Raw genomic sequence first — 115,343 nt, 5'->3', positions numbered from 1 at the left:
ATAGAGCAACAATTAAACTCTGGGAAAGCACAATTGAAATTCGCTCAAGAATCGTACAACCGGTTAGAAAACATGTACAAAGATTCATTAGTGAGCCAACAGCAGTTTGATGAAGTAAAAATGAAACTTTCAATGGCACAGGCACAAGTAGAAGCATTAGAAGCTAAACGTACTGAGGTGCGAAAAGGAGCTCGCAGCGAACAAATAGAACAAGCCCAAGGACAATTAGATAGAGCATTAGGTGCTAAAGAAGAAGTAGCTTCCGCAGTCAACGAAAAATATTTAATTGCTCCTGTAGATATGTCTGTTGAAACCATTAGCCTAGAAGTAGGTGAATTGTTAACGCCAGGATATTCATTGTTTAATGGCTATAAAAAAAACAGTATTTATTTCAGATTTACTATTCCAGAATCTAAAATATACGATTATAGACTAGGCCAAAAGTTAACTGTAGAAAACCCTTACACTAAAGAAGTTATTCAAGCTGAAATTACTGCTATTAATCAACTTGCCCAATATGCAAACATTACTAGTACAGCACCTTTATATGGATTGGACGAGTCTATTTATGAATTGAAAGTTGTTCCAACTGGAAATATTGAAGACAAGACGTTCTATTTAAATGCAACAATGCTTATTAAATAATACGCTTTTCAAGGAGTGACTTAGAGACAGAAAGCTTGTCGTAAATTAAAAAGAGAGTTGTTAATCGCGAACTAATGCAGTGCTTTAAATCATATCGTCTTTGGCTAATGAAAATCTAAAATATGAATAAATTTATAAGACTTCTTCAAGTTGAATTCAAGCGTATTTTTGCAAATGACGTACTGCTTGCTATCTTTTTTGGAGCCCCTATTCTATACGGTATTTTATTTGGCTACGTATACCAACAAGCCAAAGTTGTAAATTTACCAATTGTAATTATAGATCAAGATCGCAGTCCTACTTCCGACAAAATTATAGATGCATTTGACGATAACGAAGGTTTATTGGTGAGCGATGTACGATATACTGCAGGAAGTCTAATCGATGAAATGCCAACGCAGCAATATGCAGCTGTCGTGACGCTACCAAGTAATTTTGAAGCAGATATATTTCAGAAAAAACATCCAGAAATACGCGTAGATTTAAATATGGCGAATATTTTAAACGCCAATACCGCTAGCAATCACATTCAAGCAGTTTTACTGACGCTAAATGCTGGGATGGAAATAGAAGGATTGAAAAAACAAGGGATGCATCCAGCCCAAGCTAAATCCTCCTATGAAAGCTTCAAGATTAACATTAATAAACTCTATAACTCTACTGGTAATTATGTCACCTTTATGCTACCTGGTTTATTGGGTGGTATTATGCAGCAGATTATTTTCTTAGCAATGGCATTGGTTTTCTCAAGAGATTTTGAAGATGGCTACTTTGGAACTTTAGTAAAAGAGAGTAAATCTTCTCTTTATCTCATCGCGCTAAAAACCACACCATTTTTAATAATGCTTCCTTTCATCTGGTTGGTTGTTGCATTGTTTTTCCCATATTTTAATGTGGACATCAATATATTTAACTTTCCGATGTTTGTATTAGTTGTACTGTTAACTTTTGCATCCATCTTTATTGGAATGTTATTTTCAATTGCAATACCTAGTCAATTAAAAGCCACCGAACTTTTAATGGTTATTTCTACCCCTGCTTTTATTTTAAGTGGTTTTACTTGGCCAACTATGGCTATTCCAGACGCAATTACCAATATTGCCCAATTCATTCCGCTGACTCAATTTTTAAGCGGCTTTAGAAAAGTTGCATTTTATGACGGAGATTTGGCTTCAATAAAACCAGAATTAGGTATGTTGTTTATCATTATAGCCGTTTCCTTTATAGCTATGGTTATTTTACTTCAACTGAAGATTCGTCTTCGTAGAAAGAAAGGAAAACAAATAGCTGAATAGGCAGTAATCATAAATTATTATAATCAAAGAAGCCTCTCAAGAAATTTCTTAGAAAGGCTTTTGTTTAACAATTTCTGTTGAAGTTAACACTTTTATCTTACCACTAATAATGGCATTCTTCTATTTCTAATCAATAAATCGTTTGTGACACTACCCACAAACAAAGACGTAATATTGTTGCCTCCTCGAGCAGAGACCACAACTATATCGAATTCGCCCTTGTCAGCGTGAATTTCAATAGCCTCAACCACCGAATAACTTTCTCTATCAATATACCGGAACGCCATATCTTCGGCTAATTTGAATTTTTTCTTAAACAGTTTAACTTTTTCTTTTAAATGATACTTCGTTTTATCAATCGCTTTTTCTGTATTAATGTAAGGAAAGAAAAAGGAAGGGATACTGTAAACATGCAAGCCTTCAATACTGCCACCAGACCGTGCTACTAGACTATCAGCTACTGTAAAGCACCTAGCAGAAGCAGAACTAAAATCGGTTGGCACCAATACTTTTTCCATATGATGGCTAGCCTCTTCGGGTACTAATAGAACATGCGCATCAAGCATACGAGCCAGTTTTTGGTTCAAAGCCCCTGTCCCTTGAAACTCATCTTTATTCCCTACCACCATAATATCAATTTTGTATTCTTTAGCTAAATGGCTTAGAATACTCTCAGTATAATCATCGGAAGTAATTAAAACAGTATGGGGAACTGAGGCAGTGTAATGTGTATTGATGGTTTTCTCTAACCCTCTATCAACAATATCTTCTACCGTAATTCCCTCTTCAAGAAATTCGTCATATAAGTCGTATAATTTATACTGCTTTATATTATGTGTAAAATACAAATGTTCTATATTCCACACTTCACAAAGAAAATTCACGTATTGCAACAAAATAGGATCCATTTCGGTAAGATCCAAGGCAACCATAAGTTTCAATTTGTTCTCTAAATTTATTTTTTGTGTCATTTTAAAGTAACTATTATGTGAAATTTATTTTATAAGTCAGTTGTTGTTGGTTTTTTCTTAGGTGGCGCATCAGGATCAATCTTATCTAAATTTTTCTCTTCTCGTTCTTTGTTAACTAAATTAAGTATGTTTTTGCGATAACTTTCCCTCTCTAAAAGTTTTTCTTTTCGCTCGGCTTTATCGTAATCTTCATTTACTCCTCTATACAGTGAAAAACACATCATAACAAGAAGAATTGCAAAAGGTAATCCTGAAATTGTAACCACCGTTTGCAATGCATCCAAGCCTCCTCCATACATCAAAACACCTGCAATTACGCCAGTAGCTATTGCCCAAATTACTCTTTGAAAAGACGGCGTATTTAATTTACCACCCGATGTAATACTATTTACCACAATGGCTCCTGAATCGGCTGAAGTAATAATAAAACTACAAATTAGAACTACACCAAGCGACTTTAATACCATTGCAATTGGGAACTTATCAAAAAACACATACAATGCAGTAGATATATTATCGTTTACAGCGGCAATCATAGCGGTGTCTCCTAGTAAAATATCACGCATTGTAATCCCTCCAAATGCACTAAACCACAAGAATGTAACTAGCGCTGGTAGTATTAATACACATAGAATAAATTCTTTTATAGTTCTTCCTTTAGAAATACGAGCGATAAAAGTTCCTACAAATGGCGACCAAGATATCCACCAACCCCAATACATTATAGTTCGCATTTTTTGCCAATCGGTTCCGCGAAGTGCTTCAGTCCAAGTTGACATATCGATAAAGTGAACTAAGTAACTTCCAAGGTTCTGAATATATGATTTAAAGATAAATGTAGTTGGCCCTAAAATTAAAACCAATAAAAATATAGCCGATGCTACTCTTACGTTAAGCTTACTTAATATTTGCACTCCTTTGTTTACACCACTAAAAGCAGAAATTGTCGCAGCTAATGTCACTCCTACAATAATAAGAATTTGATAAAATAGCGAACTCGGAACCCCAAAAACGTGGGTTAGTCCGGAGTTAATTTGCCCTACACCAAAACCAATTGTAGTTGCTAGACCAAAAAGTGTGGTTATCACCGCCATTATATCAATAACATCTCCCATCCATCCGTGAATTCTATTCCCTAATAGCGGATAGAATGCCGAGCGCAGTGTTAAAGGCATTTTTCTGTTAAAAGTGAAATAAGCTAAGGAGAGCCCTACAACCGAATAAATTGCCCAGCCGTGAATACCGTGATGTAAAAATGAAAAGTTTATTGCTTCTTGTGCGATAAGAGATGGCTCTTCTCCAGCTAACCGTGGTGGAGAAAGATAATCTCGAACAGGGTCGGCAATGCTAAAAAGCACTAATCCATTTCCAATTCCGGCACTAAACAACATCGCGAACCAAGCCCATAAACTAAATTCTGGCTTTGCCTTTTTACCTCCAATTCGAATCTTTCCGAATTTACTAAAAGCCATGTACAAGCAAAAAACTATAAATAAGTTTACCGCTAAAGTGTAAATCCACCCCCCGTGTGCAGATACTGCAGTTTGGGCAATTCCAAAATAGTGTTCGGCTTCATCTTCAAAAATAAGAGTAAACCCAACACTAAAAATCACAACCGCAATGGCAGAAAAAAATACTGTTTTGTTAACTACTAGACCAAGAAATGTTGAAGTGCTGTCCTTACGAGTAACTTTAATCGACATATATAAATGGTTTATTAAACAATTAGAGATTTAAATTTATGAAGATTCGTTTCACTTAAATCTTTTAAGTGCTTCTGAAAAGCAGTCTAAAAACAATTTCCTTAGACTGCTTTTATAAAATTTAAAGTTGATATTATACCATAAATTAATTCGATTTACAAATAATTCTAAAATTATACCTAATCGTCAAGCTTTAGGACACTACATTTTTAAGTAAATTTGTTACTGTAACACTCCAATAAAGCTATGTCTAAAATCACTGCTCAAGAAGCTTCCAAAATCGCTCAACAACATTTTAAAATAACTGCCGAGGCTATCGAGCTAGATGGTTATGAAGATGAAAATTTTCTTTTAGAAACAAATACAAAAGAGAAATATCTTCTAAAAATTTCTTCTGAAGAAAACAAAGCATTACTAAATTTTCAGAATGAAATTTTAAGCTTTCTTTCAACCAAAAACCTGCCTTTTCAAACTTCAAAAGCTCTTAATTCTAAAGATGGAACTCCCCTTATAACAATTTCCAATAGGAAAACCGCACGATTACTTTCTTGGGTTCCTGGCCGTATTTGGGCCGATGTAAATCCGAAAACTGAACGCTTAAGAACTAATTTAGGTGAAACAGCAGGTATTTTAACCAAGGTATTGCAGGATTTTAAACATACTGCGGCTCATAGAAATTTAGAATGGGATTTAGCGAATTCAGATTGGACAAACAATCATATTAATCGTTTCGATGGAGAAGAAAAAGAAGCCATTCAACACTTTCAAACTAGGTTTTTAGAAATTCAGCCTGTTTACAATACTCTTCCAAAAAGTATCATACACAACGATTTAAACGATTACAACATCTTGGTTACTTCTAATTTAAAAGAACCAAAGATTTCGGGGTTAATAGATTTTGGAGACTCCGTTTTTACGCAAACGGTAAATGATCTCGCCATAACTTTAGCCTATGCGATAACTGAGGTTCCAGATCCGCTTTCTGCGGCTATAGATATACTGAAAGCTTATAACAAAAACTATCGCTTTTCTGAAGACGAATTAAAATGTCTTTACACTTTGGTAGGTATGCGTTTGGTTACAACACTTACCAATGCCTCTCTAAAAAAAGAAGAATTTCCAAACGATGATTACTATGGTATAAGTGTAAAACCTGCTCAACATTTACTGCAAAAATGGTTTAAAGTAAATGAGACTTTTGCTTATTATTCTTTACGAAATGCGTGTGGATACTCAGCACATCCATTAGAAGAAAAGTTTGAAATTTGGGCGAAAAGCAATCAAATTTCCTTAAAGACTATATTTCCCAGTGTCATTTCAGAAAAAATCGTGAACCTAGATATGAGTGTTGGCAGTACTTTATTAGGAAATCTTTCTGAATATAACGATCCTGAAGTTTCAGAATTTAAACTAAAACAATTTCAGAAACACCATCCTAAAACCATACTCTTAAATGGTTATTTAGAAACTCGACCTTTTTACACAACCGACGCTTTTAAAAGTGAAGGTAATAACGGCCCTGAATATCGTGCCGTCCATTTAGGAACTGATTTCTGGGTACCGGCAGAAACACCTGTTCACGCACCTTTTGACGCTGTTGTAAAAGTTGTCCACCACAATAATTACGATAAAGATTATGGCCCTATGATAATCTTAGAACACAGTTTTGAAGGGGATTTATTTTACACACTTTATGGCCACTTATCACTTAGCTCTCTAAGCATTTTAAAACCTGGGCAACTAGTAAAACAGCGTGACCTTATAGCACACATAGGATCTCCAAATGAAAATGGAAACTGGGCGCCACATTTGCATTTTCAAATTATTTTGGATCTTTTAGGAAATAATGAAAACTTCAACGGCGTTGCATTACCGGCAAAAGTTGATGTTTGGAAAAGCATCTGCCCTAATCCGAATCTGATATTTAAAGAAGAACTAGAGAATTTAGAGAAAGAGCTTTCAGAAGAAAGTATAATTGAATTCAGAAAAGATCACCTTGGGAAAAGCTTGAGTCTTTCGTATGACAAACCTTTGCATATTGTACGTGGTGAAGGCGTTTACTTGATAGATATTGAAGGAAGAAAATATCTAGACACCGTCAACAATGTAAACCACGTTGGACATCAGCATCCAAAAGTAGTTTTGGCTGGGCAAAGGCAAATGGCTGTTTTAAATACAAATACCCGCTATTTACACAAAGAAATTATCGCTTACGCTGAAGCATTACTAAAAAAGCTTCCAGAACATTTATCCGTGATTCACATCGTAAATTCTGGTAGCGAAGCTAATGAACTCGCTTTGCGAATGGCGAAAACAGTAACTGGCAGTAAAGATATTTTAGCCATTGAAGTTGGATACCATGGCAACACTAACGCTGTGATGGATGTGAGTTCGTACAAATTTGAAGGTGAGGGCGGTTTTCCAAAACCTGAGACGACGCATATTTTACCACTTCCCGATCCATATCGCGGGAAATACACTGGAGATAACTGCGGTGTAGATTATGCCCAACACGCAAAGGAAATTATTAAAACTTTAAAGGCAGATGGAAAGGGAATTGCAGGGTTTATTGGGGAAACACTTGTAAGTTGTGGCGGACAAATTGTTCCTCCTAAAGATTATTTCAAAGAAATTTACAAACACATTCACCAAGCAGGTGGTATTTGCATAGCCGATGAAGTACAAACAGGATTTGGACGAATGGGAAAAACATTTTGGGCATTTGAGCTTTACGATGTTAAACCAGATATAGTTACTATGGGAAAACCTGCAGGAAACGGGCACCCATTAGCAGTTGTAGCTTGTACAAAAGAAGTTGCGGAAAAATTTAATACAGGTATGGAATACTTCAACACCTTTGGTGGTAATCCTGTTTCCTGTGCTGTGGGTCGCACTGTTTTAGAAATTATCGAAGAGGAAAACCTACAACAAAACGCTTTAGAAGTTGGCGAATTTTTAAAAACTGAATTAAAAAGTTTACAAAAACAATTTCCAATAATTGGAGATGTACGTGGGGAAGGACTGTTTTTAGGGTTCGAATTAAATGATGCACTTAAAAACCCATTGCCAGACCATGCTTCATATTTGGCAAATAGAATGAAACAATTTGGGATTCTTATGAGTACTGATGGTCCCAACCACAACGTTTTAAAAATAAAACCGCCAATTGTCTTCAGTAAAGAGAATGCTGAAGAGCTCCTTTTTAGGTTGGAAACTGTGTTTGGAGAAAATTATATGATGAAGTTTTAATCACAAAAGTATGCACTTTTATTTTTCTCATTAAGGCTGCCAAGTTTAAACTAGGAATCGCTTTTTTGTAATAAATGCGCATAAGCTTCCATTCCTTTTGTATGTTCGAAAATCACTTTTAAAACGCCAATAATGGGTAATGAAATAATAGCTCCCACCATTCCCCATAATGTTGAAAAAAGGATAACTCCAAAAACGGTAGTAAATGGATTTAAATTTATTTCGTCTCCAATAATCCAGGGTGTCAAAATATAATTTTCAACTATTTGCGCTGCTGAAATTACACCTATAACTATTAAAGCTGGGGTACTTCCTGCGTATAAAAAGGACAGTAACACGGCAAAACCACCACCTATAAAATTACCTACATATGGAATTATGGAAAAAAGTGCTGCAAAAAGAGCCAAAAATAGTGCGTAAGGTACCGAACCAAGAGTAAAACCTAAATAGTAAATCCCAAATAAGAAAAGCATTATTTTGCTTTTGCCCAATAAATAGCTACTTATAATTTTTGCAGAGTTAGCTAGTAAAGATCCCATTGCCAAAGAGTTTGAAGAAAGTTTCTTAAAAAATCCTATGAACATTTCTTTCTGCATCAATAACAAAATAACGTAAATAAAAATAATAAACGATTGCGACAATAGGTTTAAAATACTAGACAAAAAGGTAGTTGCGAGATTTTCTGCCTTTTGAACTAAACGCTTATTGTTTTCAATATAATTTTGATAATCATAGTTAAAACGTTGATTTGCCCATTCTGAAAGATTGTTCAACTTTTCACTCGCTTTGTCCTTAATAGTAGGCCAGTCACCCGCAATATTATTAACCTGTGAGCTGATTAACCAGGAAAGCAAAAAGAAAACGAGAAGCATAAATAAAATAGATAAGGTAATTGACAGCCAGTTAGGCACTCCCCGTTGATTGAGTTTTTTGATAGGTTTATCAAGTAAAACTGCAATAATAGCAGCTACTAGCAAAGGCATTAATATACTAGCGCCTAGGTAAAACAATGTTAATACCCCACCTATTATTAAGAGGGTTTTTATTATATAATTACTAGAAATATTTATTTTAGAATCGCTCAATTAGGTTTCTTTTAAATAATCTAAAGTATTGTTTAGGTAAATTTAGAATAATTTAGTCGTTAATCCACAAATTATTAGTGAGTGATTGTTTAGTTAGTTAGTAAGATAAAATGGCAAAATCTTACTTTGAAATTATGTATTAATAGAATAACATAGCAATAATTAATATAATCCTTAGATTAAAGAAAATAATAAATAATGAAAAAATTATCCATACTTCTCTTCTTAATAACAAGCTTAACTGCTTTCTCCCAATCAAATGTTTCTGATAAAGAGGCGATTCTTTTGGTTTTAAAATCACAAGAAAAGGCTTGGAATCAATTCGATTTAGAAGGTTATATGCAAGGCTATTGGAAAAGTGATTCTTTGAAGTTTTACGGCAGTAGCGGCCTTACGAACGGTTGGCAAAAAACATTAAACAACTACAAAAAATCTTATCCGTCTAAGGAGTTTACGGGAACTTTACATTTCACAATCGCTGCAATGACTAAAATTGAAGAAAATTCTTATCACGTGATGGGGGAATACCACTTGGTTAGAAAAATGGGTAATGCCAATGGTGTTTTCTTAATTATCTTTAAAAAGATTGATGGCAATTGGAGAATTGTAGCAGATATGAGTTGTTAACTCCCTTTTATTCGCTTCCAAAGATCCGAAAGAAGTCTTTTGGCTTCACTCCTATCTTTTGGCTCTTCAGTAACAACAACCTTGTCACCTACCTTATCTAAACGAAAACTAAAGGCAAATTTCCCAACACTCTGATCTACACTCATCATTCCAAAACGAAGATCATTAAGGTAAATTCCATCTTCCTTTTCAGAAACAGTGTACCAACCTTGGGTGATTTTGATAAGCTGTTTTACCTTGTCTTCATTCGCTAAATCACCAAGTGCTTCATGGTTTTTAAGGTGTGAAAAAAACTGAATTGGTTGGGTATCAAAAAATGAATAATCGCCAATTAAAAATGCGTCTTCAGTTTGAACATTTGCGGTCCATAGAATTGTATTAAACGGACTAGGTTTCGTTTGTAATTCTATATAATCAATATTTTGTTCTTCTAATGCCTTTTCAAATTTCAGATAGGTGATTCCTTTTAGGATTATGGTTAATGCCAAATAACTGCTACTCACAATTAAACCTAAATTGTTGAACTTTTGTCTTTTAATACTTCCTCTTTTCTGAAGCATTGCCAAAATTAAAAATACTAGAAATGGCAACGTATAAAGTGGGTCTATTACAAATATGTTTTTAAATGCCAATCGAATATCAAAAGGCCAAAAAAGTTGAGTTCCCCATGTGGTATGTGCGTCTAACAAGGGGTGAGTAACAAAACACAAAAACCAGAATAAAAACCATTCTTTTAATCTCGCTCGCTTATCCCATTTTGAACACAGATAAGCGAAAAACAACCCAAAGGCAATTGAAAAAACGATAGAATGAGTAAACCCTCGGTGGATTTCTAAAGCATTAACTGTATCGGTAAAATGACTTGAAAGCACGTCTAAATCGGGAATTGTACCTGCAATTGCCCCCAAAGCCATAGCTTTGTTTCCAATCTTTTTTCCTAAAACTGCCTCACCTACTGCGGCTCCTAAAACTATCTGTGTAACTGAATCCATTATAAAAAGTCTAATCTACTATCTCCATTTTTTTTAACAAGAATGAAGCATTCATATTTTGACAAATTCCCGGTTTAAAAGTATAATCGAAAAAGAGTTCGTCGTTTTCTATACGTGCATCAAAGAAGTAATTTTTCACTTCCGGCAATTCATCTGCTGCAGCACATAAACTTAAATCGTGAGTCGCTATAATTCCTGTTGAATTACTCGCTACAAGTTTTTCAACAAACTTTCGAGAACCAATAGCCTTATCGGTACTGTTTGTCCCTTTTAAAATCTCGTCTAAAATGATAAAATAACGGTCGGTTTTAATTTCGTCGACTATAAATTTTAAACGTTTTAACTCACTAAAGAAATAAGATTCATCATCTGTTAAACTATCGGTAGTTCGCATACTTGTGATGAGTTTTATTGGATTGTATTCAGCTTTCTCAGCAGAAACAGGCAATCCCATATTTCCCATTACTATTTGAAGCGAAACAGTTCTTAGAAACGTACTTTTCCCAGCCATATTTGCTCCTGTCACAATAAAAAATTCTTCTGAATTTATTAAAATGTCATTGCGAACCATAACCGATTCATCAAGTAATGGATGTCCAGCGCCTTCCACTTTTAAAACGGGAACCCTATCGTTAATTTCAGGGAAAACATAATGAGGATGATTAAACGCAAAGTTCCCTAAACTGTTATAAGCATCGAAGAACGTGATAACCTCAAACCAATGTGGAACACTCGCTTTATGTGCATTAATCCACTCTTCAATATGATAGCATTGGCGAAGGTTGCGAAGTGTAAATCCATTGATTATCGGACCAAAAAGCATAATATTCCCCTGTTCTAGAACATCCAAATGCCTAGAGAATTTTTTCAAAGTGGTTGAAGCTTTAGTATCGGCCTCAATTACAGAATTACGTTTTTTAGAAAGTATTTCTGAAGTAAATTCTTCATCTTCTATCTCTAAAATCAGTTTATGAAATTGGTCGAAAATGCTTTGTAGTTTGGAAGTACGAGATGACAGTTCATTTATTCTTTTCCCATAAATACCAGTAAGGACAAAACCTAATAAAAACCATCCAGCAGTAACGTAACCTGAGAGTAAATCGAGATAATTTAAAACAAACAACCCAACAGAAACAACAGTGAAAACAAATGAAACTGGTTTAATCCACTTTGGTGCAAATGCTTTATAATCTTTCAACCAACTTGTAACATCGGTTACCGAGGCTTCAGTTTTTACTAGGGAAGCAATACTTGAAAAACGTTGACGCCACTCAGCTTTCTCGGCTATTTCTTGAATAGCTTTTTGCTTTTCAGGAATAGCATCAACCTTGTTTTCGGTGAAAATTTCAGCTAGATAGTCGGAGCCGCTTTCAAGGGCTGTTCTATTTAAATATTGGAAGAAAGAGCCACGTCCAAAAAGATCGATATCCTGACTGTAAAAATGGTTAGGATTTAAATACTTTTCTCCTGAAGGCAAATGATGAAAAGCTCTATTTAATACTTCTAATTCCGTTTCATTTTGAGCTATCAATGCTTTTCTTAAATCTCTTTCATATTGCAGTGCGCTATGCTTAGTAACTAGATAGATAAAGGTGATGATTGCAAAAAATATAATTGCAACAACAATTTTCCCGTTTCCGAAGAAAAAATACACTCCAAAACACGCCAATAAAAAAACTAGCAATCGGATACTGCTCGATATAGCGAGTTTGCGTTTTAAATTTTGCAACTCCTTAGAGTAGATATTAATCTGTTGCTTATAAAAGTCTGATGGTTTGTTCATTATAGGTATTTTAAACCTTACAAGTCTGAATGACCATTTAGGTTTTGTAATTCTGCTTGAAGTTTTTTGGTAAGTCCTTTTACTACTAAATTATATGATTGATCAATTAACTCAATAATTAAATCTCGTGGCAAATTTCCTTCTATTTCCACAGTATTCCAATGTTTTTTGTTCATATGATACCCAGGGACAATTAAACTGTCGTATTCCTCCCTTAATTCAAGAGCTCGTTCGGGGTTGCATTTTAAATTTACTGTGGTGGGAATTGAATCGATACCTGTAAGTGCAAAAATCTTCCCCATAACTTTAAAAACAAGTACTTTATCGTCGAAAGGAAAAGATTCGGTTACTCCTATTTTAGAGAGACAGTAGTCTCTAAACTCTTCTATATTCATAGGGGGGATTTTAACCCTAACGGGTTAGGAGTTTTAAATAGTTATTTTTCAAGCTTAGGCTTTTCTTCCAAAGCATAAAGCGCAGAGTAATCCAATTTCCAGTTAATGGTTTCAACTAGCGTTTCCATAAGTTGAATAGTTTCTAAAGCTTGTTTAGAGGCTTCGTTAAACAAATCGGTTTCAGGGATTTTATCTACTATATGCTTTTTAGCTTCTTGATTAATTTCGGTTAAATCGCTAGCTGTAAAAGGGTTTGCCCAACCTTCGCGTTTATCGTAATATTTAAAATCGGTTTCAATAGTAAGTAATTCTGGTTGCGGGAAATTTGTTAAGATAATGGTCTTTTTCTCCGTATCTGCCCTCATTTTCACTTTTGTAAGATCGAATCCAATATGTGCTTTTGCTTCTATTAAAACTAAAGCCTTCTTTTTGCCTAATAAAAGATTCACCCACTTGTCTTTTACATTCTCATAGTAGAATATTTCAGAGAAATCGCCTTCAATTGTAATGAATTTACAAACACTGCGAATTTTTTCCATTAAAATTATAGATTGGGTGTTTACTTTTTCTTGTTTTCGTACACCACTAAATCGCGCAAAAAGAATGTAAGCTAATATGGCCCCAACAGCCAAACCTATAAAAAGATATTCCATAAGATTTTTTACTTATCTAAAGTTCTAACTAGTACATAGTTTAAAACAAAATTACAGTTATTAAAGTTAATAGCGATTATTAGCGATAATTATAACCCGTTATTAAAAATGCTTAGCGTTATAGCATGACTTTTTCAATTAATGAATTTTGTACAAAACGGGTTTGCTTGGGGAAGCATCATTATGAAATGAAGCCATCTGTAAATTGAGCAAATACTCGCCATCTACAATCGAATCTGCAACATATATTAATTCTGTAATCGTACAATCTTTACGTGGGTTTTCTGGATAATTCCAAAATGCTTTGTGTGCCAAAAGCTTCCCTTCGTCCATTTCCTGATCTACCGAGGGAAGATCTATTAGCAAGTGTTTTACCCCAATTTCTCTAAGGTAATGCGCTGCCTTTTCATGTAAAAAAGGCCAATTGGTATTAGACCAGTGTTTTGATTTTTTTTCTGAAGAATTAGGCAAGGTTCTTATTACTATGGCTTCTGGAGTTTTCCCATTTAAGGCCTGGCGAATTGTTTCTTCAAAAATAATTTCATCTTCTCCAACTTCAGATGTATTCACTGAGATGACTTCAGCTATAAAAAAGAAAGTTTTTAAGGCATCGTTTACAGAATAGAATTCTTCTGAAATATGGCCAAAACTTTCAGTATGCGTCCCATGACCGTGGGGATTGAAATAAATATTATTAAAATTTACAGAAGCTCCTTCAGAAACCTTCCCTACCCAGTCTTCCATTTGCACAGGTTCTATTGTAGGTTCAGTTAAGTACCAAGCTAGTGGATTTTCTTCATTGCCCTGTATAGGTAGTGAAATATCCAATGGTTTGGACAGATCAACAGTTATAATTTGATTATTTATTTCAATAGTAGTTTTCATTATTTAAATTTCAAGTTTGCAAAACTCAATATTTCAAGGGTTTCCTATGCATTGAAATTACACAAAGCCGAAAAAAGAAACCTCACAAAATTTAATCAACTAAAGATACAATTTTTAAAACCTAATTAGTATTTACAATTTGTTTGGATTAAGAGTTTATATCCAAAACAAATCACTTGCTATTCCATCGCTCAAAAACTTCCCTTTTCTTGATACTTTTAAGCTTCGATTCTCCAAAATAAGTAGTTCCTTGAATAAATGATCTTCGGCTTGCTTTAAAAGATATACAACTAAGGCATTCCCATATTCAGCTTCAACCTTAGACAAGGAAACTCCTTTCTTGGTACGCAAGCCGGTCATTATATATTCGTTATACCTATCTTCTATAGAAAGATTTTCCATTTCAGAAGGAAGAATTTTTTCTCCAATACTTTTAATGTATTTCGTATTATTTGCCACATTCCAGCTGCGGGATTTTCCGTTATAGCTATGTGCTGAAGGGCCAATTCCTAAATAGGGTTTTCCTTCCCAATAGGCAGTATTGTTTCTAGAATAAAATCCTTCTTTTCCAAAATTTGAAAACTCGTAATTATCAAATCCTGCCTTTTCTGTTTCATCTACTAAAATTTCGTAATGCTGCTTTGCCACCTCTTCATCTACGGCTGGAATTATTCCTTTATCGATAAACTTTTTAAGGGCAGTTCGCGGTTCTACCGTAAGTGCATAACACGATAAATGCGGCACGTTGAGGTCGAGTGCAATATTTAAATTTTCTATCCACCGCTCATTAGACATCCCTGGAATTCCGTAAATTAAATCGATACTTATATTCTCAAAATGTTTTTGAGCTTCTTTTATACAATCTAACGCTTCGGTAGCGTTGTGAGCGCGGTTCATTAGCTTAAGATCCTCTTCAAAAAAAGATTGAATTCCTATGCTGAGGCGGTTAATTCCCAGAGTTTTATAATTTTCGAAAATAGCGCTCGACTGCGCTCGAACAGAGAGTATATCATCAGGGTTTGCTTCTAAGGTGATTTCTGGGTTTTCAGAAACTTTGAAGTTTTTAAAAACTGTTTCTAAAATCTGCTGCAATTCTTCCGAAGAAAGTAAACTCGGGGTTCCACCACCAAAATAGATGGTTTCTACTATCCCCTGCACCTCGTCTTTGCGAAGTATCAACTCTTGACAGAGCGCAGTAATTAGCTCTCCTTTTTTCTTTAAAGAAGTTGAAAAGTGAAAGTCGCAGTAATGACAAGCTTGTTTACAAAATGGAATATGAATATATATGCCAAAGCTTTTATTACTTACTACATCATTTTCTGAAATATTCTCCATATTATAAAGGGGATTGCGACATTAAAAAGCTCAAAACTTCATAAGTCCTCAAAATTAGTTATTATTTTTACCGCAATTAGCATTCAACACTTCAAATTCCGAAACTCAACTCATTAAAAAACCGAAATATGCCTCGAATTATATTACTCACTTTTCTTTTATGTTCTACAATTTTTTTTGGACAAACAGATGAAAAAGTTATTCGAGTAGGCTATACTGGTTCTACTCCTTTTGTAATGCACGACCAAAAAGAGGAGGGAATTGTATTTGATATTTGGAAAGAAATAGCCTATGATCTTCAGCTGAAATACACTTTTAAGGCATTTTCCTCAACCGAAGAGGGTATTGCAGCGACTAAAAACAATGAAGTTGATATTTTAATAGGGCCAACAACTATAAATGAAGAACGAGCTAAAGAAATATCGTTTTCTCAACCGTATTACAATACCGAAATGGCAATTCTAGCACCCATTATAGAGCAGACATTTTGGGATAAAGTAAAACCTATTTTTTCCAAAACTTTTCTTTATGGAGTGTTGGGTTTATTACTCGTACTTAGCGTAGTTGGATTTTTATTTTGGATAGTCGAAGGCAGAAAGTACAAGGAAGACTATGGGGATAAGTTTTATAAGGGTATTGGTTCTGGGGTATGGTTAGCGATTGTAACCATGACAACTGTTGGGTATGGCGATTATGCGCCTCGAACTCCTGCAGGACGATTTGTAATGGGGGCTTGGATGATTATTTCGTTAATTTTAGCTACATCATTTGTTGCGGGTATTGCAACTACCCTATCCCTTACAACTGTTCAGCAAAATAAAACCATTACTAGCATACAGCATTTAGAAGGTAAAAAAGTAGCCGTTCCGAATTATAAAAAAATAATGGACAGAGTTAGTAATGTAGAGGGCACTCCTATTGGCGTGCATTCCGTTTCTGAAGGATATGAAATGTTACTGAACAAAAAGGTAGATGCTTTAATTTACGACCAAATTCCACTAGAATATATTTTTCAACTGAAGGATAAAGATGAATTCATCTTAAGTATGAAGAAAATCGAACCTCAATATTATGGCTTTATATTCCCTATTGAAAGTGATTTAAAAAGAAAAGTTGATATCGAAATTATCAAGCTTCAAGAGAATAAAGAAATCGAACACATTGTACAAGATTGGATTTCCAGGAATTAATCGAAAACTGAAAGATTGCAGAAGGATTTAAAACTGTTATTATTCAACTTCGCTAAACAATGGTGTGGTAATTAATTTTACTTAACCCTGTCTTCATTCTGCTTTACAAAAGCAGCCCAACCTGAGTAGCTTTTTCCTACTTCAACTCTCCCAGAATTGTAATAATGACAAACTGCAGCTGCGAGTCCGTCGGTACTATCTAGGTTTTTTGGAAGTTCTTTTAACCCTAAAACACTTTGAAGCATTTTAGCCACTTGCTCTTTACTAGCATTTCCGTTTCCAGTGATTGCCATTTTTATCTTCTTGGGGGAATACTCGGTAATGGGAATCTGTCTTGAAAGTCCGGCAGCCATTGCTACACCTTGAGCTCTACCTAACTTCAACATAGACTGCACATTTTTTCCAAAAAAAGGCGCTTCAATAGCTATCTCGTCTGGGTGATGCGTGTCTATAAGTTCGATGGTGCGTTCAAAAATCAATCTTAGTTTTACATAATGGTCGTCGTATTTTTTCAATTGAAGTTCATTGAGTTGAAGAAACTCCATCTTTTTACCCACAACCTTTATAAGCCCAAATCCCATAATGGTAGTTCCAGGGTCAATTCCTAAAATTATTTTTTCTGTTTGCATTTGTCAGATCCCGAAAATCTTAACCCCAACGTTTATAGGATGATTTTCTATATTTATATATATTTAAAAATGAAGAAACACCTTCCCAAAAAAGAGACAAGTTAATTCATTTTGTATTTTAGCCTAATGACTACTGAATCCTACAAAGCTAAACAATATCTCCTTGCTTCAGCAAAGGCTTTGATTTTGGTTATTACCTTTGGATACATTTTTTATAAATTAAAGAACAGCCCTACAGTAAATCTCGTTGATTTTATTTCTTTAATTCAAAAGAAGGGAAGCAACGTAATTTACTTTTTGAGCTTATTTCTAGGACTAACTGCTGCAAATTGGTTTTTTGAAATCTTAAAATGGCAAACTTTAGTGTCAACTATAGAAAAAATTAATTTTAAAACAGCAATGAAACAAAGTCTAGCATCACTTACAGTTTCATTGGCAACACCAAATAGAGTTGGGGAATATGGTGCTAAAGTTTTGTTTTTTGAAAGATTAAAAAGAAAAAAAATACTCTTTTTAAACTTCTTGTCAGGAACTGCTCAAATGTTGGCAACGGTGATTTTTGGGGTGATTGGTTTATTTTATTTCCTTCGGAATTTTAAGGTTGACTATTCTATTGCTTTATTTCTGTATTTCGGATTAGGACTCATTACAATCTTATGCATTGCTTATTATTTTAATAAAAAGAAACTTAAAAATAAGCACTTAATCAATTCTAAGGCAATCTTGTTTTTCAAAAAAATCCCGTTTCATGTTAAACTGAAAACTATAGTTTTTTCAATTTTTCGATATGTTATTTTCAGTGGGATGTTTTACTGTATGCTGCTTTTTTTTGGCGCCGACATTGCATTTGTAGAAGCAATGTTGCTAATATTTTCTATGTACTTACTAGTTTCTATCCTACCGACACTTTTTATTTTCGATGTGGTTATTCGAGGAGGGGTGGCAGTTTGGGTATTTTCTTTTGCTGGAATATCAGAATTGGTAGTACTTCCAACTGTACTGGCGATGTGGTTTTTTAATTTCGTGCTACCTTCAATTTTAGGAAGTTTATATGTAGTTACCTATCAACTTGCAACCCGATGATTTGGGGGTTATTAAGTTTATTTGCTTGCTATTTCATTTATATGGTAGTCTTGAGAATTGGTTTTAATAAAATTAAAACTTTTTCTGAAAAAAAAGGTATTCCAAAAACTGGTTTTAGTGTTGTTATTCCATTTAGAAATGAAGCGAAAAACCTTGTTTACATACTAAATTCTATAGAAAAGCTTAATTATCCTTCAGAACTTTTTGAAATCATTTTTGTAAACGATGCTTCAGAAGATTCTTCCGAAGTGATTATTCAAAAGGCTAAACATGAAAGTAAAATAGATATTAAACTTATTCAAAATAATCGAGTTTCAAATTCTCCTAAAAAAGATGCGATTACAAGGGCTATAGAATCTTCTATATTTGAATGGATTGTTACTTCTGATGCAGATTGTGAAGTACCGAAAAGTTGGTTAGAAGCTCTTGATACATTTATACAGGCACATAACCCAATAATGGTTTGTGCCCCTGTAATTTACAAATCGGACGGTAGCTTCCTCCAGGCCTATCAGCAATTGGATGGCTTGAGTTTACAAGCCGTAACAATAGGAAGTTTTGGACTTAAAAATCCATTATTGAGTAATGGAGCTAACCTTGCGTATTTAAAAACTGCTTTTTCCCAAGTAAATGGATTTTTAGGAAACGACCACATTGCTAGTGGCGATGATATATTTTTATTAGAAAAGATGAAAAAAGCATTTCCAGAAAAAGTTCTCTTTTTAAAATCGCAATATAGTATCGTAGCTACAAAACCTCAACAAACTTGGGAAGATACAATTAATCAGCGTGTGCGCTGGGCTTCAAAAACTTCTAAACAAGGAAACTTGACCTCAATTATTTTGGGATTATTAGTTTCTAGTGTAAATATTTTGATTTTAGTCATTCCGTTTTTGATAGTTTTTAACGCTGAAAAAATGGAAACTTATCTAATATTAATTTTCTTAAAACTTGCTGCAGATATTCTTGTAATTCACCAAGCTGCGCAGTTTTTTAATGTTAAGTTTATATATTGGAAGGTAATTCCGCAAGTGTTTACTTATGCTTTAGTTATGACTATTGTAGTTATTAAAAGTTTAAAGGGAAGTTACTCCTGGAAGGGACGAACATTCTAAATTACTTGCCGAGTGATATATACTACTTTAGACTACGCTCGACTAGACGTTGAAGACGGTCTTTAAAATGGAAGGTTAAGCCGAAAGTATTGACAAAACAACAGTCACTCACCTAAGACCTTTATTAATCAAAACTTTTATTACAAAAATTAAATTATCAATATATTCTATACCTTAGCATTACTAAAACTTCCAGATATGAAATCGTTTGCCACAATTTTCATTTTATTTTTCTTTATTTATACACAATCACTATCCGCTCAACAAAATTATAATGTTGACGGCCAAACCTACACTTTAAAAACTGAGGTTGAAGGTCCCTTGACTTTACTTTGGAATACTTTTGATGGAAATTACAGGTATTTTTTAAAACAAAATGTAGAAGTGATTGAACTGAAAAACACTAAAGTAGATGGTGACTACCAAGAAGAATATAAGGTTGTGTTAGCAGAAAAAACCAAAGGAAGTGGAATAAATACCGAAAGTTTAAAGTTTAACTTATCAAGCCTTCACAACTTTTTTGTGGAATACAATCAAGAAATTGATCCAAACTTTACTGATGGAAAGACAAATACTAACGTACAATTAAGACTTGGAGGGTTTGCTGGAGTTTCAAATAGTGTTTTTACAAATAACATAAATGACGCGCTTCATCCTGTGATAGGTGTTGATTTTGAAATATTTGAAGAAGTGAAATTAAAAAGACACGCATTAGTATTCCGATTCAAGCAAACTTTTGAAAGTAGCGATCACAAATACTCAGCTTCTCAACTTTCATTAAACTACCGATTTAAGTTTGTAAAAACATCAAAGTTTGACGCCTTTGTGAATTGTAAATTAGCTTCATTTACACATTCTACAAAAGAAATAACTTATGTAATTGAGACTAATCCACCTATGATTATAAACGAAACAAATTCTGGAAGCGATTTTAACGCTCCTATTACCTTTGGCTTTGGTGCAGACTACAAAGTTGGGAAGAACTATATTACATTTAACTACAATGATATAGTTGGGTTAAATGTAGAAAACAACGGAAACTTTCCAATAGACTTTACTGTTGGGTATAAGTTTAGTTTGTAATTAGTTTGTTTTAATAATTACAGGTAACGTAAACTGGGTTCGTACGGGAATACCTCTTTTAAAGGCTGGAGCAACAGGACGTAATGAATCGACACTTTCTAATATCCAAGCTTCTAATTTTGGAAATTCGCGTTGTAGTAAAGAGTCCATTTTAATATTTACAATAGTAAGTTCTCCAGCACTACTCACTTGAAAATTAACACGCACTGTATCATAAATATCTCGAGAAGCAATAATACCTTCGTGGTTTATAGATTTATAAAGTTGGGAGCTAATAGTGTTTATAAAACAATCTTTCTGATGAGGCTTCTCCAATTCATTTTCACAGTTGGAAAAAGAAGGATAACGATCTACATCTTTCCAATCAATTGTATTAATTTCTTCTTTAAATATAGTTTCTGAAGAAACCTTTTCAGTTTCAAAAAACTGGCATGAGGCAACCGTTAAAACAAGAAAAATTAAAAGAAAGCTGTGTTTCATTTGTCTTTACTATATCTTTTTAAAAGAGCAAATGGAACATCCAAATAAACGTATTGCTATTTATTATAATTAAATATTGGATGTTTCATTTCAGAGAAAATTCAACTTGAAAAGTACAAATTTACTGAAACATAAAGGATTAATTTTTAAAGTAGTTATGGAATATCTATAAATTAACTTCGTGCTCCTATCAATATGTATAAAATTGGTGAAAAAACCTGACAGGTCTTCGAGACCTGTTAGGTTTTTTATGAGTGCGAATTTTTTTTTTAAACTTGAATAACTACCGTAAGAAGTATTTTTCTCTGGCATTTCGCCTTTATATTAGCCTAGTTGCATCTAGTGTTAAAAAGTTCAGTCTGTCTTAAAATGAATTTCCTTTTTCAAGTCACTTATTCTTTGTTTTCCTAGATTACGCATTATACCTTTCTCGCCAAATTGATTTAGGTAATTTTCATAATACTTTAATATAGTTTTTTTGTCCTTATAATAATTATCTGCAGCTACAGCTAAATTATATAAAGCCATTTCGTTATATGGATTATTTGCCAATGCTTTTTTAAGTGCCGCCATTTCGTTTTTATAATCCCCTTCACGTTTATGAATGGTTGCCAACTCCAAATATTCATTAGATAAAGGTGTCTCCAACAAACCAATAGCAATATTTAAATGTTTCTTTGCTTGTTCTATTTCTTTCATTGCTCTATACAGTATCGCAACTTCGTGATGCCATTTCGGATTTTGGTCGTCATAGTTCTTAAATAAGATGCTATACTGATCTATAGCTTTTTCAAACTGCATTGTTTGAGTATAAGCATCGGCTAGATTTTCGTGTAAAGAAATATAACTATGGCCATTCGAAATTAAAATATTATAGGTGTCAATGGTTTTGTGGTACTCTTTAGTATGAAACTCTTTTAAAGCTCGCAAGGTGAGAAACCTAGAACTGTTTTTATCTACCAACAATCCATTCTCAATAAAAGGAACAGCCTCTGCAAATTTTCTATTTTCTACATAATTTCTTGCAATTTTATAGCTTGCGTTGATATTTCCTTTATCCATTGAATAAACTTGAAGAAACAAATCAATTGATGTAGAGTCATTTTGAAGTTCTTTCACTAACCCTCTTTCGTATAAAAAATTAGGGTTGTTTGGAAAACGAGAATGTAAGTTTTGTAGGATACTATCGGCGAGTTTAAAATTTGAAATCTTTACCAACATTTTAGCATATTCAAACTCTGGTACAGGATTGGAGTTGTTTTTCGTAATTGTCTTTTTATAATAGTGTTCTGCACTGCTATAGCTTCCTATCTTTTCATAGCTTTTAGCGGCATCTCGAAAACGATTTGCTTTTAGAAAGTAAGGAATTGCATTATTGTATTCTCCAATTGTAAAAAGACTGTCTCCTTTGTTTGAATCTGTTAAAACCGAAACGGATTGCGCCTTGGTTAGAAAAGAAAACGATGCTAGTAAAATAAATAGAGTAAATTTCATTGGCTAAAAGTTTGGTAAAACTTAACAGGTCTCCAAAAATTAATAGGTTTGTGAGAGATGTAAATTTATTCCACAACATCAAAAACAATCGGTAAGGAGTATAGAACGTCAACTTTTTCACCTTTCTGCTCGCCAGGCTCCATTTGTGGTAGTAAATTTACTACGCGCATGGCTTCCGCCTCTAATTCTGGATGTTTTGCTCGAACGCGAACATCAGTAACATTTCCAGTTTTATCAATTTTAAACTGAACAGCAATCCGTTGTCTTCCTGAAATATTCAAATTATTTGCAATACTCGTATTGAAATTCGAGTTTATGATCTCAGCTATTTTGGTGGACATGCATTTTCTCATGGTTTCATTATCACCAGAACAACCCGGATAGGTAGGCACTTGGTCAATAACGGAATAGGGAACATCGGTACCATTCTGGCCCTTCGTATCGTCTAAATATTCTCTAACCGATGTATAAACCTTATCCCCTGGCTGTGCTTCCGTTGTTAGAAGTTTTAGAGCTTTTTCTTCTTCGGCAGTCATATCACCTTTTTTCATTATGGCATCGGCGAGTTCATTAATTTTGGTCATTACTTCAGAATCAGACTGAGAGGTAGATTGTATCTCTTCTGGTCCAGGTTCATTGCTACATGATGTGTAAAACAACATGCTAAAGATTATCGGCAAAAGCAGTAAATACTTTACCTGCGCCCGTTTTGGTGATTTTGATTTTTGCAACATAATGATTCGTTTTTTAATTAATGACTGCTTGAAAAATGTATTGACAAATGAAATTTGCTCGGTTTGAAATACTTCGGAAAGAAGGTTTTGATAGTATTGTTTTTTGTCTTTATCACATGTTATTTCTGAATCAGCTATGTATTCGTGAAGCGTGGCGATTTTATTTTGAAACATATAAACCAGTGGATTAAACCAAAATACGATGCGAAGTAGTTCAAAATACAGCAAATCAAGAGAATGTTTTTGCTGAATGTGAACTTTTTCATGTGCAATTATACTGGCTTTGTTTTTTTCGGAAATAGTTTCTCCTAGATAAATTGTGCTGAAAAATGAAAAAGCTAGATCGGTTTTGGGAAGAAGTATCAATCTCGTACCTTTAAAGTTCTTCTTTTTTCCTGAAACACTCAGCTTAGCCAATTTTAAAAGCTTAACGCTGAAAATAAAGCAGGTTAATAAAACGCCTATAAAATAAAGGCTACTTAACGTTAACATCCAAAATGTTGCGTTACTCCCGGCTTCCGAAGCAGTGTTTCCAAGTATTACGACAGGTAAATGAACAACGTACTCCGTCGGAATATTCTCCTGAAGAAAATCCAAGCTTACAAAGGGTAAAATAATACTCAAGGTTGGGGTGAGTAATAGATACGCTCTATTCAAATTAAAAAAAGTTTCCTTTTTTAGAAAGAGATCATAAACTGCGAGGAACAGCAGTTGAAAAACGAGTATTTGCAGAATAGTATGTATCATTCCTCGGGTTTTTCTGAATTTATTTCCTTCATAATAGCTTCCATTTCCTGAATACTGACATCATTTTTCTTCATAAAAAAAGAGACCATGCTTTTAAAAGAGCCCTGAAAATAGCCGTCCATTAACTTTTTTAAAGACTGGTTGCTGTATTCCGATTTTTTAACTTTTGGAAAGTAAATATGTCCTCGCCCTTCCTTTCGGTAATCGACAAAATCCTTACTCTCCAATATTCTAACAATTGTAGAAACAGTATTGTATGCAGGTTTAGGTTCTGGAAATTCATCGATAATTGATGCGACATTTGCCTCTTTCAAATCCCACAAAATTTGCATTATATCTTCTTCTGCTTTTGTTAACTGTTTCATTAGTAAAGAATATGAGGTTTTTTATTATCAATCAAATATAACTAAAAGATTAGTTTAAACTAAGTTTTTAGTTGTTAAAATTTAAAAATAAAAAAACCTGACTTGTTTTCTAGACGTGTCAGGTTTAAAAATTAGGTTACTACATCCAAGTAGTTTTTTCTTCGATAGTAGTTTTTCTAGTTCCTTCTGGCAATTCACCGTCGAATTTTCCTAAATAGAACAAGCCTAGACAACGTTCTCCCTCTTCCATAGCTACATGTTGATCCATACTATTTATCACACCTGGAGAAGACCAATACGCTCCTATTTTCATGCTATGAGCAGTAAGCCACATATTTTGAACTGCCATAGCAGTTGCAGCAATTTCTTCCCATTCAGGAATACTTTCTTTCTCGTCTCGCTGCATGCAAATAGCGATAACGCAACCCGCTTTTACTGGGTTGTTTAAAAACTTATTATAAGTGAATTTTGAATATTTAGCAGCGGTTTCCTTGTAATATTCTGCCATAAATTTACCGAGAGTAGCTTGAGATTCTCCGTGAAAAACTTTAAATCGCCATGGTTCAGTTCGTCTATGCGTAGGGGCCCAGTTGGCAGCTTCCAAAATTGAAAGAATTTCCTCACTTGTAATAGGTTGAGAATTGTACTGCGCTGGAAAAACAGCACGTCGATTTTTAATTATTTCTGATATCATTTATTATTTTTTGTGAAGGAATATAACTAATGGTGAGTTGATAAAAAAATTTAGAATTTAATAAATTCAGTTTCTAATTTTTGCGCTTTTTCTTACCCTGCATTTTGGATCCTACTTTAGACATTGCACATCTAAACCCAATATCATCTCTAGCCATATATTCTGGTAAGTATCTTCGTTGGGCCGGATCTAACCAATATTCTCGATCTCTCCAGGAACCACCCTTGTAAACGCGAGTGTGATTATCTATCAAAGTTCTCCTGTTATTGTCTTTATCATATTCTGTATAAACAGCTCCAGTACTATCTATTAAAATATGATGTTTTGGAGAATTATACATTGGACGTTGTGATGATGCATCCTGAATTCTCTTAATTCTAGACAAAGAGTCACCATCTTTAAAATCTCGGTAATCACTCTGTGAGAAATTAAGGCGAAGATGAGTTTCTTCAATTCCAACAGGAACTTGAACTAATTCCCCTGGAAAATGCTTTGGAACCAAACTTCCATTAGGAAGCGTATCATATACAATAGAGTCTAATGCAATAACATTATAAGTCCCATCTGCATTTCTTGATGGTTTTGTAAAAACATTCCCTCTGTAGTAATTAAAATCATTGTAATCTTTTTCAATAATTGGCCTATACACATCCGCAACCCACTCCGAAACATTTCCAGCCATATCGTATAGTCCAAAATCGTTGGCTGGGTAACTTTTCACGGGAGCAGTAATATCAGCCTTATCGTCACTCCATCCTGCAATGCCACCATAATCTCCTTGCCCCTGTTTAAAATTTGCCAATTGATCTCCTCTACTTCTTCGTTTTCCTGAACGTGTATAGCTGCCATTCCAAGGGTATTTTTTTCTTCCTTTAAATGAATTGTATTCTCGAATCCCAACTAAACCCAAAGCTGCATATTCCCATTCAGCTTCTGTTGGAAGTCTGTAGGAAGGAAGCAATAAACCATCTTTTCGTTGAACAAATAACTGAGTACGTTCTGCTCCCACTAAGGTACTATCATTACGAAGCTCTAATAACGCTTTAGATTTTTTACCTCCGTGAAGTATAGAGTCATTTCCTCCATAGGTTAAGGTAGGCGCTGCAAAATAGGTTTCAGTATCAAAAGTTTCATCTCCCTTTACATGCAAACGCGCATCTTTAGGTATCATCCCAGCTTCTTCAAGCAGTAATTCATTAACCCTATTGGTTCGCCATTTACAGAAATTAACTGCTTGTAACCAATTCACTCCAACCACTGGATATTCAGCATAGGCTGGATGACGCAGATAGTTGTTAACCATATCATCATTAAAACCAAGTGGATTTCGCCATACCATAGTATCGGGAACAGCACTGGGGTAGATATTTTTATAAAGTTCGATACTCGGAGGGAAAACACGCTTTGTCCAATCTAAATATTCTAAATACATTAAGTTGGTAACTTCTGTTTCGTCCATGTAAAAAGACATTACATGATGTTGGGTAGGGGTATTATTCCAATCGCCAATTGGATCGTCTTGTACTCGTCCCATTGTAAAAGTACCTCCTTCAATAAAAACTAAGCCAGGACCTGTTTCTTGCACATTTACTTTTCCCTTATAATTTTTAGAAAATACGCCTTTTCCACCTATCATTTTCCAACCTGTGGCACGCGATCTATTTTTATAATCAGTATCACTTGAACAGGAGACTAGTAATGCCAAAAGAAAAACAAGTAACAATCGATACATTAGAATATTTGTTTTGTTAATGTGTTTAAATGAATTTCTATAATCTTGGGGAACTACAATTTACATATTCGACTTTAATTTGACAACTTATGTAGTGAGGTTGTAAAAAACTATTGCCATCGAATATTTCTAGAATTCACGATAAATTTTTCACTTGAAACCTTAGAAAGCTATAAAACCGAAAATGAAAGAGTATCTCTTTAAAATACAAATCATAAAGAGTATATTTGCACTTTAGAATGAATCTAAATATCTCCAAATAATTATGAGTATTTCAAAACAAAACATCCTTAAAGCTTTAGAGACAATAACCGTTTCTGGCGAAGGAAAAAATATGGTGGATAGCGGAGCTGTTCAGAATGTAATGACGTTTGCCGACGAAGTTGTAGTAGATTTAAAGCTAACTACACCGGCTTTACATATAAAGAAACGTGCAGAAGCAGATGTTATTAAAACTATTCACGAAAAAGTGGATGCTAATGCGAAAGTACAAGTTAACATAAAAGTTGAAGCACCTCAGAAACCTCAAAACCCTAATCTTCTTAAGGGAAAACCTATTAAGGGAATCCAAAATATAATTGCTGTAGCTTCTGGAAAAGGGGGAGTAGGGAAATCTACTGTTACTGCAAATCTAGCTGTTACTCTTTCAAAAATGGGGTTCAAAGTTGGAATATTAGATGCTGATATTTACGGACCTTCTATTCCAATTATGTTTGACGTGGCAATGGAAAAACCACTATCTGTAAATGTTGAGGGTAAAAGTAAAATGAAGCCAGTTGAAAATTACGGAATAAAAATTCTTTCTATTGGCTTTTTCACGCAACCAGATCAAGCAGTAATTTGGCGTGGACCAATGGCTGCAAAAGCGTTAAATCAACTTATTTTTGATGCCGATTGGGGTGAATTAGACTTTATGTTATTAGACCTTCCTCCAGGAACTGGTGATATTCATTTAAGTATTATGCAATCGCTACCTATCACAGGTGCTGTTGTGGTTAGTACCCCTCAAAACGTAGCATTAGCAGACGCTCGTAAAGGAGTTGCTATGTTTAGACAAGAAAATATAGACGTACCAGTATTGGGTATAGTTGAAAACATGGCATATTTCACACCAGCCGAACTTCCAAACAATAAATACTATATATTTGGAAAAGAAGGTGCTAAACATCTTGCTGAAGACTTAAAAGTTCCTTTCTTAGGTGAAGTTCCATTGGTTCAAAGTATTCGTGAAGCAGGAGATGTTGGAAGACCAGCAGCACTACAATCGGCTACACCAATTGAAGAAGCATTTGAAGCAATAACTCGAAATGTAGTAGAAGAAACAGTTCGTAGAAACGAAAACCTTCCTCCTACCGAAGCTATAAAGATTACAACAATGGCAGGTTGCAGCGCCGTAAAAAAATAATATGACAACGCAAGAATTAACTACAAAAGTACAAGAAGCATTGGACGAGATTCGACCATTTTTGCAAAACGACGGTGGTGATATTTCACTGATTTCGATTGAAGATGATAAGGTGGTAAAAGTTCAATTACTGGGTGCTTGCGTAGGGTGTTCGGTTAACCAAATGACCTTAAAAAGTGGCGTAGAAATGACAATAAAAAAATATGCGCCTCAAATAGAGAAAGTCATAAACATATCATAAGATTGACAATAGTCATTTTCAAAACATTTTTTCCGAACTAATTTTGTAATAAAATTAAGAGCACCTCTTTCATGATAAAAACTGATATTCTTATAATTGGCGCAGGACCTACTGGCCTTTTTACCGTATTTGAAGCAGGATTACTTAAACTGAAATGTCACCTTATCGATGCACTTCCACAACCAGGTGGGCAGTGTGCTGAAATATATCCTAAAAAACCTATTTACGACATTCCTGGGTTTCCAGAAGTCTTAGCAGGAGATTTGGTGGATAATCTAATGAAACAGATTGAACCTTTTCAACCAGGTTTTACTCTTGGAGAAAGAGCTGATAAACTTGAAAAATTAGACGATGGCACTTTTATAGTTACTACTAATAAAGGCACAAAACACCACGCTCCTATAGTTGCAATTGCAGGAGGGTTAGGAAGTTTTGAGCCACGAAAACCGGCTATTTCTAATCTTGCAGATTTCGAAGATAAAGGTGTAGAGTATATCATTCGTAACCCCGAATTATACCGTGATAAAAACGTGGTTATTTCAGGAGGAGGTGACTCTGCTTTAGACTGGAGTATTTTTCTAACTAATGTTGCAAAAAGTGTAACCCTAATTCACAGAAGAAATGAATTTAGAGGAGCTTTAGACAGTGTTGAGAAAGTTCAAGAACTAAAAAATATCGGAAAAATAGAATTAATTACCCCAGCTGAAGTAGTAGGATTAGTTGGAAATAACCAACTAGAGGAAGTTGTAATTAAACGTGGTGATGAGGTTTTCAACAGAGAATGCGACCATTTTATTCCTCTTTTCGGATTAGCACCTAAATTAGGCCCACTTTCTGATTGGGGACTCGAAATTGAAAAGAACGCAATTAAAGTTGACAATTCTCTAGACTATCAAACCAATATCCCAGGTGTTTACGCTATTGGCGATATCAATACATATCCTGGAAAACTAAAATTAATTCTTTGTGGTTTTCACGAAGCAACACTTATGTGCCAAAGTGCTTACCAAAGAATTTTTCCAGATAAGCGCTATGTCATGAAGTACACTACAGTTGGTGGAGTACAAGGTTTTGATGGCAGTAAAAAAGAAGCTCCAAAAGCCGTAATTAAAGCATTCGACTAATCTTGAAAATATCTATCAGCGTAGTTTTATTATTACAAATAGATAAGTCCTATCTATCTTTATGAAAGACATTAAAATTAAAATAACAGACCGTGAAGGAACAACACATGTAGTTGATGCTCCTACCGATATGAATATGAATGTGATGGAAGTAGTCCGTTCGTACGAGCTAGCTCCTGAAGGGACAATTGGTGTTTGTGGTGGAATGGCAATGTGTGCGTCCTGCCAGTGCTATGTAATGAGCGATCACGAATTACCAGAAATGAGTTATGACGAAGACCTGATGCTTGCAGAAGCATTTAATGTAAAAGACAATAGCCGTCTTGGATGTCAGATATTTATTAAAGAAGAGCTCGACGGTTTAGAAATAGAATTAGCTCCTGAAGCTTAACTATCTATTCTGTTTTATAGTCAATAAGTTTTTGAGGTCCTTCTAGCAGTAACTTTTTAACTTTTAAGGTGCCATCGGTGGTGGTTGAGATTTGCCATTTAATAAGTGAAATTTCACCGTTTTCTATCTCTAAGCCTGTTATACTTCTGGGATGAACACAACTTCCATCGTTAAACAGTGCTATATCTCCTGGCTCTGGAAATCGCGGTCTGTGGGTATGACCAATAATTGTAAAGATATTTTTATTCTCTACAATCCATCGTTTGGTTCGCCTCTCCACTTTAATTAATTCTTTATAGTTTTTAGCGGGACTAGTAGGATCGCCTATTCCAAAAACTTGAAGTTGCCGCCATAGCACTCGAACCATAAACCTATTGATCTTCCAACCGACATAGTTCATCCAATCCGCTTGATGTCCGTGCATCATAAAAATCTCTTGCTTGGTAGTTTCGTGTTCTAGAATTAAACCTTCTGTAAATTTAATTCCAGGAAATAAGGGAGCGTCATTTCCCGTAATTTTATCAAAATAGGTAAAGAGATTTTTCGCTACATAACCATCATTTTTATAAACCATATCGTGGTTTCCATACAGTCTATAAAGCCTTCCTTCATTATAAAAAAGCTTCATTAATTCATATACATTTTGATGTGCTTCGAAAATATCTTTAAAAGAAATATTCTCCCAAAGTTCATCCCCATCACCTAACTCGCAATAAGTAAATCCGTTTTTGTAATAATTTTGAAGTGCGTGAAAGTAGATATTTCGGTTGTTTGCAAACTCATCGGCAAAACTATTATCCCCACGATGGCAATCACTAAAAATTATAAATTTTGAATCATCATTGAATGTAACCCGTCGGGCAGTGTTATAGGCACGGTACATTCGAGATTTTGACGACATACTGTAAATGTTTTTTTAAAGATACAATTAGTATGTGAAAGGTGTGTAAAATAAAAAAGCTTCCCAAAAATTGGAAAGCTTTTTAGTAAATTCACTATTAATTTATAATTAGATTTTGCCCATGTATCGGACAATAATTCCATTTACCAGAATAGAGTTTATCGTCGGTTGGACATCTTTTTTCTAACAATAAGCTACTCAATGGCAACTCAATTGTTTTGTTAAATTCAGAAAGTGTGATTTCTAAATTTTTACTATCTAAAGGATTTATAGGTAGAACTTCGTTTCCTCGTATACTTTTAAATAGTATAAAATGAATATTACTTCCCATTTGCCCTAGCATGTTTGCAATCATTGGTTGCATAATCATTATAAAATTTGAAAAATCTGACGAAATTTCTTCTTCTGAGGCAACTATTAAATTCTCACCTCTATAATGAATGGTCAGGTTATCAATAACATCTTCCCTAGAATAGTATGTGATTCCACCAAAATGACCTATCTCACCCTGTGTAACGGCGAAAAGTTCAAAATTTTCAAACATTTTAAGCAACTCCTTATAATCTTCTTCACTAACCGTTGGATCTTGGGCATATGAAACACCCCAAAACTCCCTAGGAAGCCACCATACAAACTCCAACATTTTAGGGTTATCACTGAAGTATTGAGTTTCAGTTAAAAAAGCATCTAAACTTACATTTTCAAAGGGTTTTTTTTGAGCAAATGCTTGAATTCCACAAAAAATAAAAATTCCAAAGGCAATATTCCTCATCTATTTAAAAGCATTTAATCCTGTTACATCAAGACCTGTAATCAATAAATGAATATCGTGGGTACCTTCGTAAGTAATTACACTTTCAAGGTTCATTGAGTGACGCATTATGCTATATTCACCTGTAATACCCATGCCGCCTAGCATTTGTCTAGCTTCACGCGCAATATTGATAGCCATATCTACATTATTACGCTTTGCCATAGATATTTGTGCACTTGTTGCAGTGCCAGCATCACGCATAACTCCTACTCTCCAAGCTAATAATTGTGCTTTTGTAATTTCGGTAATCATTTCCGCAAGTTTTTTCTGCTGAAGTTGGAATTGCCCAATTGGCTTCCCAAATTGCATTCTTTCTTTTGAATAACGTAAGGCAGTATCATAACAATCCATTGCAGCTCCAATTGCACCCCAAGCAATACCATAACGCGCAGAATCGAGACAGCCAAGTGGCGCACCTAAACCTGATTTGTTTGGAAGTAAATTTTCTTTTGGAACTTTTACATTATCAAAAATAAGCTCACCTGTTGCTGAAGCACGAAGTGACCATTTATTATGTGTTTCTGGAGTAGAAAAACCTTCCATTCCACGCTCAACGATTAAACCGTGAATACGACCTTCTTCGTTCTTAGCCCAAACAACCGCAACCTGAGCAAAAGGAGCATTACTAATCCACATTTTGGCCCCATTTAATAGATAGTGGTCCCCCATATCTTTAAAATTGGTAGTCATTCCACCTGGATTACTACCGTGATCGGGTTCCGTTAAACCAAAACATCCCATCCACTCACCTGATGCAAGTTTCGGTAAGTATTTTTTACGTTGTTCTTCATTACCGTATTTGTATATTGGATACATAACTAATGAAGATTGTACAGATGCTGTACTACGAACACCACTATCGCCGCGTTCTATTTCTTGCATTATTAAACCATAGGAAATTTGGTCTAGTCCGGCACCACCGTACTCTTCAGGTATATAAGGGCCAAAAGCCCCAATTTCGGCAAGTCCACCGATTATTTGTTTAGGAAACTCTGCTTTTTGAGCGTATTCCTCTATAATTGGAGATACATCGCGCTTAACCCACTCGCGAGCAGCTTGACGTACTAGTTTATGTTCGTCTGAAAGTAATTCGTCTAGATTGTAATAATCTGGAGCTTCGAATAAATCTGGTTTCATGTATTTATAAATTTAAAGGAATACAAATTTAGAAATCAGAATCACATAGACCTACATTTTCAGGTAAAATTCATTAACTAAGCTAATGTATTCTTCAGTATACTTGTGTCGTGAAGATTCTATAGTAAGATTTTCAATTTTTGGAGTCATTTTTTCAAAAGAAAACTGTATCAAACTCCTTTTTTCTTGGGAAGACTCATTGCCTTTTACTCGGCAAATTCGGTTTGGAAAAAGATTCTCCTGTTCAGCGAGCTTTATAAAACTTTCTTCTTCTTTACGAGGAATAATTACAGCAAAAATTCCTTCATCTGAAAGTAATTGTGAAGCACTAAAAATTAATTCATCAAATGGAAGTGAATCGTTGAATCGCGCAAGGTCGCGAGATTCATCAGACGTTTTATAATTTTCAGAATAAAATGGTGGGTTGGAAATAATAAGATCGTATTTATCTTCTATTTCTTCTACAAACTCTCCTAAGGTAGCGTGGTAGCAAAATAGTCTATCGCCCCAAGATGAATTTTCAAAATTATCGACACATTGTTCGTAGGCGTTGTCGTCTACTTCAAGAGCATCAATCATTTTAGCATCAGAACGCTGTGCCAGCTGCAAAGCAATAACCCCTGTACCTGCACCAATATCTAAAATTGAAAAAGGATTGTTTTCAATTGAAACCCAAGCTCCAAGCAAAACTCCGTCTGTACCTATTTGCATGGCACAGCGATCTTGCTCTATCGTAAATTGTTTAAATTTAAAAGGCTTGTTCATTTAATTCTGCATTCAGAATTATAAATACATTTCAATTAGTCCTTCAGGTACATCTAGCAGGATAGTTTTATTTTCTCGGTCTACATTTTTTATAAAATGATCGATCATAGGAATTAGTATCTCGGTTCCTTCTCGGTCTATTTCAAATAATGCCTGCGAAGTTGTATCGTTAACTCCGGTGATTTCACCGATTTTTCCAAAAGATTCATCTTCTGCAGTAAAACCAATAATCTCGTGATAGTAGAATTTATTTCCCGTTAACTCTGGTAAAAATTCCAAAGGCAAGTATAGATGTGCGCCAATTAGTGCGTTGGCTTCCTCTTCGTTAGTAACATCTTCAAATCGCACACGCAATAATTCGCTTTTGTGCAGTGAACTTTCTTCAATAAAAAATGGAATCAAATTTTTGCGTTGTTCCACAAAAACCGATTCCATTTCAGTAAAGAGTTCAGGTTCGTCCGTATCTAATTTTACGAGTAACTCACCCTTAAAGCTGTATTTCTTAACGATTTTGCCCAAGTAGAAGCAATCCTCCTTTTGCATCGTTATAGAAATTAAGCTTCTTTGTTGTCTTCTTTCGCTTCGTCAGCAGCTTCTTCAATTGCAGATTTAGCTGATGCCTCTTCCGTTTCAGTTTCAGCATTTGCTTCAGCCTCTTCAGTAGCCTCTTCTTCAGGAGCAGCAGCAGCGGCAGCTTCAGCAGCACGCTTATCACTAACAGCCTTTTCAGCAGCAAGTTTTTCAGCTTTCGCTTTTTCTTGAGCTTCAGTAAGAGTTGCTTTTTTCTTGTCGATAGACTCTCTTTTAGATTCCAACCACTCGTTGAATTTAGTTTCAGCTTGCTCTTCAGTTAAAGCACCTTTACGAACACCACCTGCAAGGTGATTTTTCATTAATGCTCCTTTGTAAGAAAGAATAGCTCGAGCCGTATCTGTAGGTTGCGCTCCGTTTTGAAGCCATTTCACAGCTAGATCCACATTAAGGTCAATCTGAGCTGGGTTTGTTGTTGGATTGTAAGAACCAATTTTTTCTAGGTACTTACCATCACGTTTGCTACGGCTGTCGGCCGCAATAATCCAGAAATAAGGTTTCCCTTTCTTTCCGCGTCTTTGTAGTCTGATTTTTACTGACATTTTAAAAAATTATTTTTTGGGGTTCACGACCCCGGTTATAATTAAGGACGGCAAAGATAATATATTTTCTTTTTGAAATTCAATCAATTAAAGTTTTTCTTTTACATTTGTCTAATTCACCTCATAATAACACCACCGATGAAAAAAATCCTACTAGTCTTACTTTCATTATTCTTTATAGTTTCTTGTGAAGATACTAAAGTAACAGATTCAGCTTTACAAGCTAAAATTGACAATGAATTATACTTAGCAGCCGATGCGCGTGCGGCGATTAACGATGATGGCACTTTGACCATTCTAGGATCTTCTCAAAAGGAGGGTATTACAATTAAATTATCAGGCGCAGTTAAGGACAGCTACCCTATAGGCGAAGGCTCTACCAATTTTGCTATGTATGAAAGTCCTGGTGGAAGCGTCTACACAACTCTTCCCGATGGCGAAGGTATGGTAACAATATCTGAGGTTAATGAAGTAAGTAAAACTATTTCGGGAATATTTTACTTTAACGCTATTCTTCCTGGCATAGATACTATTTACGTTTCTAACGGCACATTGTTCGACATTCCTTACAACCATAGTATTGAACTTGATCCCGTAAACGCAGGGACTTTTTCCGCAAAAATTAACGGCAATCAATTTCTTCCAATTCTCGTTTCGGCTAGGGAGGCTACCGATAGAATATCGATTTCGGCAAATAATGTAAATTCCAAAATAACCTTAATTTTTAAACCAGGTATAGCTACTGGAATATACAGTTTACCGAACCCTATAGTAAAGGCTATTTTCACAAATACCGATGGTTCAAAAACTACTAGAGAAGGCGTAGTGAATTTAAGCGAGCACAATCCCACCGAACAAACCATGAAGGGAACTTTTAGTTTTAATACAGATAACACCCTAATTACTGAGGGAAAATTTAACATTTCATACAAATAAATTCCTGTAAAATCTCTATAACGTTAAACCTTCTTAAATGATACTAAGCTTAGGTTAAAAATTCTTTTATCACCTTTATTCATGGTATATTGGGGTATATCCCAATAAAGTTGAACAGTTGTCTTTATTAGGAATTCTGAAATAAAATGACTGTATAATTTAAAACGAAAGATGATGAAGTTTACTGATAAAATGTCGAACAAATTAAATGAATTGTTAGAGAAAAATTATGACGCAGAAAAGGGTTATAAAAAGGCCGCAGAAAAAGTGGAAAACACAAAACTAAAGCAATTCTTTAACGAACAAGCTCAAAAACGTTATGATTTTGGTCATGAATTAAAAAACGAAATCAAAAATTACGGTGAAACGCCAGAAAAAGGAGGAAGCGCAACAGGTTCGTTGCACAGAACTTGGATGGATATTGAAACCGCCTTCTCTTCGAATAATGAGAAAACAATTTTAGGCGAAGTACAAAAAGGTGAAAAAGCTGCTGTTGAGGAGTACAACGAAGTAATTCAAGATACTACGTTACCACCAACTACGCAGAAAATTTTAACCAACCAGCGTGACACCATCGATACTGCTTGGCAAAATGCTAAAAACTTTGAAACTATTATAGCTTAATAATATTTTTGAAAAAGAAAGAAAAAAACCGTTCGAGGAAATCTCCTCGAACGGTTTTCTTTTGTGAACAATTCATTACACTTTTATTTCACAATAGCGGTTGATTTTTCTATTTTTACTGTTTTGAATTCCATCCTGCAACTTCGCATATAGCATTACATTCAAAATTTAATTTTGTCAATTTAAAACACTCAATTTCAATGTATTTAATATTCGATACAGAAACTACTGGCCTACCAAAACGCTTTAATGCTCCAATAAGCGACACCGACAATTGGCCACGTTGTATTCAAATTGCCTGGCAGCTTCACGATGGCATGGGAAATGTAATTGAGCACCAAGATTTTTTGGTGAAACCTGAGGGTTTTAACATTCCATTCGACGCAGAAAAGATTCACGGTATTTCTACCGAATTGGCAGAAGCCGAAGGTGTATCCTTGGAGGAAGTAGTTGAGAAATTTAACATCGCACTTTCAAAAACAAAATTTGTCGTTGGTCAGAATGTTGGCTTTGACGTAAATATTATGGGAGCTGAATTTTACCGATTGGGGATCGATACTCCCTTGACCAGCCTCCCAGTTTTAGATACTTGTACCGAAACTACAGCCCAACTTTGTCAGATTCCAGGGGGACGTGGTGGAAAATTTAAACTACCTACTTTAACCGAGCTTCACGAGTTTTTATTTAACACACCTTTTTCTGAAGCGCACAACGCAACTGCCGATGTTGAGGCCACAACGCGTTGCTTTTTCGAATTGGTGCGTCGACAAGTTTTTACAGCTGAAGAACTTGATGTACAGCCAGATTATTTTGAGAAATTTTCAAAAGAAAACCCTCAAACCATCGAGCTTATTGGATTAAAACATATTAATCTTCAAAAAGCTTCACAAAAAATTCGGGAGCAAATACAAGCTTCTTCAGAAACTGAAGAAATCTCTTCAGAAGAAATAAAAGAAAATATTGCCACCTTAGAAGATGTTCCTTTTGTGCATCTTCACAATCATTCGCAATTTTCAATTCTTCAATCTACCTCAAGCACTCAAGATTTAGTAAATGCCGCAGTAGAAAACAACATGCCTGCAGTAGCCCTTACAGATACAGGGAACATGATGGGGGCTTTTCATTTTGTGCAATCGGTTAACAACTACAACAAAAACCTTACAGAAGAAAACAAACACAAAGCATTAAAGGGAATTGTGGGCTGTGAATTCTTTGTTTGTGAAGATCACTTAAACAAATCGCATAAAGACAATGGCTATCAAATTGTAATGCTTGCAAAAAACAAAACAGGCTATCACAATTTAGCAAAAATGGCCTCGATAGCCTATACTGAAGGATTTTACTACGTACCGAGAATCGACAAGAAAATTGTTGAAAAATACAAAGAAGACATTATTGTTTTAACGGGAAGTCTTTACGGGGAAGTCCCTGGCAAGATTTTAAATATTGGAGAAGCTCAAGCTGAAGAAGCACTGCTTTGGTGGAAAGAACAGTTTGGCGACGATCTTTACGTTGAAGTTATGCGTCACGACCAAGAAGATGAAAGACGCGTAAACGATGTTTTGATTGCCATGGCAAGAAGAAACAATGTGAAAATTGTAGCCTGCAACAACACCTATTATATTAAAAAAGAAGACGCCAATGCACACGATATTTTATTGTGTGTAAAAGATGGCGAAAAACAAGCTACTCCAATTGGTAGAGGTCGTGGTTATCGTTACGGTTTACCGAATCAAGAATATTACTTCAAAGATTCTGAAGAAATGAAAGCGCTTTTCAAGGATCTTCCTGAAGCAATCTTAAATATCGAGGAAGTAGTTTCAAAAATTGAACCTTTCTCATTACACCGAGATGTACTTCTACCTAATTTTGGAATTCCTGATGAATTTTTATCTGCTGAAGATGCTGATGGTGGTAAAAGAGGAGAGAATGCATTCCTCCGCCACTTAACTTATATAGGTGCAAAAAATCGTTATCCAGAATTATCTGAGGTAACACTAGAGGAATTGACAGACAAGGAGCTTCCTGAAGATGCCTCAGACCGAATAAAAGAAATTAGACAACGTTTAGATTTCGAACTTGAAGTAATCGCCAATACAGGCTATCCTGGTTACTTTTTGATTGTTCAAGACTTTATTGCTGAAGCTCGAAAAATGGGTGTTTCGGTTGGCCCAGGTCGTGGTTCGGCTGCAGGTAGTGCCGTGGCATATTGTTTAGGGATTACAAATATCTGCCCCATAGAATACGATTTACTTTTTGAGCGTTTCTTGAATCCAGATCGTGTAAGTATGCCCGATATCGATATCGACTTTGATGATGAAGGACGAAGTAAGGTTATGGATTACGTAATTAACAAATACGGAAGTAATCAAGTAGCTCAAATTATCACCTATGGTACCATGGCGGCAAAATCATCTATCCGCGATACCGCGAGAGTACTTGATTTACCATTAAATGACGCCGATAGGATTTCAAAGCTAATCCCTAATATGACTAAGCTGAATAAAATTTTCGGCTCAAGTCCTGCAGAGTTAAAAGCTCGGTTTAGAAGTGACGACCTCCCAAAAGTGAATGAACTTCTGAACCTTTCAGATGGAAGTGACTTAGAAGCTCAAACTATTAATCAAGCAAAAATTCTTGAGGGATCTGTAAGAAACACTGGAATTCACGCTTGTGGTGTAATTATTACTCCGAGTGATATTACAAACTTCGTTCCCGTTTCAACGGCCAAAGACAGTGATTTATACGTTACCCAATTTGATAACTCAGTAGTAGAGAGCGCTGGATTGCTTAAGATGGACTTCTTAGGGTTAAAAACGCTTACCCTAATAAAAGACACCGTAAAAATTGTCAAGCATAGGCACAATATAGATTTAGATCCTGATAGTTTTCCTCTCGACGATGAAAAAACGTACGAACTTTTCCAAAGAGGTGAAACCGTAGGGATATTCCAGTATGAATCTGCAGGGATGCAGAAATATATGAAAGAATTAAAACCTACAGTTTTTGCAGATTTAATTGCAATGAACGCTCTGTATCGCCCGGGTCCGATGGACTATATTCCTAGTTTTATTAAAAGAAAACACGGGGACGAAGAGATTGAATACGATCTACCGGCAATGGAGGAGTATTTAAAGGAAACTTATGGAATTACTGTTTATCAGGAGCAGGTGATGTTGCTGTCCCAGAAGCTTGCAGGCTTTACAAAAGGTGAAGCCGACGTTTTACGTAAAGCGATGGGTAAAAAGCAGAAAGCAGTACTAGACAAAATGAAGCCACAGTTTATTGCACAAGCTTCAGAAAAAGGTCACGACGCTGAGAAACTTGAAAAAATTTGGAAGGATTGGGAAGCTTTCGCGAGTTATGCGTTTAACAAATCGCACTCTACTTGCTATGCTTGGATTGCTTACCAAACGGCATACTTAAAAGCCCACTACCCTGCTGAATATATGGCTGCCGTGCTTTCAAACAATATGAACGACATAAAGCAAGTCACCTTCTTTATGGACGAATGCAAGCGAATGGGCATGAAAGTATTGGGGCCAGATGTAAACGAATCTTTTCACAAATTTACGGTAAACGATCAAGGCGCTATCCGTTTTGGGATGGGTGCCATTAAAGGTGTTGGGGGAAGTGCAGTAGCTACAATTGTAGAAAACAGGAAAGACGGTAAATACAAATCTGTTTTCGACTTGGCGAAGCGCATAGATCTTCGCGCTGCAAATAAAAAAGCTTTTGAAAACTTAGCCCTAGCGGGTGGTTTTGACAGTTTTGATACACATCGAGCTCAATATTTACACGATTCGGGTGACGGAACAATGTTTATTGAGAAAGTATTGCGATATGCCGCTAAATACCAAGAAACACAGAACTCATCGCAAGTAAGCTTGTTTGGAGATGCAAGTGAAGTTCAAATTCCAGAGCCTGAAGTACCACCATGTGAAGAATGGGGTACCATGAAAAAACTAAAACAAGAACGCGAAGTAGTTGGTGTATACATTTCTGGTCATCCATTAGACGATTTCAAAATAGAAATGAATTGTTTTACCAATTGTAAAGTTTCAGATTTTAATTATCTCGATAATTTCTTAAATAAAGAAATGACTTTTGGCGGGGTGGTTAGCGATGTGCAACACAGAGAATCTAAGGCCGGGAAAGGATGGGCTATATTTACTGTTGAAGATTATGACGACAGTTACGAATTCAAAATTTTTGGAGAAGATTATTTAAAATGGCGTCACTTTTTAGTGCCTAATAGCTTTATTTATGGACGCGTTTTTGTAAAAGAAGGTTGGACCAACCGCGACACTGGTAAAAAAGGAGAGCCTCGTCTTCAGTACAATAGTTTTCAACTGTTGCACGATATAATGGAAACACAAGGTAAAAAACTAACCCTTACCCTTCCTTTAACCGATATTAAAGATGGCCGTATTGATAAACTAAAGGATTTAGTTAAAACCCATAAGGGCGAAAAGCTATTGTATTTTGTGATATTTGAAAAAGACGAAAAAATTCTTCTGGAAATGCCGAGTAGAACACATAAAATAAATATTTCCAAAGAATTGTTAGACGAACTCGACAGAGAGCAAGTTCATTATAAGCTCAATTAGCAAAAGTTGCTGTTCGTTTTTTCTCAGCCACACGTCTAAGTACATCAACTACAATAGAAATTAACAATACTTGCATTTCCTAAACATATATTAAGAAGTGTTTTATAGCGAAAAAAATAACTATTTTTGAAATTCATTAAAAATTAAGATTATGGCATTAGAAATAACAGACGCAACATTCGAAGAAACAGTTTTAAAAAGTGATAAGCCTGTATTGGTTGACTTTTGGGCAGCTTGGTGCGGACCTTGCCGAATGGTAGGACCGATTATTGAAGAAATAAGTAAAGAATATGACGGAAAAGCTGTTGTAGGAAAAGTTGATGTAGACGCAAACCAAGAGTTTGCTGCAAAATACGGTGTAAGAAACATTCCAACTGTTTTGGTATTCCAAAATGGTGAAGTAGTAGGACGTCAAGTAGGCGTTGCACCTAAAAATGTTTATGCAGAAGCGATTGATTCACTTTTGTAATCATTAAGCAAAAAAATAAATCACTAAAAGGCTTGGCATATCGCTGAGCCTTTTTTTATATTAGTAGAATGTCTGGTCGAGCGCAGTCGAGACCTCATTAAAAAATAACAAGTATCAAAAACCTCTCGGCTGCGCTCGAGGGGGACAGACCCATAAATATGAAAAAAATAGATAAAGTACAGGATAAAATTGAAAATAAACTATTAGAGGAACGCAAAGTATTTCTTTGGGGAATGGTAGACGACAAAAGTGCCAAACACGTTGTAGATAGGTTATTGTACTTAGACGCCTTAAACCACGACGAAATTAAGTTTTATATCAATAGCCCAGGAGGCTATGTAACTTCAGGTTTTTCTATCTATGATATGCTGAAGGAAATTAAAAGCCCCGTTTCAACAATTTGTACAGGATTAGCAGCTTCAATGGGTAGTATTTTACTATCTGCAGGTGAAAAAGGCAAGCGATTTATTCAGCCACACGCTAGAGTTATGATTCACCAGCCCAGCGGTGGAGCTCGTGGAGTTGCAAGCGATATTGAAATTACTGCTCAAGAAATTTTAAAAACAAAAGAAATAAGCGCTAGAATTCTAGCAGATAATTGCGGACAAGATTTTGAAAAAGTAATGAAAGACTTCAACCGTGATCATTGGATGGACGCTGAAGAATCAGTAGCTTACGGGATAGTAGATGGAATTTTAAAATAATTCTTTAAATACATTTTCGGTATAAAACTTGAAAATAGATTGGAAATATAAATCATATAAAAAAACAAACATGAAAAAGACATTATTCGTTTTTGGTATAGCCATGATAACATTAGTTGGTTGTAAAAATGAAGAGAAAAAACAAGTAATAAATGCAGAAACTATGGATGAAGTAGTTTCGGATGTTGTGGACGAGCACAATTCTCAAAACTCACTAGACTGGTCTGGTGTTTACGAAGGAACGCTTCCATGTGCAGACTGCGAGGGTATTAAAACAGTTATTGAACTAAAAGAAGACAATACCTACACAATCTCTCAAACCTACCTTAAAGACCCAGAAAACACCGAAGAATTTAAAAACAACGGCACGTTCACTTGGGATGAAGCAGGATCAAAAGTTATCCTAAAGAATGGTGAAGAAACCTCACAATACAAAGTAGGCGAAAACCAAATTACAATGCTCAACGCTAACGGAGAGATGGCAGAAGGTGAATTAGCTGATTTTTATATTTTGAAGAAAAAATAAAATACAAGCTTTAAAATAAGTCCTTTTTTATAATCTTTATGATACGAGCAAACCTTGTGTCATAAAGATTATTAATTAATAACCATTGCTAAGTAATTTTAAAATTTCCAAATATTATAAAACTGCTTTTACGTGCAGATTCAGTAAATTAAACACCTATTCAACTTTGCTCTGATTGACAATATGGATATAGAAAAAGAAATAAATGAGATTGTAGGTTTTAAAAACCTCGAGCTACTTGCAAAACAAGTGGTAGAAGGCTTTATTTCTGGACTTCATAAGAGTCCGTTTCACGGATTTTCTGCAGAATTCGCAGAGCATAAAATTTACAATAATGGTGAAAGTACTAAGCATATAGATTGGAAGTTATTTGCCAAAACGGATAAACTTTATACCAAACGCTACGAGGAGGAAACAAATTTGCGATGTCACTTAATTGTAGACAATAGCAGCTCGATGCACTACCCAAAACTCAAGCAGTTTAACATCAACTCATTAAACAAAATTGCATTTTCTGTTTTAGCTTCAGCAGCAATTATGAATTTAATGAAACGCCAACGTGATGCCGTTGGGTTAAGTATTTATAGTGATGAATACGAATTTTACGCATCGGAAAAAGGAAGCGAGCGCCATCATCAAATGTTGCTTCAAAAGCTAAATGAAGCCTTACTTTCACCTAAAGAGAAAGCACAGACCAACACCTATGAACATCTGCATTTAATTGCTGAAAAGCTCAAGAGACGTTCTTTAGTGTTTCTATTTACCGATATGTTTCAAAATGGCATCGAAGAAGAAAAACTATTTGAAGCACTTCAACATTTAAAATACAACAAACACGAAGTTATTTTATTCCATACTTTCGATAAGAAGCGGGAAGTAAATTTCGATTTTTCCAATCGCCCTAAACGTTTTGTAGATGTTGAGACTGGCGAATATGTAAACCTTTACGCCGAAAACATAAAAGAGCAATACGAAGAAGCTGTTCAAAATTATTTTAAAGAACTAGAATTGCGTTGTGCACAATACCGTATAAAGTACGTTTTAGCAGATACCAACGAGAGCTTTAATAAGATTTTGACCACTTATTTGGTAGAGCGGCAGAAGTTTGGATGATAGAATATTGTCCACTATCGGTAGCACTTGGTTTTTTGTAAAATTTAAACTGTTTGATATTCACTGAAAACTAGCGAATTGCAATTAAAAGAAATATTTTTTTATTTTTTTTCAAAAAATAGTTTGTGAAAACGAATTGGAGTAGTATATTTGCCACCGCTTAATACAGCAAGGAACAAGTTCCAAAATGTATTGGTAACAATTTTTCACAATGCCTAACTGTTGTTAGGGTCTCTCGAAAGGAAGATTGAAAAAATTGGTCTGGTAGTTCAGTTGGTTAGAATACCTGCCTGTCACGCAGGGGGTCGCGAGTTCGAGTCTCGTCCAGACCGCAACAAGAAGTTGTGTTGAGTCACTTAAAGGTGGCTTGTGGTTTAGAAATAGACCGATGAGAAGCTTTTCCAGAAGCCTGCACTGAGCAGAGCCGAAGTGGAGAGGCTTTTTTTGTTTAAACACAATAATGATGCGTAGATGGCATATTTGAGGTACCCACTGAGGTACCCAAAAAATTCTCGAGGTACCCACTTTTCATAAATCTTCAAAAATGAAAAGTAATACATTATCAATTTTATTCGTAATTCAAAAAGCTAAAAAGAATAGGCAGGGCAAGTGTCCGATTATTTGCAGGATTACTTTCAATAAGAAACGAAAAGTTTTTCATTCACAAATATTAAAGTATTTTTAGGGTATAATATCACTTAGACAAAATAAAGATGATAACAAAAATCGGAATTGAAAATTTTAGAATTTTTAGAAATTATAATGAGTTTGATTTAGCTCCTCTTACTGTATTAACGGGACCCAATAATTCTGGTAAGAGTTCTATGATAAAAATGCTTAGTTTATTAAAGAATAGTTTTAATAAATTAGATAGGATTCAAAATTTAAACTTTGATGGCGGAAATCATAATTTAGGAACCTTTGAGAAGGTTTTTACGACTAATAGTGATTCTAATCACATAAAAATAAAATTTGATTTTCCTTTAAATTATTTTGATGAAAGATTTGAAATTGAACTTACTTATAGGCAATCTAGAAACGAAAATGGTGAGCTAATTTCTATTAAAATATTTAATAATTATAGAACATTAATTTGGGTATTATGGAATGATGGTATTTTAAAGAATGTTTCTCGTGATTATTACTATTCTGTTGATATTATTTATATTAAAAAAACTATTGACAATGCCTTAAATACTAAAGAAAAAACATTGTTTTTTGACTATTTTGAAGACCAAGGTAGAAGAACTAAAAATAATGATGATCTTAAGGAGTTTTTTGAAATATTCGAATCATTATTTTCAAAATATTATCACTATTTTGATTCAGGTAGGCTGACTGAAGGTAATTATGATATACTCGAAGATTATATACCGGAATTATTATCATTTAACAACAACTCATTATTAAATTGCCTAGAGGGTCTTAGAACCGAGGAAAATACAATAAAACATGATTATATTAATCAGATTTTTGAAAGGATTTCTTCAAAATCAGAATATGCTAAGTTTCAAACTAAAATAGATGATATTTTTTTGAAGGTTAGTGAAAGTTACAATGAACACTTGGATAAATATTTTTATAATAATATAACCAAAGGAATAGATAAACTTCTTTATTCCATAAACAGTATTGAACATATATCTGCGCAACGAGGTTCACAACAACGCATTCTCTCAGACCTTGGGAATAACGAAATAAATAAAACTGTGAAAGAATATTTCTTTAATTCTAACGATGCTTTCTTAAAGGATGCTTTAAAAGTATTAGGAATTAAAGGTGAATTAAAAATAGAAAGAGAAGAAGGAATAGTTTCTAAAGTTTATTTAATCGAAGGAGATTCAAAATTAAGTTTGGCTGATTTAGGATTTGGTTACTCCCAAATAATTCCGATTCTATTAAAAATTATTACAGTTTCAGTTATAAAGGAAAATGAATGGTATGAATACAATCCTTACTCTATTGATGATATTGATAAGGAAGATAAAGATTATAAAATCGAACTCTTAAAAAGCAGGAAGGTAGCTTTTGAACAGTTTCTGCTTATGATATCGAAAGCCAATGAGGATAATCCAGAAGAATTTTTAGAAAAACTTTTAAGGGACCTTTATCAATATAATAGTGAAGAGTATTTTGAAGAGTATGATCCCATAGTTAATCTTCTATTGGATATTTCAGACCATCAAAAAAGTATTATAATTAAAAGCACCTACCCTAAATTTTCACATGTAGAGTATGATTTATTAGTAAATGGGGGGTTTATTAAGGAGCTAAAATACGATTTTGGTGATATTGTCGATTTAAAAACCAAACCCGCTATTCTAATTATTGAAGAACCTGAAGCAAACTTACACCCTAATCTTCAATCTAAGTTGGCAGATATATTAGTAATGGCCCATCAAGAACTTGGAATCCACTTTATACTAGAAACCCACAGTGAGTATTTAATTAGAAAGTTACAATATTTAGTCGCCAAAAATGAAATTTCTCAAGATGATGTGACAATATATTATTTTAATTCTGATGAGTTCGTAACTGCCAATGAAAAGAAGGTTAAGGAGATTAAAATTGATGAGTTCGGAGGTTTAACTGATACTTTCGGGCCAGGTTTTTTTGACGAAGCCACACAGTTACAATTTGAGTTATATAAGTTAAATCAAGCTCAAAATAATTGACATGGAATTATATATTGAAAAAGAGTTTCTAGATAATTTTTTTGTAGAAGATAAAGGAACCATCCAAGAAAGAGTTAAAAAAGTATTTGAGGATTATGGAAGTAAAAAAGTCTTTATAGACATTCCTATTAAGGATACTACACATCTTGAACAATTAAAAAAGGATAATGAGGTCTTTGCGTCTATATGTAGCAATGATAAGCTGCCTTTTTCTGTTGACTCAATTAAAGAGCATTTATTTGAGAAATCAGATTTTGCTCAAACATTAGTTTTTGTAAATGAAGATAAGGATTGGTTAGAAGACGCAGAAAATAGAGGAGCATTATGTTTTACCTGGAAAAACTATATTTCAAAAGTTGAATCAATAGTATTAAATTATCACAAAGAAATTGATTTAATAGATAAATTTGTAGGTTGGAAAGATCTAGATAAAATAAAAAACTTGCCGTCAAATGAAGTTATTATAGATGATCCATACATTCTGACAGATACCCATAACCAAAAAATCAAGGATAATTTAATACCGCTATTAATTTCAATTTTCAACAATAAATCTAGTCAGATTAATACAACTCTGCTTACCAAATTTAATGATTCTAACAAATATCAAACTTCAGATAAAATAACATCAAAAGCTAAATCAATTCATGGAAAACTTAATAGTCATTTTGCAGACTTTAAAGTTTCATTTAAAATAATATCAACTGATGATTCGTTAGGCTATGGGTTGAAGTTTCATGACAGAATAATTCTTACAAATTTCTTAAAGCTTGAATGCGGAGAAGGATTTAATTTGGTTCCAACCAAAAAGTCGACTTCAGAAATACGAATAGACTCAATTTTCACCAAACGAACTTATGATAGAATGAAAAAATTAAAAAAAGTATATAACGATTATAAAAATTGGATTGAGAAATTAGAATCTATACACTTTAAATATTATCCGGAATAGACATATGAAGAGATAAAAATTTTTGGTTTAAATCTTCTACTATATCTTGATTAATTATTTTTATAAATAATAAAAGGAAATAATAAGTTTATTTAGGCTTAAAGAATAAAAACCTCTTTATTATGCCAACTCAAAGATTCTAAAGAAGGAAACCATTTTTCATTTGTTGGCAAAGTTATTCGAACTCCTTCAAACTGAGAAATCGACCATTTAGAATCATTGTTTTTTACAATAGGTGAAATTCTAACTAAATATTCATTGTTTATAGTAATTAGTCCTCTGTCAAAAGCCCTATGAAGATTTGGAGATAACGAGAGACCATTTTGAATAGTGTCATCATTAGAAACACTAAATGGTACTATATGGCAAGCATCAATCATTTGAATATTTTTAGTTGTTTCTACTCGCATACCAGATACACAGCAACTATAATTATATATTTTTGGAATAGTTCTTTTAAACACACCTCCTCTAACATATATTTCCTCATCATATTCCTCTTCATTCAAGTTTAGCTTCAAATCAATTAATTTCTTTCGATAATCTTCTTTAGGCTCATTAAGTAACTGCTCTTCTATTTTCAACTGTGCATCTAATATTGTATTTTCATAGAAATAAGATTTAGTTTCTGTGAAATATTTATTTAATAAAACCTCTAATAGTAATTGAGATTGTAAATTATCTGAAAGTAACAAAAAGAGTTCTCTATCTATTTCAGCAAACGCCACATTTTCCTTTAAAGCTTTAAAACTTTTTATACTCTTAGATTTTGAAAGCATATTGTCTAGTCTGGAGTGCGTAGCTAAACGCCAAAAAGGCTCACTCCTTAGATGAAAAAAAGGTAGTGAGAAGTTAGAAGTATGAGACGTTATAACTAATTTATTCCAATTATTTTTAAATGCTAATACCAATTCGGGTGTAATAAACACTTTATTAGTTTCAATAATTCCTTTCCCTATTAATTCTATTACAGATAAAAGCATAATAGGTTTATGAGGCGCAAAACCTAAACCTTTATTATACCCTCTATTCAATTTAAGAAAGTAATTAATATATTTTTCTATTGAACTATTCATTAAACCTGCTTTCTACTAATTTAATACAATGATATTTAATTACAACTCCTTCCCTGGATCCCAGAAAATTTTATCAAAATCTTGAATTTGATTATCAACCACTACAACGCCTTCACTTTCTAGAAGTTGTTGCATTAAGTTAGTGCCTTTAAAGTGGTGTTTCCCTGTTAACAGTCCTTTTCTGTTTACAACTCTATGTGCGGGCACTTCAGCTTTGTTGCTATTGTTTAATGCCCATCCTACCATCCGCGCACTTCTTGATGCTCCTAGGTAATTTGCAATAGCTCCGTATGAAGTTACCCGTCCGTATGGGATAAGTGCCGTAACTTGATAAACTTTTTCAAAAAAGCCTGTATCAGACATTCTAGATTTCTCTTAAAATTTTAAATAATGTAATTATAGAAATGGCTGCAGTTACCAATCCGATTACATAATTCATATTCAAACTCAACTTTTTGGAATGTTCCTTAGGTCTAAAAAACTGAACGTATAAGGCAAGACTAGAATAAGTTCCTATTCCTGATCCAATAACCGCCATCCAAATTTCGAGTTGTGAAAAGGAGAATAACTCGAAAGCAGAAAAAGTTATACTTAGATACATCCAATATGGTAGCGGCAATAAATTTAGCATTGCAATAAAAATTCCTAAGAAAAATCTATTCCTTTTGGAATTGTGTTCGCGGTCGCGAATCTCCCGGCGAGTATCTTTCGCAATAAAAAAGAAGTAAATGGTAAGGCTAATAAATATACCTAAAGCCACTTTCTGAAGCATGCTTACCACTTCGGGGTGTTGCTCTATATAGCGCGCTAAGATAAGCGCTATATACGTTTGAGTCATTACAGTAATACATACACCTAAAGAAAAAAGAAAAGCTCGTTTTCTGCCTTCCTTCATGCTAATTTTAGCAGCATACATATTTATTAACCCAGGAGGCAAAACACCTAAAAACGACCCTAGAAATCCTATTAAAAAATTGTAAACTAATGTCATTCAGGGGTGTTCTTTTTGTGAATATACTAATTTTATTTCTAACGAAATTTGAATCTAATGTAGGTTATCTTTTTTCCTTTCTCTAAATATTGATTTTCGTAAAAAGTTTGAATATTAGTAACTGCTTCTGGTACGCCATCACTTCCATATACATCGTGATGTGCATATTCAATAGTTTCACGTAGCCCGTGAAGCAAACCAAGAGTGTAACCGTGCATAAATTCACTGTCGGTTTTTAAGTGTACTACTCCCCCTGGTTTTAATATCTTTTTATATTTATTTAAAAAATCTTCGTTGGTTAATCTGTGCTTAGTACGCTTGTATTTTATTTGCGGATCTGGAAACGTGATCCAAATTTCATCTACTTCATTTTCATCAAAAATATGATCAACAAGCTCAATTTGGGTGCGTAGGAAACCAACGTTGTCTAGGTTTTCTTCCAAGGCACTTTTTGCACCGCGCCAAAAACGGGCTCCTTTAATATCTATTCCTAAGAAATTTGTTTTAGGATTTAGTTTTGCAAGACTTACCGAATACTCTCCTTTACCACAACCGAGTTCTAATACCAAAGGGTTATCGTTTTTAAAGAAATTTTTACGCCAGTTACCTTTTAGCTTAAGTAAATCGCCTATTACCTCTTCTCGTGAGGGTTGCACCACATTATCAAAAGTTTCATTTTCTCTAAAGCGCTTCAGTTTATTTTTACTTCCCAATGTATATAAAGTTATGAGTTATTGAATATTGGGTTTCTAGCCTTTATTGGATTTACCCGATTATTTCCTGCCCGAACTGCAACTTTGAAAAACACAAACGTGTAAACCATAAGCTGTTCCCTTGCAGGTTGACAAAATTAATGAAATATAACTTCGCGGCAATTATTGCTACCTTTGTTTTATGCGGAAAAACAACACAATATTAGTGGCTCCATTAAATTGGGGACTTGGGCACGCTACACGGTGTATCCCCATAATCCGCGCACTGCTAGAATACAATTACAATGTGTTAATTGCTTCGGATGGAGAAGCTCTAAAAATTCTCCAAAAAGAATTCCCTCTTCTTGAATCGTTAAACCTACCTTCATACAACATCACTTACCCCAAAAAAGGGAGTCATTTTAAATGGAAGATGTTTCTAAAACTTCCTCGAATTCAAAAAGCAATTGCAGCGGAAAAGCGAATTGTAAAAAATTTAGTCGATTCTGGAAAAATCAATGGAATTATAAGCGATAATAGGTTCGGTGTAAGAAACGCAGGGATTCCTTCCGTATTTATAACACACCAATTAAACGTATTGTCGGGAGGCACTTCTTATTTAAGCAGTAAAATTCACCAAAAGATCATCAAGAAATTTGATGTTTGTTGGGTGCCCGATGTAGATGATTTAATCATGAACCTCAGCGGGAAATTAGGACATTTAAAACACCACCCTTTTCCTATAAAATACATTGGCATCTCTAGCAGAATGATGAAAAACGAGCTACCTAAAACCACCGATATATTAGTTCTTATATCTGGTCCAGAACCGCAACGCTCAATTTTTGAAGAGAAATTAAAACAGACATTTAAAAAAACTGAAAAGAATGTTTTAATGGTGCGAGGTGTTATAGAAAATGAACAGGTATGGCAAGATTTCGAAAATATAAAAACAGTAAATTTTATGATGAGTAATGAACTTGAAGATGCTATTAACTCAAGCAAATTAGTTATCTCGCGATCTGGCTACACTACATTAATGGACTTAACGGTATTAGAAAAAAAAGCATATTTTATTCCGACACCTGGACAATACGAACAGAAATATTTAGCAAATCGGTTAAAGAATCTCGGAATCGCCCCTTCCTGTAAGCAGAAAAATTTTTCTTTGGATAAACTTGATGCAGTAGAAAACTATAAAGGCTTGGAGCAAATAGTTCAACAGCCTATTAATTATTCAGAATTATTTTCCCTTTTCGAGCGTAAATGAAAACTCCGATCCTATTCCGTATTGGCTTTCTACATAAATCTTTTCTTTATGAGCCTCAACGATGTGTTTTACAATAGAAAGTCCTAGTCCACTTCCACCCTCTTTTCTAGAACCACTTTTATCTACTCTGTAAAAACGTTCAAAGATTCGCTTTAGGTTTTCTTGTAAAATCCCTTCTCCATTATCGGTAATCCTTATTAGAATTTTATTTTTACCGATATTATCAAAGCCTACTTCGGTAGTACCTTCCTTCCTACCATATTTAATTGAATTGACAATTAAGTTTGTTAGCACTTGTTCAATCCTTTCCTTATCGGCATTTACAATTATAGGCTCTTTGTATTCCTTATCAAAAACCAGAGAAATATTCTTCTTCGCGGCTTTCATTTCTAATAAGTCGAATATACTTTGAACTAACTCGATTATATTGAAATTCTCTTTTTTAAGAACAAGCCCCCCTATTTCCAACTTAGCTATCAAATCGAGCTCATTTACAATATAAGCAAGTCTTTCTACTCCTTTACTAGCCCTTTTAAGATATTCTTTACGCACTTTTTTATCGTCTAACGCTCCGTCTAACAGCGTTAGAATATAACTTTGAACTGTAAACAATGGGGTTTTTAGTTCGTGAGAAACATTACCCATAAATTCTTTTCGATAATTCTCACGAATATTTAAGGATTCTATTTCGGTTTTTTTATCGTTTACATAGCGTTCAACCTCCTTAGTTAGGCCTTCCAAATCTGTAGTCACAGAAGGTTGTGGAAAGTCCTTTTCGTATAAAACACTTACATCATTGTAAATTTTCTTTATTCGCAGATAAATAAATTTTTCAACACGATACTGAAGAATTATATACGAAATGAAAAATAGAATTACAAAATAAAGCAGTAACCAACCCGAAATGCTTTCCTTTAAAACATATTGAAACGCAACCAATCCCAAAACTGAGAATAGCGCTATCAAAAATGCTGTGGACGCAGCAAATCTATATTTTTTTGAAATTTTCATCTATAGGAGTTCGGTTATCTTTTCAAACTATTAAATTAAAGAAAAGAAGATAACAATAGGTGTTTTAAATAACGAATTTATAACCAACACCTTTAACTGTTTTAAACCTTTCGTCGCCTATTTTCTCGCGAAGTTTTCGAATGTGTACATCAATAGTTCGACCTCCTACTATAACGTCATTTCCCCAAATACTATCTAAAATATTCTCACGCTTAAACACTTTACCTGGTTTTGATGCAAGTAGTGCTAGGAGTTCAAATTCTTTCTTCGGTAGCATTATCTCTTCTTTTCCTAGCAAGATCTTATACTCTTCGCGATTGATAACAAGGTCACCTAATTTCATTTTATCGCTTTCTTCCTCATCCTTAAACCTGCGAAGCAAAGCTTTTACCTTACTTACAAGAACCTTTGGCTTTATAGGTTTTGTAATATAATCGTCTGCTCCAGCGTCTAAACCAGCAACTTGAGAAAAATCTTCACCGCGAGCGCTTAAAAACGTAATCACTGTTTCTGATAAATCTGGAATAGATCTTATTTTTTCGCACGCCTCAATGCCATCCATTTTAGGCATCATAACATCCATAATGATAAGCTGAGGCTTTACTTTTTTAGCCTTATCGATTGCCTCAACACCATTTTCTGCTGTTTCAATTTTATATCCTTCTAGGGCTAAATTGTATCGCACTATTTCAAGAATATCTGGTTCGTCATCTACTAATAAAATTGTTATATCCTTTTTTTTCATACTTAAAACCAGTTGTTTTTTGATGCTGTAAAGATACTATTATTAATCGCAGGATAACTTTAGCACGTTTATTGTTAACTATAAGATAACCTTAAGATAACATATTGCTTAAGTAGCGACATAAATCAAAATAATTTTAAAAATAAACTCAACCTACTGATTTTCAGTTATTTAATTAAATTATTTTGTATATTTACTAATCAACATAAAATCTCTTGCCATGAAAAAAATTACTTTATTTGCCGCACTCCTCGTTAGTGTTGTAACTTTTTCTCAAATAGCAAGTACTAGCTTTGAAGAGCCAGAGGTATTTGCTGGGAAGTACACAGATACAGGCGACCCCAATGTTGCACACGACTTGATTAACAATGCCAATGAACCTCTTGTCAACTTTACAAGTACCGGGATTGAGCTTGGTTTTAAAGCCTCATATATTCCATATGACACTCCAGGAGTTGGTTCTACCGATGGAGATTACGTTGGTGTAACCAAAACTAAACCTTCATCAACCGTAACTTTTACAGATGGTGCTAACGGGTATAGAATGAGTGATACCGATGGGAACTTTATTTTAAAGTTTGACGAAGTTGATTTATCGGGTGTATCTGCACCTGTGGTATTTGTTGATTTTCTTTTATCTATTAATAGTAATCCTACCAAAGGGAATTATGAAGGTGACGGAACTATTAACGAATCTGGTCACGATAGACTTAGAATCTTTGTGAAGGATTTAACCAATCAAGTTGAAATTGATTTATTTAATTCAACGGGAAGCAATCTTGACGACTTCGTTCCCTTCGACTCTTCCATTGGCGAATATTTACTTCAATGGCAAACCGTAGAAGCGCAACTATCTCCAGATACTATTGTACAATTGGTTATTGAAGGAAGAAATAATGCTACTTCAGAATCGTTTTGGTTTGATAATATTGTTTTTGATGGCGCGATAGGTGTAAAAAAATTTTCAACGTATAAAACCAACATTTACCCAAATCCCGCAGAGAAAGGATATATCTATATAACTTCAAATCTGAATGACACTAAAAAAATCACCATCTATGATATACTGGGTAAGGAAGTTATATCCACTACAATTAATGGCGATAGGCTTGATATTTCTAATTTAAACAGCGGTGTTTATATCTTGAATATTGAACAAGGAAAGGATTCCACTATTAAAAAGCTAATTGTTAGATAAAGTATCGAGAGTAGAATTTTTAAAGCTCTTGTTTTGGCAAGGGCTTTTTTATTTATCTATTTTTGAAAAAAAATACCCTCTTATAAATTATGCTCGAAAAGGAAATTTTTAATATCACTTCTCCCGAAGAATTTGAGCAAATGGCATTGGCGATCTTCCGCTTTCAATATGAAAATATAGCGGTATATCAAAAGTTTTGTAACCATCTAAATGTAAACGCTACAGAAATAAAATCTCTAAAAGAAATTCCTTTTCTTCCTATTCAATTTTTTAAAACCCACAAGATTATTGCTAAAAACACAGTTGAAGAAACAGTATTTACAAGTAGTGGGACAACTGGTACAATTACGAGTAAGCATTATGTTAAAAGCTTAAAATTGTACGAATCAAGTTTCTTAAAGGCTTTTAAAAACCAATATGGGAATCCAGAAGATTATACCATCTTAGCTCTTCTTCCTTCTTATTTGGAGCGGAAAGGATCTTCGCTTATTTACATGGTAGAAGATTTAATTAACAAGAGCAACAACTCTAATAGTGGTTTCTATCTTTATGAAACTGATAAACTAATTGAAAAACTTGAATTTCTAGAACAAAGAGAACAGAAAACAATTCTTATAGGGGTGTCTTACGCATTGTTAGATTTAATTGAAAAGAAAAAATTTCAATTAAAGAATACTATTATTATGGAAACTGGAGGCATGAAAGGCAGAAGGAAAGAAATGATAAAAGAGGAGTTACACCAAATCTTAAAAAATGGCTTTGGAGTAGAAAAAATTCACAGTGAATACGGGATGACTGAACTACTTTCACAAGCGTATTCTGTTGGGGATGGTGTTTTTTCTTGTCCGCCCTGGATGAAAATTCTAACGCGCGACACTGAAGATGCGCTTTCCTATACCATTGAAAAAACTGGAGGTATTAATGTAATCGATTTTGCCAATCTTTACTCCTGTTCCTTTATTGCTACACAAGACTTAGGGAAGATTTTTCGTGACGATACCTTCGAAGTTATTGGGCGTTTCGATAACAGCGATATTCGCGGTTGTAACCTGATGGTTTTTTAATCATTTTTTTAACATTATTTTATTATATGTAAACGTAAGTAACTCTAAAACGTTACGACATATCCTCTATGAAAAAGTGATGATTTTTCATAATTTGGTTGGTTAGTTAATCTGAAAATCCCCGTGCATTCTATGCAGGGGATTTTTAATTTTTTAGAAAATAACTTAAACCGCTTACAGTTTATACCACTTTTATAATAAAGTAATTCTTCTTACCTCTTTGTAATAGAACAAATTGATTGTTAATCAAATCGTTTTCAGTAACAGTAAAATTGTCTGAAACTTTTTCTTTATTAACTGAAATTGAATTTTCTTTTAATGCGCGACGCGCTTCTCCATTAGATTTTAAAAATCCTGTTTTTTCAGCTAAGGCGCCGATAATATCAACTCCATTTTTAATGTCTTCCTCAGAGATTTCTGCTTGAGGCACTCCGTCGAAAACATCGAGAAATGTTTGCTCATTTAATTGTTTTAGATCTTCTGAAGTAGATTTACCAAACAAAATTTCTGAAGCTTTTACGGCATTTTCAAACTCTTCTTCACTGTGCACTGTAGTTGTAACTTCTTGAGCCAATCTTTTCTGAAGTAAACGCATATGTGGTGCTTCTCTATGTTCAGCAATTAAAGCTTCAATAGTCTCTCTATCTAAAAAGGTGAAGACCTTAATGTATTTTTCAGCATCCTCATCGCTAGTATTTAACCAATATTGGTAAAATTTGTAAGGTGATGTTTTATTAGCGTCAAGCCAAACGTTGCCGCCTTCACTTTTCCCAAACTTGGTCCCATCACTTTTAGTAATTAACGGACACGTAAGCGCGTAGCCTTTTGTGCTGTCCATTCTTCTTAAAAGTTCGGTACCAGTTGTTATATTCCCCCATTGATCACTACCCCCCATTTGTAAAGTACAGTCTAAGTTTCTGTTCAAATGAACAAAATCGTATCCTTGAATCAATTGGTAAGTAAATTCTGTAAACGACAGACCATCGGCACTCTCACCACTTAATCTAGTTTTTACAGAATCTTTAGCCATCATATAATTTACGGTGATATGCTTACCTACGTTACGAATAAAGTCAAGGAAAGAAAATTCCTTTATCCAATCGTAATTGTTTACAAGCACAGCTTGATTTTCAGCTCCAGAAGTAAAGTCTAGGAATTGCGATAGTTGATTTCTAACACCTTCTTGATTTCTTTTAAGAGTTTTTTCATCTAACAAATTTCGCTCGCTACTCTTCATTGAAGGGTCTCCAATCATCCCAGTAGCTCCACCCACCAAAGCAACAGGTCTATGTCCGCTACGCTGATAAAACGACAATAGCATAATAGGAACAAGATTCCCAATGTGCAACGAATCTGCAGTTGGGTCAAATCCAACATACGCAGAACGCATGGTTTTCATAAGATGCTCTTCAGTTTCTGGCATTACGTCGTGTATCATGCCTCGCCATTGTAGTTCTTCAACGAAATTTTTTAGCTTCATTTTTTATTTTTTTATCCTATACCTTTATTGCGGAATTTAAGGGTGCAAAGATACGTTTATCGTTTAAAGATTCAATGTTCAAGAATTATAATTTGAATTAGTTATGCTGCACTAAGCATGTAGAAGTACAATTTACTTTGAAAACAGATTACAAATATTAAGTAAACTAGAAACCTTTTACCATCGAATAATTTGCTTTAATTATACTAGAAACATAAATGTAATTGAATTTCGAATTCGAATTCCTTTTGACTATTTTAGCTTTATGATTTTAGTTACTGGTGGTACAGGTTTGGTAGGCTCACATCTTTTGTATTTTCTTTTACAGGAAAATGAAAAAGTGCGAGCAATTCACAGAGCGAAAAGCGATTTAGATTCTGTAAAAAAAATCTTTTCCTTATACACTTCTGAAGCTGATTCACTTTACGATAAAATTGAATGGGTAGAAGCAAGTATAACCGACATTCCTGCACTTACAGAGGCTTTTAAAAATATCACCCGAGTTTACCATTGTGCTGCAATAATTAGCTTCAATCCTTCAGAATATAAACTACTGAAAAAAGTAAATATAGAAGGCACAGCCAATATTGTAAATCTTTCTCTTGCTAACGACATAAAGAAGATGTGTTATGTTAGTTCAGTTTCCACTTTAGGAAGCAACATAGTAGATAGTTATATCTCTGAAGAAACCCCATGGAATTCAGATGGTAAAAACAGCGTTTACGCTATTACAAAATACGGTGCCGAAATGGAAGTATGGCGTGGAACTCAGGAAGGCTTAGACGCTGTAATAGTTAATCCCGGAGTAATCCTCGGCACTTCCCCAAATAATGATGGTAGTGGAATTATAGTAGGACTAGGTGCCAAAGGAATTCCTTTTTACCCTAGTGGATCGATGGGTATTGTAGACATAAAAGATGTAGTGCGCGCAATGATTCTATTAATGAATTCTGAGGTTAAAAATAAACAGTACATTATAGTTGGTGAAAACATTACCTTTAAAGAATTGTTATCCAAACTAGCTGTATTATTTGAAAAGAAACCACCTACAAAGAAACTTTCTAAAGGAATTATGTTATTAATTAGCAGAATAGATTGGCTATTGAACAAGCTTTTTAACACCAAAAGAAAAGTTGTAAAAGCTAATGTCCTGTCTATGTTCACAAAAACAGCCTACAACGCTGATAAACTAAAAAATCAATTCGATTTTAGGTACACACCAACCGATGACACACTAAAAAGAATTGTAACTGAGATTAAAAAAGCTTCAATTTAAAGTGTCGACTTTATTAGCCGAATTTAATCTTTCACTAATACTGTCTCTTCTCGCCCTATCTAACTTAATAATGCTATCCATTTCTTCCCGCATAGACAATAATTCACTTTCTACTTTTTGAATCATTATCATATAACTATTTACATCAGAAGAATAATATGCATTACTTTTTGCAAACTGCAAACTATCAATTTGATACTTAGAATAAATCATAGAATCTATCTTTATACCCTTTGAAATTATGGCTTTATTATTTACACTTCTAGCCGCATTAATCAGATAGGTTTCCTTAAGAATATCAATCATTTTATCTTTAGCAATGAGGTTTTCGGGCTTTTCTGGCATATTAACATCCTGACAGCTTAAAGCACATAAAACGAATAATATTAAAATGATTGCTTGCTTCATTATCTATTGAAAGTAAGTCTTTCTGGGTTGCTCTTGTTTGGAAATTTTGAGTTTTCATAAACTACAATACCATTTACTAAGGTATGAGTCACACGTGATTTAAATATTTTTCCATCAAAAGGTGACCAACCACATTTATAAAGAATATTTTCTTTCTTTACATTCCAAGGTGAATTTAAATCAACAAGAACCAAATCGGCTTTGTAACCTTTGCGAATAAAACCACGTTCTTTTATTTGAAACAATATCGCTGGATTATGAGCTGTCTTCTCAACAATTTTTTCAAGAGATATTTTGCCTTGATGATATAACTCCAATAAAGCTACTAGGGCGTGCTGCACCAATGGTCCGCCTGATGGCGCATTTAAATAGTTATTGTTTTTCTCCTCCAAAGTATGTGGCGCATGGTCTGTTGCTATTACATCTATGCGATCATCCAAAAGTGCTTTTAGCAATCCATCCTTATCCTTTTGAGTTTTTACAGCAGGATTCCATTTAATTTTAGTGCCCTTGCTTTTATAATCCTGGTCTGTAAACCATAAGTGATGCACACAAACTTCAGCCGTAATTTTCTTTTCTGCCAAAGGTTTTTTATTACTAAAAAGATGCGTTTCTTTTTCTGTTGAAACGTGAAACACATGAAGTCTTGCTCCAGTTTTTTGAGCGAGTTTTATTGCTCTAGACGATGAAATATAACAAGCCTCCTCACTTCTGATTTTTGGGTGCATTTCAATTGGTATATCCTCACCGTATTCGGCTTTATATTTTTCTAAATTTTGTTTTATAGTTGCCTCATCCTCACAATGTGCAGAAATCAGCAAGTTTGTTTTGCTGAAGATTTCTTCTAATATTTTTGGATCGTCCACCAACATGTTTCCTGTTGAAGAACCAAGAAACAGTTTCAAACCTGCTACTTTTTTAGGGTCTACTTTTAAAATTTCTTCCAAGTTATTGTTTGTTCCACCAAACATAAACGAATAGTTAGCCCAAGAAGTTTTAGAAGCTATCTCAAACTTTTCTTCTAACAAATCGATTGTTGTAGCTTGAGGAACTGTGTTTGGCATTTCGATAAATGAAGTAATACCTCCAGCAACTGCGGCTTTAGACTCAGTTTCAATATTTGCTTTATGTGTTAACCCTGGTTCTCTAAAATGTACTTGATCATCAATCATCCCTGGCAATAAATAGCTTCCATCAGCATCAATGATTTTAGTATCGGCAGTTTTCATACTAATTGTTTCCGACACATCCGTAATTCGACCATCATTTACAAGCACATCGCCTTTAAAGATTTTCCCTTCATTTACAATATTCGCATTCTTAATTAAAACTGCTTTCATTGAATTTTTTTCTATTAAATACACTTTTAAGTTTCATAGCAATTACACCAAAAATAGCTTCAGAAATTATTCCAGAACTCATTTTTGATTCGCCTTTTGTTCTATCGGTAAAAATTACCGGTACTTCTGTTATTTTAAAATTACTTAGGTGGGCCTTAAATTTCATTTCAATTTGAAATGCATACCCCACAAAACGTATGTTGTTAAGATTTATTTTTTGCAGCACTTCACTTTTATAACAAATAAAACCAGCCGTAGTATCATAAATATCTACTCCCATGATAAGACGCACATATTTTGAAGCCAACCAAGATAGCAAAACTCTGCTCATTGGCCAATTTACCACGTTTACACCAGTAACATACCTCGAACCAATAGCCATATCGTTACCGTCTTTATGGCAAGCATTGTACAAGCGAATTAAATCGTTTGGATTATGCGAAAAATCAGCATCCATCTCAAAAATGTAATCGTAATTATTAGCTAATCCCCATTTAAACCCAGCAATATATGCCGAACCCAAACCTATTTTCTTTGCACGTTTTAAAATAAAAAGTTTTTCGGGGTAAATGTGCAAATTTGCTTCTACCACTTGTCCTGTACCATCAGGAGAGTTGTCATCTACAACCAAAACGTGAAATTCGCGCTGTAATGAAAATATAGTGCGCAAAAGTCGCTCTATATTTTCGATTTCATTGTAGGTTGGCACCACTACTAACGCCTTAGACATACTGCAATTTTAGCGCAAATGTACCCTTTTTTGGTCAAATAATTGTGAAGATAATTCTATTTGACACTTTAATCTGAAACTATAATTTACCGTACCTTTGCTAAAAATTTATTGCGTGGAATTTAGCGAAAGAATAATAATCTCTTCAGATTGGGCTACATTTTTGCTGGTTGGCTGCTTCGCTCTATTTGCCGTTGCAAAATATTTTTACCCTCGTAGATTTCAAGAGTTCTCTTTACTCCCAATAACCAATCAATATTTCTTTGTACACGGAAAAAGTGATGAGTTAAAACATCCGTTTAACATGTTGTTATTTGTAACTCAAATAATAAGTGTTTCGATTTTTGCTTACATTATATACACCGTATTCAATCCTCTTGAGGTTCAGCATAATAAGTGGCTTTTTGTGCAAATTTGCACTGCTTATAGCTTATTTGTTTTAATGAAATTTTCATTAGAAAAAATCATAGCTAATATCTTTTCATTAGACTTGATTATCAATAATTATTTGTATCAGAAACTTAGTTATCGCAACTATTTGGGGATTTTATTCTTTATCGGCAATTTATTCTTCCTATATATTTATCCACCAACAACTATTTCAATACTCATCTTTACCTCAATTTTATTACTGTTAAACGCTATTGTACTGTTGTACAGTTATAAAAAAAATGGAGATTTAATATTAGGTAATTTCTTGTATTTTATTTTGTATCTTTGCGCACTTGAAATTGCACCTTATATAATTCTTTATAAATTGTTTATTTAAATCGGATTTTGTCTCATTAAAAAATCGTAATTCCTTATGAAAGTGAAAACTATTTTGGTTTCCCAACCTGAGCCTAAAATTGAAAACTCGCCTTATTTTGACCTTATTGAGAGGCAAAAGGTAAAGATAGATTTCGTTCCTTTCATACACGTTGAAGGCGTTTCTAGTAAAGAAGTCCGCACTCAAAAGGTTGATCTTACAAAATACACGGCTTTAATTCTTACGAGTCGAAATTCTGTAGATCATTTTTTTCGTATTGCAGAAGAGCTTAGATTTAAAGTACCAGATACTATGAAATATTTTTGTCAGAGCGAAGCTGTTGCTTACTATCTTCAAAAATATGTTGTTTATAGAAAGAGAAAAATTTATGTAGGAAAAAGAACTTTTCCTGAACTAGCTCCTCTTATTAAGAAGTATAAGAATGAAAAATTCTTATTACCAACATCAGACAAATTAAAGCCTGAAGTGCCATCGGTTTTAAATGATCTTAAAGTAGATTGGAAAGAAGCAACTTTTTACAAAACAGTAATTAGTGATTTATCTAATCTTCGCGATGTTTATTACGATATCTTAGTATTCTTTAGCCCTAGCGGAATAGAATCACTATTCGAAAATTTCCCAGATTTCAAACAAAACGACACTCGTATCGCTGTTTTTGGGAATACTACAGTAAAAGCGGCTACTGAGTTAGGTTTACGCGTAGACATTCAAGCTCCAACGCCTGAAACACCATCTATGACTATGGCATTGGAGAAATACATAAAAGAAGTTAATAATAAGAAATAATATTACTTCGATTAATTGCAAAAAAAAGGCTTACCAAATGGTAAGCCTTTTTGTATTTATATATTTTACTGATTATTCTGAAGCTGGAGCACCTGATAAAATCTCATCATTAGCATAAGCTTCAAACTTTGAGAAGTTCTCCTTAAATGAATTTGAAAGTTCTTTAGCCTGAATATCATAAGCTTTTTTATTCTTCCAAGTATCTTTCGGGTTTAAGATTTCAGAAGGTACATTAGGGCAAGATTTAGGCATCATTAAGTTGAAGATTGGATGTCTTTCAAATTCGACATCTTTTAATTCACCTTCTAAAGCTGCGGCAATCATTGCACGAGTGTACTTTAATTTCATTCTGTTTCCAACTCCGTAAGGACCACCAGTCCATCCAGTGTTTATCAACCAAACATTCACACCAGAATCCTTCATCTTCTTACTTAGCATTTCTGCGTATTCTGTAGGATGAAGTGGCATAAAAGGTGCACCAAAACAAGCTGAGAAGCTCGGTGTTGGCTCGTTAATTCCTTCTTCAGTACCAGCAACTTTAGCGGTGTATCCACTAATAAAGTGGTAAGCAGCTTGCCCTGGAGTTAATTTTGATATTGGAGGTAACACACCAAAAGCATCTGCCGTTAAGAAGAAAATATTCTTAGGGTTTTCACCCATAGAAGGCTTCTGAATATTATTTATATGGTAAATCGGATAACTTACACGCGTGTTTTGTGTAATAGATGTATCGGCAAAGTCTACTTCGCCTTTATCATTCATCACAACGTTTTCTAAAATAGCCCCAGGCTTAATAGCGTTGTAAATATCTGGTTCGTTTTCTTGAGAAAGGTTAATAACCTTAGCGTAACATCCACCTTCAAAGTTGAAGATTTTGTTATCTGCTGTCCAACCGTGCTCATCATCACCAATTAATCTGCGCTCTGGATCCGCAGAAAGCGTAGTTTTTCCAGTTCCTGAAAGACCAAAGAAAATAGCTGTTTCACCATCTTCACCTACATTGGCAGAACAGTGCATTGGCATAGTATTTTTGTAAACAGGTAGTATAAAGTTAAGAGCAGAGAAAATTCCCTTCTTAATTTCACCTGTGTACCCAGTACCACCAATAAGTGCAATCTTTTTTGTAAAGTTCAAAATAGCAAAATTGTGCTGACGTGTTCCATCAACCTCTGGATCTGCCATAAATCCTGGTGCATTTACAATTAACCATTCTGGATCAAAGCTTGCAAGCTCTTCATCTGTGGGACGAAGAAACATATTGTGAGCAAACATATTAGACCAAGGAGTTTCAGTAATTACCCGAATGTTAAGTTTGTAATCTTCCTCCGCACAAGCATAGCTATCTCGAACATAAACATCTTTCCCCGAAAGGTAGTCTGTAACCTTGTCGTAAAGCGCGTCAAACATACTCGGTGGAAATGGAATATTAATATTTCCCCACCATACTTTATCACGTGTTACATCGTCCTTTACAATAAACCTGTCTTTTGGAGATCTCCCTGTGAACTCCCCAGTATTAATAGCTAGGGCACCCGTGCTAGATTCCTTCCCCTGGCCCTTTTGTAAAGTTTCCTCGTGAAGTTCTTGAGATGAAAGTTGATACTTAACTTTTGCGTTTTTGATTCCATATTCATCTATGGAAATCATTTTTTTAGTTTGGTTATTACCCACCATAACTTGTTTTAGTTTTTTGAAGTGCACAAAAATAACAATTCTTATACAGACTTCTGAATTTAAAATAAATTTATCGCTTCTTTAACGTTAAAATTCCAAATGCTAACAAAATCCAGCCTACCATAAACAATAATCCACCGATAGGAGTAATAAAACCTATAACCGATGTGTCAAATGACAGAATTTCATTCATCGACAACAAATATATTGACCCTGAGAAAAATATAATACCTGTAAGGAACAACCAAAATATTTTCTTTTTTAGCTGTTGCGGTATTAAAGGAACTAGTCCTAAAATTAAAATCGCAAGACCATGATACATTTGATAACGCACTCCAACTTCAAAAGTTATGAGAGATGATGAATTTAACACTTCCTTTAAACTATGCGCTCCAAATGCTCCAATACCAATGGTAATTGCTAAAATAATCGAAGCTGTTGCAGCTACATTTTTATCAAAAACTGTCATTTTTAAAATTTGGAATTAGTAATTTCGTCCTTCTTAAATAAACTTCAAAGTTAACAAAAAAACTCTCCCAATGAGAAACATATTAATAATAGGTGCAGGAAGATCTGCAACAAGCTTAATTCGATATTTGCTAGACAAAAGTGAAGAAGAAAATCTTTTTATAACCATTGGTGACATTTCAATACAATCTGCAAAAAAGTTAATTCAAAATCACCCTAATGCAAAAGGGATATTACTAGATGTATTTAATGACGCACAACGAAAAGAAGCTGTTAAAAATAGTGATTTAGTAATCTCAATGCTACCAGCTCGCTATCATATTGAAGTAGCTAAAGACTGCCTAGCGCTTGGAAAAAACATGGTTACTGCATCATATGTCAGTAAAGAAATGCAAGCTCTTAACCCCAAAGCTGAGGCAAAAGGACTAATTTTTATGAATGAAATAGGCCTTGACCCTGGGGTTGACCATATGAGTGCGATGCAAATTATAGACAGAATTAGAGAAAAAGGCGGTAAAATGCTTCTTTTTGAATCGTTTTGTGGTGGATTAATTGCTCCAGAAAGTGATGACAATCTATGGAATTATAAATTCACTTGGAATCCAAGAAACGTAGTTTTAGCTGGTCAGGGAGGCGCTGCTGAATTTATTCAGGAAGGAAAGTACAAATACATCCCTTACCACAGACTTTTCCGTAGAACCGAATTTATCAATATTGAAGGTTATGGAAAGTTTGAAGTGTTAGCAAACAGAAACTCACTGCAATACCAATCTGTTTATAAACTTGAAGATATTCTTACTTTATATCGCGGAACCATACGAAGAGTTGGGTTTAGCAAAGCATGGAATATGTTTGTTCAACTTGGAATGACGGATGACACTTATACTATCCCAGACTCCGAAAACTTGACCTATCGTGATTTCGTGAATTTATTCTTAGCTTATTCTCCAACAGATTCAGTTGAACTTAAGCTTCGTTATGCATTAAAAATCGATCAAGACGATTTAATGTGGGAAAAACTTGAGGAACTAGACATTTTCAACGATAAGAAAACTATTGGTATTAAAAATGCTACGCCTGCCATGGCTCTTCAAAAAATATTAGAGGAAAAATGGACTTTATCAGAAGAGGATAAAGATATGATAGTTATGTACCACAAGTTTGGTTATGAATTAAACGGGGAAAAACATCAAATTGACAGTCATATGACATTAATTGGTGAAGATCAAACCCATACCGCCATGGCAAAAACCGTAGGATTACCAGTTGCTATCGCCGCTATAAAAATCCTTAACGGTGAAATTACTACACCTGGGGTTCAGCGTCCTATTGCCAAAGAGGTTTACGAACCAATCTTAAAAGAACTTGAGGATCACGGTGTGATTTTTAAAGAAGAAGAAGTGAAATATTTAGGCTACAATCCAGAAAACCTTCACTTAGGATAGTCGCTTAGTTTAAAGCTATAAACAATAAAAGCCTGCAGGAATGCAGGCTTTTATTATTTATATATACGGTGTATGTGTTAATCTCTATTTAAAAATATTGAGATAAAATATAGTAAGGTTGCTAAAGACCCAATTGCAGCTACTACATAAGTTCTCGCCGCCCATTTTAAAGCATCTTTTGCACCTTCGTGTTCTTGTGGTGTCACCATATTATTAGTTTCCAACCAAACTAATGCTCTTTTACTAGCGTCAAATTCCACCGGAAGGGTAATAAATGCAAAGGCAGTAGTTACGGCAAACAATGCTATTCCAATTCCAAACACCCAGGTTCCAAAAGCAGAACCTGTAGCAAATAAAATAAGTCCAGCCATAATCACAAAATTGGATAATTTACTAGATACACTTACTGCGGGAACAATTTTAGAACGCAGTTGCAACCAGCTATAAGCAGTAGCATGCTGTACCGCGTGACCGCATTCATGTGCAGCTACAGCCGCAGCCGCAGCATTTCGTTGCATATAAACTGGTTCACTTAGATTAATAGTTTTATCTGCTGGATTGTAGTGATCTGTTAATTGTCCCGCAACCGAGATAACTCTTACGTCCGTAATTCCATTATCGGCAAGCATTTTTTCAGCGATTTCTTTACCGCTCATTCCATTTTGAAGATGGATTTTGCTGTATTTTTTAAACTTACTTTTTAGTTTATTGCTAACATACCAGCTTACCAAAAAGATAAGTCCAGCAATTACATAATATCCCATCATAATTTTAATGTTTTAGGTTTGTTTGTTTCTTTTTCTATAACGTTAATAACTTGTGCTTTGTAAATCTACTTCGTAATTCTACAAGACACAAAGTTTACAAAAACAATATATCAAAAAACGTGCAAAAATTTATCCTACAATATTTACAATTTTTCCAGGTACAATTATCACCTTTTTAGGTGTACGACCCTCTAAATATTGAGCTGTTTTCTCGTGTGACATTACGGCAGATTCTATTTCGTCTTTGGTTAGATCTAAGGAAAGTTCTAAGGTAAAGCGCATTTTCCCATTAAATGATATAGGATACTCTTTACTACTTTCAACCAAATGTTTTTCATCAAACCTTGGGAATGATGCTGTAGCAATACTTTCAGAATGGCCTAATTTACTCCAAAGCTCTTCTGCAATATGCGGTGCATAAGGTGAAATTAGAATAGCGAGAGGCTCTAAAACTTCTCTAGAATTACATTTCTGTGCCGAAAGCTCATTTACCGCAATCATAAAAGATGAAACTGAAGTATTAAAACTAAAGTTCTCGATATCCTCCTCTACTTTCTTAATTGTTTTATGCAACGTTTTCATACTGTCTTTTGACGCCGCATCTTCAGAAACATTAAAGCTTTCATCTGCGCCAGAGTGATACAACTTCCACAATTTTTTAAGGAAACCGTGTACTCCTGTTATTCCCGCAGTATTCCATGGTTTTGCTTGTTCCAGCGGCCCAAGAAACATTTCGTACATCCTTAATGTATCAGCTCCGTACTGCTCGCAAATATCATCGGGATTAACAACATTGAACTTAGACTTAGACATTTTCTCTACCTCGCGAGAAGCTTTGAAAGTTCCATCTTCTTCAGTAATAAATTCTGCGTTTTTAAACTCTTCCCGCCAATTTTTAAAAGCAGAAATATTCACTTCGTTTTGAATGTTTACTAGAGAGACATCTGCATGAATTGGCTGTGTTACATAATCCTTTACCAAGGAAGCAGTAACAAATTTGTTTTCTCCTTCAATTCTATGAACAAACGCACTTTCACCCAAAATCATTCCTTGGTTGATAAGCTTTTTAAACGGTTCTTCTACAGGCACCAATCCGCGATCACTCATAAACTTCACCCAAAAACGGCTGTATAATAAATGTCCTGTTGCGTGTTCGCTACCACCTATATACAAGTCTACATTTTCCCAGTAGTCCATAGCTTCTTTAGAAGCGAAAACTTTGTTGCGTTTGGCATCTTCCATATAACGGAAGAAGTACCAGCTACTCCCTGCCCAACCTGGCATGGTATTCAACTCTAGTGGAAAAATAGTTTTATTATCTACAAGTTTATTACTAACCACAGTATTGTTTTCTGTATCCCAAGCCCAATTCTCTGCACGGCCTAATGGCGGCTCGCCTTCTTCGGTTGGCAAGTATTTTTCAACTTCAGGAAGGTGCAGCGGTAAACATTCAGTTGGTACTGCTTGTGGCATTCCATCTTTGTAGAAAATTGGAAATGGCTCTCCCCAGTATCTTTGTCGGCTAAAAACTGCATCGCGTAAACGGTAGTTTATTTTACCTTCACCTACTCCTTTTTCTTCTAAAGCAGCGATGATTTTTTCTGTTGCCTGCTTATAATTTAAATCGTTTAAGAAATCACTATTTGTGATAACTGTATTTTCTTTATCGGAATACGCTTCCTCTGAAATATCTACTCCTTTAAAAATATTTGGAATCGGTAAGTTGAAGTGTTTTGCGAAATCATAATCACGTTGGTCTCCACAAGGAACACTCATTACAGCACCAGTGCCATATCCAGCCAATACATAATCCCCAATCCAAATAGGAATTGCCTCCCCTGAGAATGGATGTTCGGCATAAGCTCCTGTAAAAACTCCTGTGATGGTTTTAACATCTGCCATACGCTCGCGCTCACTGCGTTTTGCGGTAACAGCTATGTAATTTTCAACTGCTTCTTTTTGTTCGGCTGTGGTAATTTTTGAAACTAATTCGTGTTCAGGTGCCAATACCATAAAGCTCACACCAAAAATTGTATCTGGACGGGTTGTGAACACTGAGATTTCAATTGGCGATTTTTCTTCTAACGCTGAATTTAGAACTCTAAACTTAACAGAAGCTCCTTTGCTTCTTCCTATCCAATTGGTTTGAGAATCTTTTAGAGGCTGTGGCCAATCGATATCCTTAAGACCGTCTAATAAACGTTGTGCATATGCAGTAATTCGCATACTCCACTGCTTCATCTTTTTTCGGACTACAGGATAACCTCCGCGTTCAGAAACACCATTTACAATTTCGTCGTTCGCCAAAACGGTTCCAAGCTCTGGACACCAGTTTACTTCTGTTTCAGCTAGATATGTAAGCCTATATTTTAAAAGGATTTCCTGTTTCTTAGTTTCAGAAAACTCTTCCCATTGGTGTGAGGTAAAAACCTCAACATCTTCGTCACAAACTGCATTTATATTCCTGTTTCCTTCAGCAGAAAAAATACCTATTAATTCTTCGATAGCACGTGCTTTGTCCACGTCGTTATCATACCAACTTTCAAAAAGTTGTAAGAAAATCCATTGAGTCCATCTGTAATATTCAGGGTTGGAAGTACGAACTTCACGACTCCAATCGAATGAAAAGCCAATTCTATCTAATTGTTTGCGATAGCCTTCAATTTCATTTCCATTTTTATCAACTCCACCTTCAATATTCACTTGGGTGGTTTCTGCTGGATGTTGCCCTGTTTGAATTGCATACTGTTCTGCCGGCAATCCGAAAGAATCATAACCCATCGGGTGCAAGACATTAAAACCTTGATGACGCTTAAATCTTGAGTAAACATCACTAGCAATATAACCAAGTGGATGTCCTACGTGCAGTCCTGCTCCAGAAGGATAAGGAAACATATCCAAAACGTAGTATTTTGGCTTTCCACTGCTATTTTCAGCTTTAAAAGTTTGGTTTTTGGCCCAATATTCTTGCCATTTTGCTTCTATTTCGTTGAAGTGATATTTGCTCATTCTATTAGTTTCAAGTAAAAAAACAGCCCCTTGTATATGTTCAGGAGATTGGGCACAAATTTACTGCTATTGTACGAAAGTCAAAACTTTAAACGTTGTTTAGTGCAAGATGCAAAATTACTTGTATTTTTACGGCAAAATTCTACAAACCCTATGAGTGCTTCTTTTGAAAAATATCAAAAACGCAGATTGATTTCTTCCTACTTTTCAGTAGTAATCAGTATATCACTAGTGCTATTTCTATTGGGATTACTGGGATTGTTAGTTTTAAATTCTAAAAAAGTAGCAGACTACTTTAAAGAACAAATTGCAATTACTGTTTTCCTTAAAGACAGCGCCAAAGAAGTTGAAATCACCCAGCTCAAACAAAGTTTGGCATTAGCAGAATACACCAAAAGCGCTGAATTTGTTTCAAAAGAAGACGCTGCTAAGGAGCACCAAGAGACTTTAGGAGAGAATTTTATAGAATATTTAGGCGAAAACCCACTTCAAAATAGTATTGACGTTTACATTTTAGCCGATTACGTAACGCCACAAAAAATGGAAGAAATCACTACAGAGCTGAAAGAAAAAGGTTTTGTAGACGATGTTATATACGACAAGCCTTTAATTGCCCAACTTACCGACAACGTAAAACGCATAAGCTTTTGGATTTTAGTGATTAGCGGTATTTTTACATTTATAGCTGTATTATTAATAAACAGCAGCATTCGTCTTAGTATTTACGCAAAGAGGTTTACAATTAAAACAATGCAGATGGTAGGTGCTACCAAAAAGTTTATTCGCAAGCCGTTTGTATGGAAAAGCGTTAGACTAGGGGTAATAGGCGCTATTGTTGCTATGATTGGTATGGGATTGGTGCTGTATTACTTAAACGAAAGCTTCCCACAACTTCAATTATTAGGCGATAAAATTATGCTAGCAGGTTTATTTGTCTTCATCTTTTTGATGGGGGTTATAATTACATGGATAAGCACGTTTATTGCTACACAACGATTCTTAAACCTAAGAACTGACGATTTGTATTACTAGTGATGCGTAAAAATTAAAAATTTTTAAAAATGGGAGAGAAAAAAAATAAAGAAAGGTTTAAGCCAGACTTTGTGTTTGAAAGTAAAAACTACAAGTTTATGCTTATTGGCATTGCATTTATCGCATTGGGATTTATTTTAATGACTGGCGGTGGAAGTGATGACCCAAATGTTTTTAATCCCGAAATTTATAATTGGAGAAGAATCCGTTTAGCTCCTGCCTTAGTTCTAATAGGGTTTGCTATTGAAGTTTACGCCATATTATTAAAACCTGATAACAAAGAACAGAATTAGTGGATTATCTAGACGCAATTATTCTTGGAGCTATCCAAGGATTTACTGAATTTTTACCAGTTTCTTCAAGTGGCCATCTTGAATTAGGAAAAGCAATATTAGGAGATACATCAGTTCCAGAAGAAAGTTTACTTTTTACTGTAATTCTTCACTTCGCTACGGCTTTAAGCACCATTGTAGTGTTTAGAAAAGATATTATTGAAATTTTTTCAGGACTGTTTAGGTTTCAATGGAACGAAGAAACTCAATTTGTAACAAAAATTGTTCTTTCAATGATTCCAGCCGTTGTAATCGGTCTGCTTTTTGAAAAAGAATTAGAGTCATTTTTTGGCGGAAGTATTGCTTTTGTAGGAGCTATGCTAATTGTTACAGCAGTACTTTTGTGGTTTGCCGATCTTGCTAAAAACACTGGAAAACCTGTAACATTCAAAGACTCAGTTATTATTGGGGTTGCTCAAGCAATTGCTATGCTACCCGGTATATCTCGAAGTGGGGCTACAATTTCTACTTCAGTATTATTAGGAAACGACAAATCTAAAGCTGCTAGATTTTCATTTTTAATGGTTGTTCCATTAATTTTTGGAAAAATTGCAAAGGATCTACTAAGCGGTGATATTACAACGCAAAGCACTAATTTTGGAACTTTAAGCGTCGGATTTATTGCAGCGTTTATCTGCGGACTTATAGCTTGTACTTGGATGATTTCCTTAGTTAAAAAGAGTAAACTACGTTATTTTTCAATCTACTGTGTGATAGTTGGTATTATTGCAATAGTAACCAGCTTATACATATAAATGACAGGAGAAGACTATAAAGAAGGCCAAGTAATATTAATCGACAAACCACTAGAATGGACATCATTTCAGGCGGTAAACAAAGTGCGTTGGTTAATTAAAAAATCTTTTGGATTTAAGAAAATTAAAGTCGGTCACGCCGGTACTTTAGACCCATTAGCAACTGGTCTTTTAATAATTTGTTCGGGAAAGTTTACAAAGAAAATCGACACTTTTCAAGCTCAGGAAAAAGAGTACACAGGGACTTTCACTCTTGGAGCTACTACACCTAGCTACGACCTAGAAACTGAAATTGATCAGCGTTTTGATATTTCCGAAATCACTTCAGAACAAATACACAAGGCGACTAGACAATTTATAGGTGAAATTCAACAACAACCTCCAGTATTTTCAGCGTTGAAAAAAGACGGAAAACGCCTATATGAATTTGCTAGAAATGGCGAAGAAGTTGAAATTCCCTTTAGAAAAATAACTATTTCAGAGTTTGAAATAACAAGAATTGACCTTCCAAATGTAGACTTTAGAGTGGTTTGTAGTAAAGGCACTTACATCCGGTCTCTAGCTTACGATTTTGGCAAGGCTCTTAACAATGGTGCTCATCTATCTGCATTGCGCAGAACAAAGATTGGTGATTTTTCCGTAGCGAACGCCATTGGCATCTCAGACTTCGAAGCGTCGCTTCCAAGTTAAAATATTTCTAATAGCGCCCTAATTTTCAAGTGTTTTGTGGAATTTTGTATAAAATTTCAGTACTTGCATAAATGAATTTTAATTATTCATATAAAGCTTTTTTAATAACTTCACTTCTTACAGGAAGTCTTGTGCTATTCTTATTTAGCATAAAACTTTCAAAGCAAAAGGAAGAACTCAACTATGATACCTATGAGGTTGAAATGGCAGATGAGGTATTGCCTGAAGAAAAAGAAGAGAAAATCGCGCAGTTGACTCCAGAAGTTAGTAGAATTGAAACAAACAAAGCTTTTAATGAGGCAGAACAATATAAAACTTCTTTTGAAAGTGAAGATCGAGAATTAACTGAAACAACCGAAGGCAAGCTTCAGGAAATGCAAGAAGCCTTGGAGAGTTCTAAAAATAGTTTGAACGGAAATATTTCAACTAAAGTTTCTAAACCTGATAGAGAGAAAAAAACAAAGTTTTCAAATACCGACACTAATGATAAAGGTGAGGCTGTTGTAAAAGGTGGAAATAGAAATACAACCATTAGTTATCGATTAGTAAACCGTCAGGATATAGATTTACCAAATCCTGTTTATACTTGTTATGGCTATGGAAAGGTGGTGATAAATATTGAGGTAAATAATCTTGGGAAAGTTGTAAAAAACTCTTACAACAAATCGGCATCAACAACTTCCAACCAATGTTTAATAGATGCCGCCCTTGATTATTCAAAGCAAGCTCGTTTTACAACCGATGCTTCAAAAGAAAAACAATTGGGTACAATAACTTTCAATTTCCCAGGGCAACAATAATTTGTATACTTAACCAAGTTGTAGTGGGTAGTATCCATCTAAAGAATAAACTTATGGATAGTAATAAAATACGCTGTGCATGGTGCGGCACCGATCCGCTGTATATAAAATATCACGACGAAGAATGGGGAGTGGCAGTTAAGGATGACAAAATACTGTTTGAATTTCTTATTCTTGAGAGCTTTCAAGCGGGATTAAGTTGGATTACCATTCTTCGAAAAAGAGAAAATTTCAGGATGGCTTTTGATAATTTCGATTACAAGAAAATAGCCAAATACGATCAGAATAAAATTGATAAATTACTTCAAAACAGTGGGATTATTCGAAATAAATTGAAGGTAAATTCTTCTGTATCCAACGCCAAGGCTTTTATGAAAATTCAAAATGAATTTGGAAGCTTCAGCAATTATATTTGGAGGTTTATTGACAATACACCTATTAAAAACAGTTGGAAAAATCATAAAGAGGTTCCGGCAACCACTCCAATAAGTGATACTATAAGTAAAGATTTAAAGAAAAGAGGTTTTAAATTTATGGGTAGTACTGTTGTTTATGCATATATGCAAGCGGTAGGAATGGTAAACGATCATATAACTGATTGCTTCCGTTATCAACAAGTTTAATTTTCTAATAAATATTCTTCTTAGACTTCATTAATTCTGCTGCAGCAACTGCTTTCAGAGCTTGACGATAATGTGAATCTAAATTAGGATCTGTGTTTTTCTCAACAGAAAATAGTTTCTGAAACCAAGTAATTGCTTTAGAATATTCGCTATTATAATAATAAGCTATTGCTAAGTGCTTATATATAAACGGTGTTCCGTACCCTTCGCGCACTACCTGCTCATAAACTCTTACTATATCAATATCCTTGTTTACATCCATAACTCTAGTATTCTTTTGAGAATAAGAGCTAATCGAGACACAGCTAACTAAAAGAAAAATAAAAAATGTTTGCTTTAAAATCATTGAAGATGTGGGGAATGTAATTGGTAACAAATAATCTTATATAAAATGATAATAGTTTAGATTATTTTTCTACAAAAAACTGAAAATAAAGCAATTAACCCACGTCATTGATTTATTTAACAAAAAAAACCATTTACTTAGATTCAAGTGTTTTTAAAAAATCGGCTCTCTTCATCTCTTCTGCACCTAATCTTTCTAGGTGTTCATTATAAATTTGGCAGTCGATTAACTTATAATCTTTCGATTTTACAAACTCACAAAGGTGATAAAAAGCCACTTTTGAAGCATCGCTTACTAGGCTAAACATACTTTCGCCACAAAACACCTTCTTATTTGGAAGGTCTATTCCGTATAGGCCACCCACTAGCCTATTGTCTTCCCAAACCTCAACAGAAACAGCGTAACCAGCATTGTGCAACGCTATATATGCTTGCTGCATCTCTTTGGTTATCCAAGTACCATTTTGACCCTTCCGTGGAACAGAAGCGCAGTATGAGATAACAGATTTAAAATCTTTATTGAAAGTAATTGTAAACTTATTGTCTCTAATGATTTTCCTCAGGCTTTTAGACACTTTAAACTTATTTGGCATTAGAACCATTCTTGGATTTGGACTCCACCAAAGCACTGGTTGTCCATCTTCATACCAAGGGAAAATACCAGAATTATATGCTAGTAATAATCGTTCGACAGAAAGATCACCACCAATAGCAAGAAGCCCATCCAGCGTTGCTTCTTCAATATTTGGAAACCAAAGTTTTTCAGTTAAGAAATGCATTGTTCAAAATTGCTAATTATGTTTCATAAAAAACCTCGAAACGTTTAGTACGCATCGAGGTTTATATGTTTTATACTATTTCTTAAATAAGTATTCTAAAAAGGAAGATCGTCGTGATCTTCTTCTTTAAAGTTGTTTGCAGGCTCAAAAGCATCTGCAGGTGGCATTGGAGGCATTCCTGAGTTATCAGGTGCTTGTGATAAATTCTCAATTCTCCAACCTTGAATACTATTAAAATACTTAGTTTCCCCTTGAGGATTTACCCATTCACGACCACGAATATTGATACTAACTTTAACATCTTGTCCAACTTTGTATGCATTTAGCAAATCGGTTTTGTCTTGAACAAATTCAATCATTATAGTCTGCGGATACTGTTCCTCAGTTGTAATCACCATTTCACGCTTTCTAAACCCATTGCTTCCAAAGGTTTTTGTTTCGTCTATTAATTTTATCTTTCCTTGTAATTCCATCCGTAATTATGTTACTGTGTTATTGGTATTTCTTATTTCTAATGCTTTTCTTTTTTACAAAAAAGCAATTTTTATGCCTGATTTCCTAGTAAAATTTTCCAAGCTTCGTTTACTTTCCCTTTCTTTAGGTACTCTTGAGCTCTTTTATGAGTTGCCTCAATATTATTTAAAGAAATTAATTCTTTTAATTCTTTTGAAGATTCTATAAAAGTACGAATTTCTTCTGAATTTGGAAAACTTTCAACATTCCCCAACACCCCTAAGTCATTGCCAGTTAACACTTTACTATTTCTAATTGCATCAGGAAGTTTATCCACTCCTATTCCTAAGGTTCTCAAAGGTTTTGGCACTTCAAAGAGTCCGTTTTTAGCGCGACTGTACCAGTTTCCGCCAAGTCGAGAAACCGTATCAATCTTAAATGGATCGATAGCACCATCGTCGTCAAGAATGTTTTCTTTAATATGAATTTTAACAACTTCACAGATAACCAAGTTACCAGCTCCTCCTTCTTTTCCTAGTGAAATTACATCGTTTACTTTACACTCTAATTGCACCGGCGCTTCAGCAACCCGAGGTGGTGTTATTAAATCTGAAGCTTCTTCGGTGAATCCGGCTTTGATAAATTCGTTAACACCTTTGTCGTACTCTGTAGAAGAAAGTGACATCTGTTGCACCATTTCATAACTTACAATGTTTACAACCACTTCTGGCACTTCTAAAACATTTTCGTAAGTGTGTTTTGTGGTATTATCACGCCCTCTTCTTGCCGGTGAAAACACTAAGATAGGTGGTTTGGCACTAAAAACATTAAAAAAACTAAATGGCGAAAGATTTACATTTCCTTCGCTATCGATTGTACTCGCAAAACATATTGGCCTTGGAGACACAGCCCCTAAAAGGTAGCCGTGTAATTTTGCTGTAGATAATTCATGTGGTTCTAAAGAAATCATAGAGTGCAAAGGTATCAAAGATTATAGCTTGTAAAAACTTGATTGCACAATAATATCAACATATTTGCTTTATATTTATTCAGGTAAAAATTTCTTTATGCTTCAGAAAAAAACGTTTTCACGTTGGGCTTTTATTATTGCTTCAATTTTTATAGTGGGGCTTATTTTATGGAACACCTTTATTTTCTTTAATCAATTAAAAGAAAATGAGCGAGCCAAAATGGAAATATGGGCTGCTGCCTATAATGATTTCCTGCAAAACAACAGTCTCGATACTCCTGTTGGAGATGTAATCCTTACGATTATTCAAGGAAATGTTACTACTCCAATGATATTATATACTCATAAAGAAGATATATATACCGATAGAAATATTGATACAAACGATATAAATACGCGAGAGAAAAAAGAAAAGTTAATCAAGCAGTTCTCTTCGGAATACACTCCAATAGAAATTCGAAATGAAAATAATCTACTTGCCACAATTTATTACGGTAACTCACCAGTTATTAATAAGTTGAAGTATTATCCGGCATTTTTAATTTTAATAATTTTTCTTTTCATTTTAGCAATTTACCTATTCTACAAAACATCTAAATCTGCCGAACAAAATAGGCTGTGGGCTGGAATGGCAAAGGAAACAGCACACCAAATAGGCACCCCGCTTTCATCTTTGGTAGGGTGGACTGAAATTTTAAAAACTGAAAATGTAAATCCTGAGTATATTACTGAAATGGAAAAAGATGTTTCAAGGCTTGAAAAGATAACAGATAGATTTTCAAAAATTGGTTCTGTTCCAAAGTTGGAAAAACACGATTTAGTTGAAGAAACAAGAACAACATTTGAATATTTACAAAAGCGGTCTTCAAAGCTCATAGAGTTTCAGCTGGATATTCCTGAAGATCCAATTTATGTTCAGATGAATCCACAACTATACAGTTGGACCATTGAGAATTTAGTTAAAAATGGAATTGATGCTATGCGTGGAAAAGGGAAAATAAGTATTTCGATAGCGCAAAACTCAAGATTTGCTTATGTACATATTTCCGATACAGGAAAAGGACTTACCAAAAGTGAATTTAGAAAAATATTCACCCCTGGACATACCACTAAAAAACGCGGTTGGGGCTTGGGATTATCACTTGCAAAACGTATAATTGAGGAATATCACAAAGGAAAAATTCGTGTGTTGAAAAGTGTTCCTAACGAAGGAACTACTATGGAAATAGCTCTTAAAACTAACCTTTAAAATGTCGACAAAAACTCATACGTTGCATACTGCAAGATCTAAAAACAACTGCCCAAACTGTTTTGGGACAGACGGTCTTGAATTTACATTTTTTCAAGATGAAATAGAAACGCTGTTTTATAAAAAGCCTGTACAACAACAAATGGACGAAAAACTCTATTGTCATACTTGTACTACCATAATTTATCCAGTAAATTGGACTGAAGATATTGAGCGGGTTTATGAATACAACAAAAAAATAGCGGAAACCAATAAACATAATTTACAGGTAAAACCGCTATTTTATATTGTATTAATTGTAGCAATTATTTTAATTGCCTTGAGTATTTACTTTTTGATGAAAGCTTTATGAATTTAAATTCTCAGCGATTTTAGCTGCTAATGCTTTAAACTCCTCATCCTTCATATCTATTTTTTTGGTAAATCGCATATCATCCATTTCATTTAAAGGAATAAGATGCACGTGAACATGTGGCACTTCAAGGCCAACAACTGCCATACCCACGCGTTTACAAGGAACAGATTTTTCTATAGCATGAGCAACTTTGCGAGAAAATTGCATCAATTGTAGATACATATGTTCACCCATATCGAATATTTTGTCAATTTCTTCCTTTGGCACACACAGGGTATGTCCTTTGGTGTTGGGGTTTATATCCAAAAAAGCAATAAACTTATCGTCCTCTGCTACTTTGTAAGCTGGGATTTCTCCTTCAATAATTTTTGTGAAAATTGACGCCATATTTAATCTCTTGAGATTTCTAATATATCAAATTTAAGAATTCCGTTAGGAACTTGAATTTCGGCAACTTCGCCTTGCTTCTTACCTAAAAGTCCTTTTCCGATAGGTGAATCTACTGAAATTTTTCCAGCTTTTAAATCTGCTTCACTCTGAGCCACCAATTTATAGGTCATTTCCATCCCGTTAGTTTGGTTTTTTATTTTAACAGTAGAGTGCACCAGTATTTTACTAGTATCTAATTGAGATTCATCTATCAAACGGGCATTAGCAAGAACTGCTTCAAGTTTAGAGATTTTCATCTCCAACATAGCTTGTGCCTCTTTGGCAGCATCATATTCGGCATTTTCACTTAAATCACCTTTATCACGGGCTTCAGCAATAGCATTAGAAGCTCTTGGACGCTCTACATCACGTAAGTGATCTATTTCATCTCTTAATTTTTTTAACCCTTCGGCTGTATAATAAGATACTTTACTCATAACTTCATCGTTTGTGTATGTAAAACATACATATTCTATATATATAATAAAATCCCGACACGTGCGGGACTAACTTTAATAAACTGAAAAAATCCCATGCGATGATGGGATTATATCAAACAAATATACTAAAAATTTACATCTTATGTAAATTGTTGTAATTTCGAACTTTAAATTTAATTCATTTTAATGAAAAAAACACTTTATTTACTGATAATCACGATAGTAATTGCTTCTTGTTCAAAAAGCGACGATAAACGTGAACGCAATCCTTACTTAACCGATCCCTTAGTAAGCTTAAATCTAAACTTAAACCTACCAGAATACAATCCGTTGCGTTTTCCTGGCAATTATGTAATTGTTAACCAAGGAATAAAGGGGATCGTTGTGTACTGTGTTAGCGAACAAATGTATTTAGCTTTCGACCTTACAGATCCTAACCACGCTCCTAGCAATTGTTCGCGTATGGATATAGATGGTATTACAGCTTCTTGCCCTTGTCCCAACGATGAAAACTCATACTATATTACATCAGGGAGACATATTTCAGAACCTGATTTAAAATATCCTATGCAACAATATAGCGCTGAAAGAAGTGGAAACAATGTTATTATAAATAACTAACACATTAATTTAAGCCAAGACTCTCTTACGATATTTTACAAATCAAAGACTCCGCTAGATTAGCGGAGTCTTTGATTTTATTTAGAACTTTATTGTAGCTCCTAAAAGAAAGTTTGTTGTTGCCTGCGGATAATAACCCGCACCTTCAATTGTGGTAACCGTTCCAGGATTACTAAAATCATCGTCCCAAGTGTAGAAGTAACCGTTAGACACATATTTTACATTGAAAATATTATTCACTAATCCAGAGAAAACAATTTCGTTAACCCATGGTAAGTTATCTAAAGTATAAACAATATTAAGGTCGTTAATAAAGAAACTATCCAACTTTGAAGCTTCACTATCAATATTCCCCATGTACTGCTCCCCTACAAATTTTGAAAGCAAGCCTATCTGAAAGTTTTTTGTTGGTGAATATTCAAGCATATTTCCAGCTACTACAGATGGAGAAAATGAAATATTTGTTTTTCCAAGATTAACAAGCTCCCCATCACGAGATGTAACAAAATCTACATTTTTGTTTGTACTTATAGCGATATTAGGAAGAGTTCTTAGGTTTTTCAAAAGTTGAATTTCCGCATCAACTTCAAGGCCTAAACGGTAGCTTTTCCCACTACTTGTTCTCAATGCAGCTCCTACATCATTCAATTCACCAGAAAGCACCAATTGATCTTTGTAGTGCATATAGTAAATATTTGTATTAACTTTTGTTTTGGCAGAACCAAATCTCCACCCTAACTCAAAGTCATCTAATTTTTCCGGCGTAGTAATTCCTTGTTCGTAATCATTTCTTGAAGGTTCACGATGCGCTTTACCATAAGAGAAGTAAAATTGATTTGATGGGTTTAGTTTATAAGTCAAACCAGCTTTTGGATTAAAAAAAGCGTAATCTTCATCAATCTCCATTAAAACTAAATCAGAAGTAATACCTGTAGTGTTATAGTTTAAAAATCTTCCTTGTAAATCTCCAAATACACTTAACCTATCGTTTAATCTGTAAGTAGCTTTTGAGAAAATAGTAAACTCACTCTTTTCCCCATTACTATCGTAATAACGGTCTCTAATTTCGGATGCACTAGCATATCTCGCCCAAATTACTTCTCCGTAATGATCTCCGGTATAATAGCTGTAAAAAGCACCACCCGTAAAATCTATAGTATTGTTTTTGTAATTAACAGTGGCATTGGCTGCATAATAGTGATTATCTAGCCAACGACGACGGATTACATCGGTTCTATTTATTGTGTCACCACCTACATATATAGGCTCAAATCCATAAGTTTTAAACTTTTGATCTTCTTTATATTGTTCAAAATATCCTTTTCCTCTAGTGTAGTTGAAAGATAGATTCGTACTCCAATTTTTATCATAGCGCTGATTCCATAGTAACTGATAATGATCTTGAGCGTAGTCGTCTATTTCATTATCATAGAACTGTATGTTTCCATTTTCATCGGTATACATACCTGCTGTGTTAAAGGTTCTATCATTTTTAAGCTTCTCAGGATCCTCTAGACCATTCCATGATTGATAAGTAATATTTTTCCCTCCAAAAGTTAAGGCCTTAATTAAAGTGTTGTCATCCACAAATGCAGCCTGTAGAAAATATGACTTTAGGTCTGAACTCGCTCTATCGATATAACCATCAGATTTAATTGTTGACAATCTACCCGATACTTCAAAATGGTTAGAAAGTAGGCCAGTACTAAATTTAACGTTGTGTTTATGTGTATTGTAACTTCCAAAAGAATTAGAAATTTCGCCATATGCATCACTTGATACCGCATCGCTTAACAAGTTTAAACTTGCACCAAAAGCTCCAGAGCCATTTGTAGAAGTTCCAACACCTCTTTGAAGCTGTAAACTTTGTACTGAAGATGTAAAATCTGGTAAATTAACCCAAAAAGTACCTTGACTTTCAGAATCGTTATAAGGTATTCCGTTTAGCGTAACATTTACACGAGAAGCATCACTACCTCGAACACGGATGTAAGTATACCCCACTCCTGCTCCAGCATCACTAGTTGTAACCACAGAGGGCATATAACTTAACATATAAGGGATGTCTTGTCCTAAATTTCTTTTTTCCAGTTCTTCTTTCCCAATGTTTGAGTGGGTAATTGGTGAATCGGCATCTACGCGAATAGCTTGAACCAAAACCTCATCTAACGTTTCTGTGGTTTTTACAAGAGAAATATTCAACTCCATATCACCATTTACAACGACAGATCTAGTTTCGGAGTTATAGCCTAAATGACTAAAAACAATTGATTGAACTCTTTGATTTACGGTCACACTATAGTTTCCATCAAAATCGGTAATTGTTCCGCTGTTACTCTTTAAAGTAACATTAGCTCCAGCTAAGGGTTCTCCATCAGAATTAGTTACAGTTCCAGAAATTGTATATTCCTGAGCAAATGTGATGCAACTAAATAAGGTAAATACTGAAAAAATCAATAACTTTTTCATTCGTAATAGTTTAAAGTTTACGAATAAAAGGGGCGTTATTCTTGGTTTATTAAATGGTTTTAAATAAAAAATCCCTGAAAATATCACGTCGCGTAATATTACAGGGGTATCTTATAGTTTTCCCTTAGCAGCATTACCTGCTCAGGTTCTTTGGGTATAATCTCAGCTTCTTCAAGTATAGAGTTCAAAGTTTTGAGGTTAAAGTTTTTCAACCTACCACTCATTTCTAATAACTCTTAACTAAAATCTGCACCCCTTTGAGATGTTCGGCAAAAGTACATTACTTTTAGACATAAACATAATATTTCAAAACCTTTAAAGGTTATGCCAATACAGCTAAGAGTAAAGACAATCCTTTATATATAATTTAATTGGAATGTGATTTGTAATATTTTATTAAAATATACTTGATTGTAAATGGCAGTACTAACCTTATTTTCTGAAAAGTTTTACAGCTTATTTTACCAATTCCTTAATACTTATACAATCGCATTGTAATTACATTTACACGATGGCTAATTCAAGAAATAAATTCACCCTTAAAATCATACTAAGTTACTTGGTTTTGATTGCTTTAGCAGTGCTCGTTGGATTCTTTTTATATTCTGAATTTCAAAATTACACTGCCGAAAATATTGAAAAAACAGGTGAGAAAAAATTTATTGAAACAGGAACATTAATCAATCTAGTTTACGAAACAGACGGGTTTTCGAGACTTGCGCTTCTCTCTGAAAGTGAAGAAGACTATGAAAAATACGTAGTTAAAACAGACTCACTTTTTAAAAAGATTAAAGAAATAAAATCTCTTACTGTTAATGATTTTCAGATTAAACAGTTAGACAGTGTAAAATCTCTAATTGAAGAGAAAAACAGAAATATCGAACAACTTCGAATCCTAAGACTTACAAATCAAAAGGATACTTCGCTTGATGATATAATGCGTGAAGTAAGAAAGCTCGAAGCTTCGGTTGGGTTAAATTCGGTTGAATCATTAATTAAAGACCCTTCGCAGCTAAGTAGAAATGAACGCCGTATTTGGCAGAATTATGCCGATTACCTCAATAGAGATTCCACTCGAGACACCGCCAAAGTAAGGTCTAAAACCGTTGATTCTATGCTTATAGCTTCTCGCTATATAGTGGCTGAGGCTAAAAAATTAAACTCTCGAATTCGAAAATCTTTAAATAAACAAGAAAATGAACTCATTAGGAATGACCTTAATATTTCGGAGCAACTTAGAGAGATTATAGCGAGTTTCGACCGCGAAATTTCTAAAAACAACCTCCTGGAAAAACAAAAACGCGAAGCTTCGATAAAACGAACTGGTGACATTTTGAAATTCGCTGGATTACTAGGTGGTATCGTAGTACTGCTCTTTTCTTATTTTATTCTTTCAGACTTTTTTAGAGCCGATCGATATAAAAAGAATTTAGAAGCTTCTAAAAATTATGCCGAGACTTTACTAAAAAGTCGTGAACAACTTATTTCTACTGTAAGCCACGATTTAAAAACACCGTTAAATACCATCAGTGGTTATTCAGAATTAATTGAAAATTCTTCACTTTCTGAGAAACAAAAATACTATCTATCTCAAATTACATCTAGCTCACAGTTTATCTCACAATTGGTTGATGATTTATTAGATTTCTCAAAGTTGGAAGCCGGAAAACTGCCGCTTGAGGAGGTGGCTTTTTCATTGGAAAATATAATAGAAAATGCCGCAAATGCTGTACATCAACAGCACATTGAAAAACCAGTGGAACTTAAGGTTTCAATTTCAGAATCAATCAAGAATAAGTTTTATAAGAGTGATCCACTTCGCATTAGGCAGGTTGTAAATAATCTATTAGGAAACGCTTTTAAGTTTACTGAAAAAGGAAGTGTTGAAATTCGAGTTGAAGAACTGTCAAACGTGAAAACAGGAGTTAGGAAGAAAAACGAAATTTCCAATATTCAAATTTCAGTTATCGATACTGGAATTGGTATTTCAAAAGAAAAGCAAGAGCTCATATTTAATGAATTTACCCAAGCTGAAACTGAAATAGCCCATAAATTTGGTGGAAATGGATTGGGATTAGCAATTTCTAAAAAGCTAACTGAACTTTTAGGTGGGACTTTAAAAGTAAAAAGTGTTTTAGGCAAGGGTAGTACTTTCATCTTAACGCTTCCATTGCAGCATAGCAATAGAAGTTTACCTATAAAAACCAAAAATATTGTTAGCAGTTTTAATGGTTTAAAAGCTATTATAATTGATGACGACCAAACAATGCGAGCACTTTTAAAAGAGATTTTGGAGCAGTTGAATATTAAATCAGAAACATTCAGTAGCTATGAACAACTCAAAAACGCCGATTCTGAATCTCGTGTGGATACAAACGCCAATTTTGTTCTAACCGATATTCAAATGCCAAATACAGATGGTTTTACGCTATTAAAAAACTTAAAGAAAGGGGAAGTCAAAGCTTACAATAATCAGCCAATCATAGCAATGACAGGCAGTAGAGAGCGCAATCGTGAATATTATTTAAAAGAAGGTTTTGCTGAAATGCTTGCGAAACCCTTTTCAAAAGAAGACTTAATTAATATTCTAAAACACTTATTCCCTAACCAATGGCAAGCATCAGAAGGTTCTAATGAAAGTAATACCACAAATGAAAGTTCAAAAAGTCATGATATTTATAATTTATCGTTGCTAAATTCATTTTTAAGTACACCTGAAGCCTTAGAAGAAGTTTTAAATATTTTCAATCAGCAAACTAAAACCGATTTGCAGCTTATTGATAAAGCAATTGAAGATAACGACTTCGATAAAGTTAAAGAAACTACACATAGAATGCTTACGATGACAAGACAACTTCAAGCGAAAGATGTGGTTGCTATTTTAGAAAAAATGGAAGAATACCCAGAAGTAACTACCAAAATATCAAATGATCTACAGTTAGAAATGCGAAGCGATTTTAATATGTTAGTGCAAAAGTTTGAAGTGTTACAACAAGCACTTAAGAATCGATAAGATTAAAGTTCGATATTATATAACTCTAATTTATTGTAAAGTGTTTTTCGAGTAATGTTAAGCATTTTTGCGGCCTTGGTTTTATTAAAATCAGCTTCTTTTAAAGCATTAAGAATTAATTGCTTTTCGTTGCTTTCTTTAGAAAAATCAACTTTTTCAGTCTTTTTATTTACAGAATAAATCACTTCGCGAGGTATTACCTCTAGCGGAATCAAACTTGAATTGGTTAACAATACCGAGCGCTTAATTACATTTTTTAACTCTCTTAAGTTTCCTGGCCAAGCATAGGCCTTAAAGGCCTCCTCTACTTCTTTGGACAGCCCGACTACTTCTTTCCCTAAAGATGCGTTAGCTTCGGCTAAGAAGTATTCAATAAATAAAAATAAATCTTCTTTACGTTCGTGCAACGAAGGTATATGAATTGAGAATTCGTTTAATCTATGATATAAATCTTCTCTAAATTTCCCTTCTTGAACAGCTTTTAATAAATCTTCATTAGTAGCGGAAAGAATTCGAACATCTACTTCTATTTCTGAGTTGCTACCAACTGGTTTTATTCGTCTCTCTTGTAAAGCACGCAATAACTGAATCTGGTTTTCATAAGAAAGATTTCCCACTTCATCTAAGAAAAGTGTTCCGCCATCTGCAGCTTCAAAATGACCTTTTTTATCGTTAACAGCGCCAGTAAAACTTCCTTTTATATGACCAAAAAACTCGCTTGCTGCAATTTCATTAGGAATCGCACCACAATCTACTGCCACAAATGTTTTATTTTTTCTTGAACTAAAATCGTGAATAGCCTTTGCAGCAACCTCTTTTCCTGTTCCACTTTCTCCTTGTATCAACACACACATATCTGTGGGACCGACGAGCTTAATATATTCGTTAAACTTTTTGGATGATTCACTTATCCCAACAACAAAGTTTGATTTTGCTTGAGGAGTTTCTACTTTTTTAAACTCGTTTTTACTGTCAGACTTATTTGTGTTTTCTGACATTGGTTTTAAAGTATCCTCTTCAATTATCATCAATAATTCTTCAGGGCGGAACGGTTTTGAAATATAATCTATTGCACCTTTTTTAATTGCCTTTACTGCAGTGTCAACTTCAGCATAACCGGTCATTAGAATCACTTTGGTGTTTGGAGAAATTTTTTGAGCAAATTCTAGTATGTCTAAACCAGAGTCGTCTGGAAGTTTTAAATCGGTGATTAGCAGGTTAAAATTGCCTTCAGTAATTTCTTTCCGAGCACTTTCTCCTGTTGACGAAATTGAAATTTGAAAGCCTTTACGCTCCAAAAAAGAACCAAGCATTTTTCCAAATGCTAGATCGTCTTCTACTATGTGTATTTTCTGCGCCATCGTATTATCTCAAAAGGTAAAAATAGCGACTATATAGGAGGGTAATCTCTAAAATTATCATAAAAAAAAGACGCTCTTTTAAGAGCGTCTTTTTAAAGAAGTATTGAATCTAAAATACCTGCAGCTTACTGCTTCTTTAATTCATTTTTAATCCACTCACCTTTAGCGTTTGCATATACAGTTGCCTTTTTTGCATCTGCAGTAGTAAGTTCGATTTTATAATCTCCCTTGGCATTCACATAAGCCTTAGATATAGTTGCGCCGTCAAAATCATTAGCTACGGCGTTTTGTACGGCTTCAGGTAATTCAGAAGCTTTTACTTCTTTAAAATCTTGAACAGCGTTTGCAGAAAGTTTTAGATCTTGAGCAGCTTCTACTTTTTCTTCAACCTGAGTTAAAGTAGCATACTTTTGTTCATTCATAGCAGTTACCTCTTTATCAGATTGCGCAGTTACTGCAGTTAAACCTCCTAATACTATCGCTGTACTTAAAATTAATCTTTTCATAGTTTTTGTTTTTTAATTATTATATATATCGTTTACTAAGTTTGTTTGTTGACTTGTATATAGAAAAATTAGTGCCACAGTAAGGACACTCTAGACAAAGCCCACAAACACCAACAATACAAGTGATTAGGAAATATTCAAATAAAAGATAATCGTGTAATAGGCGATACAGCCGTGTAAAAATTACACACTATATGTGTAATCTCTAATCAATCTGGGGAGGTTTTCGATTTTGCTTTTTAAACGCGTTTACTTTCTTACTTTTTAAACGTCGTTCAATGGCACTTTTAGAAGGTTTAGTTTTTTTACGTTTTTTTGCAACTTTCAAGTTTGTTTTGAGTAAATCTATTAACCTCTCTATTACAATAGCTTTATTTTTATGTTGGCTCCGTGTTTCACCACATTGTAATATGATTAAACCTTCAGTAGTAATTTTTGAAGAGAGTTTTAATCGAAGTCGTTCTTTTTCAGTTTCCGAAAGCGCTTGAGAGTTTTCTAAATCGAAAGTAACCTCAACTTTTGAAGCTGTTTTATTCACGTGTTGTCCTCCCGGACCACTACTGCGAATAGCTTTAAATGCAAGTTCCGATATTAGCGTTTCTATAATCACTTTGGTTGGTGGACTTCGTTTAAAAGATCGTTTACTGTTTTCACAGGATTAAAAGTAATAAGTGGCACCTCAACAAATACTGTATTCCAATTTGCCATTGCACCATTCCATAAACCTGGAAGTTCTAAAGCTTTTATAGACTTCCCTTGATGGGATTTAGATGAAATAAAACATGTGTCAGGGTCTGAATATTTTAACAAGTCGTACTTCTTGCCTTTGTAGTCTCGAACCCCACAAACTAAATCGACTGGATTAAAATGTGTTGCTTTATCCACCAAAGCTTTTTGTTGTGGATTATTAATATCAATCTGAGACATTTCTACAATTTGATATGATAGGTTTCCATGTTTATCTTTTATAAGAAATGGACCCCCACCTGGCGCACCGGTATTTTCAACCACGCCACAAACGCGAAGGGGACGTTCGAGAATATTTAAAAATGTTTCTTTATTAACCGAAATATTTGGAACCTTTAGTTCTTCGGAAATAAAACGTGAAATTTCTTGTAGTGTTTCATCTGAAATAGTTTTAGATTGAAGTTTTTCAACATAACCATAAATTTTATACTGAAGTGAAATTAATTTTCCGGCTAGAACTTTCTTTTGAAAAGCAATCGATTCAACATAATCTTCTGAAACTACATTGTCAATATTCTTGATAAAAATTATATCAGCATCAATGTCGTTCAAGTTTTCTAGAAGCGCTCCGTGCCCGGAAGGACGAAAAACAATATTTCCATTTTCATCTAAAAACAATTCGTTCTCGGGAGTTATAGCCACTGTATCGGTTTCGTTCTTTTGAAAAGAATACGATATATTAAATTTTATCCCAGTTTTAGCTTCTATTGAATCCTGAATTTCATTATAACGAGATTTAAACTTCTCTTGGTGTTCTTCTGAAACCGTAAAGTGCAAATTCGCAACATTATTAGACGTTGCATAGTAAGCAGCCTCATACAATTGTTCGCCAAAGGCAGTTATAAAATCTTCCCCATCTTTATGAAAAGGAATAAGCCCTTTAGGTGTATTACTAAAGTTTAATCCAGATTCTCCTAACACCTCTTGAACAAACAAATAATATCTTTTCCCTAAACTAAAGCCTTTAAAATCCGGATATTTTTCGGTTAATTTAGCTTTTACAAGGTGTGAAAAAGCAAATTTATCAGTAGAAGCAAAAAAAGTTTTTAGGTCCCTATTTTCTTCTTTTTGAACAAATTTTTCGATATCATCCTGGTCTGGATTGAAGGTTTCCAAAAACTGATGCAGAAATTTAAACATTCTTGTTGCTGCTCCAGAGGCGGGAACAAACTTCATTAAGTCGAGTTTAGCCTTGTTGACTTCAAAGAGCTGCACAAATTGATGCTGTTCTTCATCCGAAAACACTATTATCCCCTTTTTTGCTGAAGCAGGTTCTACTACATTGGCAAACGGAATTCCGTTTTTAAATATTTGAAGTTGCTCTTTTACACTACCTTCTGAAAGGCCATGGGCTTTTATTTGTTGTATATTTTTTTCTGTAAACATGGTTTGCTTTCAAATTTGATTTTTCCCCTTCTCACTTTGCGTCTTTGCTGTGGAATATTATTTACCACAGAGACAAAAATTCACAAAGATTATCTATTCCATCAATAATTTATCAATTATTTCAACTGCTTTACTAAATCGTTCTCTTTCATTCCCTTTTAATATTTTATAAGGGAAACCTTGCAATTTTAATTCAGTTTCGAAAATACTGAACATTTCCTCACGATTATTGGGTCTGTCTCTTAAAACATCTGCTTCCCAAGGAATGTCTATATAAGTTAGTAAGTAGATACTATAATTATTTTTGGTTGCTTCAGATTTTATTTCTTCTGGACAATATCCGTTATAATAATACTCTGAATACACTTTTAACTCCAACAAATTCGTATCTAAGAAAAGTAACTTGTCAGATTTTTTGGCGATTTCCTCTTCTTGATTTAATTGCCCTTTGGCTATAGGAATTAAATCCTCTTTTGTAACTAATTCACCCTGAGTTTTCCATTTTTCCTCAAGATATTCTCGCATATATTCAGGTACCCAATGCGTTTTATAATGCGCTGCCAATTGTTGTGCCAAGGTGGTTTTACCCGTAGATTCGGGACCAAATAAAACTACTTTTATCAATTGAGAAGACTTTTTTCAGGTTTGTTTAAACTTTTCTGCCAAGCGCGGTATCCATAAATAGCTACTACAGTAAACAAAAGGTATTGAAACGAACTAAATACCAATCCTTTATAAAGGTATAGCGGAATAGAAATTAAGTCTCCGACAATCCAATAAATCCAGTTTTCAAGTTTCTTTTTTGCCATTAGCCACATTCCAACAAAGAAAATTGCTGTGGTAACTATGTCAACATATGCCGTCCAACTATTCCAATTATCTGAAATTTGATAAACAGCAAACATAAATATTATGGTTGCAATAAATATAAATAATGACGTTTTATGTTCTTTCTTGGTGGTTTTGGTAATTGGCGTATAATGAGTATTATCAATTTTTCTTGTCCATATATACCAACCGTAAATACTCATAGCAAAGTAATAGGCGTTTATCATCATATCGCCTAATAGTGAATAAACCGCTAGTATATATACAAAAATTGCAGTACTTATTATTCCTGTAGGGTACACTAAAATATTATCCTGTTTTGCATACCAAACGCTTAGGAAACCAAAAATAACGGCAATAATCTCGAGTACTACTAAATGCGTAGGAACTTCTTGATATTGTGCAAAAAACCAATCAAAAATGGGGCTCATACTCGCTGCGATCAGATTTTACAATTTTTATGTAAAGCAAGCCTCTGTCAACCGCCTCCAAAGCAATTTTCATCTCTTCTTGAAGTAACTTCATCACTTCATCATACTCTCCGTAAACTTGCGTGCTTAAAGGGTTTTCGAGAACTGTAAGTCCAGAGTTTCGCAGACTTTTAATGAAATCAATTATCGCTGGTTCGTAATCGTCTTGCAGCGGACTTAAGGTTAATTCGACTGAGATTTTCATTATTATTTTTTTTTCAAAGTTACAATTATAAATAGTATTTCCTCCAACTGCGGACAGGCAGCGGCAGTTTACAGCTTTGTCCTATTGTATGTGACATTAGCACAACGAAACTAGAAATTTAGTTTTTTGAGATATTTTTTGAAGTTTGGTGCTTGAGCTTGGGAATTTCTTCAAACGCTGTCCCCATAACAACCATATCGGCTCCAGCGTAATAAGCTTCTTGTTTTTGTGTTTCGCTTCTTATACCACCACCAACAATTAACGGGATACTTATATTTTTTCTTACTTCTGAAATAATCTTTGAATTTACAACATTTTTAGCGCCACTACCTGCTTCCAAGTAGATGAGTTTAGTGCCCATATATTGTCCTGCAATTGCAGTATCAACAATCGTCTCAATTTTCTTCTGAGATAGCGGCTGAGTGTTGGTTACTTTTGATACTGCTGAATTATTACCTCCATCTATTAAAATATATCCTGTAGGAATAATCTCCAAGTCAGCATTTTTCAATTTTGAAATAGATTTTACTTGTTGCCCAATTAAATATTCTGCGTTTCTTCCTGAAAGAAGACTTAAAAATAAAAGTACATCGGCTTCGTTAGTAATTTGTGAAAAATCACCTGGAAATAGGAAGATAGGAAGTTTAGTTTTAGTTTTTATAGCTTTTACTGTTATTTCAGTATGCCCATTTTCAACTGTACTTCCACCAACAAACAGATGTGTTGCATCGTTAGGGATTTTCTGAAGGAATAAATCTGTTTCAGAAACATCAAACTTGTCTGGATCTATTAAAACTGCAAGTTGTTTTTTGCCTGCAGCAATGTTTTTTTGAAAATATTTGTAGTAAGAATCATTCATCTATTAAGCTTCAGCTTGCTGAGCATAAGCACAAGTAAAACCCTCGAACTCAAAGAAATCTACCTTATATTTCTGCTCTTTACCCTCGTAATTTACATTTGCAGTTGTATGATTTTCGTCTAAGGTAAATTCATCTACATAAATATTTTCCAAAAAGCTAACTCCTTTTTCAGCATAACTTTTATAGAGCGATTCTTTAGCACACCAAACAATAGTAAGTTTCCGCATCATTGCATCTTCATTAGCAATAGTCCTATACTCCTCAATAGGTGTAAATTTATGAGCAATTCTCAATATTTTATTTCGTTGTTTCTCAATGTCTATCCCTACTTCGTCATCACTGATTATTATTGCAGCAAAATTGAATGAATGGGTAATTGATATGTGTTTCTCATCTTTTAAATGGGGTTTTCCATTTTCGTCGTAATACAAATCAAAATCGGTATAGCCTTCCAACGCCATTAAGTGTCTAATACTCATAAAGCCACGGCGGTGCAATTCGCTTTTCATATTATTTACACGATTGGCGCAATTCTCTGTTAATTGAATTCCGTCGGAAAGAGCCTCAAGAGACTCTTCAATCTTCCAAATGAAGACTTTAGTGCTGGAATTAACTGTTATAGTTTTGTAAAGTGGCATAGACTTTTGAGGGATATTATGTATTTTTGCGTTCTGAAAATCAAAATTAAATATTAACAGATATCCGCATTAAAGGGTATAAATATAATAAATATGTCAACTAAAACTGTGCCTTATACGGCCTATAAAGTAAAAGATATTTCTCTGGCAGACTGGGGAAGAAAAGAAATTGAGCTTGCAGAAGCTGAGATGCCAGGCCTTATGTCTCTTCGTGAAGAATACGGGAAGGAACAGCCGCTAAAAGGTGCTCGCATTGCTGGATGTTTACACATGACCATACAAACAGCTGTACTTATTGAAACATTAGTTGCTCTAGGAGCAGAAGTTACATGGAGCTCTTGTAATATTTTCTCTACTCAAGATCATGCTGCCGCTGCAATTGCTGCTGCTGGAATTCCAGTTTACGCATGGAAAGGAATGACAGAGGAAGAATTTAATTGGTGTATCGAGCAAACGCTTTTCTTCGGGGAAGAACGCCAGCCTTTAAATATGATTCTTGATGATGGAGGTGACCTTACCAATATGGTTTTGGATACGTATCCAGAACTTGCTGATGCTGTAAAAGGAATTTCTGAAGAAACCACAACTGGTGTCCACCGTCTTTACGAGCGTGTGAAAAAAGGAACTTTACCAATGCCAGCTATTAATATTAATGATAGTGTTACAAAAAGTAAATTCGATAACAAATACGGATGCCGTGAAAGTGCTGTAGATGCAATTCGCCGTGCAACTGATGTTATGCTTGCTGGAAAGCGTGTAGTGGTTTGTGGATATGGTGATGTTGGAAAAGGAACTGCTGCCTCGTTTAAAGGTGCGGGGAGTATCGTTACTGTAACTGAAATTGATCCTATTTGTGCTTTACAAGCGGCAATGGACGGTTTTGAAGTGAAAAGATTAGAAACTGTTGTTGGCAATGCAGACATTGTAATTACAACCACAGGAAATAAAGATATCGTTCGCGGTGAGCATTTTGAAGCGATGAAGGATAAAACCATTGTGTGTAATATCGGTCACTTCGACAACGAGATTGCTGTTTCTTGGTTGAAAGAAAACCATGGAGATACTCACGTTGAAATTAAGCCACAAGTTGATAAATATACTATCAATGGAAAAGATGTTATTCTTTTAGCTGAAGGTCGTTTAGTAAACTTAGGTTGTGCTACGGGTCACCCAAGTTTTGTAATGAGTAACAGCTTTACAAACCAAACATTAGCTCAAATCGAACTTTGGAAAAATGGTGAAAACTATGAAAACGAAGTTTATATGCTACCAAAGCATTTAGATGAGAAAGTTGCTAAACTTCACTTAGAAAAGATTGGAGTTGAACTTACAGAACTTCGCCAGGATCAAGCTGAATACATTGGTGTAACTGTTGAAGGACCTTACAAACCTGAGTACTACAGATATTAATTGATTTACGATTGTAGATTTTAGATTTACAATTTTAACATTAGAACCCTTGCAATCCTGACAAGTATCGGGAGCGAGGGTTTTTTTATTGGTTGAAATTAATAGTAACTTAGACAAGCACATTCAAGTCTAAAAATTCAATCAATATGAATACAAATTCAAAACTCCCAAATATCCCCACCTCCATCTTCTCAGTTATGAGTAAAATGGCGGCAGATTACGACGCCATTAATCTTTCGCAGGGATTTCCAAATTTTCCAACCGATCCTGCTTTAGGTGCACTTGTAGATCAGGCTATGGAAGAGGGTTTCAATCAATACGCCCCAATGGCTGGAGATTTTGAACTTAGAATGGAGATTTCAAATAAGATTGAAAAACTTCACAAACATTTCTATAATCCAGAAACAGAAATCACGGTAACTGCTGGGGCAACTCAAGCAATATTTACAGTAATTGCAGCAACGATTTCAAATGGAGATGAAGTAATTATATTTACCCCTGCCTATGATTGTTATGCACCTACAGTAGCGTTGTTTGGTGGAAAAGTTGTTCCTATTCAATTAAAACCACCTTACTATAAAGTAGATTGGCAAGAAGTTGCAGATAAAATTTCTTCATCTACGAAAATGATTATCATCAACAGTCCGCATAACCCAAGTGGTATGCTTTTTTCTGAAGACGATATGCTTCAGTTACAGCTTTTAGCTGAAGTAAATGATTTATTAGTCTTAAGCGATGAAGTATATGAACACATTATTTTTGATGGGAATTCACATCAAAGTGCTTCAAAATTTGAAAGCTTAGCAAACCGCAGTTTTGTTACCGCTTCATTTGGGAAAACATTTCACAATACAGGATGGAAGATTGGGTATTGTGTAGCACCTGCACCATTGATGAAAGAATTTCAAAAAGTACATCAATTTAATGTTTTTTCTGTTAATCATCCTTTTCAAAAAGCATTTGCTACCTATTTAAAAGACGAGAGTCATTATTTAAAACTGTCTGATTTCTACCAGCAAAAGCGTGATTTCTTTCTCAACTTAATGAAAGAGTCTAATTTTAAAATTATTCCCTCCAAGGGTACATATTTTCAGATGCTAGATTTTTCTGAAATTTCAAATGAGAGTGATATTGTGTTTGCAGAAAGACTTACCAAAGAACATAGAATAGCGACCATACCAACATCGGTTTTTAACAAGGCTGAAAAAGATTTTAAACAAATCCGAATCTGCTTTGCAAAAACCGATGATACTTTGGCAGAGGCCGCAAAAATCCTTAATGAGTTTTAAGACTTTTTCTTATTTACTTCTATTAAACTCTTCTTTGTTGTTTTCTCCCAAAAGTTATTTTCTGGGTTGATATCTGCCATTCTTTGTGTAGCATCTATCATCATGTTTTTAACTTTTTTACCATTCTTAATTTCGAAGGTATAGGTAGGATATGCCCAAGGCCAGTCGTCTAAAACAGTTCGCTTCAATTCAGCAAAAGGGTTTGGCTTTTCGCCCCACATCATTCTAAGTGGAATGTAAAATAATTCTTGAGAACCATCTTCATACGTTACATATAGATCTATAGGCATTGGCATTAAACCAATTCTTTCTAAAGTTACTTTAGTATTATCACCTTCAGTTTCAACCGCTTTAACTCCATAATCTATCGTATTAGTAGTTTGGGTCCAGTCTGTTAAATACCAATCCAATTCAAACCCTGAAACTTTTTCAGCAGTACGAATAAAATCGTTTGGAGTTGGATGCTTAAATTTGAAATCGGTGTAATAACGCTTCAACGTTTTTGAAAGGTTGTCAGGACCAATTACATAGCCAAGTTGTGCTAAGAAAACAGAACCTTTGCTATATGCATTTATACTATAAGCTCGGTTTGTAGCATATCTATCTGCGTGAGTAGTTTGCGGCTGTTCTTGTCCACTAGTTGCGTTAAAAAAGTAACTTCTATATGAACCTGCGTGTGGATTTGCTTTGTTTTCTTCCATTACATAATTCATCGCCTCATCTGCAATGTAAACTGTGAATCCTTCATCCATCCACTCGTGCTTACTTTCGTTTGTTGCTAACACAAATTGAAACCAAATATGTGCAAGTTCGTGAGCCGTTACACCTACTAAACTTCCAAAATCACGTTCGCCAGTAATCATTGTACTCATAGCATATTCCATTCCGCCATCTCCTCCTTGAATTACTGAATATTGCTCATAAGGGTAAGGTCCTATATGTTCATTAAAAAACTCCATTAATTCTGCAGTCTTTTTCTGAAGATTTTTCCAGTTTTCTGCAATTTCAGGGTTGTCCTTATAAAGAAAGTGAAGTGTAACCCCATTTGGGCCTTCATAAGTATCGTGGATGTAGTTATCGTCTGCCGCCCAAGCAAAATCGTGAACGTCTGGCGCTAAAAAGTGCCATGTGTACTTTCCGTTTTTAGGATGCATTGGTTTCTGACCTGGTAGTGTGTATCCATGACCAACTTCTGCTGGATTTTGTAAATACCCAGTACCACCAATGGTATAATCCGCATCAATAGTTATTGTAACATCATAGTCTCCCCAAACACTATAAAATTCACGTCCAATATATGGATGTGCATGCCATCCTTCAAAATCGTATTCAGCTATCTTTGGGTACCACTGTGTCATTGTTAATGCCACACCTTCTGCACTTGTTCTACCCGAACGTCGTACTTGTAAAGGTACTTGCGCGTCCCATTTCATATTAAATACTGTGGTTTCATTTGGAAGAATAGGAGTGTTCAAAATCACTTCCATCACTGTTCCTTTGATAGTGTATTTAACTGTTTCCCTATCTTGAGTAAAAAAGGTTGGTTTAATATATCCGATTTCTTCCGATGTCAATTTTGAAATTCTATCACCTACTCTTCTATCTGGATCGGCAATGGTAAGAGAGCGTACATCCATTTCACTTCCAGGTTGAAATGCGTTAAAATATAAGTGATAAAAAACTTTGTTTAATGTATCAGGAGAGTTGTTTGTGTATTTCAACTCCTGAGTTCCCTTGTATTGATATTTTTCGACATCTACATCGATGTTCATTTTATAATCAACTCTTTGTTGCCAATAACACTTATTGTTTTGTGCAGTGGCCGAAATAAGGGTTGCCGAAAGACCAGAAATTAAAGCGGTTATAAATAATACGCTAAAAATATTTTTCATTATTTACTCATTTTATCTGCCATAATTAAGGCGTTATACAAATTCACCATTTTCCCTGACTTTGAAATTTCTGAGAAAGGTTGAGTGTTAGATTGTTCACCTCCTAAAATAACATTTGCAGTTGAAGTTAATCCACTATCCATTAAAATCTGCTTAACCTGAACTGCTGAAAGTTCTGGGTAATACGAACGAATTACAGCTGCAACACCAGCAACTTCAGGTGCCGCCATAGAAGTTCCTTGTAAATATTCGTAAGTACTTAATGGTGTTGTTGAATAAATTTTTACACCAGGTGCAAATACATCTACATTGTTTTTTCCGTAGTTAGAGAAGTTTGCAACTAATTCACTTCCGTATTTGTAATTAAGCGCACCAACGGTTAAAAAAGTATCGGCCATTTCTGGTCCATTGTCTAATTGATCGTTTGGATAAACATTTACAGTATCTAAATCTAACCCGTCGTTTCCTGCTGCATTTACAATTAATACATCCTTTGAAGCAGCATACCTAATTGCATCGTAAACCCACTCTGAATTTGGAGAGTAGTATTTTCCGAAGCTAGTATTTAAGATTTTAGCTCCATTATCTACTGCATAACGAATAGCTAATGCAATATCTTTATCGTACTCATCACCATCTGGTACTGCACGAACAGACATGATTTGAACGTTATTAGCTACCCCATTCATTCCAATTCCATTGTTGCGTTGCGCTGCAATAATTCCTGCTACGTGTGTTCCGTGTTTAGCTTCTTCTCTTAATTCATCCGGCCCAGCAACATTACCATCACCGTAAATATTATCAGTGATGTCATAAGGATCGTCTCCCAATACTGCACGGAAATCTTCGGTCATATTAAAATGATTCTGCTCTCTAGAATTGAAGTACTTTAAACCTCCTTCAATATTTTCGATAAGTTCAGGGATTGAGTCTCCAAAGCTCAGCATTTGGTTAAGCATTCCTATTTGCTGTTGCTCTTCGGCAGTAGGGTTTTTAATAGCAGCTAAATCTTCTTTAGTGTAATCTTCTTTCCCCAATTTTTTTGCCATTGCTTGGTGCACTGGTTTTATTTGAGAAAGCATTTGCCCGTAACGAGCTTTATTCATATCAACTTCACCCTTTTCCTTTTCATACTCTGCTAGCGCTTTTTGGTAGATAGCAAATTCTGCTCTATCCGCTGCACTAATTGAAGATTCGCTTTTTCCCTCATATTTTGGCTTAAGTTTTCTGATAATACGAACAAACTCCATATTCTCACCAGTGATATCTCCTAGGAAATTCCATCCGTAAACATCATCTATAAAGCCATTGTTATCATCGTCAATTCCATTACCAGGTATTTCACCAGGATTCGTCCACAGTACATTTTTAAGGTCTTCGTGGTCAATATCCACACCACTATCAATAACACCTACAATAACAGTTTTTCCTTTTCGCTTTCCAATTAATTCATTGTACGCTTTGTCTACACTCATTCCAGGAACTGTATCGGCCACGAGATCCATCATTGGCCAATTTTTTAATTCTGCATCGGTTAATGGCGCGGTTTTTAATGGGTTGGCATCAATATTTTCGATTGGAGTAGCAATAATTGCTGAGGCACCACCGCAGCTAGCTAAGACAGCTGAAAAACCAACTGCAAGTAAAGAGATCTTAAAAATTTTCATTTTATTTTATTGTAATTAAAGTGTTAGTTAAAGAATTCTGTTAGGGAAAAAGTTTCGTTAAGTCGAACTCCTTTTTCGGTATTTTTTACTGTAATTATAGGATTATGTGCATCGTGTTCTAGAAAAAGATAGAAATTATTTTCTGCAGCTTTATTCAGAAATTTTTCTTTTTCGGGTAGAGTTAATAGCGGTCTTGTGTCATATCCCATTACAAACGGAAGTGGCAAATGACCAGCTGTAGGGAGCAAGTCTGCCATAAAGACCAAGGTTTTTCCTTTATAGTTTATATGCGGAATCATTTGTTTATCGGTATGTCCATCGACATAAAGTATTCCGAAGTCTAGCTCCTTAGCCTCTGAAAAGTCTGACATTGGTTGCTCAACAAATTTTAGCTGCCCGCTTTCTTGCATTGGTAAAATGTTTTCCTTCAGAAATGAAGCTTGCTCACGTCTATTAGGCTCTGTAGCCCACTTCCAGTGGTCTTTATTACTCCAATAGGTCGCGTTTTTAAAAGCAGTTTCATAGCCTGTTCGATCTTTATTCCACTGAACACTACCACCACAATGATCGAAGTGTAGGTGCGTCATAAAAACATCGGTAATATCGTCACGATGAAACCCGTGTTTCTTCAAAGAGTTGTCGAGATTGTGGTCGCCCCATCTAAAATAATAACCGAAGAACTTCTCACTTTGTTTATCACCCATTCCGGTGTCAATAAGTGTTAATCGATCACCATTTTCAATAAGAAGACAACGCGCAGCGATATCAATCATGTTATTTTGGTCCGCAGGATTCGTCCTCGTCCATAAGGTTTTTGGTACAACGCCGAACATTGCACCGCCATCTAATTTAAAATTACCGGCTTCAATTGGAAATAGTTGCATAATTTGAAGAAATGAGTTGCAAAATAACAAAAGCGTTACACTCCTAAGGCCCAAGTAAAAATAATTATACTATTTTTAACAAATTATTCTTTTTTAGTGGAAGAGAAAATTTCTTAATTTGCCAAAACCCCGTTTTATATGGTAGAACTTGCAGGAATTATAATTTTAGGAATATTGGCCCAATGGGTAGCTTGGAAATTTAAAATACCTGCCATTTTACCTTTAATTATGATTGGCCTCTTGGTAGGACCAATCTCTACACTAATATCTGCCGATGGAACTCAATGGCTTCAACCCATTTGGAATGGAGAAAAAGGCCTCTTCCCCGGGGAGAATCTTTTCTATTTTGTATCACTAGCGGTGGGAATTATACTTTTTGAAGGAGGACTAACGCTCAAGCGCGATGAAATTTCTAAAGTAGGGCCCGCAATCGGAAAACTTATTAGCATAGGTGCCGCGATAACATTTATTGGAGCTGGAGCGGCTGCACACTATATTTTTGGATTAGACTGGAGGATTTCGTTTCTATTTTCAGCCTTAATAATAGTTACAGGACCAACGGTAATATCTCCTATTTTGAGAAATATTCCACTGAAAAAAGACGTTGCTGCAGTGTTGCGATGGGAAGGTATATTAATAGACCCTATTGGCGCACTTGTAGCTGTACTTGTTTATGAATTTATAAGTGTTGAAGGCGATTCGGGCTATACTAAGCAAGCTTTACTGGACTTTGGAAAGATTGTGTTAATAGGGATGTCTTTCGGTATTACTGCGGGATATGCACTATATTTCGCCATTAAAAAGAAACTGGTGCCTCACTATCTATCTAATGTGGTTGCGCTTTCTATGGTAATGGCGGTATTCGTAATAAGCGATTTATTTGCTCACGAATCTGGATTACTAGCCGTGGTTGTTATGGGAATGTTTCTTGGTAACAGCGACTTACCAAGTCTTAAAGAACTTCTTTACTTTAAAGAATCATTAAGTGTTTTATTGGTTTCCATTCTATTTATTCTACTTGCCGCAAATATTAGCATTGAAGATTTGCTATTAGTTTACAATTGGAAAACTGCCATATTATTGGCTATTATCATTTTTATTTTGCGGCCATTAACTGTCTTTGCAAGCACAACCGGATCCTCTCTTAAAGTAAATGAAAAACTTTTTATTAGCTGGGTAGGACCTCGCGGAATTGTTGCGGCAGGTATTTCATCTTTATTTGGAACTAAACTTGTTACAAAAGGTGTAGTAGGTGCAGAATACATCACCCCTTTAGTTTTTGCTGTGGTTTTAATTACAGTAATTTTAAACGCAACTACTGCTAGATTGGTTGCTGGATGGATGGGCGTTTACCTTAAAAAGTCTGAAGGAATTTTAATTGTAGGAGCTTCAAAAGCATCTAGACTAATTGCCACTTATTTACATAAAAACGAACGCCATGTAGTGCTAGTAGATTCTAACCAACTAAATATTAATAGAGCTAAAGAATTAGGATTGGAGGCATTTACTGCGAATATTTATACCGATGATTTAACAGACAATATAGAGCTAAATGATGTGGGCTATATTTTAGCCATGACTGGGAGTGACGAAATTAACAAGCAAGCAATTAACCGATTTGAAAAATATTTTGGGGAAAATGGAACGTTTAGGCTAATTACCTCAGATGAAATGAAGAAGAACAAAAACTTATCGATTAAAGAATTGTTCTCTTATACTCACGATTATTCTCGCTTTGCGCAAGTTGCCCAAGAATTCCCTTCTATTCAAGAAATTCCGATAGAAAATCACAATCAATTTTTGAGAGTGTTGAACATAGTTGGCGAAGATAAAAATGCAATTCCACTATTTTTAAAACACCCAAACGGATTTTTAGACCTGATTACTTCTCCTACTGAATTAGAAATTGAAGAAGGTAGTAGTTTAGTTTATTTAGGAAAACCTATGGATTTTGAAGATGTTGTAAACGCTACGCGCTCTGAGAACGAAGGGAAATCTGAGAAATAAACCGTTGATAGTTTCGTTTTTAGATAAAAAGAAAAAATGAAGAAAGTCTATTTTATTACAGGAATCATTTGCATCCTTTTCGTTTCCTCTTGTAAAAAAGACGACGGAAGATCTTGCACTACATGTTCTTCACCTTCAACATTAGATTTTGAAGTGTGTGAAGAAAGCAATGGCAATGCTTCTGTAAACGGACAAGATACAGGGACTCCTTACGGAACTTATATTTCTGGTTTAGAAGAAACCGGTGCTAGCTGCGGAAATTAATCATTTAGCTTAAGTACCGCCATAAACGCTTCCTGAGGAATTTCAACATTCCCTACTTGACGCATACGCTTTTTACCTTTCTTCTGCTTTTCAAGAAGTTTACGCTTTCTAGAAATATCACCCCCATAACATTTTGCGGTAACATCCTTTCTAAGTGCTTTAACCGTTTCACGAGCAATAATTTTTGCTCCAATAGCAGCTTGAATAGGAATATCAAATTGTTGTCTTGGGATTAGTTCGCGAAGTTTTTCGCAAATTTTCTTTCCAATATCATAAGCATTATCTCGGTGAAGCAAAGCAGAAAGTGCATCTACAACGTTTCCGTTTAATAATACATCAACCTTAACTAAGTACGATTGACGCATTCCTATTGGAGAATAATCAAAAGAAGCATACCCTTTAGAAACTGTTTTTAATCGATCGTAAAAGTCGAAAACAATCTCTGCCAAAGGCATATCAAAAGTTAGCTCTACACGTTCGGTGGTTAAATATGTCTGATTGGTAATTTCACCTCTCTTTTCAATACAAAGAGACATTACAGAACCAACAAAATCTGACTTTGTAATAATTGTAGCCTTTATAAATGGTTCCTCTACTCTATTTAAAGTTGAAGGTTCCGGTAAGTCGGAAGGGTTATTCACCAAAATTGGTGTATCCGGCTCTTTATTAGTAAATGCATGGTATGATACGTTTGGCACGGTAGTAATTACCGTCATGTCAAACTCTCTTTCCAATCTTTCTTGTATAATCTCTAAGTGGAGCATTCCCAAGAAACCACAACGGAAACCAAATCCAAGAGCTGCAGAACTTTCAGGAATAAATATTAAAGAAGCATCATTCAACTGAAGTTTTTCCATTGAGTTTCTCAACTCCTCATAATCCTCAGTATCTACAGGATAAATTCCAGCGAAAACCATCGGTTTTACATCTTCGAACCCTTCAATCATATTAACTGTCGGATTTTTTGAATCGGTAATGGTATCACCTACTTTTACTTCTTTAGCCTCTTTAATTCCTGTAATTAAATATCCAACATCTCCAGCTTTAATCGAATCTTTTGGAAGTTGCTTTAATTTTAAAGTTCCAACTTCATCGGCGTAATAACTTTTTCCGGTAGCCATAAATTTTATGTGCTGCCCTTTTTTTATTTCACCATTTAAAACTCTAAAGTATGTTTCAACCCCACGGAATGGATTGTAAACAGAATCGAAAATCAAGGCTTGTAACGGCTCATCCAAAACACCTGTTGGCGGTGGAATTCGCTCGATAATGGCGCTCAGTATTTCTTCAATACCAAGCCCTGTTTTTGCACTAGCTGGAATCACCTCTTCTGGCTTACACCCTAGAAGGTCTACAATGTCATCGGTAACTTCCTCGACATTAGCCGAAGGAAGATCTACTTTGTTTAATACTGGAATAATCTCCAAATCATTTTCCAGTGCTAAGTATAAATTAGAAATCGTTTGCGCCTGAATACTTTGTGCAGCATCTACAATTAGTAAGGCGCCTTCGCAAGCAGCGATAGAACGAGAAACTTCGTACGAGAAATCAACGTGCCCAGGAGTGTCAATTAAGTTTAATACGTATTGCTCACCCTTGTACATATAGTCCATCTGTATCGCGTGACTTTTAATAGTAATACCACGCTCGCGCTCCAAGTCCATACTGTCTAATAGTTGCGCTTGCTTTTCACGACTAGTAACGGAACCTGTGGCGTCCAATAGTCGGTCGGCCAAAGTACTTTTCCCGTGATCAATATGCGCTATAATACAAAAGTTTCTGATGTTCTTCATAAATTAATCCTTCTTCGTGCTACGAATTGCAAATATAGATTAAAAGAGTGATTATTTTAGTTATGATGCAGTAGTTAATAATAATTTCATTAGTAGAACTAATTTTAGTAAACAGCATAAGACTTTTAGACGTAAAACATAATACCAAAAAATTATGACATAAAATTAGCGCATTTTAAAAATAAATAACGTCAAAACACTATACATCATTATTTTACGCGTCAAATCCCATGTCTTACGTCCTTTATAGAGGCGGTCTTAAGTCTTAGTAAGTCAATAGTGATTTATTATACTGATATTTACTACTTTTGCATTCTCAAATAATAAAGAATTGCCAAAAATAGGAAACATACAACTGCCTGATTTTCCATTATTACTAGCCCCAATGGAAGACGTAAGCGATCCGCCCTTCCGTGCACTTTGTAAGGAACAAGGCGCCGATGTGGTTTTTACTGAATTTATCTCTTCGGAGGGACTTATTCGGGATGCTGCAAAAAGTGTGATGAAGCTTGATATTTATGAAAAGGAACGCCCTGTTGGAATTCAGATTTTTGGAGCTGTTCTAGAATCTATGTTGCGCAGTGTAGAAATTGTAGAAGCCAGCGGTCCAGACATTATCGACATTAATTTTGGTTGTCCCGTAAAAAAAGTAGTAAGTAAAGGCGCAGGTGCAGGAATTTTAAAGGACATAGATTTAATGGTAAGCCTTACCGAAGCCATGGTAAAGCACACAAAACTGCCTGTAACCGTAAAAACACGATTAGGCTGGGATCACGATAGTATAAAAATTATGGAAGTTGCCGAACGTTTACAAGATGTAGGCTGTCAAGCAATTTCTATACACGGCCGTACTCGCGCCCAAATGTATAAAGGTAATGCCGATTGGGCTCCTATTGCCGAAGTAAAAAACAATCCAAGAATGCATATTCCTGTGTTTGGAAATGGCGATGTAGATACGCCGGAAAAAGCTATGGAAATGCGCGATAAATATGGCTTAGACGGTGCAATGATAGGCCGTGCAAGTATTGGATATCCTTGGTTTTTTAAAGAAGTAAAACACTATTTTAAAACTGGCGAACACTTACCACCCCCATCGATGCTTGAGCGTGTAGAAGCCGCCAAACGCCACTTACAAATGGCAATTGATTGGAAAGGTGAAAAACTTGGCGTTTTTGAAACCCGCCGCCACTATACCAACTATTTTAAGGGAATTCCAAACTTTAAGGAATACCGAATGAAAATGGTAACCAGCGACGATTCTGCATCGGTTTTTGAAGCTTTTGATGAAGTTATGCAAGTGTTTGCAGATTATGAGTTTGTTTAAATAAATAAACTGTTTTTCATTAAAAACCTTTCTATCTTTGAAGTTTAAATTAGCCTAATGCAGACCCTCAAAATAATAAGCAATCAATATATAACCCATAACGTAAAACGTTTTGTACTAGAAAAACCGAAAGATTTCACCTACGCCCCAGGCCAATCGGCGGTTATTTCTATAAATATTCCTGGCTGGGAAAATCAGCTACGCCCCTACACCTTTACCTCATTACAACATTGGGATTATTTAGAGATCATCGTAAAAATTTACGAAGAGCACGAAGGCGTTAGCGCTCAATTGGGAAAACTCAACACGGGAGCAGAGCTTCTACTTCACGAGGTTTTTGGGACTATAAAATATAAAGGGCCAGGTATTTTTATTGCTGGCGGAACTGGGATAACTCCATTTATCGCAATTTTTAGAGCACTTTTTGAAAGTGGAAATCTACGCAAAGTAGCCTTGTTGTATTCCAACAGAACAAAAGACGATATTATACTTCACGATGAATTGACAAAAATGCTAGGCCCCGCCTATAAAAATGTGTTTACTAAAGAAGGAGTAATTGGTTTTCGCGAACGCCGAATAGACCGCAAATACCTTATTGAAACTATTGGAAATTTTGATTCTCGTTTTTACGTGTGTGGCCCACAAGATTTTACAGAAGAAATTTGTGAAGCATTGGTAAGTCTAGGTGCAGACCCCGAATATTTGGTTGTTTAATCTAAGATGTAAGACCGTCCCGATAGCTATCGGGACTGAAAGACTTAAGGCATAAAACTTGCCTATTTATATGTTGGTGATTAAGAAAATTTTTTAATCATAAAATTTCGTTGTGAAGCTTATCAAAAAGATGTCACCCACTAGGTGTTGATTATACCCCAGTTACCATCGACTAAACTCAGTTTCCTAATCTTAATTTGAACATTAAATATTTGTAGTACAATTAAAGGTGAATACTTCTAAACCAACAACTTCTCTCGTACCCTACTCGAGGCTATTTTGGATGCGAGGATACCTAAAACGCTAATGGTTACAAACACTACTATTATGTTTACTAGGTTTAGCTTTACGGGATAAGGCAGAGTACTAGTTATTGCTACAAATCCAAACTTTAATTGCGCCAAAACAGCAAGCACCCCAAGAGAAATCCCTACTAGACCACCTAACACAGTCATTAATGTTCCTTGCAAAAAGAATATACGGCGTATTTCTCTAAGCGAGGCTCCCATATTATAGAGTGTTTTTATGTTTTTTCGCTTGTCTAGAATCATCATTATTATAGAACCCACTACATTAAAAAGTGCAATAATCATTACTAATGTAAAAATTAGGTATACAGCAATGTTTTCGGTGTTCAGCATTTTATAAAGCGCGTCATTTTGCTGAATTCGGTTTTTAATAACAACACCTTCAGGGAAAACTTTTTCAATATTTGCCCTAACAGATTCTTCTGAAGCATTTGAAAGCATCTTTATTTCAATTGCAGAAATTTTGGATTCATCAAGCGATAGTAAATCTCTGGCAAAATCCATATCGGTAAATACATATTTAGAATCTAAATCCTCATTAACACTGTAAACTCCTGAAACTACAGTCCGTTTTTTCGTGAATGCATTTGTGGGATCTAAAGCATTTAACTGCCCTGTACCCGGTTTAGGAACATATATTTCTAATGGATTACTGTAATCATTTAGATATAAGGAGAGCTTACTTGAGGTTCCTAAACCAATAACCACTTCGCTAAGTGAAGGTTCAAACCACAATCCAGCAATCATAATGCTATCTATAGAATTAACACTTCCATAAACCGTATCCACCCCTTTTATATAGGCGATATGGTTTTTTCCTTTGTAGTGTAGAAAAACACGTTCTTCAATTATTTCTGAAAAGACTTCGATTCCTTCAATTTTGGCTAATTGTTGCTTTTGTGCTTCAGAAAAAGAAATGGTTTTTCCACTTTCAGGAAGGATTTTTAAATCACTATCAAATTCGTTTGTAAACTGTAGACTAAATTCTTTTAAGCCAGAAAATCCTGAAAGCACAATAAACAAAGCCATTGCACCAACTACCACTCCAATCGCTGCAATACCAGTAATAATATTGATGGCATTGTTGCTACTTTTTGAAAACAAATAACGCTTTGCGATGTAGAGGGAAAAATTCAAGCTACGACTTTTTTCTTTTCGGAAGTAAATCAGGGTTTTTCAGCGGATTATCTTCACCTTTTACTGCACGATCTATCTTTTCTATATATTCTAAAGAGTCGTCATTGTAAAATGTAAGGTCTGGCATTTTTCGAAGCTGATGCTTAGTAAGCTGCGCTATTTGATGTTTAATATGAGGTTTGTTTTTATTTAATTCAACAACAATTGCCTCAGCCTTATCTGCTGGAAACACACTTACATATACCTTTGATATAGAAAGGTCTGTGGTTACTGTTACTTTACTTACCGATATAATTATACCTGTTTGCCCCGCCTCGCGTAGCATTCCTTGTAGTACATTTGCCAAGTCGTTCTGCAAAACACTGGCTATCTTTTTTTGTCTATTACTTTCTTCCATACTGCAAAAATAGAACATAAAACTGTATCGACTGCATTTATACCGCTAAGCTTGTAGAATTATAATAGAAATAAGTTTGTATTTTTGCAGATACAAGTAATAAAATGGAGAAAATAGAACATATTGGCATTGCGGTAAAAAATATTTTAGAAGCTAATAAGGTTTACGAAGCCTTGCTAGGCAGCGCACCGTATAAAAGTGAAAAGGTGGAAAGCGAAGGTGTTAAAACTTCTTTCTTTAGAAGTGGAGAAAGCAAAATTGAACTTTTAGAAGCTACCAACCCAGAAAGCCCTATTGCAAAATTCATTGAAAAACGTGGCGAAGGAATTCACCACATAGCTTTTGCAGTCGATGATATTAAATCTGAGATGGAAAGATTGAAAAAAGAAGGGTTTATTTTACTCAATGAAACCCCTAAAAAAGGAGCTGATAATAAGCTAGTAGCGTTCGTTCACCCCAAATCTGCCAACGGAGTTTTGGTTGAACTTTGCCAAGAAATTAAGGAATAAAATTCTTGTGGGGTTTTAAAATAAGTAGTAATATTGCATCCTCTTAACCGGTCCTATAGCTCAGTTGGTTAGAGCACTTGACTCATAATCAAGTGGTCCCTGGTTCGAGCCCAGGTGGGACCACCACAAAACAAAGTCTTGCATTGCAAGACTTTGTTTTTTTTAGAAATTACTACTATTGAGCTTGTGTTATTTTTAAAAAGATAAATTTATCTCAGAATGTTGTTAAAATAATTTAGTAGAGTTGTTAAAAAATTGTTACTTTAGGCACGTGTTTACCGTCCCCACCATTATATAGCATTCATGATATCATATTTATACACGGTAGTTTTTCTTTCATTGCAGTCGGTTACGGAAACCCAAGGTCCTCCGCCACCCGCTCGTGACGGCGATCCAGAAGGCCCTCAGCTACCAATTGATGACAACCTATGGATATTACTTGTGGTAGGATTGATTTTTGGAATTTATATTCTTTACAAAAGAAATCAGGTTATGAATAAGGCTGCATCAAATTCTTAACATACTTCCCAATTATATCAAATTCTAAGTTTACTTTATCACCAACTTTAATTTCTTTAAAGTTTGTATGCTCATAAGTATATGGAATTATAGCCACACTAAACTGTGATTCTTTTGAATCAACAACAGTTAAGCTTACACCATTAACAGTTATAGAGCCTTTTTCAACCGTGCTAAATTCCGAATTAGAATACTGAAAAGTGTAAACCCAACTTCCGTCGGCTTCTTTTATACTAATACATTCGGCTACGCCATCAACATGACCTTGCACAATATGTCCATCTAGCCTATCTCCTAACTTCATTGCTCTTTCTAAATTTACAAGAGCGTTATTTTTTAGTGTGCTTAAATTAGTTTTTTCTAAGGTTTCCTGAATGGCTGTAACCACATAGGCGTCGTCTTTTATTTCAACAACAGTTAAACACACCCCGTTATGCGAAACACTTTGGTCTATTTTTAACTCACTCGCCATAGGAGACTTTATTTCAATATGAAGGTTTTCACCGTCTTTTGTAAGTTTAGCTACTTCACCTAGAGTTTCTATAATACCTGTGAACATTGTTAGTTTTTTTTCTAAAGTTAGTTGTGGATTTTGAAAATATGATTAACATTATATTTTACAAACCCGTAATCACGCATAAACGAACCATATAAATCCCCTTTCTATTCATTGATAATAGAAGAAAAGAAAATTGATTTCGTTTTATTTAAAATATTATAATCAAAATGCACAATGTGTTAGTTACATTTGTAGTGCAAAAATAACAATTAATAAATGGCTACAGAAGATAAAATAGTTGTTGGAATTTCAATAGGCGACATTAATGGAATTGGAAGTGAAATTATTTTAAAAACCTTCGAAGATTCTAGAATGCTAGAATTTTGTACCCCTGTGATATTTGCTTCAGTAAAACTGATGTCATTTTTCAAAAAACACTTTGGAACGGATATCAATTTTCACGGAATAGATAAAATAGAAGATTTAATTCCGAAGAAAATCAACATATTAAACGTCTGGAAAGAACACGTAAACGTTTCTTTTGGTGAGGAAAATGAAAAAGGCGGCGAATACGCTATAAAATCGTTGATTGCAGCAGTTGCAGCATTAAAAGAAAGTAAAATTGACGCATTAGTAACGGCGCCAATCAATAAAAGCAATATTCAATCTGAAGGTTTTAATTTTCCAGGGCACACAGATTATTTAGCACAAGAATTACAAGGAGATAGTTTAATGCTTCTTATCTCGGAGAGCTTGAGAGTAGGCCTTTTAACCGATCACGTTGCGGTTAAAGATGTAGTAAAAAACATTACTCGTGAGCGAATTGACAATAAAATTAACACCATCCACCAAACTTTAATTGAAGACTTCGCCATCGAAAAACCAAAAATTGCAGTTTTAGGGATAAATCCACACACTGGCGACAATGGTGTGATTGGCGACGAAGACGATACGTTATTACGTCCAGCACTAGACAATATTCGTAAAAACGGCAAAATGGTATTTGGCCCTTATGCTGCCGATAGTTTTTTTGGATCAGGAAATTATAAAAATTTTGACGCCATAATCGCTTCATATCACGATCAAGGATTAATTCCTTTTAAGACATTAGCTTTTGGAAAAGGCGTAAACTTTACTGCAGGCTTAAATAGAATCAGAACATCGCCAGATCACGGGACAGCCTATGATCTAGCAGGTAAAAATGAAGCTAATTTTGAATCGTTTCGAGAAGCTGTATTCAGTGCTATTTCAATTTATAAAACACGTGAAGAATACAAAGAAATTTCAAAAAATCCATTGCAAACTTCACGTAAAAGAAGCTACTCAAAAAAGAAATAGAAAAACTAATTTGCATTTGAAATAATTTTTTATCTTTGCACCCGCCTTATCCGTAAGGTTAAGGTCTTAAATTTAGGTGTGATAATGAAGGAATTGAAAGAATTTACCATCCCTTTTGTAGGGTTGAAGTTAGGGAAACACCAGTTTAACTTTGAATTAAATAAAGCGTTCTTTGAGCATTTTGAGTATGACGAATTTAATAACGCAGCTATTAATCTCAACGTATTGCTGGATAAAACAAGCACGTTATTAGAGTTTACATTAACTTTTGACGGAAGTGTAAACGTTGCTTGTGATATTACAAACGAATTATATGATCAGGAAATTTCAGGATCATACAAATTTGTAGTAAAATTTGGAGAAGAATACAATGATGAGAATGAAGATTTGCTAATTATTCCTCACGGAAGTTATGAAGTAAACATTCAGCAGTTCATTTATGAATCGATTGTTTTGGCAATGCCATCACGAAAAATTCACCCTGGAGTAGAAGACGGCACATTAAAGAGTGACATACTAGATAAACTTGAAGAACTTAGTCCGAAAGCAATTGATGAAGAATCGGTTGTTGAAGACGAGAATACCGATCCCCGTTGGGATTCATTAAAAAAACTATTAACGGATAAATAATAAATAGCAATGGCACATCCAAAGAGAAAAATCTCGAAAACAAGAAGAGATAAAAGAAGAACGCATTATAAAGCTACTGCACCTACTCTTGCAACTGACCCTACAACAGGTGAGTCACATCTTTTCCATAGAGCTCATTGGCACGAAGGAAAAATGTACTACCGCGGACAAGTTGTTATCGATGCAACTGAGCAAGTAGAAGCTTAAACTCATTTACAATTACTGGGAACTCTCACGGGAACGTGAGGGTTTTTTTATTTTTTAACTTTGCAAAAAGTCAAAAAACGACATACTAGTGCCGAAATTCAAGTAAAATTTAGTAATTTTCACACCTTTTAAAGGGTTTTTACTCTTTTATGTGAATTTTAATTCCGCTTTATGAACAATATAACGGCAGCCATTACCGCTGTAGGAAGTTACGTGCCAGATTACGTTCTCTCTAACAAAGTTCTAGAAACAATGGTCGATACCAACGACGAATGGATTACATCTAGAACGGGAATAAAAGAAAGAAGAATATTAAAGGACAAGGATAAAGGCACTTCCTATTTAGCTATACAGGCAGCAAAAAACCTGCTAGAAAAAAGCAATACAGACCCAGCAGAAATTGACATGGTTATTATGGCAACCGCAACGCCAGATATGCCAGTTGCTACAACAGGTGTTTACGTAGCCACCCAAATTGGTGCCGTAAATGCTTTTGCTTACGATTTAGTTGCGGCTTGCTCAAGCTTTCTCTTTGGAATGTCTACTGCAGCACGCTACATAGAATCTGGAAAATACAAAAAAGTACTTTTAATAGGGGCAGATAAAATGTCGTCTATTATTGATTATACAGATAGAACTACATGTATAATATTTGGAGATGGCGGAGGAGCAGTTTTATTTGAGCCTAATACTGAAGGCCTCGGCGTTCAAGATGAACACCTACGTACTGATGGTATAGGAAGACCATTTCTTAAAATTGATGCGGGGGGATCTTTACTCCCAGCCTCAATAGAAACTGTAAACAACAAACAACACTTTGTGCATCAAGAAGGAAAAACAGTATTTAAATTTGCTGTTTCTAATATGGCAGATGTTTGCGAAAAAGTGATGAAAAAAAACAACCTATCTGGAGAAGATGTAGATTGGCTAGTTCCTCATCAAGCAAACAAACGAATTATAGATGCTACTTCTGCAAGAATGAACCTTCCTCCTGAAAAGGTTATGATGAATATTCATAAATACGGAAATACTACATCAGCTACATTACCTTTGTGTTTATCCGATTATGAAAAACAACTTAAAAAAGGAGATAATTTAATATTTGCTTCCTTTGGAGGAGGCTTTACTTGGGGCGCCGTTTATCTTAAATGGGCTTACAATTCAAAATAATTTTAACCACCTAAAGACTAAATTTTCTAATATGGAATTAAAGGATATACAAAACTTAATCAAGTTTGTGGCAAAAAGTGGTGCCAGCGAAGTGAAACTAGAAATGGAAGATATTAAAATCACCATTAAAACTGGTTCTGATGATAGTAAGGGTGAAACTACTTACATTCAGCAAATCCCTGCTATGCAAGCACAACCTCAAATGCAGCAACCGCAAGTTCAACAGGCTCCTACTGCCGATGCAACTGAAACAAAGAAAGAAGAGGCAGATTCTAAACTTATTACTATAAAGTCTCCAATTATCGGAACTTTTTATAGAAAACCATCTCCAGACAAAGCACCATTTGTTGAAGTTGGAAGCAACATCAATACAGGAGATGTACTTTGTGTAATTGAAGCTATGAAACTTTTCAACGAAATTGAAAGTGAAGTTTCTGGTAAAATTGTAAAGGTTCTTGTAGACGACTCTTCTCCAGTTGAGTTCGACCAACCTTTATTTTTAGTAGATCCATCATAAATATAAACTCCAAATCCCAAATCCAAATCCCAATATTTTGGAATTTGAGGTTCGGAATTTGTTATTTAAGGAAAAGTTATGTTTAAAAAGATATTAATTGCAAATAGAGGTGAAATAGCACTGCGCATAATTCGAACCTGTCGCGAGATGGGAATTAAGTCTGTAGCAGTTTACTCTACGGCCGACGAAGAGAGCTTGCACGTACGCTTTGCAGACGAAGCTGTGTGTATTGGACCAGCACCAAGTCATTTAAGTTACTTGAAAATGTCTAATATTATAGCTGCTGCAGAAATTACAAATGCAGATGCAATCCACCCTGGTTATGGATTTCTTTCAGAAAACGCTAAGTTTTCTAAAATTTGCCAAGAACACGGTATAAAATTTATTGGAGCATCCCCTGAAATGATTGAACGTATGGGCGATAAAGCTTCGGCTAAAGCTACTATGAAAGCCGCTGGAGTTCCTACAGTACCCGGAAGTGAAGGGATTTTAGAATCTTTTGAAGAATGTGAAAAAGTAGCCGAAGAAATTGGATACCCAGTAATGTTGAAAGCTACTGCCGGTGGTGGTGGTAAAGGAATGAGAGCTGTTTGGAAAAAAGAAAATCTTAAAAAAGCTTGGGATAGTGCGCGTCAAGAAGCTGCTGCAGCCTTCGGAAACGACGGGATGTATATGGAAAAACTTATTGAAGAGCCACGCCATATCGAGATACAAATTGTTGGAGATAGCAACGGAAAAGCTTGCCATTTAAGTGAGCGTGATTGCTCTATTCAGCGTCGTCACCAAAAGCTTACCGAAGAAACACCAAGCCCATTTATGACAGATAAACTGCGTACCGATATGGGTAACGCAGCTGTAAAAGCGGCAGAATTCATAAAATATGAAGGCGCTGGAACTATCGAATTTCTAGTAGATAAGCACAGAAACTTCTATTTTATGGAAATGAATACTCGCATTCAGGTTGAGCACCCAATTACTGAGCAAGTAATTGATTACGACTTAATAAGAGAGCAAATATTAGTTGCTGCTGGAATTCCAATTTCTGGTAAAAACTACACTCCAAAACTTCATTCGATTGAATGTAGGATTAATGCGGAAGATCCATATAACGATTTCCGTCCTTCACCAGGTAAAATCAATGTTTTACATGCGCCAGGAGGTCACGGGGTTCGCTTAGATACACACGTTTACGCAGGATACACAATTGTACCGAATTACGACTCTATGATCGCTAAGCTTATTACAACCGCTCAAACAAGAGAGGAAGCAATTAGCAAAATGAAGCGTGCCTTAGATGAATTCGTAATTGAAGGAATAAAAACTACAATTCCGTTTCACCGTCAACTAATGGATCATCCAGATTACATCGCAGGAAATTACACTACTGCTTTTATGGATACATTTAAAATGGATGAACCGGTTGAAGATTAATTTAAGTATAAAGTAAAAAGCGTTTTACTTAGTGCTCAAAATTTTTAAGAAGCATCAAATTCCAAAAACTTATCTTTGGTATTTGATGCTTTTTTAATTTAATATACTTAGTACTATGAATCTCTCTTTCTGGGAATACAAAACTTGGCTTTCAGACATCGATTTTGCAATTATCGGAAGTGGAATTGTAGGATTAAACTGCGCTTTATCACTTCGGAAAAAATATCCTAAAAGTAAGATAGTAGTATTTGAAAGAGGTATTCTTCCTAGCGGCGCAAGTACAAAAAACGCAGGATTTGCTTGCTACGGAAGTATATCAGAAATATTAGACGATTTAAACAACCACTCTGAAGAGGAAGTCTTTCAATTAGTAAAATACCGAGTAGAAGGCCTGCAATTACTTCGGAATACATTGGGCGACACTCAACTTGATTACAAAGAATACGGCGGCTACGAGCTTTTCACCACTGAAGACTTGGAGCTTTACATATCTTGTAAATCGAAGATTAATTACATCAACAAGTTACTTTTTTCAATATTTAAAGCTGATGTCTTTTCTGAAAAAGAAAATAAATTCGAATTTAAAAATATTCAGGAAAAACTTCTATTTAGCAAATTTGAAGGACAGCTTGATACCGGCAAAATGATGCATGGACTTTTGAAAAAAGCTTCAGAAGAAAATATTTTAATCCTCAATGCCTCTGAAATCACGGCAATTTTAGATAACGGAAATAGCGTGTCCCTTCAAATAAATTCATCCTTTGAAATTTCGACGAAGAAAGCAATTATTGCGACCAATGGTTTTGCTAAACAATTTTTGGATGAGGATGTTATGCCTGCAAGGGCTCAGGTACTTGTTACTAAACCCATAGAAAACCTTCAAATTCAAGGAACTTTTCACCTTGATAAAGGATACTATTACTTCAGAAATATCGGAAATAGAGTTCTATTTGGCGGAGGACGAAATCTTGACTTTAAAACCGAAGAAACTACCGAAATGGAACTGACGGAACTGGTTCAGAAGCAGTTGGAGCATTTGCTTAAAACAGTAATTCTTCCAAATAATAAATTTGAAATTGATAAGCGATGGAGTGGTATTATGGGAATAGGAAAGCAGAAAAAACCAATTGTAAAAGCTTTATCAAATAATATTTTTTGCGGTGTAAGGCTTGGCGGAATGGGAATTGCTATAGGAAGCTCAATCGGAAAACAACTTTCGGATATCGTAGACTAATATTGCTAAGCACCTACTATCTTCGCTTTAAATAGTAAAAATCACAACTAAAAAAAATTAGAAATACAGAGAAAATTTATGGTTAAAAAATTACTCAAATTCTTATTTAAAATACTCTTTTGGTTTATCGGACTTTCGATTCTTTGGGTAGTACTTTATAAATA

Annotated in this window: 114 protein-coding genes and 2 tRNA genes (2 of these 116 cut by a window edge); 57 read left to right on the top strand and 59 right to left on the bottom strand. The window is 34.7% G+C overall.

The genetic code is table 11. From position 1 onward, the window contains the following. Together RT250_RS05845 and RT250_RS05840 are read left to right on the top strand one after the other, a co-directional pair. A protein-coding gene (locus tag RT250_RS05845; RefSeq protein WP_313112970.1) for an HlyD family secretion protein crosses the window boundary here: on the top strand, nucleotides 1–645 show its 3' portion. It extends 312 nt beyond the left edge of the window; only the last 645 of its 957 coding nucleotides appear in the window; the start codon falls outside the window, past its left edge; the stop codon is at nucleotides 643–645. 122 nt (nucleotides 646–767) lie between these two features. Further along, complete coding sequence (locus RT250_RS05840; protein WP_313112968.1) at nucleotides 768–1,940, top strand: ABC transporter permease; 1,173 nt, start codon at nucleotides 768–770, stop codon at nucleotides 1,938–1,940. A gap of 92 nt (nucleotides 1,941–2,032) precedes the next feature. Here RT250_RS05840 and RT250_RS05835 read toward each other — a convergent pair whose 3' ends face one another. Both RT250_RS05835 and RT250_RS05830 read right to left on the bottom strand, forming a co-directional pair. Further along, nucleotides 2,033–2,911: a universal stress protein gene (locus RT250_RS05835; RefSeq protein ID WP_313112967.1), complete on the bottom strand. Its 879-nt coding sequence runs from the start codon at nucleotides 2,909–2,911 to the stop codon at nucleotides 2,033–2,035. Between the two features lie 29 nt (nucleotides 2,912–2,940). Continuing rightward, nucleotides 2,941–4,614, bottom strand: coding sequence for a BCCT family transporter (locus RT250_RS05830; RefSeq protein WP_313112964.1), 1,674 nt, complete (start codon nucleotides 4,612–4,614; stop codon nucleotides 2,941–2,943). A gap of 246 nt (nucleotides 4,615–4,860) precedes the next feature. Here RT250_RS05830 and RT250_RS05825 point away from each other — a divergent pair, with 246 nt between their 5' ends. Beyond that, entirely contained in the window at nucleotides 4,861–7,863 is a 3,003-nt protein-coding gene (locus RT250_RS05825; RefSeq protein ID WP_313112962.1) for an aminotransferase class III-fold pyridoxal phosphate-dependent enzyme, read from the top strand. 50 nt (nucleotides 7,864–7,913) lie between these two features. Here RT250_RS05825 and RT250_RS05820 read toward each other — a convergent pair whose 3' ends face one another. After that, nucleotides 7,914–8,948, bottom strand: coding sequence for an AI-2E family transporter (locus RT250_RS05820; protein ID WP_313112960.1), 1,035 nt, complete (start codon nucleotides 8,946–8,948; stop codon nucleotides 7,914–7,916). 198 nt (nucleotides 8,949–9,146) lie between these two features. Between RT250_RS05820 and RT250_RS05815 the strand changes: the two genes are divergently transcribed. After that, entirely contained in the window at nucleotides 9,147–9,575 is a 429-nt protein-coding gene (locus RT250_RS05815; RefSeq protein ID WP_313112958.1) for a YybH family protein, read from the top strand. Here the strand turns inward: RT250_RS05815 and RT250_RS05810 are convergent. From RT250_RS05810 to hemW, 6 genes are all read right to left on the bottom strand, one after another. Beyond that, nucleotides 9,572–10,567: a metal-dependent hydrolase gene (locus RT250_RS05810; protein ID WP_313112957.1), complete on the bottom strand. Its 996-nt coding sequence runs from the start codon at nucleotides 10,565–10,567 to the stop codon at nucleotides 9,572–9,574. The genes RT250_RS05815 and RT250_RS05810 overlap by 4 nt on opposite strands. A gap of 10 nt (nucleotides 10,568–10,577) precedes the next feature. Beyond that, nucleotides 10,578–12,350, bottom strand: a complete 1,773-nt coding sequence (locus tag RT250_RS05805; RefSeq protein WP_313112956.1) for a MutS-related protein — start codon at nucleotides 12,348–12,350, stop codon at nucleotides 10,578–10,580. 17 nt (nucleotides 12,351–12,367) lie between these two features. Further along, on the bottom strand, nucleotides 12,368–12,745 hold the full coding sequence (locus RT250_RS05800; protein ID WP_313112954.1) for an MmcQ/YjbR family DNA-binding protein: 378 nt from the start codon (nucleotides 12,743–12,745) through the stop codon (nucleotides 12,368–12,370). Nucleotides 12,746–12,786: 41 nt separating this feature from the next. Then, entirely contained in the window at nucleotides 12,787–13,398 is a 612-nt protein-coding gene (locus RT250_RS05795) for a DUF4230 domain-containing protein (protein ID WP_313112952.1), read from the bottom strand. A gap of 138 nt (nucleotides 13,399–13,536) precedes the next feature. Beyond that, the gene (locus RT250_RS05790) at nucleotides 13,537–14,283 is read right to left on the bottom strand and encodes a cyclase family protein (protein ID WP_313112950.1); all 747 of its coding nucleotides are present in this window, start codon (nucleotides 14,281–14,283) and stop codon (nucleotides 13,537–13,539) included. Between the two features lie 156 nt (nucleotides 14,284–14,439). Beyond that, nucleotides 14,440–15,618, bottom strand: a complete 1,179-nt coding sequence (gene hemW / locus RT250_RS05785; protein WP_313112947.1) for a radical SAM family heme chaperone HemW — start codon at nucleotides 15,616–15,618, stop codon at nucleotides 14,440–14,442. A gap of 128 nt (nucleotides 15,619–15,746) precedes the next feature. On the opposite strand from hemW, the gene RT250_RS05780 reads away from it, so the two are divergent. Continuing rightward, nucleotides 15,747–16,808 (top strand): transporter substrate-binding domain-containing protein, encoded by a 1,062-nt coding sequence (locus RT250_RS05780; protein WP_313112945.1) that lies wholly within the window; start codon nucleotides 15,747–15,749, stop codon nucleotides 16,806–16,808. A 77-nt stretch (nucleotides 16,809–16,885) separates the two neighbouring features. Here the strand turns inward: RT250_RS05780 and ruvC are convergent, their stop codons facing one another. Next, complete coding sequence (gene ruvC, locus RT250_RS05775; protein WP_313112943.1) at nucleotides 16,886–17,437, bottom strand: crossover junction endodeoxyribonuclease RuvC; 552 nt, start codon at nucleotides 17,435–17,437, stop codon at nucleotides 16,886–16,888. A 126-nt stretch (nucleotides 17,438–17,563) separates the two neighbouring features. Here ruvC and RT250_RS05770 point away from each other — a divergent pair, with 126 nt between their 5' ends. The 3 genes from RT250_RS05770 to RT250_RS05760 all read left to right on the top strand — a co-directional run bounded on the left by RT250_RS05770 (nucleotide 17,564) and on the right by RT250_RS05760 (nucleotide 20,718). Continuing rightward, on the top strand, nucleotides 17,564–18,520 hold the full coding sequence (locus RT250_RS05770) for a lysylphosphatidylglycerol synthase domain-containing protein (RefSeq protein ID WP_313112941.1): 957 nt from the start codon (nucleotides 17,564–17,566) through the stop codon (nucleotides 18,518–18,520). A gap of 41 nt (nucleotides 18,521–18,561) precedes the next feature. Continuing rightward, the gene (locus RT250_RS05765; RefSeq protein ID WP_313112939.1) at nucleotides 18,562–19,635 is read left to right on the top strand and encodes a glycosyltransferase family 2 protein; all 1,074 of its coding nucleotides are present in this window, start codon (nucleotides 18,562–18,564) and stop codon (nucleotides 19,633–19,635) included. 198 nt (nucleotides 19,636–19,833) lie between these two features. After that, nucleotides 19,834–20,718, top strand: coding sequence for a hypothetical protein (locus RT250_RS05760; protein WP_313112938.1), 885 nt, complete (start codon nucleotides 19,834–19,836; stop codon nucleotides 20,716–20,718). Here RT250_RS05760 and RT250_RS05755 read toward each other — a convergent pair whose 3' ends face one another. From RT250_RS05755 to gldJ, 6 genes are all read right to left on the bottom strand, one after another. Further along, the gene (locus RT250_RS05755; protein WP_313112937.1) at nucleotides 20,719–21,198 is read right to left on the bottom strand and encodes a hypothetical protein; all 480 of its coding nucleotides are present in this window, start codon (nucleotides 21,196–21,198) and stop codon (nucleotides 20,719–20,721) included. It abuts the gene before it with no gap. A 354-nt stretch (nucleotides 21,199–21,552) separates the two neighbouring features. After that, a complete protein-coding gene (locus tag RT250_RS05750; RefSeq protein WP_313112935.1) occupies nucleotides 21,553–22,692 on the bottom strand; it encodes a tetratricopeptide repeat protein in 1,140 nt (379 codons plus the stop codon). Nucleotides 22,693–22,757: 65 nt separating this feature from the next. Next, nucleotides 22,758–24,173 carry a M56 family metallopeptidase gene (locus RT250_RS05745; RefSeq protein ID WP_313112934.1) on the bottom strand — a complete coding sequence of 472 codons (1,416 nt, stop codon included), beginning with the start codon at nucleotides 24,171–24,173 and terminating at the stop codon, nucleotides 22,758–22,760. Continuing rightward, nucleotides 24,170–24,538 carry a BlaI/MecI/CopY family transcriptional regulator gene (locus tag RT250_RS05740; protein ID WP_313112931.1) on the bottom strand — a complete coding sequence of 123 codons (369 nt, stop codon included), beginning with the start codon at nucleotides 24,536–24,538 and terminating at the stop codon, nucleotides 24,170–24,172. Before RT250_RS05740 ends, RT250_RS05745 begins: the two co-directional genes overlap by 4 nt. 139 nt (nucleotides 24,539–24,677) lie before the next feature. Beyond that, on the bottom strand, nucleotides 24,678–25,232 hold the full coding sequence (locus RT250_RS05735) for a nitroreductase family protein (RefSeq protein WP_313112929.1): 555 nt from the start codon (nucleotides 25,230–25,232) through the stop codon (nucleotides 24,678–24,680). Between the two features lie 73 nt (nucleotides 25,233–25,305). After that, nucleotides 25,306–26,985: a gliding motility lipoprotein GldJ gene (gene gldJ, locus RT250_RS05730; protein ID WP_313113063.1), complete on the bottom strand. Its 1,680-nt coding sequence runs from the start codon at nucleotides 26,983–26,985 to the stop codon at nucleotides 25,306–25,308. A 244-nt stretch (nucleotides 26,986–27,229) separates the two neighbouring features. Here gldJ and RT250_RS05725 point away from each other — a divergent pair, with 244 nt between their 5' ends. The 4 genes from RT250_RS05725 (at nucleotide 27,230) to RT250_RS05710 (ending at nucleotide 30,125) form a co-directional block, all read left to right on the top strand. Next, complete coding sequence (locus RT250_RS05725; RefSeq protein ID WP_313112928.1) at nucleotides 27,230–28,369, top strand: Mrp/NBP35 family ATP-binding protein; 1,140 nt, start codon at nucleotides 27,230–27,232, stop codon at nucleotides 28,367–28,369. Between the two features lies 1 nt (nucleotide 28,370). Continuing rightward, nucleotides 28,371–28,610 carry a NifU family protein gene (locus RT250_RS05720; RefSeq protein WP_139853859.1) on the top strand — a complete coding sequence of 80 codons (240 nt, stop codon included), beginning with the start codon at nucleotides 28,371–28,373 and terminating at the stop codon, nucleotides 28,608–28,610. A gap of 71 nt (nucleotides 28,611–28,681) precedes the next feature. Next, complete coding sequence (locus tag RT250_RS05715; protein WP_313112926.1) at nucleotides 28,682–29,734, top strand: NAD(P)/FAD-dependent oxidoreductase; 1,053 nt, start codon at nucleotides 28,682–28,684, stop codon at nucleotides 29,732–29,734. A gap of 61 nt (nucleotides 29,735–29,795) precedes the next feature. Beyond that, nucleotides 29,796–30,125, top strand: coding sequence for a 2Fe-2S iron-sulfur cluster-binding family protein (locus tag RT250_RS05710; protein ID WP_313112925.1), 330 nt, complete (start codon nucleotides 29,796–29,798; stop codon nucleotides 30,123–30,125). 4 nt (nucleotides 30,126–30,129) lie between these two features. On the opposite strand, the gene RT250_RS05705 is transcribed toward RT250_RS05710, so the two are convergent. The 6 genes from RT250_RS05705 to RT250_RS05680 all read right to left on the bottom strand — a co-directional run bounded on the left by RT250_RS05705 (nucleotide 30,130) and on the right by RT250_RS05680 (nucleotide 34,875). Beyond that, the gene (locus RT250_RS05705) at nucleotides 30,130–31,026 is read right to left on the bottom strand and encodes a metallophosphoesterase family protein (RefSeq protein WP_313112923.1); all 897 of its coding nucleotides are present in this window, start codon (nucleotides 31,024–31,026) and stop codon (nucleotides 30,130–30,132) included. 97 nt (nucleotides 31,027–31,123) lie between these two features. Next, nucleotides 31,124–31,798, bottom strand: a complete 675-nt coding sequence (locus RT250_RS05700) for a hypothetical protein (protein ID WP_313112921.1) — start codon at nucleotides 31,796–31,798, stop codon at nucleotides 31,124–31,126. Then, nucleotides 31,799–32,977 carry an acyl-CoA dehydrogenase family protein gene (locus RT250_RS05695; protein WP_313112919.1) on the bottom strand — a complete coding sequence of 393 codons (1,179 nt, stop codon included), beginning with the start codon at nucleotides 32,975–32,977 and terminating at the stop codon, nucleotides 31,799–31,801. 51 nt (nucleotides 32,978–33,028) lie between these two features. Next, nucleotides 33,029–33,742: a tRNA1(Val) (adenine(37)-N6)-methyltransferase gene (locus RT250_RS05690; RefSeq protein WP_313112917.1), complete on the bottom strand. Its 714-nt coding sequence runs from the start codon at nucleotides 33,740–33,742 to the stop codon at nucleotides 33,029–33,031. Between the two features lie 18 nt (nucleotides 33,743–33,760). Continuing rightward, nucleotides 33,761–34,285 (bottom strand): ribosome maturation factor RimM, encoded by a 525-nt coding sequence (rimM, locus tag RT250_RS05685; RefSeq protein WP_165149007.1) that lies wholly within the window; start codon nucleotides 34,283–34,285, stop codon nucleotides 33,761–33,763. 11 nt (nucleotides 34,286–34,296) lie between these two features. Beyond that, a complete protein-coding gene (locus RT250_RS05680) occupies nucleotides 34,297–34,875 on the bottom strand; it encodes a 30S ribosomal protein S16 (protein WP_313112915.1) in 579 nt (192 codons plus the stop codon). 138 nt (nucleotides 34,876–35,013) lie between these two features. Between RT250_RS05680 and RT250_RS05675 the strand changes: the two genes are divergently transcribed. From RT250_RS05675 to RT250_RS05630, 11 genes are all read left to right on the top strand, one after another. After that, complete coding sequence (locus tag RT250_RS05675; protein WP_313112913.1) at nucleotides 35,014–35,811, top strand: DUF6252 domain-containing protein; 798 nt, start codon at nucleotides 35,014–35,016, stop codon at nucleotides 35,809–35,811. Nucleotides 35,812–35,982: 171 nt separating this feature from the next. Next, complete coding sequence (locus RT250_RS05670) at nucleotides 35,983–36,435, top strand: ferritin-like domain-containing protein (protein ID WP_435373069.1); 453 nt, start codon at nucleotides 35,983–35,985, stop codon at nucleotides 36,433–36,435. Nucleotides 36,436–36,635: 200 nt separating this feature from the next. Further along, complete coding sequence (gene dnaE, locus RT250_RS05665; protein ID WP_313112912.1) at nucleotides 36,636–41,045, top strand: DNA polymerase III subunit alpha; 4,410 nt, start codon at nucleotides 36,636–36,638, stop codon at nucleotides 41,043–41,045. 151 nt (nucleotides 41,046–41,196) lie between these two features. Then, nucleotides 41,197–41,514: a thioredoxin gene (gene trxA, locus RT250_RS05660; RefSeq protein WP_068761863.1), complete on the top strand. Its 318-nt coding sequence runs from the start codon at nucleotides 41,197–41,199 to the stop codon at nucleotides 41,512–41,514. A gap of 158 nt (nucleotides 41,515–41,672) precedes the next feature. Continuing rightward, a complete protein-coding gene (locus tag RT250_RS05655; protein WP_313112906.1) occupies nucleotides 41,673–42,218 on the top strand; it encodes a ClpP family protease in 546 nt (181 codons plus the stop codon). A 70-nt stretch (nucleotides 42,219–42,288) separates the two neighbouring features. Further along, nucleotides 42,289–42,744, top strand: coding sequence for a copper resistance protein NlpE (locus RT250_RS05650; protein WP_313112904.1), 456 nt, complete (start codon nucleotides 42,289–42,291; stop codon nucleotides 42,742–42,744). 183 nt (nucleotides 42,745–42,927) lie between these two features. After that, complete coding sequence (locus RT250_RS05645) at nucleotides 42,928–43,857, top strand: DUF58 domain-containing protein (protein WP_313112902.1); 930 nt, start codon at nucleotides 42,928–42,930, stop codon at nucleotides 43,855–43,857. A gap of 258 nt (nucleotides 43,858–44,115) precedes the next feature. After that, a tRNA-Asp gene (locus RT250_RS05640) sits at nucleotides 44,116–44,189 on the top strand. Nucleotides 44,190–44,401: 212 nt separating this feature from the next. Continuing rightward, nucleotides 44,402–44,542 carry a hypothetical protein gene (locus RT250_RS13655; RefSeq protein WP_494337395.1) on the top strand — a complete coding sequence of 47 codons (141 nt, stop codon included), beginning with the start codon at nucleotides 44,402–44,404 and terminating at the stop codon, nucleotides 44,540–44,542. Between the two features lie 28 nt (nucleotides 44,543–44,570). Further along, nucleotides 44,571–46,532 carry a DUF3696 domain-containing protein gene (locus RT250_RS05635; protein WP_313112900.1) on the top strand — a complete coding sequence of 654 codons (1,962 nt, stop codon included), beginning with the start codon at nucleotides 44,571–44,573 and terminating at the stop codon, nucleotides 46,530–46,532. A 1-nt stretch (nucleotide 46,533) separates the two neighbouring features. Then, nucleotides 46,534–47,484: a hypothetical protein gene (locus RT250_RS05630; RefSeq protein ID WP_313112898.1), complete on the top strand. Its 951-nt coding sequence runs from the start codon at nucleotides 46,534–46,536 to the stop codon at nucleotides 47,482–47,484. A 98-nt stretch (nucleotides 47,485–47,582) separates the two neighbouring features. Here the strand turns inward: RT250_RS05630 and RT250_RS05625 are convergent, their stop codons facing one another. Genes RT250_RS05625 through trmB form a run of 4 tightly spaced genes read right to left on the bottom strand, consistent with a single transcriptional unit; the run spans nucleotide 47,583 to nucleotide 50,264 of the window. After that, nucleotides 47,583–48,560, bottom strand: a complete 978-nt coding sequence (locus RT250_RS05625; protein ID WP_313112896.1) for an HNH endonuclease — start codon at nucleotides 48,558–48,560, stop codon at nucleotides 47,583–47,585. Between the two features lie 39 nt (nucleotides 48,561–48,599). Beyond that, a complete protein-coding gene (locus tag RT250_RS05620; protein ID WP_237606357.1) occupies nucleotides 48,600–48,923 on the bottom strand; it encodes an MGMT family protein in 324 nt (107 codons plus the stop codon). A gap of 1 nt (nucleotide 48,924) precedes the next feature. After that, complete coding sequence (locus RT250_RS05615; protein ID WP_139853883.1) at nucleotides 48,925–49,551, bottom strand: LysE family translocator; 627 nt, start codon at nucleotides 49,549–49,551, stop codon at nucleotides 48,925–48,927. A gap of 38 nt (nucleotides 49,552–49,589) precedes the next feature. Further along, nucleotides 49,590–50,264, bottom strand: coding sequence for a tRNA (guanosine(46)-N7)-methyltransferase TrmB (trmB, locus tag RT250_RS05610; protein ID WP_313112892.1), 675 nt, complete (start codon nucleotides 50,262–50,264; stop codon nucleotides 49,590–49,592). Between the two features lie 181 nt (nucleotides 50,265–50,445). Here trmB and RT250_RS05605 point away from each other — a divergent pair, with 181 nt between their 5' ends. Continuing rightward, nucleotides 50,446–51,513 (top strand): glycosyltransferase, encoded by a 1,068-nt coding sequence (locus RT250_RS05605; RefSeq protein WP_313112890.1) that lies wholly within the window; start codon nucleotides 50,446–50,448, stop codon nucleotides 51,511–51,513. Here the strand turns inward: RT250_RS05605 and RT250_RS05600 are convergent. Further along, nucleotides 51,487–52,524, bottom strand: a complete 1,038-nt coding sequence (locus RT250_RS05600) for a sensor histidine kinase (RefSeq protein WP_313112888.1) — start codon at nucleotides 52,522–52,524, stop codon at nucleotides 51,487–51,489. The genes RT250_RS05605 and RT250_RS05600 overlap by 27 nt on opposite strands. Nucleotides 52,525–52,588: 64 nt before the next feature. After that, complete coding sequence (locus tag RT250_RS05595) at nucleotides 52,589–53,269, bottom strand: response regulator transcription factor (RefSeq protein ID WP_139853887.1); 681 nt, start codon at nucleotides 53,267–53,269, stop codon at nucleotides 52,589–52,591. A gap of 220 nt (nucleotides 53,270–53,489) precedes the next feature. Here RT250_RS05595 and RT250_RS05590 point away from each other — a divergent pair, with 220 nt between their 5' ends. Together RT250_RS05590 and RT250_RS05585 are read left to right on the top strand one after the other, a co-directional pair. Next, nucleotides 53,490–54,467 carry a T9SS type A sorting domain-containing protein gene (locus tag RT250_RS05590; RefSeq protein WP_313112885.1) on the top strand — a complete coding sequence of 326 codons (978 nt, stop codon included), beginning with the start codon at nucleotides 53,490–53,492 and terminating at the stop codon, nucleotides 54,465–54,467. 86 nt (nucleotides 54,468–54,553) lie between these two features. Further along, nucleotides 54,554–55,531 (top strand): LuxE/PaaK family acyltransferase, encoded by a 978-nt coding sequence (locus RT250_RS05585; RefSeq protein ID WP_494337397.1) that lies wholly within the window; start codon nucleotides 54,554–54,556, stop codon nucleotides 55,529–55,531. A 181-nt stretch (nucleotides 55,532–55,712) separates the two neighbouring features. Here RT250_RS05585 and tyrS read toward each other — a convergent pair whose 3' ends face one another. Further along, nucleotides 55,713–57,011 carry a tyrosine--tRNA ligase gene (gene tyrS / locus RT250_RS05580; protein ID WP_313112882.1) on the bottom strand — a complete coding sequence of 433 codons (1,299 nt, stop codon included), beginning with the start codon at nucleotides 57,009–57,011 and terminating at the stop codon, nucleotides 55,713–55,715. 265 nt (nucleotides 57,012–57,276) lie between these two features. Here tyrS and RT250_RS05575 point away from each other — a divergent pair, with 265 nt between their 5' ends. Then, entirely contained in the window at nucleotides 57,277–58,287 is a 1,011-nt protein-coding gene (locus RT250_RS05575; protein WP_313112880.1) for an NAD-dependent epimerase/dehydratase family protein, read from the top strand. Here RT250_RS05575 and RT250_RS05570 read toward each other — a convergent pair. From RT250_RS05570 to RT250_RS05560, 3 genes are all read right to left on the bottom strand, one after another. After that, the gene (locus RT250_RS05570; RefSeq protein WP_313112879.1) at nucleotides 58,279–58,632 is read right to left on the bottom strand and encodes a DUF4296 domain-containing protein; all 354 of its coding nucleotides are present in this window, start codon (nucleotides 58,630–58,632) and stop codon (nucleotides 58,279–58,281) included. The two genes, RT250_RS05575 and RT250_RS05570, sit on opposite strands and share 9 nt — an antisense overlap. 62 nt (nucleotides 58,633–58,694) lie before the next feature. Further along, entirely contained in the window at nucleotides 58,695–60,035 is a 1,341-nt protein-coding gene (locus RT250_RS05565) for a dihydroorotase (RefSeq protein WP_313112878.1), read from the bottom strand. After that, nucleotides 60,016–60,765, bottom strand: coding sequence for a polyprenol monophosphomannose synthase (locus tag RT250_RS05560; protein WP_313112877.1), 750 nt, complete (start codon nucleotides 60,763–60,765; stop codon nucleotides 60,016–60,018). The genes RT250_RS05565 and RT250_RS05560 overlap by 20 nt, the downstream gene beginning before the upstream one ends. Before the next feature lie 115 nt (nucleotides 60,766–60,880). Between RT250_RS05560 and RT250_RS13620 the strand changes: the two genes are divergently transcribed. Both RT250_RS13620 and RT250_RS05555 read left to right on the top strand, forming a co-directional pair. Further along, entirely contained in the window at nucleotides 60,881–61,534 is a 654-nt protein-coding gene (locus tag RT250_RS13620; protein ID WP_353963217.1) for a DUF4271 domain-containing protein, read from the top strand. 36 nt (nucleotides 61,535–61,570) lie between these two features. Then, nucleotides 61,571–62,320 carry a uroporphyrinogen-III synthase gene (locus RT250_RS05555; protein WP_313112875.1) on the top strand — a complete coding sequence of 250 codons (750 nt, stop codon included), beginning with the start codon at nucleotides 61,571–61,573 and terminating at the stop codon, nucleotides 62,318–62,320. Between the two features lie 72 nt (nucleotides 62,321–62,392). Here the strand turns inward: RT250_RS05555 and pckA are convergent, their stop codons facing one another. Both pckA and RT250_RS05545 read right to left on the bottom strand, forming a co-directional pair. Further along, a complete protein-coding gene (gene pckA / locus RT250_RS05550; protein WP_313112873.1) occupies nucleotides 62,393–63,994 on the bottom strand; it encodes a phosphoenolpyruvate carboxykinase (ATP) in 1,602 nt (533 codons plus the stop codon). Nucleotides 63,995–64,064: 70 nt separating this feature from the next. Further along, nucleotides 64,065–64,463, bottom strand: a complete 399-nt coding sequence (locus RT250_RS05545) for a DUF423 domain-containing protein (RefSeq protein WP_313112871.1) — start codon at nucleotides 64,461–64,463, stop codon at nucleotides 64,065–64,067. A 70-nt stretch (nucleotides 64,464–64,533) separates the two neighbouring features. On the opposite strand from RT250_RS05545, the gene RT250_RS05540 reads away from it, so the two are divergent. After that, the gene (locus tag RT250_RS05540; protein ID WP_313112870.1) at nucleotides 64,534–65,907 is read left to right on the top strand and encodes a saccharopine dehydrogenase family protein; all 1,374 of its coding nucleotides are present in this window, start codon (nucleotides 64,534–64,536) and stop codon (nucleotides 65,905–65,907) included. Between the two features lie 77 nt (nucleotides 65,908–65,984). Here the strand turns inward: RT250_RS05540 and RT250_RS05535 are convergent, their stop codons facing one another. After that, a complete protein-coding gene (locus RT250_RS05535; protein WP_185099102.1) occupies nucleotides 65,985–66,674 on the bottom strand; it encodes a zinc metallopeptidase in 690 nt (229 codons plus the stop codon). Between the two features lie 129 nt (nucleotides 66,675–66,803). Continuing rightward, nucleotides 66,804–69,683 (bottom strand): leucine--tRNA ligase, encoded by a 2,880-nt coding sequence (leuS, locus tag RT250_RS05530; RefSeq protein ID WP_313112866.1) that lies wholly within the window; start codon nucleotides 69,681–69,683, stop codon nucleotides 66,804–66,806. A gap of 153 nt (nucleotides 69,684–69,836) precedes the next feature. Between leuS and RT250_RS05525 the strand changes: the two genes are divergently transcribed. The 6 genes from RT250_RS05525 (at nucleotide 69,837) to RT250_RS05500 (ending at nucleotide 73,915) form a co-directional block, all read left to right on the top strand. Continuing rightward, on the top strand, nucleotides 69,837–70,715 hold the full coding sequence (locus RT250_RS05525) for a cell division protein FtsX (protein ID WP_313113060.1): 879 nt from the start codon (nucleotides 69,837–69,839) through the stop codon (nucleotides 70,713–70,715). A gap of 29 nt (nucleotides 70,716–70,744) precedes the next feature. Then, nucleotides 70,745–71,008, top strand: coding sequence for a DUF3098 domain-containing protein (locus RT250_RS05520; protein WP_271393426.1), 264 nt, complete (start codon nucleotides 70,745–70,747; stop codon nucleotides 71,006–71,008). Then, nucleotides 71,008–71,802 (top strand): undecaprenyl-diphosphate phosphatase, encoded by a 795-nt coding sequence (locus RT250_RS05515; RefSeq protein ID WP_313112863.1) that lies wholly within the window; start codon nucleotides 71,008–71,010, stop codon nucleotides 71,800–71,802. Before RT250_RS05520 ends, RT250_RS05515 begins: the two co-directional genes overlap by 1 nt. Then, a complete protein-coding gene (gene truB / locus RT250_RS05510; RefSeq protein WP_313112861.1) occupies nucleotides 71,803–72,492 on the top strand; it encodes a tRNA pseudouridine(55) synthase TruB in 690 nt (229 codons plus the stop codon). It begins immediately after the preceding gene. 71 nt (nucleotides 72,493–72,563) lie between these two features. Next, on the top strand, nucleotides 72,564–73,292 hold the full coding sequence (locus RT250_RS05505; protein ID WP_313112860.1) for a hypothetical protein: 729 nt from the start codon (nucleotides 72,564–72,566) through the stop codon (nucleotides 73,290–73,292). Between the two features lie 53 nt (nucleotides 73,293–73,345). Continuing rightward, nucleotides 73,346–73,915: a DNA-3-methyladenine glycosylase I gene (locus RT250_RS05500; RefSeq protein WP_313112858.1), complete on the top strand. Its 570-nt coding sequence runs from the start codon at nucleotides 73,346–73,348 to the stop codon at nucleotides 73,913–73,915. Nucleotides 73,916–73,919: 4 nt separating this feature from the next. Here the strand turns inward: RT250_RS05500 and RT250_RS05495 are convergent, their stop codons facing one another. The 4 genes from RT250_RS05495 to RT250_RS05480 form a co-directional block, all read right to left on the bottom strand. After that, nucleotides 73,920–74,177, bottom strand: coding sequence for a hypothetical protein (locus RT250_RS05495; RefSeq protein ID WP_313112857.1), 258 nt, complete (start codon nucleotides 74,175–74,177; stop codon nucleotides 73,920–73,922). Nucleotides 74,178–74,394: 217 nt separating this feature from the next. Next, a complete protein-coding gene (aat, locus tag RT250_RS05490) occupies nucleotides 74,395–75,039 on the bottom strand; it encodes a leucyl/phenylalanyl-tRNA--protein transferase (RefSeq protein ID WP_313112856.1) in 645 nt (214 codons plus the stop codon). A gap of 95 nt (nucleotides 75,040–75,134) precedes the next feature. Further along, nucleotides 75,135–75,512, bottom strand: coding sequence for a DUF3127 domain-containing protein (locus tag RT250_RS05485; protein ID WP_313112855.1), 378 nt, complete (start codon nucleotides 75,510–75,512; stop codon nucleotides 75,135–75,137). A gap of 71 nt (nucleotides 75,513–75,583) precedes the next feature. Continuing rightward, nucleotides 75,584–76,462, bottom strand: coding sequence for a flavin reductase family protein (locus tag RT250_RS05480; protein WP_313112853.1), 879 nt, complete (start codon nucleotides 76,460–76,462; stop codon nucleotides 75,584–75,586). 97 nt (nucleotides 76,463–76,559) lie between these two features. Between RT250_RS05480 and RT250_RS05475 the strand changes: the two genes are divergently transcribed. Both RT250_RS05475 and RT250_RS05470 read left to right on the top strand, forming a co-directional pair. Then, nucleotides 76,560–77,711: a sensor histidine kinase gene (locus RT250_RS05475; protein WP_313112851.1), complete on the top strand. Its 1,152-nt coding sequence runs from the start codon at nucleotides 76,560–76,562 to the stop codon at nucleotides 77,709–77,711. 1 nt (nucleotide 77,712) lies between these two features. Then, nucleotides 77,713–78,063, top strand: a complete 351-nt coding sequence (locus tag RT250_RS05470) for a hypothetical protein (protein ID WP_313112850.1) — start codon at nucleotides 77,713–77,715, stop codon at nucleotides 78,061–78,063. On the opposite strand, the gene RT250_RS05465 is transcribed toward RT250_RS05470, so the two are convergent. Together RT250_RS05465 and greA are read right to left on the bottom strand one after the other, a co-directional pair. Next, nucleotides 78,058–78,453 (bottom strand): HIT family protein, encoded by a 396-nt coding sequence (locus RT250_RS05465; RefSeq protein WP_313112848.1) that lies wholly within the window; start codon nucleotides 78,451–78,453, stop codon nucleotides 78,058–78,060. The genes RT250_RS05470 and RT250_RS05465 overlap by 6 nt on opposite strands. A gap of 2 nt (nucleotides 78,454–78,455) precedes the next feature. After that, nucleotides 78,456–78,932, bottom strand: a complete 477-nt coding sequence (gene greA, locus RT250_RS05460; protein WP_313112846.1) for a transcription elongation factor GreA — start codon at nucleotides 78,930–78,932, stop codon at nucleotides 78,456–78,458. A 189-nt stretch (nucleotides 78,933–79,121) separates the two neighbouring features. Here greA and RT250_RS05455 point away from each other — a divergent pair, with 189 nt between their 5' ends. Next, complete coding sequence (locus tag RT250_RS05455) at nucleotides 79,122–79,556, top strand: hypothetical protein (RefSeq protein WP_313112845.1); 435 nt, start codon at nucleotides 79,122–79,124, stop codon at nucleotides 79,554–79,556. A gap of 81 nt (nucleotides 79,557–79,637) precedes the next feature. On the opposite strand, the gene RT250_RS05450 is transcribed toward RT250_RS05455, so the two are convergent. After that, nucleotides 79,638–82,025 (bottom strand): TonB-dependent receptor, encoded by a 2,388-nt coding sequence (locus RT250_RS05450; RefSeq protein ID WP_313112843.1) that lies wholly within the window; start codon nucleotides 82,023–82,025, stop codon nucleotides 79,638–79,640. Nucleotides 82,026–82,536: 511 nt separating this feature from the next. Between RT250_RS05450 and RT250_RS05445 the strand changes: the two genes are divergently transcribed. Continuing rightward, a complete protein-coding gene (locus tag RT250_RS05445) occupies nucleotides 82,537–85,038 on the top strand; it encodes a hybrid sensor histidine kinase/response regulator (RefSeq protein WP_313112841.1) in 2,502 nt (833 codons plus the stop codon). A 2-nt stretch (nucleotides 85,039–85,040) separates the two neighbouring features. Here RT250_RS05445 and RT250_RS05440 read toward each other — a convergent pair whose 3' ends face one another. The 9 genes from RT250_RS05440 to RT250_RS05400 form a co-directional block, all read right to left on the bottom strand. Further along, nucleotides 85,041–86,399, bottom strand: a complete 1,359-nt coding sequence (locus RT250_RS05440; RefSeq protein WP_313112840.1) for a sigma-54-dependent transcriptional regulator — start codon at nucleotides 86,397–86,399, stop codon at nucleotides 85,041–85,043. Nucleotides 86,400–86,524: 125 nt separating this feature from the next. After that, nucleotides 86,525–86,905: a hypothetical protein gene (locus RT250_RS05435; RefSeq protein ID WP_313112838.1), complete on the bottom strand. Its 381-nt coding sequence runs from the start codon at nucleotides 86,903–86,905 to the stop codon at nucleotides 86,525–86,527. Nucleotides 86,906–87,110: 205 nt separating this feature from the next. Beyond that, the gene (gene arfB, locus RT250_RS05430) at nucleotides 87,111–87,515 is read right to left on the bottom strand and encodes an alternative ribosome rescue aminoacyl-tRNA hydrolase ArfB (protein ID WP_313112836.1); all 405 of its coding nucleotides are present in this window, start codon (nucleotides 87,513–87,515) and stop codon (nucleotides 87,111–87,113) included. Next, the gene (locus tag RT250_RS05425) at nucleotides 87,512–89,038 is read right to left on the bottom strand and encodes a DUF4301 family protein (RefSeq protein WP_313112835.1); all 1,527 of its coding nucleotides are present in this window, start codon (nucleotides 89,036–89,038) and stop codon (nucleotides 87,512–87,514) included. The genes arfB and RT250_RS05425 overlap by 4 nt, the downstream gene beginning before the upstream one ends. A gap of 93 nt (nucleotides 89,039–89,131) precedes the next feature. Next, nucleotides 89,132–89,662: an AAA family ATPase gene (locus tag RT250_RS05420; RefSeq protein WP_313112833.1), complete on the bottom strand. Its 531-nt coding sequence runs from the start codon at nucleotides 89,660–89,662 to the stop codon at nucleotides 89,132–89,134. Beyond that, on the bottom strand, nucleotides 89,659–90,297 hold the full coding sequence (gene pnuC, locus RT250_RS05415) for a nicotinamide riboside transporter PnuC (protein WP_313112831.1): 639 nt from the start codon (nucleotides 90,295–90,297) through the stop codon (nucleotides 89,659–89,661). The genes RT250_RS05420 and pnuC overlap by 4 nt, the downstream gene beginning before the upstream one ends. Continuing rightward, nucleotides 90,281–90,541, bottom strand: coding sequence for a thiamine-binding protein (locus RT250_RS05410; protein WP_313112829.1), 261 nt, complete (start codon nucleotides 90,539–90,541; stop codon nucleotides 90,281–90,283). Before RT250_RS05410 ends, pnuC begins: the two co-directional genes overlap by 17 nt. 118 nt (nucleotides 90,542–90,659) lie before the next feature. Beyond that, nucleotides 90,660–91,400, bottom strand: a complete 741-nt coding sequence (locus tag RT250_RS05405) for a phosphoglycerol geranylgeranyltransferase (RefSeq protein ID WP_313112827.1) — start codon at nucleotides 91,398–91,400, stop codon at nucleotides 90,660–90,662. A gap of 3 nt (nucleotides 91,401–91,403) precedes the next feature. After that, nucleotides 91,404–92,039 carry a 4'-phosphopantetheinyl transferase superfamily protein gene (locus tag RT250_RS05400; protein WP_313112826.1) on the bottom strand — a complete coding sequence of 212 codons (636 nt, stop codon included), beginning with the start codon at nucleotides 92,037–92,039 and terminating at the stop codon, nucleotides 91,404–91,406. Between the two features lie 93 nt (nucleotides 92,040–92,132). Here RT250_RS05400 and ahcY point away from each other — a divergent pair, with 93 nt between their 5' ends. Together ahcY and RT250_RS05390 are read left to right on the top strand one after the other, a co-directional pair. After that, entirely contained in the window at nucleotides 92,133–93,449 is a 1,317-nt protein-coding gene (gene ahcY / locus RT250_RS05395) for an adenosylhomocysteinase (protein ID WP_313112824.1), read from the top strand. A gap of 146 nt (nucleotides 93,450–93,595) precedes the next feature. Beyond that, nucleotides 93,596–94,738, top strand: a complete 1,143-nt coding sequence (locus tag RT250_RS05390) for a methionine aminotransferase (protein WP_313112822.1) — start codon at nucleotides 93,596–93,598, stop codon at nucleotides 94,736–94,738. On the opposite strand, the gene RT250_RS05385 is transcribed toward RT250_RS05390, so the two are convergent. The 3 genes from RT250_RS05385 to RT250_RS05375 are packed head-to-tail and all read right to left on the bottom strand — an operon-like array spanning nucleotide 94,735 to nucleotide 99,181. Next, nucleotides 94,735–96,630, bottom strand: coding sequence for a M1 family metallopeptidase (locus RT250_RS05385; protein WP_313112821.1), 1,896 nt, complete (start codon nucleotides 96,628–96,630; stop codon nucleotides 94,735–94,737). The genes RT250_RS05390 and RT250_RS05385 overlap by 4 nt on opposite strands. Continuing rightward, nucleotides 96,630–98,297, bottom strand: a complete 1,668-nt coding sequence (locus RT250_RS05380; protein ID WP_313112820.1) for a S8 family peptidase — start codon at nucleotides 98,295–98,297, stop codon at nucleotides 96,630–96,632. The genes RT250_RS05385 and RT250_RS05380 overlap by 1 nt, the downstream gene beginning before the upstream one ends. Nucleotides 98,298–98,320: 23 nt before the next feature. Then, nucleotides 98,321–99,181 (bottom strand): MBL fold metallo-hydrolase, encoded by an 861-nt coding sequence (locus RT250_RS05375; RefSeq protein WP_313112819.1) that lies wholly within the window; start codon nucleotides 99,179–99,181, stop codon nucleotides 98,321–98,323. A gap of 138 nt (nucleotides 99,182–99,319) precedes the next feature. Between RT250_RS05375 and RT250_RS05370 the strand changes: the two genes are divergently transcribed. Next, nucleotides 99,320–101,188: a cation:proton antiporter gene (locus tag RT250_RS05370; RefSeq protein WP_313112817.1), complete on the top strand. Its 1,869-nt coding sequence runs from the start codon at nucleotides 99,320–99,322 to the stop codon at nucleotides 101,186–101,188. A 36-nt stretch (nucleotides 101,189–101,224) separates the two neighbouring features. Next, on the top strand, nucleotides 101,225–101,452 hold the full coding sequence (locus tag RT250_RS05365) for a hypothetical protein (RefSeq protein WP_313112815.1): 228 nt from the start codon (nucleotides 101,225–101,227) through the stop codon (nucleotides 101,450–101,452). Here the strand turns inward: RT250_RS05365 and lepA are convergent. After that, entirely contained in the window at nucleotides 101,449–103,245 is a 1,797-nt protein-coding gene (gene lepA / locus RT250_RS05360; protein WP_313112813.1) for a translation elongation factor 4, read from the bottom strand. The genes RT250_RS05365 and lepA overlap by 4 nt on opposite strands. A gap of 331 nt (nucleotides 103,246–103,576) precedes the next feature. Here lepA and dusB point away from each other — a divergent pair, with 331 nt between their 5' ends. Together dusB and RT250_RS05350 are read left to right on the top strand one after the other, a co-directional pair. Beyond that, nucleotides 103,577–104,569 (top strand): tRNA dihydrouridine synthase DusB, encoded by a 993-nt coding sequence (gene dusB, locus RT250_RS05355; RefSeq protein ID WP_313112811.1) that lies wholly within the window; start codon nucleotides 103,577–103,579, stop codon nucleotides 104,567–104,569. Nucleotides 104,570–104,626: 57 nt separating this feature from the next. Further along, nucleotides 104,627–105,283 carry an FAD-binding oxidoreductase gene (locus tag RT250_RS05350; protein ID WP_237606420.1) on the top strand — a complete coding sequence of 219 codons (657 nt, stop codon included), beginning with the start codon at nucleotides 104,627–104,629 and terminating at the stop codon, nucleotides 105,281–105,283. Nucleotides 105,284–105,522: 239 nt separating this feature from the next. Here RT250_RS05350 and RT250_RS05345 read toward each other — a convergent pair whose 3' ends face one another. Beyond that, nucleotides 105,523–106,728 carry an ABC transporter permease gene (locus tag RT250_RS05345; RefSeq protein ID WP_313112808.1) on the bottom strand — a complete coding sequence of 402 codons (1,206 nt, stop codon included), beginning with the start codon at nucleotides 106,726–106,728 and terminating at the stop codon, nucleotides 105,523–105,525. 1 nt (nucleotide 106,729) lies between these two features. Continuing rightward, nucleotides 106,730–107,125 carry a 30S ribosome-binding factor RbfA gene (gene rbfA / locus RT250_RS05340; protein WP_165144759.1) on the bottom strand — a complete coding sequence of 132 codons (396 nt, stop codon included), beginning with the start codon at nucleotides 107,123–107,125 and terminating at the stop codon, nucleotides 106,730–106,732. Nucleotides 107,126–107,229: 104 nt separating this feature from the next. On the opposite strand from rbfA, the gene mce reads away from it, so the two are divergent. The 3 genes from mce (at nucleotide 107,230) to RT250_RS05325 (ending at nucleotide 108,153) form a co-directional block, all read left to right on the top strand. Beyond that, the gene (gene mce / locus RT250_RS05335) at nucleotides 107,230–107,634 is read left to right on the top strand and encodes a methylmalonyl-CoA epimerase (RefSeq protein WP_313112806.1); all 405 of its coding nucleotides are present in this window, start codon (nucleotides 107,230–107,232) and stop codon (nucleotides 107,632–107,634) included. Nucleotides 107,635–107,683: 49 nt separating this feature from the next. After that, nucleotides 107,684–107,760, top strand: a tRNA-Ile gene (locus RT250_RS05330). Between the two features lie 177 nt (nucleotides 107,761–107,937). Then, on the top strand, nucleotides 107,938–108,153 hold the full coding sequence (locus tag RT250_RS05325) for a hypothetical protein (RefSeq protein WP_313112805.1): 216 nt from the start codon (nucleotides 107,938–107,940) through the stop codon (nucleotides 108,151–108,153). Here RT250_RS05325 and RT250_RS05320 read toward each other — a convergent pair. Further along, on the bottom strand, nucleotides 108,125–108,712 hold the full coding sequence (locus tag RT250_RS05320; protein WP_313112804.1) for a riboflavin synthase: 588 nt from the start codon (nucleotides 108,710–108,712) through the stop codon (nucleotides 108,125–108,127). The two genes, RT250_RS05325 and RT250_RS05320, sit on opposite strands and share 29 nt — an antisense overlap. A gap of 216 nt (nucleotides 108,713–108,928) precedes the next feature. On the opposite strand from RT250_RS05320, the gene pdxA reads away from it, so the two are divergent. From pdxA to mtgA, 8 genes are all read left to right on the top strand, one after another. After that, complete coding sequence (pdxA, locus tag RT250_RS05315; RefSeq protein ID WP_313112803.1) at nucleotides 108,929–109,990, top strand: 4-hydroxythreonine-4-phosphate dehydrogenase PdxA; 1,062 nt, start codon at nucleotides 108,929–108,931, stop codon at nucleotides 109,988–109,990. Between the two features lie 84 nt (nucleotides 109,991–110,074). Continuing rightward, nucleotides 110,075–110,620: a YceD family protein gene (locus tag RT250_RS05310; RefSeq protein WP_313112802.1), complete on the top strand. Its 546-nt coding sequence runs from the start codon at nucleotides 110,075–110,077 to the stop codon at nucleotides 110,618–110,620. Between the two features lie 9 nt (nucleotides 110,621–110,629). Continuing rightward, on the top strand, nucleotides 110,630–110,827 hold the full coding sequence (gene rpmF, locus RT250_RS05305; RefSeq protein ID WP_062620449.1) for a 50S ribosomal protein L32: 198 nt from the start codon (nucleotides 110,630–110,632) through the stop codon (nucleotides 110,825–110,827). A gap of 171 nt (nucleotides 110,828–110,998) precedes the next feature. Then, nucleotides 110,999–111,997 carry a beta-ketoacyl-ACP synthase III gene (locus RT250_RS05300; RefSeq protein WP_313112798.1) on the top strand — a complete coding sequence of 333 codons (999 nt, stop codon included), beginning with the start codon at nucleotides 110,999–111,001 and terminating at the stop codon, nucleotides 111,995–111,997. A 31-nt stretch (nucleotides 111,998–112,028) separates the two neighbouring features. Continuing rightward, nucleotides 112,029–112,514 (top strand): acetyl-CoA carboxylase biotin carboxyl carrier protein, encoded by a 486-nt coding sequence (accB, locus tag RT250_RS05295; RefSeq protein WP_313112796.1) that lies wholly within the window; start codon nucleotides 112,029–112,031, stop codon nucleotides 112,512–112,514. A 78-nt stretch (nucleotides 112,515–112,592) separates the two neighbouring features. Then, nucleotides 112,593–113,945, top strand: coding sequence for an acetyl-CoA carboxylase biotin carboxylase subunit (accC, locus tag RT250_RS05290; protein WP_313112794.1), 1,353 nt, complete (start codon nucleotides 112,593–112,595; stop codon nucleotides 113,943–113,945). A gap of 115 nt (nucleotides 113,946–114,060) precedes the next feature. After that, nucleotides 114,061–115,179 carry an NAD(P)/FAD-dependent oxidoreductase gene (locus RT250_RS05285; RefSeq protein ID WP_313112792.1) on the top strand — a complete coding sequence of 373 codons (1,119 nt, stop codon included), beginning with the start codon at nucleotides 114,061–114,063 and terminating at the stop codon, nucleotides 115,177–115,179. 78 nt (nucleotides 115,180–115,257) lie between these two features. Next, nucleotides 115,258–115,343 carry the 5' portion of a monofunctional biosynthetic peptidoglycan transglycosylase gene (gene mtgA / locus RT250_RS05280; protein ID WP_313112790.1) on the top strand. 616 nt of this gene lie beyond the right edge of the window, so 86 of the gene's 702 nt are visible here — the first part of the coding sequence; the start codon lies at nucleotides 115,258–115,260; its stop codon lies off the right edge, out of view.

The organism is Aequorivita sediminis (assembly GCF_032080575.2).
GTDB classification, from domain to species: Bacteria; Bacteroidota; Bacteroidia; order Flavobacteriales; family Flavobacteriaceae; genus Aequorivita; species Aequorivita sediminis.
The sequence above is the reverse complement of the archived record's forward strand: the minus strand, read 5'-3'. Positions and strand labels throughout refer to the sequence as shown.

Excerpts from the sequence above, each read along its gene's own strand:
- RT250_RS05410 (WP_313112829.1), bottom strand. The coding sequence starts at position 90,541 with ATGAAAATCTCAGTCGAATTAACCTTAAGTCCGCTGCAAGACGATTAC.
- RT250_RS05835 (WP_313112967.1), bottom strand. The coding sequence starts at position 2,911 with ATGACACAAAAAATAAATTTAGAGAACAAATTGAAACTTATGGTTGCC.
- accC (WP_313112794.1), top strand. The coding sequence starts at position 112,593 with ATGTTTAAAAAGATATTAATTGCAAATAGAGGTGAAATAGCACTGCGC.
- truB (WP_313112861.1), top strand. The coding sequence starts at position 71,803 with ATGACAGGAGAAGACTATAAAGAAGGCCAAGTAATATTAATCGACAAA.
- RT250_RS05695 (WP_313112919.1), bottom strand. The coding sequence starts at position 32,977 with ATGAAACCAGATTTATTCGAAGCTCCAGATTATTACAATCTAGACGAA.
- RT250_RS05470 (WP_313112850.1), top strand. The coding sequence starts at position 77,713 with ATGTCGACAAAAACTCATACGTTGCATACTGCAAGATCTAAAAACAAC.
- RT250_RS05325 (WP_313112805.1), top strand. The coding sequence starts at position 107,938 with ATGATATCATATTTATACACGGTAGTTTTTCTTTCATTGCAGTCGGTT.
- RT250_RS05505 (WP_313112860.1), top strand. The coding sequence starts at position 72,564 with ATGAATTTTAATTATTCATATAAAGCTTTTTTAATAACTTCACTTCTT.
- pnuC (WP_313112831.1), bottom strand. The coding sequence starts at position 90,297 with ATGAGCCCCATTTTTGATTGGTTTTTTGCACAATATCAAGAAGTTCCT.
- RT250_RS05385 (WP_313112821.1), bottom strand. The coding sequence starts at position 96,630 with ATGAAAAATATTTTTAGCGTATTATTTATAACCGCTTTAATTTCTGGT.
- RT250_RS13655 (WP_494337395.1), top strand. The coding sequence starts at position 44,402 with ATGAAAAGTAATACATTATCAATTTTATTCGTAATTCAAAAAGCTAAA.
- RT250_RS05445 (WP_313112841.1), top strand. The coding sequence starts at position 82,537 with ATGGCTAATTCAAGAAATAAATTCACCCTTAAAATCATACTAAGTTAC.
- RT250_RS05630 (WP_313112898.1), top strand. The coding sequence starts at position 46,534 with ATGGAATTATATATTGAAAAAGAGTTTCTAGATAATTTTTTTGTAGAA.
- RT250_RS05435 (WP_313112838.1), bottom strand. The coding sequence starts at position 86,905 with ATGAAAAGATTAATTTTAAGTACAGCGATAGTATTAGGAGGTTTAACT.
- RT250_RS05810 (WP_313112957.1), bottom strand. The coding sequence starts at position 10,567 with ATGGATTCAGTTACACAGATAGTTTTAGGAGCCGCAGTAGGTGAGGCA.
- RT250_RS05680 (WP_313112915.1), bottom strand. The coding sequence starts at position 34,875 with ATGTCAGTAAAAATCAGACTACAAAGACGCGGAAAGAAAGGGAAACCT.
- RT250_RS05350 (WP_237606420.1), top strand. The coding sequence starts at position 104,627 with ATGCAGACCCTCAAAATAATAAGCAATCAATATATAACCCATAACGTA.
- RT250_RS05450 (WP_313112843.1), bottom strand. The coding sequence starts at position 82,025 with ATGAAAAAGTTATTGATTTTTTCAGTATTTACCTTATTTAGTTGCATC.
- RT250_RS05625 (WP_313112896.1), bottom strand. The coding sequence starts at position 48,560 with ATGAATAGTTCAATAGAAAAATATATTAATTACTTTCTTAAATTGAAT.
- RT250_RS05525 (WP_313113060.1), top strand. The coding sequence starts at position 69,837 with ATGAGTGCTTCTTTTGAAAAATATCAAAAACGCAGATTGATTTCTTCC.
- RT250_RS05520 (WP_271393426.1), top strand. The coding sequence starts at position 70,745 with ATGGGAGAGAAAAAAAATAAAGAAAGGTTTAAGCCAGACTTTGTGTTT.
- RT250_RS05760 (WP_313112938.1), top strand. The coding sequence starts at position 19,834 with ATGAAATCGTTTGCCACAATTTTCATTTTATTTTTCTTTATTTATACA.
- RT250_RS05710 (WP_313112925.1), top strand. The coding sequence starts at position 29,796 with ATGAAAGACATTAAAATTAAAATAACAGACCGTGAAGGAACAACACAT.
- RT250_RS05375 (WP_313112819.1), bottom strand. The coding sequence starts at position 99,181 with ATGCAACTATTTCCAATTGAAGCCGGTAATTTTAAATTAGATGGCGGT.
- pckA (WP_313112873.1), bottom strand. The coding sequence starts at position 63,994 with ATGGTGGGTAATAACCAAACTAAAAAAATGATTTCCATAGATGAATAT.
- RT250_RS05605 (WP_313112890.1), top strand. The coding sequence starts at position 50,446 with ATGCGGAAAAACAACACAATATTAGTGGCTCCATTAAATTGGGGACTT.
- RT250_RS05485 (WP_313112855.1), bottom strand. The coding sequence starts at position 75,512 with ATGGAATTACAAGGAAAGATAAAATTAATAGACGAAACAAAAACCTTT.
- RT250_RS05655 (WP_313112906.1), top strand. The coding sequence starts at position 41,673 with ATGAAAAAAATAGATAAAGTACAGGATAAAATTGAAAATAAACTATTA.
- RT250_RS05300 (WP_313112798.1), top strand. The coding sequence starts at position 110,999 with ATGAACAATATAACGGCAGCCATTACCGCTGTAGGAAGTTACGTGCCA.
- RT250_RS05765 (WP_313112939.1), top strand. The coding sequence starts at position 18,562 with ATGGTAGTCTTGAGAATTGGTTTTAATAAAATTAAAACTTTTTCTGAA.
- pdxA (WP_313112803.1), top strand. The coding sequence starts at position 108,929 with ATGGCTACAGAAGATAAAATAGTTGTTGGAATTTCAATAGGCGACATT.
- RT250_RS05795 (WP_313112952.1), bottom strand. The coding sequence starts at position 13,398 with ATGGAATATCTTTTTATAGGTTTGGCTGTTGGGGCCATATTAGCTTAC.
- RT250_RS05560 (WP_313112877.1), bottom strand. The coding sequence starts at position 60,765 with ATGTCTAAGGCGTTAGTAGTGGTGCCAACCTACAATGAAATCGAAAAT.
- RT250_RS05645 (WP_313112902.1), top strand. The coding sequence starts at position 42,928 with ATGGATATAGAAAAAGAAATAAATGAGATTGTAGGTTTTAAAAACCTC.
- RT250_RS05770 (WP_313112941.1), top strand. The coding sequence starts at position 17,564 with ATGACTACTGAATCCTACAAAGCTAAACAATATCTCCTTGCTTCAGCA.
- RT250_RS05780 (WP_313112945.1), top strand. The coding sequence starts at position 15,747 with ATGCCTCGAATTATATTACTCACTTTTCTTTTATGTTCTACAATTTTT.
- RT250_RS05805 (WP_313112956.1), bottom strand. The coding sequence starts at position 12,350 with ATGAACAAACCATCAGACTTTTATAAGCAACAGATTAATATCTACTCT.
- greA (WP_313112846.1), bottom strand. The coding sequence starts at position 78,932 with ATGAGTAAAGTATCTTATTATACAGCCGAAGGGTTAAAAAAATTAAGA.
- RT250_RS05670 (WP_435373069.1), top strand. The coding sequence starts at position 35,983 with ATGATGAAGTTTACTGATAAAATGTCGAACAAATTAAATGAATTGTTA.
- RT250_RS05590 (WP_313112885.1), top strand. The coding sequence starts at position 53,490 with ATGAAAAAAATTACTTTATTTGCCGCACTCCTCGTTAGTGTTGTAACT.
- RT250_RS05370 (WP_313112817.1), top strand. The coding sequence starts at position 99,320 with ATGGTAGAACTTGCAGGAATTATAATTTTAGGAATATTGGCCCAATGG.
- RT250_RS05620 (WP_237606357.1), bottom strand. The coding sequence starts at position 48,923 with ATGTCTGATACAGGCTTTTTTGAAAAAGTTTATCAAGTTACGGCACTT.
- ahcY (WP_313112824.1), top strand. The coding sequence starts at position 92,133 with ATGTCAACTAAAACTGTGCCTTATACGGCCTATAAAGTAAAAGATATT.
- RT250_RS05555 (WP_313112875.1), top strand. The coding sequence starts at position 61,571 with ATGAAAGTGAAAACTATTTTGGTTTCCCAACCTGAGCCTAAAATTGAA.
- RT250_RS05750 (WP_313112935.1), bottom strand. The coding sequence starts at position 22,692 with ATGAAATTTACTCTATTTATTTTACTAGCATCGTTTTCTTTTCTAACC.
- rimM (WP_165149007.1), bottom strand. The coding sequence starts at position 34,285 with ATGCAAAAGGAGGATTGCTTCTACTTGGGCAAAATCGTTAAGAAATAC.
- RT250_RS05480 (WP_313112853.1), bottom strand. The coding sequence starts at position 76,462 with ATGATTTCTTTAGAACCACATGAATTATCTACAGCAAAATTACACGGC.
- dnaE (WP_313112912.1), top strand. The coding sequence starts at position 36,636 with ATGTATTTAATATTCGATACAGAAACTACTGGCCTACCAAAACGCTTT.
- RT250_RS05755 (WP_313112937.1), bottom strand. The coding sequence starts at position 21,198 with ATGAAACACAGCTTTCTTTTAATTTTTCTTGTTTTAACGGTTGCCTCA.
- RT250_RS05650 (WP_313112904.1), top strand. The coding sequence starts at position 42,289 with ATGAAAAAGACATTATTCGTTTTTGGTATAGCCATGATAACATTAGTT.
- RT250_RS05615 (WP_139853883.1), bottom strand. The coding sequence starts at position 49,551 with ATGACATTAGTTTACAATTTTTTAATAGGATTTCTAGGGTCGTTTTTA.
- RT250_RS05575 (WP_313112880.1), top strand. The coding sequence starts at position 57,277 with ATGATTTTAGTTACTGGTGGTACAGGTTTGGTAGGCTCACATCTTTTG.
- RT250_RS05565 (WP_313112878.1), bottom strand. The coding sequence starts at position 60,035 with ATGAAAGCAGTTTTAATTAAGAATGCGAATATTGTAAATGAAGGGAAA.
- RT250_RS05285 (WP_313112792.1), top strand. The coding sequence starts at position 114,061 with ATGAATCTCTCTTTCTGGGAATACAAAACTTGGCTTTCAGACATCGAT.
- accB (WP_313112796.1), top strand. The coding sequence starts at position 112,029 with ATGGAATTAAAGGATATACAAAACTTAATCAAGTTTGTGGCAAAAAGT.
- lepA (WP_313112813.1), bottom strand. The coding sequence starts at position 103,245 with ATGAAGAACATCAGAAACTTTTGTATTATAGCGCATATTGATCACGGG.
- RT250_RS05405 (WP_313112827.1), bottom strand. The coding sequence starts at position 91,400 with ATGAATGATTCTTACTACAAATATTTTCAAAAAAACATTGCTGCAGGC.
- RT250_RS05735 (WP_313112929.1), bottom strand. The coding sequence starts at position 25,232 with ATGATATCAGAAATAATTAAAAATCGACGTGCTGTTTTTCCAGCGCAG.
- RT250_RS05690 (WP_313112917.1), bottom strand. The coding sequence starts at position 33,742 with ATGAACAAGCCTTTTAAATTTAAACAATTTACGATAGAGCAAGATCGC.
- RT250_RS05440 (WP_313112840.1), bottom strand. The coding sequence starts at position 86,399 with ATGGCGCAGAAAATACACATAGTAGAAGACGATCTAGCATTTGGAAAA.
- RT250_RS05465 (WP_313112848.1), bottom strand. The coding sequence starts at position 78,453 with ATGGCGTCAATTTTCACAAAAATTATTGAAGGAGAAATCCCAGCTTAC.
- RT250_RS05725 (WP_313112928.1), top strand. The coding sequence starts at position 27,230 with ATGAGTATTTCAAAACAAAACATCCTTAAAGCTTTAGAGACAATAACC.
- RT250_RS05635 (WP_313112900.1), top strand. The coding sequence starts at position 44,571 with ATGATAACAAAAATCGGAATTGAAAATTTTAGAATTTTTAGAAATTAT.
- RT250_RS05535 (WP_185099102.1), bottom strand. The coding sequence starts at position 66,674 with ATGATGGGATATTATGTAATTGCTGGACTTATCTTTTTGGTAAGCTGG.
- hemW (WP_313112947.1), bottom strand. The coding sequence starts at position 15,618 with ATGGAGAATATTTCAGAAAATGATGTAGTAAGTAATAAAAGCTTTGGC.
- tyrS (WP_313112882.1), bottom strand. The coding sequence starts at position 57,011 with ATGAAGCTAAAAAATTTCGTTGAAGAACTACAATGGCGAGGCATGATA.
- RT250_RS05720 (WP_139853859.1), top strand. The coding sequence starts at position 28,371 with ATGACAACGCAAGAATTAACTACAAAAGTACAAGAAGCATTGGACGAG.
- RT250_RS05455 (WP_313112845.1), top strand. The coding sequence starts at position 79,122 with ATGAAAAAAACACTTTATTTACTGATAATCACGATAGTAATTGCTTCT.
- RT250_RS05500 (WP_313112858.1), top strand. The coding sequence starts at position 73,346 with ATGGATAGTAATAAAATACGCTGTGCATGGTGCGGCACCGATCCGCTG.
- ruvC (WP_313112943.1), bottom strand. The coding sequence starts at position 17,437 with ATGCAAACAGAAAAAATAATTTTAGGAATTGACCCTGGAACTACCATT.
- RT250_RS05390 (WP_313112822.1), top strand. The coding sequence starts at position 93,596 with ATGAATACAAATTCAAAACTCCCAAATATCCCCACCTCCATCTTCTCA.
- RT250_RS05815 (WP_313112958.1), top strand. The coding sequence starts at position 9,147 with ATGAAAAAATTATCCATACTTCTCTTCTTAATAACAAGCTTAACTGCT.
- mce (WP_313112806.1), top strand. The coding sequence starts at position 107,230 with ATGGAGAAAATAGAACATATTGGCATTGCGGTAAAAAATATTTTAGAA.
- rpmF (WP_062620449.1), top strand. The coding sequence starts at position 110,630 with ATGGCACATCCAAAGAGAAAAATCTCGAAAACAAGAAGAGATAAAAGA.
- RT250_RS05745 (WP_313112934.1), bottom strand. The coding sequence starts at position 24,173 with ATGATACATACTATTCTGCAAATACTCGTTTTTCAACTGCTGTTCCTC.
- RT250_RS05595 (WP_139853887.1), bottom strand. The coding sequence starts at position 53,269 with ATGAAAAAAAAGGATATAACAATTTTATTAGTAGATGACGAACCAGAT.
- RT250_RS05825 (WP_313112962.1), top strand. The coding sequence starts at position 4,861 with ATGTCTAAAATCACTGCTCAAGAAGCTTCCAAAATCGCTCAACAACAT.
- RT250_RS05790 (WP_313112950.1), bottom strand. The coding sequence starts at position 14,283 with ATGAAAACTACTATTGAAATAAATAATCAAATTATAACTGTTGATCTG.
- RT250_RS05310 (WP_313112802.1), top strand. The coding sequence starts at position 110,075 with ATGAAGGAATTGAAAGAATTTACCATCCCTTTTGTAGGGTTGAAGTTA.
- rbfA (WP_165144759.1), bottom strand. The coding sequence starts at position 107,125 with ATGGAAGAAAGTAATAGACAAAAAAAGATAGCCAGTGTTTTGCAGAAC.
- RT250_RS05545 (WP_313112871.1), bottom strand. The coding sequence starts at position 64,463 with ATGACAGTTTTTGATAAAAATGTAGCTGCAACAGCTTCGATTATTTTA.
- RT250_RS05705 (WP_313112923.1), bottom strand. The coding sequence starts at position 31,026 with ATGTCGTCAAAATCTCGAATGTACCGTGCCTATAACACTGCCCGACGG.
- RT250_RS05715 (WP_313112926.1), top strand. The coding sequence starts at position 28,682 with ATGATAAAAACTGATATTCTTATAATTGGCGCAGGACCTACTGGCCTT.
- aat (WP_313112856.1), bottom strand. The coding sequence starts at position 75,039 with ATGCATTTCTTAACTGAAAAACTTTGGTTTCCAAATATTGAAGAAGCA.
- RT250_RS05830 (WP_313112964.1), bottom strand. The coding sequence starts at position 4,614 with ATGTCGATTAAAGTTACTCGTAAGGACAGCACTTCAACATTTCTTGGT.
- RT250_RS05740 (WP_313112931.1), bottom strand. The coding sequence starts at position 24,538 with ATGAAACAGTTAACAAAAGCAGAAGAAGATATAATGCAAATTTTGTGG.
- RT250_RS05600 (WP_313112888.1), bottom strand. The coding sequence starts at position 52,524 with ATGAAAATTTCAAAAAAATATAGATTTGCTGCGTCCACAGCATTTTTG.
- RT250_RS05840 (WP_313112968.1), top strand. The coding sequence starts at position 768 with ATGAATAAATTTATAAGACTTCTTCAAGTTGAATTCAAGCGTATTTTT.
- trxA (WP_068761863.1), top strand. The coding sequence starts at position 41,197 with ATGGCATTAGAAATAACAGACGCAACATTCGAAGAAACAGTTTTAAAA.
- RT250_RS05540 (WP_313112870.1), top strand. The coding sequence starts at position 64,534 with ATGAGAAACATATTAATAATAGGTGCAGGAAGATCTGCAACAAGCTTA.
- RT250_RS05320 (WP_313112804.1), bottom strand. The coding sequence starts at position 108,712 with ATGTTCACAGGTATTATAGAAACTCTAGGTGAAGTAGCTAAACTTACA.
- RT250_RS05475 (WP_313112851.1), top strand. The coding sequence starts at position 76,560 with ATGCTTCAGAAAAAAACGTTTTCACGTTGGGCTTTTATTATTGCTTCA.
- RT250_RS05425 (WP_313112835.1), bottom strand. The coding sequence starts at position 89,038 with ATGTTTACAGAAAAAAATATACAACAAATAAAAGCCCATGGCCTTTCA.
- RT250_RS05570 (WP_313112879.1), bottom strand. The coding sequence starts at position 58,632 with ATGCCAGAAAAGCCCGAAAACCTCATTGCTAAAGATAAAATGATTGAT.
- leuS (WP_313112866.1), bottom strand. The coding sequence starts at position 69,683 with ATGAGCAAATATCACTTCAACGAAATAGAAGCAAAATGGCAAGAATAT.
- RT250_RS05380 (WP_313112820.1), bottom strand. The coding sequence starts at position 98,297 with ATGAAAATTTTTAAGATCTCTTTACTTGCAGTTGGTTTTTCAGCTGTC.
- RT250_RS05675 (WP_313112913.1), top strand. The coding sequence starts at position 35,014 with ATGAAAAAAATCCTACTAGTCTTACTTTCATTATTCTTTATAGTTTCT.
- RT250_RS05495 (WP_313112857.1), bottom strand. The coding sequence starts at position 74,177 with ATGGATGTAAACAAGGATATTGATATAGTAAGAGTTTATGAGCAGGTA.
- RT250_RS05400 (WP_313112826.1), bottom strand. The coding sequence starts at position 92,039 with ATGCCACTTTACAAAACTATAACAGTTAATTCCAGCACTAAAGTCTTC.
- RT250_RS05700 (WP_313112921.1), bottom strand. The coding sequence starts at position 31,798 with ATGAGGAATATTGCCTTTGGAATTTTTATTTTTTGTGGAATTCAAGCA.
- RT250_RS05800 (WP_313112954.1), bottom strand. The coding sequence starts at position 12,745 with ATGAATATAGAAGAGTTTAGAGACTACTGTCTCTCTAAAATAGGAGTA.
- RT250_RS05365 (WP_313112815.1), top strand. The coding sequence starts at position 101,225 with ATGAAGAAAGTCTATTTTATTACAGGAATCATTTGCATCCTTTTCGTT.